The sequence below is a fragment of the Maridesulfovibrio sp. genome, from assembly GCF_963677005.1.
GTDB lineage: Bacteria > Desulfobacterota > Desulfovibrionia > Desulfovibrionales > Desulfovibrionaceae > Maridesulfovibrio.
Genome location: NZ_OY781616.1, coordinates 3,114,727 through 3,230,069, shown reverse-complemented (window position 1 = coordinate 3,230,069; position 115,343 = coordinate 3,114,727). Strand labels below are relative to the sequence as shown.

Here is a 115,343-nt window from a genome sequence, read left to right as displayed (position 1 = left end):
CCCTTGGTAATTCCGGTAGCCCAGGTTGCGTTAAATCCTTTAACCTCGGTCAGAGGAGTGAAGTCAGAAGAAATTCCGCTCCAGTTGTCGCGCATCTGCTTTGCAGAGTATGAAGTTGCGTTCTGTACGCAGGTAAGAAGAGTCAGGGTTCCATTGTTCTGGTAAGCTGCACCGGCCGGAGCAATTACACCAGTTGCGGCAGCGTTAGGAACGAGAACGGCAAGAGCAAGACCATCAACGGTGGTGCCGTCAGAAGCCTGTGCAGGTTCGTAGAAACCAACTACCATATCTTTCTGTGCAGTCTGCTTACCATAGAAGTAACCGACAGGGGTAGAGCCGTCAGTACCGTAAATGGTCATGTTGGACTGAGTAAGACCGTAGAAAGAGGTGTCTGCAAGAGCAACACTGAAACCGGAGAGGCTTGCAGAGATATAGTCCTGAGAACCTTTCTGAGTGCCGTTGATGAAAGCAGCGTCACCATCAATTCCGAGATTGGAATCTACGGAAAACTCAAGGACACCACCGGTGGCGTTACCCTGGTCTTTAGCATCAGTGTCCATGGTACCGGCATAAACGAGTTTGAATGCACGGTTGGTAAGGTCGTTAGTGGAAAGAGTCTGACCATTTCTGATCATGATTGCGTAGTATGCTTCACCATCGTCGGAACCATTAACAAAACCGGTAATGATGGTGCGGTCAGCGTTGATGGTAGCGGCGTCAAACAGAGTAGGAGCAGCCTTGTTGGTGTCCAGGGTCAGCTTGGTGCCGGCTGCGTTGGTGGTAGCGTTGTAGTCGATCCAGGAAGTGTAACCGGAAGTCTTGGTGTCACCATCAAGTTCCCAGAACTTTACCTGAGCGTTATCGTTACCGGTCTGAGTATTCAGTTTTACCTGTGCGCAGATTGCGAAAACGTCCTTGGTGGAGTTATCGGAACCGAAAGCATAGTAGTCCCAAGTATCGGAAGTGCTGAAAGTGCTACCAAGAGTTGTTCCGTTATCATACAGGAAACTCATGGCAGAACCGTTCAGAGCACCAGCTGCGCTGGGGTTCTTATCTGCGGTTGCGTTAGTAATGGTCATGTTGGAAAGACCAATCATAAAGGTGTAACCGGATGCAGGAACAAAGTAAGTGGTGGCGTTGGTAGCGTTGTTACTTGCCATAGTGACAAGACCGTTAACGTTTTTCAGACTTTGGGCAAAAAGAAAAGGAGTAACACCCTTATCAAACACTACAATCTTAGCTTCGCCAGTTCCGTTATACACAGAGATAGTTGCGTTCGGATAGGTTTTGTTAGCGAAGAAACCACCGCTTGTGCTGTTAAAGAACTGCTCAGAAGCGTTGCGAAGCCCTTTCAGATTGTTAGCCGTACCGTTAACTGTAAACCCGGTATAGGTTTTCCAGGTTGCGTTCAACGCAGCCGGGTACTGAGCTGTAATAGCAGCAAAAGCGGAGGAAGCTGCCAGCATCATCAGTACTGTAAAGAGAACTGTAATCTTTTTCATGATGAAAAGATCTCCTTAAGTTTGGTTATTAAAAAAAGGACAGGACTAAAAATCCAATATTTTTAGACCGTTATCCACATAACTTCGGTTAATATACACTTATCATCAGAATGATTCAACAAATTTCTTCACTAATCCTGCTATAAAACCCTGTAGACCCGCACATTTGGAAAACCGTCATAAACAAGTTCAAAATATTTGCCTACCTCACTATCTTTCGCAGGCAGGACAAGGAGTTTAATTAACATGCTGGCATAAGCAAAATCGTCAACAAGAAAGCCCTGCCTAACTGAAGTATTATATAGTAAGTGCGGACCGCTATTTGCCGAGAAGTCCTTCCTTACCTCGCCTTCTGGTTTCAAGATGTCGTAGGAACTGAGCGGCTGCGTACCCTGGCCTTTCACTGTGAGCATGCCTTGCCCGAAGTCAACATCAAACGCACTCATAAGCGCACGCACATAAGGATGGATCCCGTTACCGGTTTCAAGATTCCAAGATCCGTAAAATAAAATCCAGTAGGCAAGGCGAATATTTTCCCAGCTGACAACCACATACTGATCGTGGATAGGAGGAAACTTAAACTGTTGCTTTCCCATTACTCCAAGCATGTATTGCGCCTGCCCGGGAGTCATCTTATCAAAGGCAACAGCTGGATTATTGTTGTTGGCAGCAGCAAATTTAACCATCTGGTTTGACTGCAGAAGAGAAGGTGTGGAATAAATGAACGCCAAGGGAAATAGAACAGGACCGCCGTGGTGCCCTCCATTGGCAAATGAATTTACTCCTGTATAATACATGCTTGCATAGCCCCAGTCCCACCATGTCCAGATGGTGCTGTTCTTCGGCATTTTCTTACCGGACTCCACCAGTGCAATAACATGATTTGCGCCCATGATAGGCGTTGCAGGAGCATTTTGGTATATCCCTGAAAAATTTAGAAAAAGCAGACTGATTACAACCATTGACTGTACCGCACTCATAATCCGCTTTTCCTTCTCAGATGCCATATACCGCCTGATCATCCACTCTGCAGTATAACTCAGCCCCAGTCCGATGGCGATTCCTCCAAACATGGAAAAACGTCCACCCATCGTAATGGCAGCAAAAGTTACTCCGGCAAAAGGCAAAAGAAGACTTACCAATGGTGAAACAATCAGAGTAAAGGCGAACCCGGCAAAGGCAAGCCATCCAAGCCATGCAGAACCTGTAAGATTGTAGAAAAGCTGCTCAAAACTTAAGTTCTGGGCCTCAATAACACTTTGAGCGATTCCGGGATATTTTGGCCCGGAGGCTTCAACAGCTGTATCTGCAACGGGCTTGAGGTATGCATGAAATTTGACGATCAATATCTGGACAAACCGTTGCCCAATCCCACCAACAACAATAATTAGAACCAGCAAGGCCAGGCAGACCCAAATATTTCCCAAAAATTGCTTCGCCTTTCCTGGAAATAGCAGAAACACGCATAGCAGAACTAATGACAGAGCAAAACCAGGGAGCCCCAAAAAAGCAGGCGCAGCAAAAAGAATAATGCCCCTAAGTAGAACGGGTCTGTTTTCCTTTATCCCGTTCATGAAAACCAGACCAACCGCTATTACGCCGGCAACCACACCGAAAGTAAGCAGGTCCGAATGCCATAGTTCACCATAACTTGTCAGTGCACCGGCAAGAACCATAAGCAGATAGTCCCATCCGGTCGGTTCATATTTATTGTGGTCACCAGAATCTCCAAACCACTTTTCCTTAAGTCCCGGCTTAAGCCACCGGGCTATCAGGACTGAAATTAATAAGGGGAAAAATAGGGTGACAACGTCTGTATCATAGTAAGAAAGTCTGGTTCGATAATAATATGCAGGAATTGACGTGGCAAAAGCTGCACAGGCCAGCCCGACCCAGGATCCACCGACAAGAGCTCCCCATGCGAAGGCCGCCACCGCAGTAAACCCGGCGAAAACAGCTGGAAGCCAGAAGGCGATATTCCCGTATTGTGCCCCTGTAATCGACCCTAGAAAACGAACGAGGTGAGCCATGGGATTTTTAACCGCGCTACCCACTCCCTTGGCTCCTGCCAGCCAATAATAGGCATCATGTGTTCCCATGATGAACTCGCCGTTTACCTTGAAAGACGGGTCTGTCCACTTCGGTAGATCAAGGCAGCGCAGACCGAATGCGAAAGCAAATGAGACAAAGGCAAAGACAAGGAAAACCTTCCAGCCGGCTGCCCAGGCAGGCATGCGGAACTCACCCCGAATATTCATACTACATCCTATTTATATTTTCGTGTTGCGGCTTAGAACAAAGACTAAAGCTTAGTGACCCTGACGACCTCTTCAAGAGTGGTAACTCCTTCCTTCACCAGCCTGATTCCATGGTCGACCATGGTTTCGCGACCCATCTTTTTGGCGTAAGCCTTGATACGATCGGAAGAGGCAACTTCCATAATCAGGCCGCGCATATCCTCGGTGACGGGAATAAGCTCATAAATACCGCGTCGTCCGCTGAAACCGGTAAAGTTGCAATGCTCACATCCTGCCCCTGCAACCTGTTCTGTCGGAAGCCCTTCCTCTTCATCAAAAAGCTTGCGGGTATTTTCCAAGACCTCAACCTCCCGCGAACAATGGCGGCAGTTGACGCGGACAAGTCGCTGACCGAGAACAAGGGAAAGGGATGAAGCGAGCAGAAAAGGTTCAATCCCCATATCAAGCATTCTGGTCACAGCTGTTGCCGCATCGTTCGTATGCAGGGTAGAGAGGACCAGGTGACCTGTCAAAGATGCCTGCACAGCTGTGCTGGCCGTTTCCTGATCGCGTATTTCACCGACCAGAATAATATCAGGATCCTGCCTTAGGAACGATCTGATGGTAGCCGCGAAGGTCATCCCGGCGGCCTTGTTGACCTGCACTTGGTTAATTCCGGATAGCTGATACTCCACGGGATCTTCGACTGTAACTATGTTTTTGTCATCTCGCGGCAATTCACTCAGGCCGGCATAAAGACTGGTAGTTTTACCAGAACCCGTCGGGCCGGTAACAAGGACAATTCCGTGCGGCTGAGCCAGGACTTTCCTGAACAGTTCCAAATCGGCTCCCTTGAGCCCCAACTCCTCAAGATTAAGGATGTTCTTGGAACGGTCCAGAATACGAAGGACGGCCTTTTCCCCGCTCATTGTCGGAATTGTGGAAACACGGACGTCAACTTCCTTCTGCCCGAGTTTGAGAAAAATTCTACCGTCCTGCGGTTTGCGACTCTCGGCGACATCCATCTCGCCCATAACTTTGATTCTGGCTATTATAGTTGCCTGAAGTCCCTTATCAAGTCTCTTGACTGCCTTGAGAACTCCGTCCTGTCGATAACGGACCACAAATCCGTTACCCTGCCCTTCAAAATGAATATCACTGGCGCCGGTGGAAATAGCCTGGTGCAGAGTCTTGTTGACCAACCGGACAATTGGAGCATCGTCATGTGACCAGCCAAGCAGATCCTGCCCGTCTTCAGCTTCTTCTGATCCGTTCTCCGATTCAACGGAGCTTTCCTCTTCCCACAGGGTCAGAGCCTGCTCAAGAAGCGGAAAAAACTCCTCTTCATCCACTATCTCGGTCAAAACATTTTTTCCAAGTTTCCAGGAAAGAAAGTCAGCCATGGACAGTGATGATTCGTTCTGCAAAAGTATTTTAACGACGTTATTATCAACCGCAACAGGAATGAATTCACTCCTCTGGGGAAAGGTGAGAAACAGGTCGACCACCTCTCTGGGGACCTGACTGAGATCATAGATATTACTCAACGCACACACCTGCTAACCGTCTGATTCTGTTGTGGAGACTTCAGTTCCTGTGGCTTCGGAGCCGCTCTTTGGAGAGTCGTTCTTGAATGTGTTGAATTCCTTTTCAATATATTCGTCAAAACGTTTACGCTGCTGACGGTATTTATCCATCTTAACTTTGCTCAGGGCTTCAAGTTGTTCCGTGGTTTGAATTATGCGAGCCGAAAGGAAAACCATCAAAGTCTGTTTAGAACCGCTGTTCGATGTATTCTTGAACAACCAACCGAGAAGCGGCAGGTCGGAAAGATAAGGAACTCCGCCGCCTGCTTTGGTCTGTTCGGATTTGATCAATCCACCAATAACCATTGTCGACCCATCGGCAAGCAGTACTTTGGTTTTTGTGGAGCGGTCATTGGTTACGGGAAGCTGCAGAGTTCCCGCAGATTCAGAAACGGTATTATAAGTCTGATAGACTTCCAGTCGTATGAGCCCTTCTTCACGGTTGATATGCGGAGTGACCTTAAGCTTTATACCAACATCCTTATATGAATATGTTGAAACAACGGCATCACCGCTGGTAGAACTGGTACCGGTCTGGTAGGGTCTGTTCTGACCGACAAAAATCTCTGCCTCTGTATTATCCAGAGTCATAATCTGCGGAGCTGAAATAAGATTAAAGTTACTGGAAGTTTTGGTAAAATTAACCAAGGCTCCAATACTGGGAAAAGTCTGTCCAGCATACGATATCGTATCACCAAGGACACCCATGGAATAACCGCCAGGAACAGAGGAAGGGTCTGCCATATACGAAGCAAGATTACTATCCGAGGACTTGGTATACCCTAAGGTGGCCACACTGCCCCCTAGCTCAATCCCCCCCTGCCACTCAACACCAAATTCTTTATATGAATCTAGTGAAGTCTCAAGCACCAGAGCCTCAATATAGACCTGGTCCTGCGCCTGATCCAGTTGCTCTACAAATCTATCAATCTGCGGAAGCTGATCGGCAGAAGCCATGACTATAAGCGTATTTGTAGTTTCGTCCGCCGAAACCTGCACCCCATCGGAATTTCCGGAATTCGATATAGATTTTTTACTATCAGTGGAGCCCGCAGTTCCCGTATTTTTCCCGGCCTTGGATGTTCCCGTGGACATCCCTCCGCCTGAAACAAGACTACTCAAGACTTCGCCTGCAACAGTAGCCTCAATATTATGCAACCTGTAGACCTTAAGTTTGGAAGATGAATCATTTGAACGATCCAATCTGGCAACAAGTTCTTTAATGGCCTTAAGCTGCTCACCGCTTCCAGATACAAGCAGGCAGTTTGCCCAGTCAATTGACTCAATTACTGGCGGGGTTCCGGTCTTCCCTGCTGTGAACAATTTTTTGTAAAATTCATTAAGTTTTGCCGCTACAGTCCTTGAGCCCGTTTTTTGCAAATCAATGATTGCCGTGTCCTGGGTTGCGCCGCTCTTTTTAAATATGTCGAGCAACTTTTTCATCTTAATCACATTTGACTGCAAATCCCTCACAAGCACAGCATCCGCCATAGGAACGGAACTCACACTGCCTATCTGCGAAACAAAAGGCTGCAATAGTTTCTGAACCTTTTCAGGATCCATCTTATCACCGAGCTTGAAGACCGAAGTAATGATCTCCTCTCCATTGCCGGTAGACGGAGAGGACTTAATGTCCGGAGCAATTGTCTTTGCGTCTCTAAGTGGCAGTACATAAGTAACGTTATCACGTGCTACGGCATGAAAACCGGCCCCGCTGAGAACCTGCTGAAATACGGCCATAAGCTCCGGTTCAGTCAGGGACTGGCCTGCATAAATACTGATATGGGTACCCGGCAAGGCTCCCTTTTGAAAAACGAAATTGCGTCCTGTATAACGACCGACAAATTTAATGAAATCAACCAGAGAAATACTTTCCAGATTGGCATGCACATCATCCCCGCCCTCGGGCTGGGCCAGGGCAGGAGAAGAAACAAGAAAAACAGCAAGAATCAGAGCTGGAAATAATTTTCTTAACATATCATACATATTATTTTGAGAACTCCGCCGTAAAAAACCAGACGATAGGAAGTCATGACTACTCATAAATATCCAACCGAACAAACAAGCTGCCCTGCCCATTCAAGACCCTCTATTCATCCTATACTTGCCTGCATCAGTCAAGAGAACCGATCATAGGGTTTACATGAACTGGTAAAACAAACAGGCGTTATAGGCAAAATGGATCAACGTTCCGGGAATTACGCTTCGATACCTCTGCCAGATATAACCGAAAACCAACGAGGGCACACCTGTCAGTAATGCCCAGTGAACTGGTTGATGAAGAAGATGCATGCAAGCAAAAATTAAAGATGCCAATATATTTGCAAGACTAAGCGGTCCCAGTCTCCACCTATACTTAAGCAGCCGGTCAAAACCCTCCTGCAAAAGAAAACGAAAAAAGAATTCCTCAACGAAAGCCTTGAAAAAAAGCCATGCCAAAGTCAGCTTAACATCGGGCGCAGGAACGTAAAGTCCCACAAACCCAAAGGACAGAAAAAGGTAAAAAATAGGATCGGTGAAGCTCAAAGCTCCCCACTTGACCTGGCACCAAATCCCTTTCAAGATTCGGTTTACGAAATAATCATAAACCATGCACATCATGCCGACACCAAGTCATATCCTACCGTTGTATTATTAACTCCGGCTGCGCTTCGCAAGCGCAGCCGGAACGAAGATTTTATTTATTAAAAATCTTTTCAATCGTCTTAAGTACTTCCAGACCGTCTTCTCCAGGAATGGGAACAGCTGTTCCGTTACGAACAGCGGCTATGAACTGGGTAAGTTCTTCCTTGACCGGTTCGCGAAAAACAAGCGGCCATTCACGAACGCTGTAGCTCTGGTCATAAGTGGAAAACTCACTGAACTCACGGACTTCCTGAGAAATCAGGTTGGCATCAATAAACTTGGTTTTGGCTGCAACCCTGATCTTACGAGATTTATACGGAGTAACCCAGTTTGTGTTGATATTACATAAAATACCGGACTCAGTCTCGGCAGTTATCAGAGCATTATCCTCATGTCCTCCCCTTGTGGAAGTCATGACGGAATACACGTCTTTAAAATTGGAACCTGAAAGAAATCTGAGCAGGTCAATGTCATGAGATGCGAGATCCCTTATTACGCCTACATCCTGAATACGCGGCGGATAGGGACCGACTCGTTCAATCTGGATGGAAATCGGTTCAACTCCGTTGCTCATGAGCTCTTTAACACGCTGTACAGCAGGGTTAAAACGCTCGACATGACCAACCATGAGCGGAATTCCTTTCTGGGCGGCACGGTCAACAAGCTCAGTACCTTCTGCAACAGTAGCAGCCAGAGGCTTTTCAATGATCAAAGCAATATTGTTCTCTATGACCTTCTTGCCGAAGCTGTGATGCAGAGTGGTTGGAACACAAATGCTGACTGCATCAAGTTCATTTTCCATCAGCTCTTCTACAGTTTGAAATCCTGGAACATCAAACTGTTTGTTGACAGCGTCAAGAGCCTCCTGATTTGTGTCAACAACTCCGACAACTTCAACAAAAGGCATCTCATAATAGTTCCTGAGATGCACTCGGCCCATCCAGCCTAGCCCGATAACACCAACTTTCAAAGTTTTCATTTTTATATCTACCTTAATTTTACTGCCATAATCAGCATATAGAAATGTCCGCACCTACTTGAAAAAGTAGTCTGCGGCATTCAACAACAATTACAATATAAAAAACAACCCACAGGGTTGTATTTCAAACTATCTCCAAAACATTTTTCAAAACATTCTCAGGCATAAGTCCTGTCAAACAGGCCAGATCCCCGCGCTCACAGACCTCTTTCCCGCAGGGCTGGCATTCAAGATCAGGCACAACTTCCACGTGTTCCGGGGAAGGGAAGGTCCATGCACTGCTGGATGATCCCGGAATCGTAATGCTCGGTGTTCCCACTCCTACTGCGAAATGCCTTGGCGCGGAACAGTTTCCGATATGCAGCACCGCCCTGTCAATCAGGGCCGCCATCAATCGAAGCGAGCCCGGCTTCTCAAGCATTACGCACCTATTGCCCAATCCGGAAAAATCCCTGACCGTTTCAGCGACACTCTTTTCGTCGGGACCGTAAAGGATGAAAAATCTGAATGACGGACGTTGCTCGGTGATCAGGGCAAGCAGCTTGCCGAAATGCTCTGCGGGCCAGCGCCTAGTCTCCCTTCTATGTGACGGGTCAACGGTTATAAGCGGCTCAGCATCACTTACGCCAAGCGATTCAAGACAGACACGGGCCTGTTCCCTTTCAGCATCGCTAACAAAAATTTCAGGACGCTCCTCTTTCCACTCTATGCCTAGCGGGGCCAGAACCCCGGCCTTGTATTTGGCTGCATAACCGCCGGGGATGAACTCCGGCCAGTTCGTGTACAACAGACGGTTGTACCACGGTGGATTATAGGTCAGCCTTACCGGAGCGTTACAAAACATCATCACCCAGCGGCAACGCGGCAACTGCTGAAAATCAACAACAAGATCATACCCGGCACGCCCGACACGACGATAAAACGACACTGCCTTCAGCGGATTGCGCAGTTCTTTCTTTACAATACTCCAGACGTGGCTCACCGCAGGGTTGTTATCGAAAACCTGAGCGCACTTCTCCTCGGTAAGCACATGAATTTCCGCATCCGGATATTTCCTGTGCAGCAGGGCCACCGAAGGGGTGGACAAAACAACATCACCGATCTGCCTGAGCTGGCAGACCAGAATACGTTTTGGATTGATCCCGGTTATATCTTTCACGCTATATCAAAACTCATTCTTTGTTCGTAAGCCTTCAAGCAGGTCAAATTTTCAGGCTTAGCACTGAAATTGGGCAGATAAGCATACCCCGGCATTAAAGTCCAGAATTGAATTTGTACGCAAATAAATCCGCGCCGACAGCGTAATTCAACGAAACACGTAACATACTGACATGGCATAATTTGCTATCATCGCAACAATGGACCCCGCTGCCACGGCCAGAATTACAGAACTTGCCGGCCGGATAAAAAGGACCGCAACATAGGCACCATAATTGACCAGACTGCCCACAGCATTCGACAAAGCAAACTTGTACCACCCGGACCAGGGTGCCCTCCCACCTTTACGGAAAGTGAAACCGTGGTGGAACCGGTAGCAGACGGTCAGGGCGATAAGGATTGCCGGTATCCTTGCCGCAAGCGACCCAACTCCGAGGCCGACTAGAAGATAAGTCACTCCTGAATCAATAACAAATCCCAATCCGCCCACACAGCAGAACCTAAAAAAACGGCTGTTCAAAAGAGCTGAATTCAATTTTCAGCATCCCCCGGACATTTGGAAATGCACACGGAAGGAGATGAAAAATTTAGATATTCAAGTCTGCGCATCTCCATGTGGCCGCGGCTCACACTGTTCAGAATGATCCCTATTGCAAAAAAAAGGCATGAGATAATGCCCACAGAAGCGGCAAGCACAGCTGTAGGCAGCCTTGGTACAAGCCCGGTCTGCAGCCAGTCAGCGACCACGGGAATTCCAAGTCCGAGAGAGATCAGTGCCAGCACCGCTCCGATCCCGGCATAAAATTTAAGAGGCGAGATGTGTCTGAAAAGATGAACCATCGTCATGAGAATACGCAGTCCGTCTCGGTAAGTGTTCAGCTTGCTGTGGCTGCCCTCGGGACGCTTGCCGTACGCGGTAACCACTTCCGCCACCGGAAGCCTGGCGGTTATGGAATGTATGCTCATCTCCATCTCGATCTCGAAGCCGTGACTCAGGCAAGGGAACGTCTTCACAAAACGCCGGGAAAAAACCCTGTAGCCGGAAAAAATATCCGTAAACGTCCTTTCAAAAACAACACCTAGAAATTTGTTGAAGACTGCGTTCCCGGTCTGGTGTCCAGCCCTGTAAGCCTGATCATCATTCTCGTGATCCCTGATTCCGACAACCATATCCAGATTCTCTGCGATCAGTTTTTCAATCATGGCCGTAGCTGCCGAGGGATCATAGGTGTCATCGCCATCTACAAGCACGTAGATATCGGCGTCAACATCGGCAAACATCCGGCGGACCACATTGCCTTTCCCCCGCCTCGGCTCCGAAAACACCTCGGCACCAGCCGCCCTTGCCACCTCTACGGTCCGGTCGGTCGATCCATTGTCATACACATGGATTTCCGCTCCGGGCAACTGCCGGGCAAAATCGCGAACAACCTTTGGAATGGCCCCTTCTTCATTCAGGCAGGGAATAAGAACGGCTGTTTTCATTTATTATCACCTCTGAGTATCTCGATGGGAAGCGACTGCGCCGGAACGAGGAGCAGTTCATGCCCCTTACGGCTGAAGTCAGACACTGCAACTCTGGATGCACCGGACAGCGAACTGCGGTCACCCCTGAATATGTAGTAATAGCCGTCAATGGACTTCGGCCTGAAACTTTTGTCCGTAGGCAGCCCGAAAAGCATTATTCTCATCCTGCGCCCGTTCTTGAGCATTTTTTCATCTTCATTGATTTTGAGTCGGCCACTGCGCTCCACTCCGACCAGGTCCAGAGCTATTTTTTCAACCCCGTTGGGAGTCCAGGCATTGTACCGCATAAGTACCGGCAGATTTTCACGCCGTACAACATCGGCGACATCAAGATCTTTACCAAGCCGAATCAGGGTATTCTGTGCCGGAATATCTTTGATGGTGAACAGCGCAAAAGCGATTATCAACCCCCACCGGAAAATATAGGCGACCTTTCCGGAATGATTCTGCCAACGGGCCAGACCGGCGAGCAGAACGATAATCATGTAAGGGACACCGGCGGTCAGATACCTGCTGCCTACAGGAGCCGCGAGCTTGAGAGGAGAAATGCTGGAAATCATGTACACGTTGAAAAACAATCCGCCCAGGAAAAGCACGGCAATGCACTTCTCGTTCTCCGAACCTTTGCGCAATAGCCAGACGGAAACCCCGGCAGCTGCTAGCACCACGGGCAGCAGCCCCCGCAATTTGATAAGCCTGGTAAAATTCAAAAAGTATTTACCGACGCTTACCAGCAGCTCATCCTGCGCCACATGTGTGCCGGTTATGATTCCGAGCCGACCGAGACCATTCCCGGTATCGGCATAAAAGTAATACCACTCCAATCCGAGCACCATAGCAAAAAAAGCTGAGAAAATCAGTACCGGACGGACATCCCTTTTCCCCGCCAGCAGCAGAGCAAGCACTCCGGGACCGTAATAGATGGAAGTCAACCGGGAGCCCCACGCAAACCCGGCCAGCACGCCGCCCAGCGCAAGCAGCCACCAGCAGCCTTTTCTACGCCAGACCAGCAGACAGAGGATGCAGCCAAGCAGATAGGTCATTTCGTAAATCCCCGGCCATAGCTGGCTGCCCATGGTGGTCATCTTGGGGTAAAGCGTCAGCAGAACGGAAGTAAGCACTCCAAAACGCCGCCCGCCCATCTCACGACCGGCAAAATAGGCCAGAACCGAGGCCAGAGCGGAGAAAAGCATCGGCAGGATATAATAATCAAGCGAGGATGTGCCGAAAATCCTGAGCACAAGGTACAGCGGCATATTGATTGCCCAGCGCATGGTATGGTGGGTCCACTCAAAATAATGCCCGGAATTAACCAGATTAACAACGTTTTCCCACACGCACAGGGAGTCGCCGCCGATCTCAATGTATTCAAGAGTAGCAATCCGCACCAGAACAGTAAAAAGAACAACCGCGCAGATATACAGAGCATCCGGATGCCCGGAGAAAAATGTATTTTTGTTCTGATAGCTGTCGCTCATATCTCCAACCATGGTTAAATTCCCTGCCATACGCCGACAAAAGCAGTTACAGCAAGTAAACCACCCCCTGCCTGCGGTCAAGGAGCAGGCACGCTATTGCGCGACAGTATCCCGCTCCCCAAATAACAAAAGAGCTTTGACAATAACGTTGCGCGTAAATTAGACTGATGTCCTGTATGCTGTCTTTTCCTAAAATTGACTGATAACACGGGAGAAAAAATGAAAAAATCAGCCCTGCTTGCCGTACTTCTGCTCATGCTTGCCATTCTTCTGCCCGGCCGGAGTATGGCCGAAGAAACAAAACTGCGCGATTCTGTCCTCAACCTGAGCTATACCCCCATAAAAATGGAACTCCCAAAATGTTCACAGAAAATTGCAGTTGTTAAATTTACAGAATCGAAGCCGATCAAAGATGTCGGCCGGAGTTCAACTTTCCGATTCATCCCCTCAGTTGATGTGGGCACATGGATGGCGCAGTCCGTTTTCAGTCAGCTTAAGTCTCAGGGATTCGACGTTCAATATTTTGAAACTATGGACGAAGCCGGAGACATGTTCATCATAACAGGTATTGCCAACAAGGTTTATATCAATCGGCCCGGCCAGCTGGAAATGAAATTCAAGGTGCAGTTCGACGGCATGGTGACAAAAAACAATAAACTGCTTTTTGCCAAAAACTATACGTCCAAACAGGAAAAGGAAATGGCAAACACCGGAGACAACGCAGGAAAACTCATGGCCGGAATGCATGATACACTGGACATTTTCCTGCCCGCAGCAATAAGCGCCGTGAACAATGCCGAGTAACTTATCGTTCTTCTTCCTGAAAGCATATAAGCCCCCGAAATGGCGCAGAGCCTTCCGGGGGCTTATTCATACACCGAAGAAGGTATATGATTGTTTCAACAGACTTGCCCCAAACATCAAATGTGGTTAAGACTCCCTTCTGAGCCTGCACGGCGATTAATTACTCACCGACTCAACATTCCTTACTGCAACTCCTGAATGCAGGCAGTCAGCAACCCAGAAGAGTCTTGCCCGACACGAATAAGCAACCCCTTTCACAACCCATGACCGATTTCATAAACCGCATAGAATACTACCTTCCGGACAACATTGTGGACTGTCACAGTCTGGACAGCGCAAAACCGCACTGGCACGTGCGGAATTCCCTGCCCAAGACGGGAGTGCGCTACCTGCACCATGCAGCAAAAGACGAAACAACCCTTCAGCTCGCATATAAGGCAGCCACCAGTGCCCTTGAAAATATCCCGCAGGGAGAGCTACCCGATACTCTGATCGTCTGTACACAGACTCCGGACCAGATGCTCCCCCATGTTTCCGCCTGCCTGCAGCATGAACTCGGTCTGCCTTCCTCCACGAAGTGCTTCGACATCAGTCTAGGCTGCAGCGGATACTGCTACGGACTTTCCATAGCCTATGGATACATGGCCTCTGGAATATCGAAACGGGTTCTTCTTGTTACCGTGGATAATTATTCCAAGATCATCGATCCGGACAACAAAACCTCATACATAATCTTTTCCGACGGTGCGGCTGCAACCATTCTGGATAAACCGGCATGTCCGCCGTCTTTCCTCATGGGAACGGATGGCAGCCGGTGCGGAACCATTATCTGCAACAATTCCGGAATAGGACCGTACACAGGGACACAAGGCGAAGAACCAGTACGCCCTGATTTTCACATGGACGGGTACAGTGTTTACCAGTTCACTTTAAAAACCATTCCGGCAGAAATAAGAAAACTGGCCGAACAGGCAGGAACCGGAATGGATGGTATCGACCTCTTTGTCTTCCACCAGGCCAGTCAAAAAGTGCTCGAAAGCCTGTGCACAAAGCTCAAACTGCCGAAAGAAAAAGTCATCATTGACCTTCACGATGTAGGCAACACCACATCATCGACCATTCCCATTGCCATGAAACGCGCCGAGGAGCAGGGCAGGCTTACCCGGGGTGATAAAATAATGCTTTTCGGTTTCGGAATCGGACTCAGTTGGTCGGGCGCTGTCTTAACATACTGATCACTTAATTTTCATTTAGTTAGAGTACGCAAGCGTCACTGTCTGTTTTTTTGTTGCGTGATCTTTATTTATTTTTATTACAACATACATTCAGTTATACACAGAAGCATGCTACCCTGCAAAAAAACACAGGGGGCAAAATGAAAAAACTAACCGCCATTATTTTATTATTCCTGGTTATTCTTCCGGGATGCGGTAAAAACTCCCCGATCAGGGATAAGGGTTTTACAAGTTCCAAGCAGTCGGAAGTCGCCGCAATGGACGCAAGTGTTCTTTCGGTCATTCCCTGGGAGGAAATACAGGACGAACTGCAGCCGGAATTCGCCATAAACAGTACAAAAGCACTCAATGAAGCAATACCGGCAACCTTGAATGAGGAAAGGAAAATCCTCAATTCTCTGGATGCATACCTGAAGGTGGCACTGGCCGGAAAACTTACCACGCTTAAAACCACGACGACAAAAGCCACTGATGCGCAGACCACTGTGGATGAAGTGAGGGAAGAAGCGCTTACCCAGCCGGATTTAAGCTCCCTGTCTGTGAATGACGGCAGCCTCCCCTCTCACGATGCAGGTGCCCAGGCAACTTCCGGACAGGTCAACCCAAGATTGCTTTATTCTGCCGCAACCGCATTTTATCAGGAAATCAGGCTGCTGAATAAGTACGTCAAATATGCTTCACAAAAGAAAGACTATACACCATATCTGGTGAGAATGCAGGTCTCCCTCACTCCCATGGCGGATGACGCTCGTTATGATGCCTATTCCACTATTTCCTTTTTTCCCGACCGATTTACCGGAGCCACTTTTCCGGAAAAAATGAAGGCATCTTTCAATGGCAAGGGACTTTTCCATGGCGATGGAGTGTTCAAGGGAGAAGGTCTTTTTCAGGGCCGTGGCGTTTTTGACGGGCAAGGCAAATTCACCAAAGAAGACGATGGCTCAGTACACAACACCGGAAACACGACTTCCATTTTCTCAGGAACCGGCAAATTCAACGGCAACTGCACATTTACCGGGACCGGAGAATTTCAGGGTACAGGCAGTTTCACAGGCGACGGCAGCTTTAACGGCGACACTCCGCCCGCCATTGACCCCAAAGCTCCCTACGTTGTTCCCCTGCTCGTATCGGAAGACCTGGAACGATCCTCCTTCGGAAGGATCAATGACGACATCATAAGAATGGGCATGGCTATCCAGGCAACAATAAACGGCCTTGGTCTGGAAACAGGGATTGAAAACACACTACAGGACCTGCTGAAGCTCTCCGGGAACGATTACAACAGCCTCATGACAGTAGGCCGCATCTCCGACAACTCCATAAGGGTACGTTTCGGAGCCATGCAGACAGCTTCCAAAACAGGAAGTGAAAAAATCAGGGTCATGGTTCCCCGCACTCATTATGTAACCCTGCTGCTGATGGTACCTGGAAGCAAAGCTCCGGACTACGACAAACTGCTTGCCGTAACCAGAACCACACTCGTCAACTATGTCACAGGCAAGCCGCTGGAGGGCAAGAACCACACCCAGATTATCCAGGGAATAAGAGGACTTCTTGCAAAGTATGGAATAAAGTCTCCCCGTAGGATTGAAACAGATGAAACCGAAGACGTAGAACTGATCACGGATGCTTTCAGAATGGCAAGGGCAGTACAGACTAACAGATGGGAAAGTTTCCAGATTTATTTTGATCAACTTTGCAAAGATCTGGACAGTGAAAATAAAACAGACATATGCTCAAGAGTGGTAGACGGTCTCCGTGAACAGGTCTGGACCGATATGGCCGACCTGTGGGTTGGAGGCCAGTATTCCTACACCTCTTTTGAGGTTCCTTCGAAGACCGAATCCATTCCCAAGAAACTCTCCATTCCCACGGGTTTGAGTTTCATCGCGGTAGATGACGGTAGCACCACAACCGTAAGGATTGCCGGCGGTAGAAACCTGCGCAAGGATGAAATTTCACCTATCCTGGACGTCACGGCGGCATCGGGAACTTACCGGTTGGCTGCGGATTCCCTTACTGTCAACGATGACGGGCGGGGTTGCAAAATACAGTTCATGTCTTTTAACAGTACCAAATCCAACCCGAAAAAACTAAAAATCAGACTTCAGGATAAAGGGAAATGGCATAATATCATCTACTTCCCCCCCCAAAAAAAAGAAGCAAAGCAGACAGCAGAGAATTTTTCTGCAAGCTCAAGTATGACATATATTGCTGCGGAAAATGGTGCAGGAGTCCTACAGGTGTCATTTTCCGGGGTGGGGGAAAACAGTGTCATGAAAATTGAGAACGCCGCCATCTTAAGCACCTACCTGTCACAGGCCGGTTTCAGGGCAGCATCCTCACTTGCCGGGTGGTATAAAATTCCCGGCAATGGTTTATTCGATATCAAGCTTTCCGATATGAAGAAAGGCGTTGCGGTTAAGGTTTCTGCCGGAACCTCAGAAGACGGAAAAGCGCCTGTCAATGCGACAGTAATGTCCGCTATACCATATACTATCACATCCACATCTGCAGATAAATCCACAACCCCAGACACAGACAAATCTGAATCTGAATAAATCTAAATCCCTAAACAACCGGCCCCGCACCAAGTGCGGGGCCGGTAACTCAACAGCGCAAAATCATAATGGCGAGAAGACAGAACAACCTGTCCTACGGCTACTTCTTCACTTTCCCAAGTATGAATTCAAAGACCCTGTTTACCGACTCTTCCAATGTCTCCTTATCGGTGTCAACAAGCAGATCCGGATTTTCAGGCACCTCATATGGAGCGGATATTCCGGTATAATTTTTAATTTTTCCTTCGCGCGCCAGTTTATAAAACCCCTTCACATCCCTTTGCTCACAAACGTCTAGCGGACACGTAACAAAAATTTCATGAAAATCTTCTCCACCGATAATTTCCATGGCCATCTCTCGATCCGCTTTCAAAGGGGAAATAAAAGCGCACATGCATATGGTGCCATTCTCGACAAAAAGTTTTGCAACTTCAGCTATGCGACGATTATTTTCCGTTCTGGCAACCGGAGAAAAACTCAAATCGGAGCACAAACCGTGGCGGACGTTGTCTCCGTCAAACACATAGGCCCTAAACCCGTTATCGAATAATTTCTTCTCCAAGGCATGGGCTATTGTCGATTTTCCAGACCCGGAAAGCCCGGTAAACCAGAATACTGCAGATTGGTGACCATTAAGGGCAGCACGATCCTGCCGAGAGACTTCACCTTTGAATTTTTTTATTTTTTTCTCTTCACTCATAAAGAATTCCTGAAAAACATCTCCTGTTTTAATATATACCTGCAGCTAGTGGATTCTGTTTTTACGCATAAGAACAGCTACTCTGCAAATTACTTATCAACCCGGTGGACATAAACATCCTGCTGCGGAAACGGAATGGAAATATTTTCATCGTTAAATCGTTTGTATATGGCCTTGTTCAGTTCGTGAATCAGCCGACCTCGGTCATGGGGCCGGGCCGCCCAGCAAAGCAGTTCAAAATTAAGCGCGGAATCCCCGAAAGACCTGAAACGCACCCGGGGCTCTGGGGACTGCACAACCATTGAACTGGACGCCGCAATTTCCAGCAGGACACTTTCAACCTTGTCGATATCCGAACCGTAGGCCACCCCGATCTGAATCCGCACCCGGAACGAGGGGTACGGCATACTCTGGTTCACAACCTTTCCGTTGGTGATAACCGAGTTGGGGATGGTGATCATCACATCGTCACGGGTAAGTATTCTCGTGCTGCGCATTCCGACAGCCTTGACTTCACCGCGCTCACCGCTGCTCAGCACAATGTAGTCCCCGGCCCGGAACGGACGGTCGAGAAAAATGGATACCCCGCCGAAAAAGTTGGCCAGGGTCTCACGTGCGGCAAGCGCTACGGCCACACCGGCAATACCTGCGGAAGCGAAAATAGCTGTCACCGGAATGCCGAAATAGGCTCCGACCTTGTAAAAAAGCGCGAACACCAGCGCAAAGGAAACAAGACGGCAGACCAGTTTGATTACATCCGCATCAAGCGCTTCTTCACGAATCTTAGATGAGGATATGATTGCACGCATGATGATGTCACCGGCAACAATAATCGCCAAACCGGCCGAAACAGAGAAACACAGACCGAGCAGAATTGTGAGGTAGGCAAGTATATCCCCGGTTATCATTATCTGGTCTACGGCTATATATTTGATAAAAACGCAAAGAAAAATAGCATATACAGGCAAGGCGATCCTGCCCAGCCTCAACCCGCCCTTGCGTCTCCGTAGAGATCTCTTTCGCTGCCATTTGAAACACAACAGCAGGCTGGCGGCACACAAGGCAATGATAAGGACAAGCCCGGTCCACTGCCATATCGCCTGTCCATAATATCCTTTAAACATCCAGGAGGGCAGCAACCCCAGAAAACCGTCCGGAATCATCCATCCGGAAGAATATATGTACTGCTCGTAAAGCCCCGTATAATCCTTCCCCCTGTCCGCACGGTAGGGGATATCCTTAACCTCTCCGTAAAACCCCTCCAGCCCGTCCACCGTCTCCGGAGTAAACAGGTAGGCACCCATGCGGGGCCCCTCGGCAACCCGGCCGATGGTTATTTCGGTATGCGGAATACGCCAGACCAATATGTTCTGCGCTTTTACATCATGCCTGTCCGGGACATCTTCCATGGGCGGCATTTCAATGCGATCCAGAATTTCCCGCAGCCGCAACACGGACTCCGTGCTTACGCTGCTGCGCAGGGTAGGAGGCACCTGGCTCAAATCGAAACATCGCTCTGCCCGTTGCAGGTACTCCTTCTCCAGCACCACATTTTCATGGGCTGCAACAGCTTCCTTATAGAGTTCATCGGTATAGTAGATAAAACTGTGCAGAGTATCGCGCGGGCTGGATGTATCCGGCGGCTCAAGGGGAAAAATATTGGATGCCTGCGCCGGCAATGACAGCAGGACAAGAAAAACAAGAAGAAATCGTCTTACAAAAACATGCATACCTTCACTCCATGACAGGCACGATATCAGTCCGGTTCGAATACGTTACCAACTGACAGGTTACTTGATGTTTTCTACATATACCAAAGAGACGGGATTTAAAAACATGATAATTGCCACCCAAAAAACGCGGAGCGCATCAAAACAAAACCCGCCCCCGACAGGCGGGAGCGGGTAATAACTCTAAATACAACGGCTTCTACTCGGCTGTCTTGAGTTTCAGCCAGTACTTTTCATACATAGGTGTAGCATCACCAAGCCCCACTTCGAATTCACCGCGAGCAAGGATTTCGTCGTCAGGATATGAAATGGGGTTCTTGCGCATCTTTTCGGGCAGCAGTTTGACGGCCTCGGCATTGGGAGAAGAATATCCCAGTTCGGACGCGATCTTGGCCGCCACATCCGGACGCAGAATGAAATTGATGAATTTATGCGCTTCCTCAATATTTCTGGCTCCACGGGGAATAGCCAGATGATCCATCCACAGACTGTACCCTTCCTGAGGATAGACATACTTGATAGAGGGATTTTCCTGATTGGCAACATATGCTTCCCCGTTCCAGAGTTGACCGACCATGGCCTCGTTACTCAGCATGGCCTGCTTCGGAGAGTCGGAGTCAAAAACTTTTACCGAGGGCAGCAGTTTCTGCAGAAATTCATACGCAGCCTTGACATGCTCCGGGTCACGATCATTGACGGAATAACCATTGGCCTTGAGGGCTATGGCAAAAACTCCGCGCAGGTCATTGAGCAGCAGGATGCGGCCTTTCAGGGCAGGATCAAGCAGGTCCTTGATCGACTTGACCTTATTGAGAGGAACGAAATCGGTGTTTACCGCTATCCCGGAAGAACCCCAGAAATACGGCACGCTGTACTTGTTACCCTTGTCGAAATCACGATCGATAAACCGCTTGTCGAGGTTGGAAAAGTTGGGCAGCTTTGATTTGTCCAGAGGCAGAAGCAGGCCCTCGGCACTCATGCGGATAACAAAATCGGTAGACGGAACAACAAGGTCATACCCATGATCCTTGACCATCTTGATCTTGGTAAACATGGCCTCGTTGCTGTCGTAGGTAACTTCCTTGACCTTGATTCCGGTCTCTTTGGTAAACTGCTCCAGAACTTCTCTGGGCATGTATTCCGACCAGTTGTACAGGATCAGGTCCCCGGCAAAGGCGGAAGACGAAACGGCAAGCAACAACAGCGTAAAAAACAGTTTTTTCATTTTTTCTCCTTGATAAGCAGTTGCGAAATGCTCACCAGCACAAGGGTGACCACAATCATCACTGCGCATAACGCGTTCACTTCCGGCTTCACCCCCAGCCGCACCATTGAATAGATCCGCAGGGGAAGTATCTCGAATGAAGGGCCGGTGGTAAAAAAACTGACAATCACGTCATCCATGGACAGGGTGAAACTCAAAAGCCATCCGGACAGAACCGAAGGCCAGGCCAGGGGTACGATTATATCCCTGAAAGTTTCATAATCTCCGGCTCCCAGATCCTTGGCCACCTCCAGAAGATGCGGGTCCAGCCCGTTGAGCCGGGCAGAAACCGTCACCACAACAAAAGGCACGGAAAAGGTCACATGAGCCAGCAGCAGGGTCCAGAATCCAAGCGGTACGGACAAGGCCACGAACAGGATCAGCAGGGATATCCCCATGACAATATCCGGGGCCATCATCACCACATAAAGAGAACCTTTCATCAGGCGGCGGCCGTAAAACCGGTATTTGGTGATAAGCACCGCAGCGACAGTGCCTATCGCGGTAGCCACGGTGGCCGAGACAGAAGCAAGCATCAATGAATTCAAGGCGGTTTCCACAAGGCGGTCATTACCGGCCAGCCGGAAATACCAGTCAAAGGTAAATCCCTTCCAGTTCATCGAATACTTCGATGAATTGAAGGAATAGGCCACCATCACCGCCAGCGGCAGGTAAAGAAAGACAAAAACCATGAAGGAATAAATACGGTTCAGCTTACTCATATGCGCTTCCTGCTTGCCCTGGCCCGGCTAACGGACTGCACGAGAAACATTACACCCATAAGCGCGGTCAGAAATACGCTGGCGGCAGCTCCCACCGGCCATTCACGCGTCACAAGGAACTGATCCCGAACAAAGTTTCCGATAAGTGCCTGTTTTGATCCCCCCAGAATATCCGGAATATAGAACATGCCCAACGCGGGAAGAAAAACCAGCATGCAGCCGGAGACAATACCGGGCATGGTCAGGGGCAGCGCAACTCTCAGAAAGGTACTCACCGGACCGGCGCCAAGGTCCCGTCCGGCTTCCAGAAGTCTCGGGTCCAGCTTGGTTATGGAGGAATAAAGTGGCAGCACCATGAAGGGAAGCAGCGTGTAGCTGAGTCCGAGCAGGACCGCCCCTCTGGTATAAAGCATCTGAACCGGCATGCTCACGAGATCAAACGACATGAGGATCTTGTTGATCAGTCCGTTGGCATTGATCATGGCCACCAGGGCGTAAGTCCGCACCAGCGAGTTGGTCCAGAAAGGAACGATGACCAGAAGGAGAAACAGGGGCCGCCAGCGTTTCGAAAGCCGGGCCAGAAACCAGGCGAACGGATATCCTGAAATGAGACATATCAGTGTCGCCACGGCGGCAAGATTGAAAGAGCGGGAAAAAATCTTCAGCACCGCCGGGTCCAGAAGATCAAGGTAATTCTCCAGGGTTAAAGGCAGCGATGCGAAATTATCGGTATCTACACTCAGGAAGGAAACGCCCAGGACCAGAATATTCGGAATAACAATCAGCAGGATCAGCCATATCCATATGGCGGAGGCGGCGGACTTAGAGTTCACTCTGTTTTTCATGCGGCAGAACCACCTCCCAGCCTTCAATCCAGCTCACGGCAAGCTCATCGCCGGGACGGAAGGCAACGCTTTCAGCGTCTTCATTGAAAAATTCGGTGGCCAGCACATTACGCCCGTTTTCAAGTTCAACCACAACATCGTAGGTGGTGCCCTTGTACACGGTTTCCATCACATGTCCCCTGAACACGGGCCGCTCATCTGTAAAGCAATGATCGGAGTAAGCTTCCAACTGCAGGTCTTCCGGGCGCAACAGGACCCGCACATCATCTCCGGCGGAAAATTCGCGGTTTCCGAGCAGAAAACAGCTTCCGCCCTCCATGGCGGCTCTTATTCTGTAGCCGCCGCTCACCGGAACGCACGATTCCACCACGGCGTCAAAAAAATTGGTTTCGCCCACGAACCGCGCCACAAAAAGGTTTTCGGGTTCTTCATAAACCTCGCGCGGACTCCCCACCTGTTCGACCTGTCCGTGATTCATGACCACCACCCGGTCGGACATGGTAAAGGCTTCCTCCTGATCATGAGTAACCAGCACGAACGTGATTCCGGTTTCCCTCTGGAGGTGCTTTATATCCATCTGCATCTGCTTGCGCAGACGGCGGTCAAGCGCTGAAAAGGATTCATCAAGCAGCAGAACCAGCGGTTTGTTGACCAGCGCCCTGGCAATAGCCACCCGCTGCTGCTGTCCGCCGGAAAGCTCCTGCGGCCTGCGTCTGGCAAAACGGGCCATCTCAACCAGCTCAAGCGCTTCCTCAACCCTCGCGCGAATCTCATCGGCCGGAATCTTCTGCATTTTCAGCCCGAAAGCCACGTTGTCGAAGACATTCATATGCGGAAAAAGCGCATAGCTCTGGAAAACGGTATTGACCGCCCGCTTTTCCGGGGGCAGGTCGTTCACCGCCTGTCCGCCGATGCGCACAGAACCGGAATCAGGCGTTTCAAATCCGCCGATAAGTCTGAGGATGGTGGTCTTTCCACATCCGGAAGGACCGAGAATGGTCAGGAATTCCTTGTCCCTGATGGAGATGTCGACATTGTCCAGAGCAATATCCCCGTCAAAGGACTTGCTGACTCCCCGCAACTCCACAAGAGTCTTCTGCTGTTCCATGACAGCCCCCCATGCAAATAAGACTGCGCGGGAAAAATCCCGCAGCCGACAGGAAAAACGTTTATGCCGATTTTCCCGTAAATTTCGACACAGCGACAAAAAAGCCGCGCCAAAACCCAACACCGGACGGCCGAGCGTCCGAAACAGCCCCGTTCCCGGATAATCCGGAAACAGACACAAGGGACCCGGCTGTATCGTAAACCTGAAACAGCAGGCCCAAAACACCGCTACTCGATGCGGCAAAAAAAAAGAATGAAAATTCAGTATACCGGGAACACAATTGATTTACAAAGAAAAAGATAGCCCTTCAGAATAACGGAAACACCTGCTCCGTCATCTCTCGGCCAGAAACTCGACCAGCACCTTCCAGATACGTTCGGAAGCATGACCGTCCCAGCCTTCTATCTTCGGAGCCTCACCCCCGGACCTTTCCAGAGCCCTGCCGACCTCGCGCAGGATATTCTCCCCGGAAATACCGGCCAGCACGTTTGTACCTTTTTCAATGGTCACAGGACGCTCCGTGTTTTTCCGGACTGTCACGCAAGGTACTCCAAGGGCGGTGGTCTCTTCCTGCAGGCCGCCGCTGTCGGTAATAACGACCTGCGCGTCTTTCCAAAGATACAGTGATTCCCGAAACGACAGTGGAGGGAAAGTATGCACATTCTCGGAAAAGGAAATGCCGAAAAGCTTCATCATCTTTTCGGTGCGCGGATGAATGGGAAAAAGCAGCGGGAGATTAGCGGAAATGGTGTTCAGGGCATCCACAATACCCTCAAGAACCTCGCGATTGTCCACATTGGAGGGGCGGTGCAGGGTCATAAACCCGTAACGGCCTGTTTTCTCTTTTAATTCCCTGCAGCTGAAACCGGACACAATATCGGGGCCCAATCGCCCGACATTGTGAAAAAGATTGTCGATCATCACGTTGCCCACATGAAAGATATTGTCCGGATTCTTGCCCTCGCGCAGCAGATTGTCGCGCCCGTGGTCTTCGGTTGTGAAAAAAAGATTGCTTATGGAATCGGTGACCATGCGGTTTATTTCTTCGGGCATGTCGGTATCACCGCTTCTCAGGCCCGCCTCCACATGGGCCACCGGAATATGGAGCTTGCGCGCGGTAACAGAGCAGGCAAGTGTGGAGTTGACATCACCCACAACCACCACGAGGTCGGGCTTTTCCTCCATGCACATCTTCTCGAAAGCGATCATTATCGCCCCGGTCTGCTCCGCATGCGTGCCGGTGGATTTACCCATGTTGAACCGAGGTTTCGGAATATCGAGATCCTCGAAAAAAACCTGCGACATCTGGCGGTCGTAGTGCTGCCCGGTGTAGACCATTTCGCACTGAACGGAATCGACATTCCGCGAAGCACGGAAAATAGGGGCAACCTTCATAAGATTCGGCCGCGCTCCGGCGACCAGAAAGACTTTCTTCGTCATAACAGCTCTTGCTCAAATCGGTAATTGATGGGACATCCGGGCCATGCCGCAACGGCAGCACGACCTTATACACCGCAGCCGATTTGAGCAAGGGCTGAACTCGAATTAAACTTCCGCCAGCGGCCCCTTGAATGCGGCCCGCTCATCCTCCTCATTCAAGGCAAGCATTGCTACCTGCAAGGCACTGCCGTGACTCAGAAACATGTTTTCCTTTCCGACAAGCTTCACAATGCCCATATCACCAAGCCGCCTGCTTATGGCTTCGTTGGCGGCCATCAAGACCGTGATGTTTGCAGACCGAAGTTTCTCGACCATCTCATTGAGCGCAAAAACAGCTGATACGTCCACAAAAGGCACATCCATACAGTTTATGACCACGATGCGCGTACCCACAAGCTTCTCAACCTTGTCCGACATCTGGGAGGAAGTACCGAAAAAGAAAGGCCCGTTGATGCTGACCACGCGGATACGGAAGCTGCTCTGCTCCTGAATATCCTTTTCCCTGCGTTTCATCACACTGCAGCGGTCGGATTCGAAAATACTGATCTGCGTCTGGCTGGCTATACGCCAGGTGGTCATCATGGCAGCCAGAGTCACACCCACGGCCACGGCAAGAACCAGATCAACAAAAACAGTCACTCCGAATACGGTGAGCATAACGGCAAGGTCACTGCGCGGAATCCTGCGGATCATCTTAAGCATGCGATAGTCCAGTATATCCACCCCGACCTTGACCAGTATCCCGGCCAGCGCGGCCAGCGGAATATGCTCCGCAGCAGGACCGGCACCTAGAATGACGGCAAGCAGTACAAACGCATGAATCATCCCGGAAAGTCTGGTACGGCCCCCGGCCTTAACGTTAACGACCGTTCTCATGGTCGCCCCGGCTCCGGGCAGTGCGCCGAAAAAACCGCAAAGCATGTTGCCGATGCCCTGCCCGATGAGTTCTCGATTGGAATCGTGCCTGTCCTTAGTAAGGGAGTCGGCCACCAGTGAGGTCAGCAGCGAGTCGATGCTGCCAAGTGCGGCAAGGGCCAGCGCCGTCCCGGCGATATAGCTCCAGTTGTGCAGATCAAAGTCCGGCAGGCTGAAGTCGGGCAGCGAAGAGGGAATCTCCCCAATGGTCATGACCGGGAGGCGGAAAAACCACGCCGCAGCCGTTGTCAGCAGCAGTGCTATCAGCGGCGAAGGAATTATCCGGGTGATCCGTGCAGGAACAAGAAAGACTATGGCCATGGTCGCAACGGCAAGCATGATGCTCGGAGTGGACGCCGCAGCCAGCGCCCCGGAAAGACCCATCAGAGCCGCAGCAGGAGAACTGGAGGCCTTAACGCCGAGTATGGGATCAATCTGGAGAATGATGATTATCACGCCTATGCCGGACATGAACCCGGATATGACCGGGTAAGGAATGAAACGCACGAATGCCCCGAGCCTGAACAGGCCGAAGAAAGCCTGCATTATCCCGCCAAGGGCGACCACAGCGCAGACGGAACCCATATCACCGGAGAACGATGTCAGGGTTGCGGCGACCACCACGGTCATGGGACCGGTCGGGCCTGAAATCTGCGTGACAGTTCCCCCCAGCAGAGCCGCCGTGAATCCGAGGATTATCGCCCCGTAAAGTCCGGCGGCTGCTCCGGCGCCACTGGCCACACCGAATGCAAGAGCCAGCGGCAGAGCAATTATGCCCGCCGTGACCCCGCCGAAAAGATCACCACGAATGTTTTTACCTAAATCTTTGATCATAATATTCACCAAACAACCTGCCTATCCATGCACAGGACGAAAACCTGTTGAAAGGTTTTGAAAAGGGGAGTCCAGAGGGGAAAAACTTTTGCAAAAGTTTTTCCCCTCTGGCCGCCGGAGGCAACTCCAAACTATGGAAAATGAATTAATGAATTACGGAAATTACTGAGGTCGAGGATGGCGGGATGATGCTGCGGCATCTATTGCTGCGACAAGTTCTTCCAGATGTACGGGCTTCCTAAGGAAATCCCTTGCGCCCCAGCGCCGACATTCCACGGCACACTGGGGGGTGGCGTAAGCGCTGAGCATGACCACTTCCACGCCGGAATAGGCGCTTTTGATACGATGGAGAGTTTCAAGACCGTTGACTCCGGCCATACGCACGTCAAGGACCACGACATCCACACCGGTTCCCCGGTCGAGCAGGTCGAGCGCCCCTTTGCCGCTGTCGGCCTCATGCACGGTATAGCCTCTTTTGGAAAGCCGTTTGGACAAGGCTTCCGTAAGGCCCGGTTCGTCATCAACAAGAAGAACGTTTATAGACATAATTGCCCTCTTTATCTGCTAAACCATGTTCATGGATAAAAAGCATACGAAGAGCAAGAATGTACTAAATTGGAAGAGTCGTGCAATAAAATTTTATAAAATCACTGTTCGGGTAGAAGTGTACCACTGTTCCGGCCGAAATCTACCCGGTCAGCCAGTGTAAATTATGATCCGAACAGCCTGCGTTGCAATTCGTCCAGGGTGCGGCAGGTCTCGGACTGATAAATCGGCCCGTAACCTAGACGGTCCGCCTGCTTCAGACGGGTCTCACCTCCGGAGGCAGGGCGTATGCGCCCGTTAAGATCCACCTCGCCCCAGAAGACGGCTCCGGGCTGGAGCGGCATATCATAGAACGAGGACAGCACCGCCGCGACCACTCCCAGATCAAGACCGGGGTCGCGCATGGCCAGCCCCCCGCCTATCTTGGCATAAATATCCAGTTGGCCCAGATTCAGATTGAGCCTCTTTTCAAGCACGGCCAGAATAAGATTCAATCTATTGGTATCGAAACCCAAAGCGGTACGCCGGGGAATAGAAAGAACCGTGCGGCTGGCAAGCGCCTGCACCTCGACAGCAAAAGGCTTGTGCCCGTCCATGGCCATCACCACCGCAGCCCCGGAGCAGGATTCATCGCGGTCTCCAAGAAACAATGTGGATGGGTCCTCGACAATTTCCATTCCCGATTCACGCATGGAAAAGACCACAAGTTCATCGCTGGGACCGAACCTGTTCTTGAGCACCCGCATGATGCGCATCATGTGCTTGCGGTCACCTTCCAGATACAGAACGGTGTCGACCATGTGTTCCAGCAGCTTGGGCCCGGCGATCTGGCCGTCCTTGGTCACGTGTCCGACTATGACCAGCGTGGTGCTGGTCTTCTTTGCCGCCTCTACCAGCTCCGACGATACGGCACGCACCTGACTCACACTTCCGGGAATGCCCTCCGCGCGCGGCGAAGATAAGGTCTGCACCGAATCAATGATCATGAGGTCGGGCTTTTCCGGTGCCTCAAGCAGAGTAACGGCCTCTTCCACACTGGTGGAAGCCACTGCCAGCATTCCGGAATGCAGCAGCCCAAGCCTATCGGCACGGCCGCGTATCTGCGCCAGCGACTCCTCGCCGGAAAAATAAACGGACTTGTTGCCCATGCGCGCCTGTTCCGCTGCAAGCTGCAACAGCAAAGTTGATTTACCTATACCCGGCTCACCGCCAAGCAGCACTGCCCCTCCGGGCACGAACCCTTTGCCGAGCACAACATCAAGTGCACGGAACCCGGTAGACCTCGCCTCGGTATACTCAGCCGGAATTTCGGACAGCGGCACAGCCTGCACCCCGGAAGCAGCATGCACCACTCCGCCCTTTCTGCGAACTACAACCTTTTCCTGCAAGGTATTCCACTCCCCGCATCTCGGGCACTGTCCCTGCCATTTCAAAGCCTGCGCTCCGCAGTTCGAACATATGAACACGTCTCTGGTCTTCAAAATTCCTCCGGCTTCCGGATAAATGTTATCATTTATATCTCACGGGACCATTGCCCTTGGCGCCGGTTGCCTCCGGCGGCCAGAGGGGAAAAACTTTTGCAAAAGTTTTTCCCCTCTGGACTCCCCTTTTCAAAACCTTTCAATAAGCTTACGCCCCGCGCACGGATAAGCTGGGATAAAAATTATAGAGACTAAATCCGTTTATCAAACACGCGGAGCGCATCAAATACTCATAAAAACAAAAAGGCGGGAGATTCAACCTTTGGTATATCTCCCGCCTGAAACTTTCGGCATTCGTTTTATCCTCGCCGCGACCGCTGGGGCCGAGCGGGCAAGGATTATTTCTTGGGCGGATTCTTGGCGTCCACCACATTGATCACATATTCTTTGACCGAGGGTGAAGGCTTGAAGAACACGACCATGAACGGTGTATCCATTCCCGGCTTGAGCAGCGTGTTATTGGAAAGTATTCCGACCTTGGAAGCAAGACCGGCTTCTATTTCCTCTTTGGACTGCACTTCAAGCTGGAACAGGGAAAGGGTATTCCCGCACATAAGCCGTCTGGAATCCAGAACCTGCCCCTTGTCATCAAAAAGCTGTGCTTCTACTTCTACAAGCTCTTTGGGAGTGGCAAAATTATTGACCACCTTGCCTTCAATGATGAAAAGCTGCCCGGCCTTATCGTTGTTCACGTAGAACTGGCGCAGATCCTTAAAAGAGAATTTGCTGAAACGTTTGGACGGAGGCTCATTCTGATCGCTGGTGCCTGCATCATCGGAAGAGATGAACGGGATGGAGAACGGAAGTGATTCCCATACCTTGAAATACCAGGCAGCCCCGGCTCCTCCGGCAAACAGGAGCAGCAGCACGAGGGTGATTATCATCCCCTTGCCTTTTTTACCGCCCTTCTTTGATGAAGGCAGGGCATCAAGGTCATCGTCCAGATCAAAACCGATCTCATCGGACTCTTCGATACCGTCAATCTCACCGTCATCAAGAGCCAGGCTGTCGTCCTCTACAAAATCCTCTTCCTCTATATCATCATCTTCCCCGAAATCCATGCTCCCGGATTCCTCTTCAACAGTGTCTTCCTCGTCGAAAAGTCCATCATCGGAAAAATCATCGCTTTCGGCATCTTCGCTGAAAAGATCATCGTCATCAAAGAGTTCATCATCAGACTCGGCAGGACCGGCGGCAGATTGCTCAGCGGCGGGTTCGTCATCATCAAAAAATTCATCATCGATGTCGAAACCGTCATCCTCTGCTGCGGCTTCACCGGGACCGGCGGCAGGTTCTTCGTCATCGTCAAAGAGGTCTGCCCCTATTTCCGCATCATTGGAGGTATCTCCACCGAAAAGGTCATCTTCAAATTCGTCATCTTTGCCGCCCTCGGCAGTATCATCGTCAATACCGGCGAAAAGATCATCCTCAAGCTCGTCACCAAGCTCGTCTGCAGCTTCGTTGAACAGATCATCATCAAAAGAGGTGTCTTCCGGTTCCGGTTCCGGTTCCGGCTCCGGTTCGGGTGCCGGTTCCGGTGCAGGCTTAGGCGCGGGCTTGGGTTTGGGCACAGGTTTCGGGCTGGGCTGCTCGGCAGCCTGCTCTTCCCGAAGCATGGCATCGACTTCATCTTCAGGTTCCTGAGCGGGGGCGGGAGGCGTCACTTTAAAGATATTGCCGCATTTGGAGCATTTCACCTTTGCTCCGCCCGCCGGAATTTTACTTTCGGGTAAATTGAACTTGGTCTCACACTTTGGACATGTAACTATCATGGACCGCTCTACCTGCCATCAATGGGTTAAACTAATGTAATACCGGATTTTATTTCATATCAAGTTGCCGGAACTAAACATTTTCCAGTTCATACACCGCACTTAAATACCTGTATTTTTCAGCATAGTCCATTCCGTAACCCACCAGAAAGCCGCTATCAACCACAAAACCGGGAAAATCAACTTCCAGGTCCACCTCGCGGCGCTCCCTTTTATCGATCAAGGAACAAATTTTTATGGACAAGGGATTGCGTTTTCCAAATACATGTTTGAGAAATTCCACCGAATGCCCGGTATCTACGATATCCTCTACGATAAGAACATGCTTATCGGCAATAGATACCTCCAGATCTTTGGAAAAATTCATATTTCCTGTTCTGCTTGTGCCGGAACCGTAACTGGCAAGGCGAACGAAATCTATCTCCGGATCGGAACTGAGCGCCCTGGTGATGTCCGCAAAAAAGAGATAGGCCCCTTTGAGCACGCATACGCAGATCAAAGGTTCCTGGCCGTAAGTTGCGGAAATTTCTTTACCGAGTTCCTTTATTCTTTCAGCTATTGTTTCTTTGGAGAGAACTTCCTTAAGGCTGTGGGCCATAGCGGTTTTCCTTTTATTTTTCGAAATTAAAGTTTGATCAGCATTGGAATTTCATCGCAATCCGGGAACAGGGGACAATTTATGCAGTCCGCCCAGATTTTCTGGGGCAGGATATTTTTGTCCGTTGCCACGAATCCGAGACCGGCAAAGAATTCTTCAATATTGGTCAAAACAAAGACTTCATTGATACCCAGATCCAGAGCTTCCTTGAAACACGCGGAAACCATGGCCTCTCCGAGTCGAGACCCCCTTGCTTCGGGAACAACGACAAGAGAGCGAACCTCCGCCAGATTATCCCAGCTGATTGCCAGCGCACAACACCCTACAATTGTACCGTCATCCGCTTCTGCCACAAAAAAATCGCGTAAATGATTATAAATGGAATTAAGTGGCCGGGGAAGGACCATTGCGTCCTTGGTCCTGTCCTTGATGATGAGGTGAATCGCCTTTGCGTCCTTCATCACCGCTTTTCTGATTATCGCCATCCGTTTCTACCGGTCCTTCAACAATTTCTTTATATAATTTTCAAACATTGCTCCAGGATAGCTGCCTTCCTTATCGAAAACACGCTTTCCATGGGGATCATAAAGCAGCGTTCTGGGAATGGACTTGATCCTGAAGTAGCTGCCGACATCGTCAGCCGCAAAATAAATCGGGTAATTGAACTGCTGCGTATTCTTCATGAAATCGTTAACAGCGGAACTGTCGGCATCAACCGAAACTCCGATCATCACCAGATCGTCATCGGAAAACTTCTTGCGCAGTTCAATAAGTTCCGGAATCTCGGCACGGCAGGGAGGACACCACGTAGCCCAGAAGTTGACCATGATTACCCGGCCCCTGTTGCTGTCGATCAGGTCCTGAATACCTTTGGCGTTGATCGTTTCCACACCCTCGGTTCCCCCGGCCTTATCACAGCCGGCAACAAGTAGCAGCAGAGCCAGAATCACGAATATTTTACGCGTAATTTTCATAAAAACCCCAATTTTGACGGCAAAACTGTTTTCATTTCAATCCGCATTAGCAGATTACCGGAAATAATTCAAAACAGCCCCTGCCGACAGGAAAACTGTCGGCAGGGGAAATTTCCATGCAATACGCTTCTACTGCAAGAGTTCCTTGGCAACTTTCACCGCGGCCACGGCATCCGTGGACCAGCCGTCAGCGCCTATGGAATCACAGAACCCCCCGGTAATTACCGCACCGCCGATCATGACCTTCATGTCCAGACCGCGCTCGCGAATAAGCTTCACGGTGTCTTCCATGCGCACCATGGTGGTGGTCATGAGCGCGGAAAGACCGATGATCTTTGCCCCGTGCTCAACAGCGGAATCCACTATGGCTTCAGCCGGAACGTCCTTTCCAAGGTCGACAACGTTGTATCCGTGGTTGCGCAGCATCAGGCAGACAATATTTTTACCGATGTCGTGGATATCGCCTTCCACAGTAGCCATTACTATGGTTTCCTTAGGCTCCGCTCCACCTGCGGCTTCAAGCAGGGGCTTGAGCTTGACGAATCCCTTCTGCAGAGTTTCCGCAGACTGCAGCAGTTGCGGGAGAAAATATTCCTTGCGCTCGTATTTTTCACCGACATCCATAATGGCTGGAATGAGGTCTTCATTGACCAGCGCAAAAGGATCGCGTCCACCATCGAGATCGCGCTCGATAAGGCTTACAATCCTGCCGCGATCCCCTTTGACCACGGCGTCGAAAAGATTGTCCGCACCGGATTTATCCTTTTTACCGGCAGGACCGCCTGAAGAGGTGTTTCCACCGTCACCGGAAGGTGTCCATCCGGAAAAATTTTCAATATACTGCTCAGCCTGCTTGTCGCGGGCGAGAAGAACTTCGGCCGAATACAGGGATTCACGCAGTCGGGAAGAGTTGGGGTTGGCGATGAATGCACAAAGTCCCTGTCCCTGACACAGGGTCAGGAAAGTGGAGTTAAGCAGTTCACGCGCAGGCAGTCCGAAAGAGACGTTGGAAAGGCCCAGCACGGTGGGCAGATTCCATTCCTCCCTGCAGTGGCGGATAAAGTCGAGGCAATGGCGCGCCGCAGTCGGCTTGGAAGACACGGTCAGAGCCAGGGCATCAACCATGATCAGTCTGCGCGGAATGCCGTAATCGTCAGCCTGCTTAAGCAGGTCGGATACAACCTGCACCTTTTCCTCGCAGGTAAACGGCAGCTTGCTGCCGATTATGGGCAGCAGAATGAACGGAGCGCCGAACTTTCGGCACAACGGTCCCAGACGCTCCATGCGTCCGGGTTCTCCGCTGATGGAGTTTACCAGCGGTGATCCGGGGTACTCCCAGAGTGCAGCCTCGACAGCATCGGGGTTGGTGGAGTCTATGCTCAGGGGAGCCGGATGGCGGGCGAAAATCTCTCTGGTCAGGGCCGGAAGAATCTCCACCTCGTCCACCATGGGTGCGCCGACGTTCACATCCAGCACCGGAGCGCCGGCATTAAGCTGTTCTTCTGCGAACTTCATGGCCTCGGTGAACTGTCCTTTCTGGAGCTCGGCAATAAGCACCTTCTTGCCCGTGGGGTTGATGCGCTCGCCGATGATCACTCCGCGCTGCTCAAAACCGATGGGCACGGAAGAGGAACGGGAGGTCAGGACCATCTGGCAGTCGTCCTCGGGAACCGGACGTTTCCAGGAGGCTTCACCGACAGCAGCACGCAGGGCCCGGATATGGTCGGGGCCGGTCCCGCAGCATCCGCCGATGAACTTGGCGCCGATATCCAGAAAACGGGCCGACTGTTCGGCAAAAGGCTCCGGTTTGAGACGGAACACGGTGTTTCGGTTTTCGTCCAGCTCGGGCAGGCCGGCATTGGCTTCCACCAGCAGAGGGGAAGAAAGGCGCGGCTTCATGTTCTGCAGGGCCTCGAAAATCTGTTCCGGTCCGGCGCTGCAGTTCGTGCCCATCAGTTCCACACCCATGTTCTGCATGGTGTCAATGAATGTCAGCGGAGAAGTTCCGGTCAGACAGGCGGAAGGAGATTCGAAAGTCATTGAAATACCGACGGGCAGATCGCATACTTCGCGGGCCGCGATAACGACCGCTCTGGCTTCGGCCAGGTCAAAATGGGTTTCCCCGAGGATCAGGTCGGCACCGCCTTCGGCAAGACCCCGAATCTGTTCCTTGTAGATTTCCACCATTTCCCTGAAAGTCAACTCGCCCAGAGGACGCACGAAATGTCCGGTAGGACCGACACTTCCGGCAACAAAAATCCTGTCTCCGGCAACGGAGCGGGCTATGCGGGCCATCTCCCGGTTCAACCCGACAACATCGGCATCGGCTCCGAGTTTAGGACGGCTTCCGCCAAAGGTGTTGGTTGTCAGAACATCCGCACCGGCATCAACATAATCCTGATGCACGGATCTGATGACTTCGGGACTATGCAGACCGAACAACTCGGGGGACATGCCTGCCGGAAGCCCCCTGCTCTGCAGAAAGGTTCCGTACCCGCCATCAAAAAAATACACGCGTCCGTCATTCAAGGCTTTGCGAAAATCTGGCATGATAAACTGCTCCGGAAATGTTATGAATAAAAATCCCAGCCAAAAGGCTGATTGATCCTATGTTGGTGTTTGAAATAATGTCAGCCGTGCCGACCTGTGGCAAGCCCGATAAACCGAAGTCCGGCAAGCATTCCGCCAAAATCCGGATGAGTAATGATTCCGCCGGGCTCCCTGTACAGGGTTCCCTTTATCGGCAGTCCGGCTGCCACAGCCGTATATTTGCAGGCGGATCGTTCAGGAGTAAGGAGGGCTATATGCGTTGAAAACGCTTCTACTTAAAAACATTGAAAAGGACAAACAAAAACTATATCCTTATCAATTACTGATATGATCTCAAGTTTTCGATACAATATTCAAGAAATCTCAGCCGAACAGGAAAACCAATCCGGCCAATGACATCAAATGACGACCCCATAGAATTGGAAATCGTTGAAAACGAGGAAACGGAAGTTCCGAAGGATGACTTTCTCCCCACGCCGAAAGCACGCGGGGAAATAGCTACTAGGGACCCTCTGCATCTGTACCTGCAGGAAATCAGCAGGTTTCCGCTGCTGGACCCGGATGAAGAATTCCGGCTGGCCAAACGGGTGCAGGAGAACGGCGACCAGGAAGCCGCCTTCCGCCTGATTTCATCGCACCTAAGACTGGTGGTGAAAATCGCCATGGACTTTCAGCGCCGCTGGATGCAGAACGTTCTGGACCTTATTCAGGAAGGGAATGTCGGCCTCATGAAGGCGGTCAATAAATTCGACCCCGACAAGGGGATCAAATTTTCCTATTACGCAGCTTTCTGGATCAAGGCATATATCCTGAAATACATCATGGACAACTGGCGCATGGTCAAAATCGGGACAACCCAGACCCAGCGCAAGCTGTTCTACAACCTCAACAAGGAACGCCAAAGGTTACAGACCCTTGGCTTCGACCCCACGACTTCGCAGCTTTCCGAGAATCTCAACGTGAGCGAAGAGGAAATTACGGAAATGGACCAGCGGCTGGCCAAGAACGACCTCTCGCTGAACCTGAAATTCGGTGAGGATTCGGAAGCCACCCGCATGGATTTCCTGCCCGATCTCGGACTTGGTGTTGAAGAAACTCTTGCCAACAAAGAGATTTCCACATTACTGCTTGAACAGCTCAGAACGATTGTTCCGGACCTGAACGACAAGGAACAGGTGATTCTGAATGACCGTCTTCTTTCCGATTCTCCGAGAACCCTGCGGGAAATCGGTGAAGAGTTCGGAGTAACCAGGGAACGGGTACGCCAGATCGAAGCAAGGCTTCTTGATAAGCTTAAGGAACATCTGGCCGATAAAATACAAGACTTTTCTCCTGACTGGATACCAGAAAATGAACATACTGCTTACTGAACTAAAAAAGGAAGCCAAGGCCATGGCCTCGGCTCTTCCTGTGCCGGTTTTCTATCGCGATCTGGAAACCCAGATCGAATTCGCGCGGGACATGTTTTTCGACCACCCTCTGGTGATCAGACTTCAAGAGGACGTTCTGCCATTCCTTTATGATGAATATGCCCACGGAGTTTATCATTCCAAGAAAGTGGCCATAGAGGCCGGGGCCATCATCCTCAAGGAAGGCGAGGACATGGATTCGGACAGGGTGCGAGAACTTGTGCTCCTGGCCCAGTTCTGCGGCCTGCTGCACGACAGCTGTCGACTGGACACGGAACATGCGCAGCGCGGGGCCGAAACCTCCAGAGTAATTCTCAAGAACTATCCCCTTTCCGAGCGCAGCAAGGACCTCATAGCAGAATCAATTGCCCGGCATGAAGCTTTCAAGCCGGAAAAACCAATTGAAAACGACCCGGAACTCAAGTTGCTCAGCGGAGCGCTTTATGATGCGGACAAATTCCGCTGGGGACCGGATAACTTTTCCACAACACTCTGGGAAATATGTGATTATGAAGACTGGACCATTGAGGAAATCACCGCAAAATTCCCCAAGGGACTGGAGATAATCAAGTCGATCGAATCGACATTCAGGACAGAAACCGGAAAACAGTACGGTCCCGAGATGATAGCTCAAGGTATCAGCATAGGATCGGCCATATACGAAAAACTGACCGAGCTGGTCAAAGATCCCAGATATAAATCAGCCGAGACTCCGGAAAACATTATATGACCCACAGCAACGGCATCTGCAAAATAATCGTAACAACAGCATGCACCCTGATCCTGCTCGGTATGCTGTTTCTTCAGGGATGTGCTTCCAAAACCATACAGCAGCCGGCCGTAAAACTTCCCCTGAGCTCAGAGGCGCAGCTTACTTACGATTACCTTGTCTACATGGATTACCGATCCAGACTGGGACAATTGATCAGCAGCGGTCTGAACTCTCCGCAAGCCCTGAACGAAGCTGCGATCATACAGAAACAGGCGCTGGAGGTTCTGAACAGGATCATCGCGGTGGAGCCGACAATTCAGCTCTACATTGATAAATTCGCCATCTACTGGACTGCGCAACGGTTGGACGAAGCCCGCGCAACTCTCAAGGAAGGGCTGGAAAAGTACCCCCTGAACAGAGATCTGACCATAAATCTTGCAAACACCTACATAGTCGACAACCGCAGCCGTGACGCCGAAGCGGTGCTCAAGGAATACCTGCACAAGAAACCCGACGACCTGATCGTCAGTACGCATCTGGCGCGCATCTATCTGGAGCAGAAAAAATATGCCCAGGCTCTGGATATCCTCAAAGTTATCCCCATGGACAAGCGCACTTCCCGCATCCATTACCTGCACGGCAAGGCCAGTGCTGGTCTGGGATTGACCAAACAGGCCATCAGAAGCTTTCACAAAGCGGTTGAAATAAACCCGGAACTGGTAGAAGCATGGGGGGAACTGGCCTACCTGCACGAGCAGGAAAAAGACTATGCCGAAGCCGAACGCATTTATTACAAAATGCTTAAATTTCCGGATATTTCCAGCCACATCCGGTTACGACTGGTAGAACTTTCCCTGAAACTCAACAATCCGGAACAGGCCCTGCGGCTGGTGCTGGAAGGTCCGCGCAACAACGGCTTTCTGCTTGATGCGGCACAGGCTTTCCTGAGTGCCAAATTCTACGGGCAGGCATCCACCATCCTGGATATTTTCGCCCAGCAGAAGCCCGTTCCCGATGCCTATTACTTTTTCAAATCATCCATCGCCTACGAGGGCGAAGACGATCCGGCAAAGGCGCTTGAATACCTGAACAAGATAAAACCGGAAAGCGAACATTTCGACCGGAGTCTGCAGTTCAAGGCCCACCTGCTGATAGACCTCAAGCGCAACGACGAAGCCCTTGAGGTAATCCGCCTTGGACAGGAAAAATTCCCTGCGGCAGCCAACTTCTACCTGTTGGAAGCGGCCCTGCACAGCACAGCCGGGGATCTTGCGCTGGCAGATGAAGCCCTGCTCAGGGGAAACAAAAATGTACCGGACAATCCGGACATCCTCTTCCAGCTCGGCGTAAGCGCGGAACGTAACGGCGATGTGGAGCAGACCATCAAATACATGGAGCAGATCATCGCCAAGCATCCGGACCACGCAGACGCGCTCAACTTCGTAGGTTACCTGCTGGCCGATAGAAACGAGCATCTCGACCGGGCGCTGGTGCTGATCACCAGAGCCAACAAACTCGAACCGGACAACGGCTACATAATAGACTCCCTGGCCTGGGTGAATTATCGCATGGGCAATTTTGAGGAAGCATGGAAGCAGATAAACCGTGCGGTTTCCCTCAGACCTAAGCAGGCCGAACTGTGGGAGCATTATGGAGACATAGCTCTCAGCAACGGGAAAAAAGCCGAAGCCGTCAAGGGCTACAAAAAAGCGCTCAAGTTCAATGCGAAGAACAAAGCCGAGATTCAAAAAAAGCTTAAAGACCTCCAGAAATAACAACAGGGGCAACCTTGTACCGACCAGATCACAGACCGGAAAAAACTTCGCTCAACAAGCCGCTTGCTGCGGTGATTGTCCTGCTGCTTCTCGTCTTTGCGGGAGGCTGCGCCGGGCACAATATACAGCAGAATTACGCTGACGATGTTTACGCCCGATTTCTTGCCGCCTATTCCGGATGCAACGCAACCGGACTGAAGGCCACAGGCAGCCTGTTCTATTCAGCGGAAGGCAGGGGGCACCGGACAACCATAACACTCTGGGGCAATGCCGAAACCCCGCTGCGACTTGACGTGCGGGCCGGAATAGGTGCCTATATCGCCCACATCCGTGAAGACGAATCCGGACTGACAGCATACTACCCGGAGCAGGAAACAGTATACACCCACAGTTCCCCTCAGAGAGGGGTCAAACTTCTCGGCCTGCCCTTTCCTTTTTCCCTGAAAGACCTTGCCGGACTGGTCGGCGGCTGTTATCAGTCACTCATCCAGTCCACTTATAATTCAGTAAATCCGGTGGACGGCAACGGTGACAGACAATTTTTTTTCAATGACGGACCGCTAAGCTCCGTCACCCTGACCGGTCAGGGAATTCCAATAGGGATGACCGGATGCGGCGAGACGCCATGGCGCATGGAACTGACCTCCTATGAGGAGGGCGACTCCGGAAAAATGCTGCCCGGAAAAATCACCGTGTACACTGAAAACGGCGGCAGGGCCGTGCTCAGAATAAAAACCAGAGAATTCTCCGCCAGCAAATGGCCGGACAAATCCCTGGAAATGCAGCTGCCTGAAGGCACCCGGACCGTCCGTCTGGACCGGGCCAGCTACATTAAGGTCAATTGACATATTCACAAGTTTCATAACGGGAGGGAAGCATGACCGTGCATACAGGCGAAAAGAAAGGAATTTTTGATATTTTCAAAATAGGACTTGACGTATGGCTGCAGGAAATGAGAGGAGTCTTCTCCAAGCTTCTTGGAAACCTCGAAGTTTGCCAGCTTGAAAAACGTCTGGAAAAAGAATATGCACTTCTCGGCAAGATCACCTGCGGTGACTCCGCTGGAGATGCAGAACTCTGCAAAAAGCAGATAGACTTTTTCAAGGATGAGATCAGCAGGCTCAAAAAAGAGCAGGCTGCAAAGCGGAACGTAAAGTACCGCGACAATGAACGTGAAATGGATATCTGATCAGGATATTTCATAATATAGTGGTGGGGTTCCCGAGTGGCCAAAGGGAACAGACTGTAAATCTGTCGGCAGCGCCTTCGGAGGTTCGAATCCTCCCCCCACCACCACCCCTGATTCCGATACGCCGTTTAACAAAACCTAAAAGTACAGGGTGTTGACCTCATACACCGAAGCACGGCTGTTCAACCTAAGTTCCGCGGAAAAATTTCCCCGGAATGCGGTTATGGCTGTGCCTGTTTGCGTTTGAGCACCCGGCGCAGGAGAAAACAGATGGCCGGTAAGGTAGTAATCGGTTCGGATCACGGAGGATTCTCCCTCAAGGAATTCGCGATCAAACTGCTCACCGAAATGGGCTATGAGGTCGTCGATGCAGGACCGGAAGCTCCGGTCAGCTGCGACTATCCCGTCTACGCCGAAAAGGTGGCAAAACAGGTCTGTGCGGAAAATATTCCGGGAATCCTCATCTGCGGCACCGGCCTCGGCATGTCCATGGCCGCCAACAAGCACAAAGGCATCCGCGCCGCCATGTGTACCAATGAATACATGGCAACTATGGCCCGGGCACACAACAACGCCAATATTCTCTGTCTGGGTGAAAGGGTCATCGGCCCCGGCCTGGCCGAGTCAATCATACGCGCATTCATGACCTCCGAATTTGAAGGAGACCGCCACCTGCGCAGAATCAATCTTTTCGATCCGCAATAGTACACAATCCCGCCTGATCATATCAGTGCGGGATTTTTTAATTATAACCGTAAGACAGCATGCCAGGACAATCCCGGAAAGCCGGAATTGATGCTGTATAAAAATATCCACTCTTCAGGGGGAACTCACAAATGGGCAACAGCCAACTGGACCAGAAAGCGGTCAACGTTGTCAAAGGACTGATCATGGATTCCATCCGCAAGGCCAATTCCGGTCATCCGGGCGGTTCCATGTCTTCGGCAGACTTCGCCTACGTCCTTTACAAGGATTTTCTCAAATTCAACCCGGAAAATCCGGACTGGTCCGATCGTGACCGCTTTGTGATGGCTGCAGGGCATGAATCTCCGCTGCTCTACTCCATCCTGCACCTGTGCGGATTCCTGAGCATAGAGGACCTCAAACAGTTCCGTCAGCTCGGTTCCATAACCCCCGGTCACCCGGAACATGACATGACCCCCGGAGTGGAAGCTACTTCCGGTCCGCTGGGACAGGGCTTCTGTATCGGCGTGGGCATGGCTACGGCTGAGGCCTTCCTAAACGCCAACACCTGTGATGATGTAGTAGACCACCACACCTACGTTCTTTCCTCCGACGGTGATTTCCAGGAGCCCGTATCCCTTGGCGCAGCCGCACTGGCCGGACTCTGGGGACTCGGCAAACTCATCGTTTTCTACGATTCCAACGATATTCAGCTCGCAGGACCTACCAGCAAATGCGACTGCACCGACTTCAAGAAAGTTTTCGAAGCCATGTGCTGGCATGTAATTGAAATCGACGGACACGACCACGAAGCTATCCGCGAAGCAGTAAAAGCCGGTCAGGCCGAAACTGCCCGCCCGACCATAATCATCGGCAAGACCGTCATGGCCAAGGGTGCCGCCACCTGCGAAGGCAGCCATTCCACCCACGGCTCCCCGCTTTCCAACGAAGAAATCGAAGCAACCAAGAAATGCTTCGGTCTTCCCGAAAAAGAAACTTTCTACGTACCCGAAGACGTTGTGGAACACTTCCGCTCCCGTTTTCCGGAACTCAAAGCCGCTGCAGAACAGTGGAAGGGAAAAAGCGATGCAGCCCTGGCTGCGGACGCAAAAATCGCCGCTTTCTGGACCGAAGCCAACAAACCGCGCAATGAAATCAAGCTCGCACTGCCCGACTTCGAAGCCGGACAGAGCATCGCCACCAGAAAAGCATGGGGCGCCTGTCTTGATGCCATTACCGATGCCCTGCCCACCCTTGTGGGCGGTTCCGCAGACCTCGATCCCTCCAACCAGACCGCGAACTTCCGCAAAAAGGTCGGAGACTTCGCCATTGACGGCAAAAAAGCCCGCAACCTCGCTTTCGGCGTGCGTGAATTTCCCATGTCCGTCATTCTCAACGGTATGGCCCTGCACGGCGGCGTAATCCCGTTCGGTGCCACTTTCCTGACCTTTTCCGACTACTGCAGAAACGGCATGCGCATGTCCGCCCTACAGCATCTGCCGGTCATATACATCTACACACACGACTCCTTCTATGTCGGCGAAGACGGACCCACCCACCAGCCCATCGAACATGTAGCCTCTCTGCGGCTCATCCCGAACATGCTGGTGCTCCGCCCCGCAGATGCCCGCGAAACCGCAGCATGTGTGGAACTCGCCATTGCACAGACCAAGCGTCCTTCCTCCCTCATGCTTACCCGTCAGGGACTGCCCGTGCTCGACAAGGCCGAGTACCCGCAGGTCGAAGAAGGAGTAAAACGCGGCGGCTACATCATCAAGGACTGCGAAGGCACTCCGGATATGATCGCCATTGCAGCAGGTTCCGAAGTATCCCTTGCAATCGAAGCAGCATCCATGATCAAGGACAAAAAGATCCGCGTGGTCTCCATGCCTTCCATGGAACTCTTCGAAGAACAGGATCAGGAATACAAGGACTCCGTAATCGATCCCAAAGTAAGAACCCGTGTGGCCGCCGAAGCCGGACGCCCTGAAATCTGGTACAGATATGTAGGTATAGACGGAGCAGTGCTCGGCATCGATCATTTCGGCGCATCAGCACCTGCCGGACAGCTCGCCGAGAAGTACGGTTTCACCGCCGGAAACCTCGCCGAGATCATGAAGAAGCAGTTTTAGCTTTAATAGTCGCATAAAGCCTTCGGCGACCCTGCTGGGAGCCTTAAACCCTTTGAAAAGGGTTTAAGTTTTTAACGGGGCTTCGCCACCTTGGACGACTAATTGAATTGCACACTAAAAAGCCTCCGACAATATGCCGGAGGCTTTTCTTATTCTGTTCAATCAACCGGTCTATTCCACAAGCGCATCGGCCACGGCTACACAGACCGCCAGCGCGGCGTGATCGCTCTGCCCGGAAAATTCCTTTCCGTCTTTGCTCAGGGTCGCGCGCCAGTCGGTTTCCGTCATGCTGCCGCGACTTAAGTCCTCCAGCTTGAAGGAATATCCTTCCGCTTCCATTTGCTCGGTAATCTTCAGAGCATCATGGATATCATCCATGGCCCGCTCCGGCATGCTGTCGCCGAGCCTGTCCTGCAGCACGGCCTGAAGACTTTCATACGTATATTCTGCCAACTTATCTCCTCCAAAAAGCACAATTATCCGATGCGCCACGGGTCAACCGAACAGCCGGCAAATCTATATATCCCCGGAGAAAACCGGCAGGATAGCCGGGACCTTTCTAGGGACAAAAGATTCGGACTAATTGTCCATGGCATCCTTGGCTTTGTCTTTCATATCATCATACGTGTCCTTGGCCTGATCACCAAGTTCGTCCATTTTGTCTTTTGCATGATCAACGGCCTGGTCAAACTGCTTGCCGAGTTTTTCGCCAGGACCTTCATTATCTCCGCAGCCGTTAACAACGGCGAGAGCGGTAACCATGCAGAGCAGTAAAATTAATCTTTTCAACCAATTCATATCAACCTCTTGTCTTTTTTAATAACCGACGCAACCAGTTTACTGCGGCTAAGCATTTTCCTCTAACTCCGTGAGGGACCGAAAGGCGGAGCAGATTCCGCCGGAGTATCAATGCAGCTTACTGCAGCCCAAGCTCAACTCTCGGCCCGGTAGATTTACCGGTTGCCGACAGGCCTTTCAAGAACACCCGTTCCGGCGGTATTCCGGACTTTTCCGTAAGAATGTTGCGAATTTTTTCAGCACGCTGTCTTGCCAGATCGGCAAGCCCGGTATCGGTAATTTTTATGTGGTCACGCAGGGCCTTCTCCATGTCAGGCACCGGCAGAGTCTCAACAAAACCCAGAAAATTTTTAGGCTTTTCAAACGGAGCTTCCTTATAGGCATCTTCAAGATAATCAGGGTACTCGTCGTCTGAAATGGTCACGTCGGCAACACTCGCCGGAGCCTTTCCGTCAGCTTCCAGTTCCAGATACTTGGGCATGGCAACCTGACGCCTGAACTCGGCTTCCTCCATGGCCGGAATATCATCCGGCGCGCTGAAGCCGCTTATTTCAAGCTTGAGTCCGGGGCGGTCCACCATGGCCTTGGCAACCGACTCTACCTTGGCCATCTCGTCTGCGGAGAGATCGGCTGTACCCGGCTTGAAAGCCAGCACGTCCATATCCTCGCTCCCTCCCACAAGGGCTCCGATAAGCGCGAACGGCGATGTGACCGCCTTGACGATCAGGTTGACGATAGCCCGCCCGATAACGCGGCCAAGCCGGAACTGCGGGTCAGAAAGGTCTCCGTCAACCGGTATATCGAGCCGGATATTACCGCTGCTGTCCCTGAGCAGGGCCAGACCGAGACCGATAGGAATATTCGGGGCGTCAGGGTTGTCGACCTTATCCCCCACATCAAACTGATATATGTCGAAAACATTGTCCACGGAGATATATTTGCCGCGCAGCTTTACCGCAACATCCGAACTGAGCATGCCGGTACTTACAGGATAGGCTATGAATTTTACCGTGTAGGGAGAAAGCTGGGTCATATCCAGATTGGCCAGCGAAACCTTGATGTCGGTATCCACTCCTTCGGGGACCGGCTGGATGAATCCCTCGGCAACCAGCGGTGCCTGCTGGTCAAGAGTCGCATTGAATGAAAGGTCCATGCGGTCGCCGTGGGGGAGTTCAAGATTACGGACCGCAGAGGCCATCTTGCCTATCTCCAGCTTGAAAGCAGGGGATACCGCCCTATCGGTAAAAACCACCGTACCGTTGGACATGAACATCCTGTCCACGAAAATTATATTGTCCTCTTTCTGCTCCGCAGTAGGAGCTGCGGGCTGGCTATCCTGCTGCAGGGCGGTTTCCACTTCACCCGACTCCGCTTCAACAACTTCATCTTCAAGCTCACCATCGGCGACAGTGGCGTTTACAGGGGCTGCCCTTTTCCCGGTCAACATGCGGATGGCGTTAATGGTCCCGTCCTTTTCGCGAACCAGATTTACTTCCGGTTCCACAACCCCGGCAGACTCGACCTTGATGCGCAGCGGGGCAGAAACAAAATCAATGCCGCGCAACGCAAATTCATTCATATGAAAAAAGCGGCTGTTATCGTGATTGTCACGGATAAGCAGGTCCTTCAACTGTACTTTTCCCTTATAGGCAGCAACGGGATCTTTTGCTGCCGAAAAATCCCACTTTCCATTCACATCGATATGTCCGCGGGCTATGTTGAACTGCATTTCTGCCGGCAGATATCCGTTGAAATCACGCAGACGAAATTTACGCAGACGAACGGAACCACTGCCTTTCAGAGACTGCGGACCGGCCTGCCCCCGGACACTCAGGCTGCCGCGGCTGTTGATAACCGCATCGACCGCAAGCCTGAACGGATTTTTTTCAGGGAATGACAGATCATCGACACCGACCCTTATGCCGTCTATTCTGGTTGTGGTCTTTACTGTGGCGGCCCTGTCCACAAACTCCACTGCGGATCCGTCAAGGAGAAATCTGTTCAGGATCACCTGCCACTGTCTGTCGTCCACATCCGCACCGTTGTTCTCGCTTTTCTCTTCTGCCGGTTCCGGTTCCACTGCCGGTTCGGATTTTCGGGACTCAGCTTCTTTGAGTCCTTTATCCAGATATCCCAGAAGGTCTATCCGGCCTTTTTTATCCCTCAAAAGACGGAGAATAGCCTTGTTCAGGTTGATGGAATCAATAAATACCGACCGCTCCCCGACATCCACGGTGCCGTTAGCCAGAGCGAATCCGCCGAGTCCCACAAGGGTCTTGCCGCCGCCTTTTGGTGTCAGAGCCAGATTATCCAGCCCGAAACGAATGTTGCGCAGGCGTGCAACCTTGCTTTCCGGCGCAATGTTGAAATCGCAACCCAGTCCGATCTTTCCGGACGCAACCCCGAGGGGAAGGTTGTCCAGATAAGCGCCGTAGTCCGGGATATCCAGATCCACCACCGAAACCGTGCCGTTTACACAGAAAGGCTTAAGCATGACCTCTCCATGCCCGCTGATGACCTCTGTGGAATTGGAACCTATGTTGAAATTGTAATCTCCGGCGGAATCATTGGTGATGCTCAACTGCCGGGCATTTATGTAGATGGGGCTGATTTCTTTATGAAAGCCGTTGCTGAAAGCGTTGTCGGTAAAATCGACCCGACCGTTTTCCAGCACAAAATCGCCTATCATAGCAGCCGGAGCCGGCCCTTCTTCCTGATGTTCCCCTTCCTTGGATTTCTCCCCGGCCTCAATGGAAGGAGCCAGGTAATCAAGTAAATCCGGGGAACCGTCCTTTTTGAGTCCCACTTTCAGGTAAGGGTCGGTCAGCTTCAATGAACCTATTTTTATGATCCGGCGCAAAATGCTGAGTTCGTCAAATTTCAAGGCCAGTTCGGTGAACTTGAGCAGGGTCGGACCTTTCCTCGCGGCAAGGTCGAAATTGCCGATGCTGACGTCTCCCTTGACGAGCATCTTGGGCAGAAGCCTTTCGCTGCGCTCGAAAGCAAGGGTCAGGTTGGTGTTCAGATTGCCGCTCTTGAGCACGGTTGTCTCGTAGATGGGCAGGTAGGCCCAGTAATCGGCAAGCTTGGCGTCATGCAGTGAAAAATCAAATTCCGTCCGCAGGGAGGTGTTGAAGGGCAGGGAATGTCCTTTGAGAGAAAACGGAGTGCCGTTGATGACCATGTCCAGCGAAGGCTGAACCTGTTTCTCATTGTCCCTGCGCAGAGAAGATGTGAACGGGATACTCAGGTTGATATCGGAAACAACGTGCCGCACATCCCGGACCTTGTCGTAAACCCGGCAGGTACCGTTGTGGATGGCCATGTTGCGCAGAATGAACGGAAATATTTCATCGTTTTTGGCAGCTTCATCATCCGCAGCCCCTTCCGGAACAAGGTCTGAAACGGAACTTCCCCCGCGGAAGATGGAAACGTCCACCTGAGGATCAATTATCTCAATACGGTCCAGAGCGGCGGAGAGACGAAAAATGGAAAAGCCGTCAACATCAATGTCCAGCGTCCGAAAGGAAAAAAGATTCCCCTCGCCATCCTTCTTACCTATGCTCAAACCGCCGATCTGCAGACGAAGCGTGTAAGGGTTGAAATCCACGCGCTCTATGGACACCGGCCTGTGCAGCAGCTCAGGAAGCTTGGAAACAGCGACTTTTCTGGCCGTAAACGGAATAAGGAAAAACCCGATAAGGGTATAGAAGACGAGCACTGTTCCAACAATTACCCCCGTCTTGCCCCATCTGCTCAGTTCCGCCCAACGGCGGTGTATCTTTTTTAACATGGAACTCTCCGCTACATGCTTGTTTGCTGTCCTCATGATAAACACGATATCAATTCAGTACATTATTATCCGCTGAAAGGACAGCTTCGCTCCGGGATTAACGTAATACTGATGTTGAATTAATATAAGGTGACTGCTACTCTGACTGCGAAATCAATTTTGCTGTAAAAATGAGGGGTCATGACAGGATCAATATATAAAGTTACTCCGGTAACAGCCACTCTTCCCGGAAAAGCTGCGCGATTTTCAGCGGTCCTGATCATCTGGCTGTCTGTTTTATGCGCCCTTCCGGCTCACGCCTCCACACTTCAGCTAACCAACCTTGTTCTGGACAACCAGGCCGGTGCAATCATGGCCCGCTTCGGCATTGAACTGCAGACCGATACAAAAGTGGAAGAAGCATTGCTGAACGGCGTACGATTGAAACTCGAATGCCGAGCCCGCCTGCTTGAACACCGGAACATATGGACCGATTCCGAAGTGGCCGGGAAGACCTACTCAAACAGACTCTACTACGACTCTCTAGCCAAACAGTTTGTGCTTGAAAAACAAGGTTCCGACAAAATTTACAAAAATCCCAGCCTGAGCATCCTGTTGCGAGAGGAATGGAAGAACATCGTTCTCGACCTCGGCCCGTGGTCTACCCTGCAACGCGGAGAGCGATACAATCTCAGGCTCAAAGTCCGTCTTGACCAGACCGATGTACCGGCATGGCTCAGAAACACTCTTTTTTTCTGGTCCTGGGACGTGGTTCCCTCCGCCACCTATCGGCTTGACTTCACCTACTGAGCATGGCTAGAGGGCAGACATGACGGACAAACCCATCAGAATAAGCGTTCCCGATACAAAGGAACGAAAACGGAGGCAGCGTGAATACTTCATCGCCTTCCTCTGCCTGGTGATTTTTGTTGCTCTCGGATTTGTGCAGCTCAAGTATATCGGGGTCAATTCCTACCTTTTCGTTGGCCTCTTCAACGTTAATTTCATCCTGCTGCTGATCGTCCTGTTCATCGTCGTGCGCAACGGAGTCAAACTGCTGCTTGAGCGCCGCAGAAAAGTGCTGGGCTCCAAACTGAGGACCAGGATGGTCCTTTCATTCATGTCACTGTCACTTATCCCGACCCTGCTCATGTTTTTCATGGCCATGCAGTTTGTTCAGGTTTCCGTGGATTACTGGTTCAAGAATCAGGTTGAGGAATCCATGGTCCAGTCCCTTGAGCTTGGCCGGGCCTTCTACGCCTCGGCCCAGGAAGGTCTCGAACGGCGCGGCATGAACATAATCGAAGCAATCAAGGAAAGCCGCTACGCCTGGGGCGGCAAAAGCATGAAAAAATTTCTGGGCAAGAAACTCGGCGAATACGATCTCGGACTGCTGGGAGTCATCCAGCCGGACGGGAAAAAACTGAACTGGTACTCTCAGGAATCGTGGGACAAGGCGTGGTCGGAGATCGACCCCAAGGTGGACTGGGACGACCTAAGGAAAAATCCGCGATTCTGGTCGTCAATACACCCCATGCCCGGCAATGACATGGTCATAGGGATCATGCCCGTGGATGAAGGCAAAAGCGGCTTCATGATCCTCGGTGAAAACATCGGGCAGGGGCTGCTCTATAAACTGGACCGGGTCGTACAGGGGCTTGATGAGTACAAACAGCTCAAGACCCTGAAATATCCGCTCAAGATGAGCCTGTATCTTACGCTCGGAGTCACCACCCTGCTGATCATACTGGGTTCGATCTGGTTCGGCTTCCGCCTTTCCAAGGAACTTTCCGCGCCGATTCAGGCCCTCGCGGCAGGCTCGCAGCGCATTGCGCGCGGTGATCTTTCCGTGCGTCTTGAAGACCGTTCTGATGACGAACTGGGGTTCATGGTCCAGTCATTCAACCGCATGGCGGAAGATCTGGAAGAAAGCCAGAAGAGCCTCAAGACTGCCAACGAAAGGCTTGCCCAGCAGAATCAGGAGCTTGAAAGACGCGGACGCTACATGGAAGCGGTGCTGAACAATATCACCGCAGGGGTTATTTCCCTTGACGAAGAAGGCAAGATCAGCACCGTAAACTCTGCAATCGAGGAAATGCTCGGAATTGACGCCCGGTTCGTGCACGGCAAGGATCCGCTTACCCTGCTGCCGGAAGGCGAACTCTCCTCGCTTATTTCCGATGCCCGTTCGCATATGGCCAGCAGTCCCTATTCCCAGTGGCAGCGGCAGCTTTCACTTACAGTGGACGGGCGGCACAGAAAATTTCTGGTCAACGTTGTTGCTCTCAAATCCGGTAAATCAAGCACCGGTATCGTGGCTGTTTTCGAGGACATCACCGAACTGGAAAAGATGCAGCGCATAGCAGCCTGGCGGGAGGTTGCACGCCGCATAGCGCATGAAATCAAGAACCCCCTTACCCCGATAAAACTTTCCGCGCAGCGCATGCAGCGCAAATTCGGTCCGGAAATAGAGGATGAAGTCTTCAGGGAATCAACCGATCTTATCATCTCGCAGGTGGAACACATGCAGCAGATGGTGCAGGAATTTTCAGCCTACGCCAAACTGCCTGAAGTGGTCTTGAAACCGGATGATATCACCACGCTGCTTGAAGAAATCGTCAGCATGTATCGCAACAGCCACAGCAATATTTCATGGAGCCTGAAGCTGCTTTCCGAGCTGCCGTGTCTGGAACTGGACAGGGAGGCCATGCGCCGCGCTTTGATCAATCTGCTGACCAACGCAGCAGAAGCACTTGACGGATGCGACCGTCCGGCTGTAAGCCTCACCGCCATGCACGATGCCACTCTGAACTGGCTCAGAATAGAAGTGCAGGACAACGGCCCCGGACTTTCCGCTGACGAACGCTCAAGAATGTTTGAACCATATTTTTCCCGCAAAAAAAGCGGCACCGGACTGGGCCTGACCATAGTCAAATCGATCATAACCGATCATCGCGGATTCATTAGAGTAAAACCGGCAGATCCCCACGGAACGGTCTTTGTTATAGAACTTCCGGCCTGATTATTTAAAGGCCCTCTTGCCTGATCACCATAATCATGTTTTAACAATATTATTTACCATGCTTGATCGTATCATGTCCGTCTGGCGCAGACCCGGAGACGGCCGTAACAATGTACACAGGATTTTAATATGATTCCGGACAATACCGACAAAAATTCGCCACGCATACTTATTGTCGAAGACGAATCCATCGTTGCTCTGGACATCAGAGGCAGACTCAACCACCTGGGCTACACAGTAACGGGAGTAGCTCCCTCTGGTGAAGTAGCCACAGTAATGGCTGCTGAACAAACCCCGGACCTGATACTGATGGACATCATGCTTGAAGGGGATATGGACGGGATAGATACTGCCGAGATCATCAAGGCCGAGCTGTCAATACCGGTTATATACCTCACCGCTTATGCGGATAACGAAACCCTGACGCGCGCAAAAATCACAGAGCCTTTCGGATATATAATAAAACCCTTTGAAGACCGTGAGTTGAACCTGACCATTGAAATGGCCCTGTACAAATACAAAACCGAAAGCACCTTGAACGAAAACCGGCGCTGGCTGACAACAACGTTCAACAGCATCGGGGACGCGGTCATAACCACCGACCATCACGGATGCATTAAATCTGTCAATAAATCAGCGAGCTTCATGCTGAGTGAGACAACAGAAACCCTGTGCGGACACAATTTTTGCGATAAAATCAATATCCTGGATGCAGGCAGTCTCAAGCCAATAAAAATATTTCAGGAATATGAATCAGGAACCATTCTCAACGATGCCATCCTCAAGACAGAGAACCGCATGGTTCCTGTTTCGATAAATATTTCTAATATTGAGGAAAAAAACCATACTATCGGTGTTGTGATAGTTCTGAGGGATATCTCGCAGCTGAAAAACAGTGAAGCGGCACTGAAAAACAGCCTGAAACAACTTCGCCGGACCTTCGAAGAAACAGTTGTCTCACTGACGGCCATGTCCGAAAAGCGTGACCCTTACACCTCCGGGCACCAGCAACGGGTGGCAGAACTCGCCTGCAGGATAGCCGTCAAGATGAACATGTCTGCTGAGGAAATCAACTGCATTCGAATTGCCGGGATACTCCATGATATCGGAAAGATATCAATTCCGGCCGAAATTCTTTCCAAACCGACAAGACTTACGGACCTTGAAATGGGCCTGATGAAGACACATTCCGAAGCCGGATACGAGATTCTAAAGAGCATCTCCTTCCCATGGCCCGTAGCCAAAATAGTTCTGCAGCACCATGAACGTATTGACGGAACAGGCTACCCCAACGCCCTCGCCGGTGACCAGATTCTTCCTGAAGCGAAGATCATTGCCGTGGCCGATGTGGTAGAGGCTATGAGCTCCCACCGCCCCTACCGTGCCGCTCTGGGGCTGATGAGGGCCATGGACGAGATTATTCGCGGTAGAGGCACAACTTACGATGCCATGGTTGTGGATGCCTGCACACAGGTAATTGAAAACGACAAATTTTCCTTTGAGTTTTAAATGAGCAAATCAATACTGATTGTAGATGACGAGGACGGCATCCGTTATTCCCTGCGAGGAATTCTTGAGGATGAAGGTTTCAGAGTCAACGATGCCGAAAACGGAGAAGAAGCGCTCCGTATCCTTTCCGAGGATCAGCCCGATCTGGTTTTTCTGGACATCTGGCTGCCCGGAATGGACGGTCTTGAAGTGCTGGACAGAATCAAAAAGGAATGGGACTGGCTTCCGGTGGTAATGATCTCCGGTCACGGCAACATAGAAACCGCTGTTTCCGCCATCAAGAAAGGCGCGTTCGATTTCATAGAAAAACCGCTGTCCCTTGAAAAGGTCGTTATCACAGCGGAAAAGGCCGTGGAGTTTTCGCGGCTGCAATCGGAAAACAAAGCCCTGAGAACACGCATAGAAACCGAGCAGCCGGCAAGACTCACGGGTGAGTCCGGGCCGGTGGCATCCATGAGAGAAGTCATCAGTCAGGTAGCACCAACAGATGCCTGGGTACTCATCACCGGGGAAAACGGCACAGGCAAGGAAATTGTCGCCCGTTCCATCCACTCGCAGAGTCTGCGCTCCGAGAAACCGCTGGTTGCCATGAACTGTGCGGCAATCCCAGAAGAACTTATCGAATCCGAGCTGTTCGGACATGAGAAAGGAGCCTTTACCGGGGCGGAAAAAGCCCAGGTCGGTAAATTCGAGCTTGCTGACTGTGGAACTCTTTTTCTTGATGAAATCGGCGACATGAGCCTCAAAACCCAGGCAAAAATCCTGCGCATCCTGCAGGAACAGCGTTTCGAACGAGTGGGAGGCCGCAAGACCATAAACGTGGATGTGCGGGTAATTGCTGCCACAAACAAGGACCTCTTTCAGGAAATTAAAAACGGCAATTTCCGTGAGGACCTTTACTACAGGCTGAAAGTCTTCCCGCTGGAAGTTCCTCCGTTGCGCGCCCGGTCCGAAGACATCCCTCTGCTCATAAACGAATTCATTACCCGGTTGAACCGTAAGCACGGCTTCAAACCGCTGATATTCACAGAGGCGTCGTTCAAGGCCCTGTGCCGCTACTCCTGGCCGGGAAATGTACGCGAGCTTAAGAATTTTGTTGAACGCATGCTGATCATGTACGGCGGCAAAGAAGTCGGACCGGAAAAACTTCCCCCGGAAATATTCGACAATGCCGGACAGGAACCGGAACTGCAGGCCCAGAGTTCCCTTCCCCTTCCCGAAGGAGAGGTGGATTTCAAACAGGCCCGCGCAGATTTCGAGGCTCAGTTTCTGGAAACAAAACTACGGGAATACAAGGGGAATGTGTCCAGACTGGCAGAAGCTGTAGGTCTGGAGCGCAGTTCGCTCTACCGCAAGCTCAAGGCTTACGGTATACAGGTTGAGTAGCTTTATAATGTTGCTTCCCAACAGATAAACCAATCCAAAGCTGCATCCGCTACAAATAAAAACAGCCGCAATCAAACCGATTGCGGCTGTCATTTTCTGCAAAGTAAAATTTCTAATCCATGGAAGTGATATTAAAGGCCACGGAATAGAAATGGTGCGTAAAGTCAACGTATTCTACAGGGACTTCCTTGGGGACATCGATTCGCGCCTGAGCAAAGTTGACTATGCCCTTGATTCCGCCATCCACAAGATAGTTTGCGGCACGCTGTGCACGTTCTGGAGGGGTGGTGATAATTCCTATTTCAAGCCCGAGTTCATCGACCCTTCCCTTCAACTGGCGGGTGCACACAACCTCGAGGCCGGAAACTATTTCACCTATTTTATAGGGATCGCAATCGAATGCAGCTCTGATGGAAAATCCTCTCAGGGCAAATTCCTTATGCCTGAGCAGAGCTCTACCGAGGTTACCGACGCCGACAAGGGCGCAACCCCAGACCCGGTCAACGCCGAGAGACTGCTTGATTGATGAGATAAGCTCATGAACATAATAGCCTACACCGCGCACTCCGAACTCACCGAAGTAAGCTAAGTCCTTACGTATCTGAGAAGGATTTACGGAACACGCCTTGGCAAGCTTTTCGGAGGAGATTACCTCAACTCCATCTCGTTTGAGCCCGGTCAGTACTTGTATATAAACGGCGAGCCGTTTGATTGTCGCCTTGGGGATATTTTGGGTTTTCACTTTGATTTCCTGTTTTCAATGCCACATGGCCCGAAAAGTATGGGTAGGATGATTTGATCAGCCTGGACCTGGAACCTTCGTTAATCATGATAATTCGGCTCATCGGCCCATATATCAACCTCTGCCGCCTTCTCCGCCACCTTCCATTTGTTTTATATACACTAAAACCCTTTGCTTCGGCTACCCCACACACCCCAAATAATGAATTTATGCAGGCTATTATAGCCGAGATGCCTGTCAAACCCCAAAAACAGGCACCAAAATATGTGAAAAAATTAACAATAGCAGTAAAAAAAAGGAGGTCCGAAGACCTCCTTCAAATATATCCGAATCCTGAATACTAGCCTACGAGGGGGTTAGCGAAGAGCAGGATCAGGTTTACAACGAGAGCGTAAATAGCGAGAGATTCAACGAATGCAAGACCGAGGATGAGGGTAACGGTGATTTTACCACCAGCTTCGGGGTTGCGAGCAGTACCTTCACAGGCAGCTTTCAGGCCGAGACCCTGGCCGATACCACAACCGGCAGCAGCAATAGCCATACCGATGGCGGTAGCAGTAGCGGTAGCGGAAGCAACTTCGGGAGCTACGCCGGAAGCGAATGCTGCGCCTGCAGCGAGAACCAGAGCCATGGTGTTCAGAACGATAAGCAGAGCTTTACGCATTGTAAAATCCTCCAAATATAAGTTTATTTAAGTGGTCGTACGACCATTTCCCCAAATTAAGTTTGCCTTCAACTGTTTCGCGTCAATCCTAGTGTGCGTCTTCCAGAGAGCCTTTCAGGTAAATCATGGTAAGCATGAAGAAGATGAAAGCCTGGATAACCTTTGCCAGCATGAACAGGAAGTACATGGGCAGGGTTGAAACAACAGGAGCAAGCAGGAACAGAAGAACGAGAACGATTTCCTCACCGCGGATGTTACCGAACAGACGAAGGGTAAGCGAGAGCGGACGGGAAATGTGAGAAACTACTTCGATGATGAACATCAAGGGAGCCAGGGCCGGAATGGGGCCCATGAAATGCTTGATGTATCCTGCACCGTGCAGTTTGATACCGATGTAGTTGTAGTAAAGAAAAGTAGCCACTGCCATTGCAGCGTTGGTGTTGACGTTCGCAGTAGGAGCGTCAAATCCGGGAACAAGGCCCATCAGGTTCAGAACCAGAATGTACACGAAGAGTGTACACATGAAAGGGAATACCTGGCGTCCGCCCTCACCAACGTTGGTGACGACAAAATCTTCCAGCCCGCCGATAATTATTTCGGCAAGGTTCTGTACTCCTCCGGGAACCAGACTGAGTTTTCTGGAAACAATGAAACCCAGAATGAAAAGAACACACATACCGAACCAAGTGTACCACACATGGTTTGGAATATGAGTTCCCAGAGCGTGGTTAAGCTCTGTCATGATCAATAATGGATGCGGTAAACCTCCAGCCATGATCCTTATGCCTCCTTCACTTTTTGCCGAAATCCGGCTACGCCCCAAAATATCGCATTCACAACTACTGTACTAAGACCTGCCAGAAGAGCGTAAATCGAACACTGCCCCCAGACTATAAGTCCGTATAAGACCAGCCCCGATATAATAAGCCGGCCGTAGAAGCGAACCAGCAAGGACACAACTGCGCCCTTGCGCATATAAGCCAGATGCTGACCGAATTTGGCCAGCGACCAGAAGTTGAACGTAATCAGAACCGCTCCGGCTGCGAGACCAAGTGCCCAGTGGGCAAACCCGAAAGTCACAGCAGCTATAAGACATGTTCCGGCAGCAAGGTACAATTGATTTCGCACCAGACTGCGTACGTCCGGATGAGTAAAGCCCCGCCTGTGGAGGAATAATTCAACCTTCTGATTTATTTTCATTGTTGCCAGGACCTTTCCCCCGATCCTTTTTCTGGATCCGCTGCACTTCATCATAAACATTCTTGAAACCGGCAGCGATTCCTAAGCACAAGAAAATAAGTAGAAGCCAAGGCTTCGTACCCAACCATTTATCGAGATACCACCCGATACCCAGCCCCACAAAGGTGGCGGCAACCAGATGCGTTCCAATCGTAGCGGCATTGCCGATAAGATCCAGAACCTCTTTGTTCCCCTTAAAAAAGAGCATTGCCACATTTCCTTGCAGTGTGGAGATGGATTTTTGCACAAAAAAGACTTTGCGCAAACCTTCACAAGTGAATTCCGTCTAGCACAATCACCGGAGCAGAGTCAACGGAATCTTTGGATTCAGGGGTTCAGTTTCACTCATATTTTCAAGCGAACACCCCGGCCTCCATCTGCCGGACGAAAATCTCTGAAAAGTCATATCCTTGAACCATAATCAGCGCAACAGCTAATTTCTTTTTGAATGGGCGTTCAGTGCATTTTGGCTTCCTGTTAATTCATAATGCCTCATTTTAATAGGATCTTTTTATTTGTATAAATTTTCACAATCAGTTTTCCAGAACTATCGGCAGTGTACAGTTTTTGCGGCACACCATAGCAAAAAAAACTGAAATAATTTCACGCAGCCCCACCGGTGGCAAGTGACAATTCCGCTTTAAGCAAGTAGGATTAAGGAAGTATTTTTCACGTCATTTTTTCAAAACAGGAAATATTTTATTTTTATGGACGCAAAAGAATTATCGCCGGAAATGCTCAGTTCCCGCACAGATCCCACTGAGATCAAATACGAATCAAGTATTGATATACCTGAATCCACAGGGGATTATGACCTTTTTCAGCCAAGGGCGCTGCAGGCTTTCCGTATGGCCCTGGCCATACGGGGGACATGCCACAATCTTTACCTTTCCGGGGATGCCAATCTCGGACGAAGCTACTTTGCCAGAGAATATTTCAAACTTAGGGCCGCAAACCGCCCAACTCCGCCTGACCAGTTGTATCTGCACAATTTTTCGCACCAGGACCGCCCGATCGCGGTCAACCTTCCTGCAGGCAAGGGTAAGGAATTCAAGGAAGCCCTTGCGGATGTAACCGCTCAGATAAGGGAACAGCTCCCGGCGTGGTTTGAACGGGAACCTCATGTAAAGGCCCATGAAAAAATCTCCAGAACTTTTCAGGACGAACGCGAGGATATGTTTTCCAAAATGGAAGACCTGGCCAAAGAGCGCGGATTCAGCCTTGAAATCGACGATCAGAACGGGCTGACCCTGATTCCGCTCGTGGAAGGAAGAATACTCAACGACGAGGAATTCGAGCGTCTTGACCCGGAACTGCGTAAAACCCTGCGCAATTCCGCAGACGACCTGCTGATCGAAATTACCGCCATTCTGCGTCGCATCGGCAAGACGGAAGAGGGGTTCCGCAAGGACGAGCGCAAGCTCCATCAGGAAACAGCCAAGGAGATGCTCAAAGAACAGCTGGCTCCACTGCACAAGGATTATGACAGCTTCGAGACAATCAGGGATTATCTGGACGACATTGAATCCGAACTTATCGACAACATCGACCTGTTCATGGCACGCGAGCAGCCGAGCCCTTCGCCGCTGGCCGGACTGAATCTTTCGGATGCGTCCCCGGCGGACGATCTTTTTTCCCGCTTTGACGTCAACCTGCTTGTGGATAACAGCGAGACTGAAGGTGCCCCGGTGGTCATGTCCGACCACCCCACCCCCTTCAATCTGCTCGGCTCCATTGAAAGGGAATCCGAAATGGGCGCCCTGTATACCGATTTCACCCTTATAAGGGCCGGTGACATCCACAAGGCCAATCACGGATACCTGATTGTATATGCCGACGATATCCTGACTACTCCGTCATCATGGGAAGGACTGCTGCGTGCGTTGCGCACCGGGCAGGCCAGAATTGAGGACCCGGGCGAAGGCGATCAGGTCAGGACCAAAACCCTGGAACCGGAACCGATTCCCCTTGACCTGACCGTAATTCTGATCGGATCGGAGGATACGTACGAACTGCTGCTATACAATGATGAGCGTTTCGGAAAATATTTCAAGCTCAAGGCACACATGCAGCTCTATGCCGAGCGCAATGCCGAAAATATTGAACGGTTTGTAAGGGTCCTCGGCAAGATAATCACCGATGCGGAACTGCTGCCCTTTGAGCGCAGTTCACTGGCACGCATAGTGGACCACTCCAGCAGACTGGCCGAAGATCAGACAAAACTATCCCTGCGCATACCGCTGATCAAGGAAATGATGGTGGAAGCCTCGGCCCTTGCCGCACTGGACGGCAAGAAGACGGTCGATCTTCCGGCCATCGGCGAAGCCATCTCCATGAAGGACTTCCGTTCCAATCTCTATGAAGAGGAATTCATGACCGAGTATGACCGGGAGGTCATCAAGGTTGAAACCACCGGAGAAGGGGTGGGCCATGCCAACGGACTTTCCGTAACCCTGTTCGGCGATTATGAATTCGGGCTTCCGCACCGCATTTCCTGTACCGTAGGAGTAGGACACGGGGGCATCCTCGACCTGGAACGGGAGGCCCGCATGGGCGGTCCCATCCACACCAAGGGGATGATGATCATCAAGAGCTGTCTGGTCCGGCTCTTCGCTCAGGACAAGCCCATTGTCATGACCGGAAGCCTGTGCTTCGAACAAAGCTATGCTGGTATAGAAGGCGATTCGGCCTCGGGAGCGGAGCTTGCCGCGCTCCTTTCCTCTCTTTCCGGAGTGCCTATTAAATATGATTATGCTTTCACCGGCGCGGTGAGCCAGTCCGGGATGATCATGGCCGTGGGCGGAGTCAGCCGCAAGATTGAGGGATTCTTCGAAGTCTGTCGCCGTCGCGGGTTCAATGGCAAACAGGGTGTTATCTTTCCTGCTGATAATGTGGTAAACCTTATGCTCAGAGACGAAATCATCGAAGCCGTGCAAAAAAAACAGTTCCACATCTACCCGGTAACAACCATTGAAGAGGCCATGCTGATACTGACCGGTGTAGAAGCCGGGGAAGTGGACGGAAACGGTAAGTTCCCGGAAGGATCATTATACCGCAGAGCGGACGACCGTCTCGCGGAACTGGCCAGACTGGCCGCACAGGCGGAGTGTAGAAAACCGTAGCCGTTATCACACTATCAATGGAAAAGACGGTGCCGAACTAACGAACAAGACAACATAGAATATACAGGGAAAGACATGTCCAATTCATGGATAAAGGAAAAAATGCCCGAATTTGTCCGGGATACATTCAGGGATTTCTGCCTGGCCGGCAGTGCTCTGGAAGAGCAGTTCGAAACTTTTGACCGGGAACGGAGCGTCAGTTTCGAAGTCCTCAACGACCTCATCGGAAGCAATATGCACAAGGGACTTTTATGGAGACTCAAGGACACCGCCCACCTGCTTTTTCAGAATGAAGATGACAACCACCTGTCCGGGCGTTTTCTGGACTGGGGAATGGGATATATCTTTCACGAAGCCTTCAAACTGCGCGAAGACTCCTACCAGAACCTCAACTACGCACCGCTGTTCTCCAATCTCAGAGGCAAGGACACCACTCTCCCTGAATCGGAAATAGGCCAGGACTTCGTGCAGGTGGTGGAACAGACCGAAGAAAGCATGGAAAGGGAAATAAGCCGCATAAGATTCATTATCGCCCGCTGCCGTAAACTTTTTCCCATTTATCTGAGCAGTCACAAGGACAACAGCCTGCTTGGCAGATTGCTTTTTTCACAGAACATGCTCATACGTGAAGTTTTTCGTGAGGAATATGAGATCCTTGTGGATACAATTTACGGGGATGAACCGGAGATGCTCTTCGTGCTGGCTTCAAGGAGCCTGCGAATGGGGGGATGGATGGAAAAGGCCGTAGAGGCCACATCCCAGGCATATAAATTGAACTCCAAAAACCCCAAGGTGTTGCAAGAAAAAGAAATAGTTGATAACTGGTCGAAAACAGTTAATGTATAACTAGCTAGTAAATGGGTACCCAGTTAATTTTCTAAAATTGAGAGGAGGCCTCTGAAAATGAAAAAACTGATCTGGCTCGTGGTTGCCTTCAGCCTGATGTTCGCGTGGGGATGTGCCAAAAAGCAGGTTCCTCAGGACGAAGTTGTTGTGGTTGAAGAAACCCAGGTAGTGGTCGTGGAAACGCCCGAAGAAAAAGTGGAGGAAGTCGTTCCGCCGACCCCCATGGAAATCTACGAAAGCGAATACAAAAATCTGCCCACTTCCCATGTTGTGACCAAAGGCGAATGCCTGTGGTGGATTGCTGAATATCAGCAGATTTACAATGATCCCTTTATGTGGCCCCTTATCTACAAGGCCAACAGGGACCAGATCAAGAATCCTGATCGCATTTACCCCGGTCAGAATCTTGAAGTTCCCCGTGCGGGATTCAGCCTTGAAGAGGTAAAAGCGGCCCGCAAACAGGCCGGTGCTTCCTGGAAGGCCCTTGATCCTCAGGAAAATGCCGTAGTGCCCGGTGAAATGAAAGCCGCTCTCGGTTACCTGTAGGACTCAAGTTCAATTCGGAATAAAAAAGTCGGTTGCCCGTCAGGGCAGCCGACTTTTTTATTGGTGTTCTGTTTACAGACCATATAATACCAACCGACCTCTTAAGATCACTTCAAATCTTAACAAACGATTCTCAGCACTCTTTCCTCAGCATTTCCTTGCCAAGCAATCTAGGGCCTGAATTTGATGCGCATAGCGCTTTTTATCATTTGATTACGCCGCCTTCAGCCAACGCGCTATTATCCCTAGAGAAAAGATTTCCACAACGCCAATAAACGCAGCAGCACAGCGTTAAGTTTATGATCGGACCAAAACCAAACAGAACAAAAAAGGCCGGGAGCAATCGCTCCCGGCCAAAGGCATCAGGTTTTTAGAGACAGTCGTGCCGGTTCTAGAAAGAGTAAACCAGGCCCACTGCCAGCTTGAGGGCAGGATCATCCTTGCCATCACGGTTGGGATCGTAGTTTTCCCAGGTATCCTTATCAAGGTCCATGTTGATGTAGCCGAACTCCACGATAGCTGCCAGTTCGTCATAGATCTGGTAGTTGGTATTGAAGTCGACTTCAAAAGCCTGATCCTCGGTGGTCAGGAACATGCCGTCGGCGCTGATGTTGGTCAGGCTTCCGGCGGCAGCGTTTCTGATGAGGTCCTTGTCGTTGGTACCTTTGATATACAGGAAGTAGATATCATGGCTCAGTTTGTCGAAGAAGGAAATGTCTTCAAGACCGAAACCGATAGTCCAGAAACCGAACTGCTGGTTGCTTTCCATGTCGGTGGAAGTAAGGGCGGAACCACCGAAATAGTAGGTACCGAATGCCCAGTCCTTGTTTACAACGGCAAGACGTTCGGAACCGTTATCGGTGTCATCATCTTCACCGGAAGTATAGGCGAAGAGCAGTTTGGGAGTTACGAAATCAAGCCCGCTATAGGCAAGAGATGCGTCCATACCCCAACCGGAACGGTCATTGCGGCTTTCGTCCGCATCAACTGCGCCGTATACAAAGTCGGCATTGAATACGATGGGGTCGAACATATTGAAGGTGAAGGAAGAACCGAGCCACCATGCGGTAGCATCATCGGTGAACGGGGTAGCCATGGGACCGGTAAGCCCTGCCATACCGGACACTGATGAATATGTATCCTTTCCGATAAGGCCGTACATGAAGTACGGATTGGCTTCAATTCCGTCAAAAGTAAGCGGAACAGTCGCAAAAAAGAGATCCAATTCGTCCTTGGCATTCATTGCGGTGGTCGTGGTGTGGGCGTTATCGGTGGCGTTCTTGTCATAAGCGCGGACATATCCGAGCGAAATACCGATTTCATCGGTAATGGGAGTGCTGACGACAAATGCACCGGCGTCAATATCGGCCAGAACCATGTTGTTGGCAGCTGCACCCGGCAGGTCAATCGAAAAAATACCTGCGGTGGTCAGGACTTCTGTTCCTGGGAACCGATACTGGATAAACATCCTTTTCACACCGAGCTCACGGTCGGAGGAACCGGAGTTCACATCGGAATCGGAACCGCCTATGCGGGTTTTGTATTCAACGTACAGTTCACTCATGAGGTTTTCATTGGCAACAAAGCGAAACTGGGTACGGGCACGGAAATAGAAGTTGAGATCATCTTCCTGATTACCGTTATGATCCGCAGCCAGAAAATCACTGTTATCCATGATGTTGGCCTGAAACTGGAACTTTCCTTTTGCTTCAATATCCACTGCCGATGCGGTCCCTGCCAATCCGAGCACCATAAAGGAGAGGATGGCGAGAAGTACCATTTTTTTCATGATTAATTCCTTCTTTTGCTGAGTATTAGTTAACACCGAAACTCCTGACACCTTCATTCGCTCCCGAAGAAAACAATGCGGATAAGCATGAACACCCCGTTTAAGAGCCTGTCCGCAGCAATATTCTCTTCCGCCGGCCGAAGTATGAAACTCCGGACCAGAGCCTTATTTTATAGGTATCACAGCGTAACAATGATCACTTGAACAATAATGCCGCTCAACTTGAATTATCTTGCTATTTTTAATTATTTCTTGATTAAGAAGGAAATACTAAAAAATAACCACTATATTTTTGAAAAAAAGAATTTTTCAAGAAAGGTGTTCAATATACGATTTGGGATTCATCCCGAATTTCTTTCTGAAAACCCGGCTGAAATGACTTTGGTCGCTGAAATTCAACAGGTGCGCAATTTCCGTTATGGTGTTGCGCCCCTCATCCAGAAGCATGCGGGCCTTTTCAAGTCTCCTGGCAAGAAAAAACTGATAAGGCGTTGCGCCTGTATCTTCCTTGAATAACCGGGAAAAATAATATTTGCTCATCCCCACTTCGTGGGCCAGATCCTCAATGGTCAGATTTGAGCCGATATGCGCATCCATGTATTCCACTGCCCGTGTGAGCTGATCGCGGGACAGCCTGCGCCCCGATTCAGAGCCTGAATACGGCAGGCTGGAATAATTGGAAACATAGTGCACGGCCAGTGCCGTGGTCAGGGAATCGACAAACCGCAATCCGTTGGGGCCCCCTGCTTCAGCCTCAGCCGCAAGGGCCTCTATGAGTGCTTTCAGCCGCGAATCGTCCACACTTATTCCCGGACGAAAGGAAAGAGTCTTTCCCTGAAAAGCTCCGTCAACCGAATCCGCAATGCGGGACTGGTCCAATGCAACGTGAATGAACTCACGGGACCGGCCCCAGTCAAGACTCTTCACCGAAACCATCTGATTGGCAGGACGGATGTACAGCTGCCCCGGAACAGAAACCACACTGTATCTACTGCACTCATTGACGATATCAAGACTGCCCGGTTCTTCGGTCATCAATGAAAAACAATGAAAAGGCGCAGAACAGTCCTTTCTGTCAATGCGATGCACTCTTACCCGGCAAACAGCTATACCGTTCCAGTTAAGTCCTTCGCTTGAAGACAGCAGTTCGAAATTTTCCCCTTTTTCTTCAAAGGATTCATGAGATTTCCAAACTGAATACAAGTCCATTCCAACACCTGCCATGACCTGATCAGACTCCGATTTGTGCATGGATTCCATAGCGGCCTCCACTCTAATCAAACGATTGTTTTACTTATATGCTGCCATCCTAATTGCGTCCATCTCCCCCCGCTTGAACAATCGTGCTCAATTTGCGGTAAAAAACTGCTTTCCCGTGAACAACGCTCAGGTTGAAGACAAGAATATGCACTTTCCGGGATCAACGCTTCAACCAAACAGCTGAACTGTACATAGAGTAATGGTTAACATGCAGTTAAAAAAAGACAGGAACGTGACCATCAGACTCAACCTAGCAAAACACACTAAAATCCATCAAAAAAAGTGGCTGCCGTGGATACACGGCAGCCACCGGACTGCTGATAAAAAACGGATAATATCAACTGTTAAGATTCAAGCTGCGCAAGGGTTGTATCAAGCTGTGTTTCAAGGTTTGAATAGTAAGAAAGCATTTCATCCAGCGCGGCGTATTTTTCAGTAAGACGTGTTTCCAGCGCATCAAGCCGCGACTCTTCATAATAGATGTCGTTGTCCAGCTTGGTGGTCATGTCCTCGTAGCTCTGAATAAGAATGGGGATGCTTCCGCTTTCGGCATCAGAGAGAGAGGAAAGAAGGTCCGCAAGCTGGGAACACTTACCCTGCTTGACGGATACTGAATGGGAATATGATCCGTCAGTAAGATTGTTTATCTGCACGTAAAGGCCGTTGGCGTCACTGTCGCTCTGGGCCAGCAGGGTGTTCCCGGAAATCTTCATATCCACACCGTCAATCGTTGCGGATGTGATGACACCGCCGGACACGGTGTACTCTATATCGTAATCTCCGCCACCGGTAAGGCCGGAAATAGTGGATATGACCTGCATATCCGAAGAATCGCTTGAATACTCCCCGGACGCGGCAAAAAGTAAAGCCACGGCCTCGGGGTCTTCACTCAGGGCATCTTCCAGTTCATCGGAATCCAGCTCCAGCTGTCCGAAAGTTGATGACCCTTCTTCGCTGTCGGTACTGATGCCGATGGTGGAAAGCGAGGTGAAAAGGTCGCCTTCACCGGTATCGCTATCATAATATGCAAAGCCGAGCCCTGCGGAAGACAGAATGTTCTTGATCTGACTGTAGGCGATATCCAGGGTTGAGCCCTTGATATAAACGGAATCGTCATCATCGTCATCGTCGTCGGCAAGCACTCCGCTGAGGTCGAGAATGTCGTAGATCAGCTGATTCACATCAGTGATAAAAGACTCGATGACTTCGGTCATGGCATCGGTATCGTACGAAACGCCGATGGTTACGCCGTCGGAATCGGTGGTGGAACTCAGGGTCACAGTCATATTGTCTATGACATCATCGACCGAATTGGAGTCACGCTCCATCCAGGTGTCCTCACCCGAAGGATAACCGTCGATCTTTATCTGTGCATTCTGAGCCACCAGCGTATTGGTAAAATCGCTGCTTGCAAGCGTTCCGTCATCCCCGGTCAGGTTCATGCTCACTGTCACCGCATTGTCCGCACCGGTATCTTCCCCGGCCAGCTTGAGGTGATAGTTTTCACCGTCATAGACAAGTGATGCGGTAATCTTGTCATCACAATCAGGGTCGGAATTTATCTGATCAACCAATTCCTCAGCAGTGGTTCCGGCGGAAACGGATATGCTGATTTCCTCTCCGGCATAGGAAAGAGTGATGGTGGCGTTTGAGGTTGTCATTGAGGAATCGGTGGAGGTGATGTCGAAATCTTCCGCGATCCACACATCCTTCTGGGCTAGCTGGTTCACAACCAGATTATAGGTGCCGACCGCTGCACCGTCTTCCACTGCCACGGAAACCTCGTCACCGGAAACACTACCGGTGTAGCAGAGGAATTCGTCCATTTCGTCCATGCTCTGCAGCGTGGTTGTCAGCTCGATGATTTCTTCATCAAGGGCGGTAAGCAGATCAACTGCACTTTCGGCTTCCTCAAGGTCTTCCTCGTACTGGTCCAGCCGGTAGCTTTCAGCTTCCACTGTGGCATCAATCAGGTCCGTCCAGTCCGTGCCGTCGCCAAGACCGTCAATGGTAAAACTTCCGGAATTGGTATTGGAAACATAATTGCTTGTGGAAAGTGATCCTACTGCCATGACTGCCTCCTACAGATAATCAAGGATAGACATGCTTATGACCTGGGAAGTGGAGCTGAGAACGGCCTGATAGATATACTGTGCCTTGCTCAACTCGACCGTAAGGGCGGCGCTGTCCGCATCCTCTTCGTCACTTATCGCACTACTCACCCGCTCACGGGCGTATGAAAGACTGGTGCTGATGAAATCCGCCTTTTCCTCACGGGCCCCCACATTTGACGCCTCAACGGTCAACTGTACTTCACCGTCGCTGATGGATTCAATTGTCGAAGCTACTCCTTCCTCGTCACCGATCCAGAGATAGGCAATCGCATCGCTGATTGATTCGAAAAGATTCGAACCGGAGTAAGCCTCGCCGGTATCAGCATCCACCCCGCCGAAAATATCGCTGCCCACGGTGTTCACATCGATTTCCGTATTTTCACCGATATCTATGGACATGGCCTCGTCGGCACCCTTGTAGGACACGGAATTACGCACCACGAAACTGCTGCCGGTATCCTCGTCATCATCCCAGGCGGTTACGGATGTCCCGGTGCTCAAATCAACAGTCACGTCCCCGAAATCCATGGTATTGTCAGTGGACAGGATTGTTCCGGTAAGCCAGGTGCTTCCACCGTCAAGTGAATAGGTATAGTCAATGTCGTTGGTACCCACAGTTCCATCCGAGGTGAACTGGACAATTATCGGATCATCAAGATCTCCGGTGAAGGAAGAGAAATCGCTCTTTGCCGGAGAATCTCCAGTAATAGTAACACCGGGGACGTATTCGTAAGGAGAAGTATCGGTTGCCTCGCCGGAAAAGAGGTAATCGTCACCGGACTTGGAATTCGCTATCGCCAGCATGGAATCCTGATAGGCCATCATTGATTCGGCCATGGACTGCTGCTGATCGTCCGAATATGTTCCGGTAGACCCCTGCTCGGCCTGTTCCAGCACAGAACTCATCAGAGTGCTGGCTTCGCTCAGCAGACCGTCGGCTGTTCCAAGCAGCGAACCGGCCAGTTCGGCATTATTGTAATAGCTTTCCAGACTCTGATCGTAACTGCGCAGATTGACTACGTTGCCCATACCTGCCGGATCGTCCGAAGGAGCGTTCAGCTTCTTCTGGGATGACGTCTGGTTCGAAACCTCGGTATAATCGCTCAGCGACTTGCTTATGCTGGCAATGGTCTGCGAATAAATCTGGGAAGTGCTGATTCTCATGATGCCCCCTAGACGATGTCCAAAATGCTGTCGATCATTTCACGGGTGACCTCTATAATCTGGCATGCAGCCTGATACTGCTGCTGATATTTGGTCAGATTTATCAATTCTTCATCCACGTTGACTCCGCTGCCGGATTCCTGAAGATCGTAATAAAGTTCTGCCGTGGTGGTATCACAGGTAACCTGCGTTTCCGCTGTGGACGCCGCTGCACCCACCTCGGCAACCAGAGCGGCCAGATATTCGGTAAGGGATGTATCCGTGGCAGAGACTCCCTCACCTATTGATACGGTCTCACTCAGCAAATCGTTTATGGCCTCGGCAGTTTCATTGCTTCCGGAACTGACTGTGCCGTCGTCGGCATCGACCACCCCGGCATTGATATGAGACGTATCACTCGACACATAGGAGTTTATGGAAATATCCTCGGCAGTACTGCCTTCAAAAAAGGTGTTGATCCCGAGCGCGGCCAGAATTCCTGAAGTGTCCTCACCGAATTCGAAGGTAGTGTCCGTGGCGGCCTGTATTTCCAGTTCTCCATCGGAATTGACCGATGCGGTGAGCGATCCGGAAAAAGCCGTATTGATTGCGGAAACGATGGTATCCAGGGAATCTGTTGCCGGGTCCACCGAAATGCTTGCATTGGAAGCCAGGTTTCCGTCGGCATCATAAGTATAGATGGAAAACTCGCCGGAAGTGATCTTGTCCTCATAAACCAGTCCGCAGTTGGAAAGGGCTGCGGTCTGGTCGTCAACACTGTAAGTCCCTTCCACTGCGCTATGGGCCTCAAGTCCGGCCCCCTGCGAATGTGCGGAGTTGACTTCCCAGATCAGGGCTTCGGTGTAATCGTCGAGTTCGTCTGAAAGCGGTTCGATGTAGTCGTCACGAACCTTGAACAGACCGGCGAGAGAACCGCTGGTGGTGCGGTTGTTGACATCCGAACCGCTATCGTCGGTCATGGGAGTTATGTTTACCAGACCACCGCTGGAATTTTCCCAGTAAAGACCGGTCTTGGCGACCACGGTATAACGGTCGCCAACGGTGTGGTCGGTGGTTCCTCCGGAAAAGGAGATTTCAACACCGGCTATGGTCACGGCATTATCGGAATCATCGGCAGTGTAAAGCAGGGTGTTTCCGTTCTCGTCCTCTTCCCAGGTCTCTCCGCCATCCAGAGAAACCTTGAACTGGGCTGTTCCGTCCGCACCTGAAGAAACAAATTCTATCAGTATTTCTTCACTGGAAGTACCCGAAAACTCAATATCACCGTCATAAGTAGAGGTGGGCTGCAGAGATTCAGTAGAACGAGCGGAGGAGTATACCAGACTGTGAGTTTCGGTTCCCTCAACCAGCGGCTGACCGGATTCCGTATATATCTTGGTTGTTCCGTCACTGGAGGTTATGACTTCCACACCAATAATTTCATCAAGTTCCCTTATGGCCTGATCCCTGCTTGATATAAGCTCGGTATTGTCAGGCGAAGCGGCAATCTGTTCGTTGAGCAGCGCGATCGAATCTATGAGCTCGTTGGCGGTGGCAACCTGATCCACGATCTCCGAACTGACAGCATCGGACATATCCTCAAGGTCGGAAGCGATCGAGTTCAAGGAGTAGACCAGCGACTCAGCCTCGCCCAGAAGCGCTTCACGCTCTGCAAGGGAATCGGGATAGGTTGAAAGATCGCTCCAGGCACTGAGGAATTCATCCTGCGCCGCGGCAAGACCTTCGTCCTCGCTCTGGTTGAATATGGAATCAAGCTGGGAAAGGTAGTCGCTCACTGCCGTGCTGGAAGCAAGATCGGCGGAAGCGGAGAGGTACTGTTTCTCAACAAAGCTGTTCCAGTTTGTCTCAAGGGAGACGTCCGCACCGGTGCCGAGGCTGTTCCCGGAAACGGAAATACTGCTGGTGCTGGAATAGGTGGTGGTAACACTCTGGTAGCCTTCGGTCTCGGAGTTGGCGATATTGTTACTCGCCGTATTGATCGAGATCTGGGCATTGGCCAGGGCCGTTTTACCTATATTGAGAGCATTGCTGAGTGACATCTGGTCCTCCGGTTTCCCTTCAGGCTGCTATTAACGCTTCAGCCCTATGGCCGTCTGCAGCAGGTCGTCCGCAGTGGTTACAACCTTACTGTTGGCCTGATACGCGGACTGGATAATGATCAGTTCGGTCATCTGGGAAGCGAGATCCACGTTGGAAGCTTCCAGTGCATTTGAAACAACAGAACCGAACCCGGCCGAACCGGCTGTACCGATGATGGCCTCCCCGGATTCCGTGGTGGCCCGGTACAGGTTGCTGCCCTCGGCCTCCAGCCCGGATTCATTGATGAAGTCCGCAAGCCCGAGCTGGTAGAGTTCAACTGACTGGCCGTTGGAGTAGCTGCCGATGATTATGCCGTTTTCGTCCACGCTTACTGATTCCAGTGAACCGGTGGCGTAACCGTCCTGAGAAACGGTATATGTTGCGGAGGAGCTGTCGCTGTAGCTGGTAGTCGCGCTGTTTTCCAGCGTGTAGTCGCTGAAACTCGGCAGCGCGGAGTAGCTGGTGGAGGCGGTTATGTCGCCGAGGGTGTTGATACCCGAAGTGGTCCAGGTGGAATCATCGCTGGACATACCGAAACTGATGGCCACATCCTGCCCGTCGGAACTTCCGGTAAAGTTCATGTTGACTTCCGGGTAGCCCTCATCACTCAGGTCGGCCAGCCCCCAGTTGGAGGCGTCCTTGACATCGGTTGAAGCGGTAGCATTGGAAAGAGTGAAAGCGGTCATGGAGATCATCTGGCCTTCGGAGTTGAAGGTCAGTGTTCCGACCATGGCCAGACCGGCGCCGCTGGTGGTATTCAGGGAAACACCGTCGGAACCGGTGCGCTGATCATCCTCGGCTTCATAGGCGGCGACATATTCCCAGACGATGTTACCGTCCGCGTCCACATCCACAGGGTCCATGTAGACGGTAAGGTCGTGGGCGGAACCGTTTTCATCATAAATGGTGATGGTGGTGGAGTAGCTGTACTGTGAATCATCCAAGGGAGGATTTTCGGTTCCATCATAAAGTTCGAACAGAGAAGTATACGGATTGGAGGTCACGGCCTCGTCAGTGCTCTGAGAGTCCAGGTTCATGGTAAGCTGAATCTCTGAGGTAGCCTTCGGAGGAGACTGGGACTGGTCAAGCTGGATGGAGGTAAGTGAACCGGAAGCGGAACCGTCCTCAATTTCCCAACCCTGAACCCTGTTTCCATAAGTATCCACAAGATAGCCGTCGGTATCGAAATCGAAGTTACCCGCACGGGTATAGAAAGTGTTGTTTGTATCCGGATCGATAACTATGAAATATCCGTCACCGTTCAGGGCAACGTTGGTGGAGATACTCGAATCCTCGTACGAGCCCTGAGTATAGTCGGTATTTATGGTTGCCACGCCCGCACCGTTACCTACCTGATCACCGCCGCTGCCGGTGGTGATGGAAGAGTAGAACAGGTCCTCGAAAACCGTAGTGGAACTTTTGTAGGCAATGGTTGAAGAGTTGGCGAGGTTGTTGGAAACAACCGATGTTGCCTGGGAGTTTACATTCAACCCTGATATGCCGGTGTACATGGAACTGGTGATACCCATTTTATTTCTCCTCTTTGCTTAAAAATTTAGGATGTGAAGGAGACTTCAGTCAGATCGACTTCACGCCCGTCTTCAAGTGTCAGGGTTGTGTTTCCGGAATCGTCCTGCTCCACAGCAGTGATGGTCCCGGCTGATTTGACCGTTACGTCCAGGGAGTCGCCATTCTCATCGTAGGCAACAACTGCCGCTGTATATGTGCCGTCCGAATCAATGTCGGCCTTGGCCATGATCTGGGCACCGGTAATTTCCGTCTCTCCGGACTCGATATCGGTGAAATAGATGGTGTCGACGATATTGCCGTCCGAGTCGTAAATGTTAATGCCCAGTGTGGCGGCGTCTTCATCCAGCTCCACGGTGATGTCCGTTGCCTCGCCGTCTTCCACCTCTATGACTCCGCCCTCGGCCATTACGTCCTGACCTATGTATCCGGAGGTACTCAGTGCCGAGAGAGCGGAAAGCTGGTTGATGATCGTTTCCAGGTTTTCATTCTGGGCAACATCCTGTTCAAGCATGGAATAATTGGTCATCTGGTTGATCATTTCCGTGTTATCAACAGGGTTTGTGGGGTCCTGATATTCAAGCTGCGTAGTGAGCAGGGTCAGGAAATCCACCTGATCCAGAGTGGAACTGCTGGAACTGGTCGTGGTAGACGTGCTGGTGGAATCGGTTGCAGTGTAGGTACTGACGCCTTCAATGGTCATGATATGACCCTCCTCTCTCTGGTAACGCCGAAATGACGGCGGAGTTTGTTGATTGCCTGGTGCTTGAGGCAACGGACTGTACGAGCGGTTATTCCGAGCTGTTCTGCTACTTCAACCGCCTTTAAGTCGCCCCAGAAAATCATTCTGATAACTTCACTCTGACGCTTTGAGAGCAGCCCTTCAGGCATTGAAAAACTTATTTTTGAATTTTCAGGCTCAGAGACATCTTCCATATCATCTACATTAATATATATGCGCCGGTTCTTTCTCATATAATCTACGGCAACAGACCTGCTGATGATATACAGCCATGTTTTAAGAGAACTTTTTTCAGATGAATATTTTTCTATATATCCATTCTTAATAACCTTGAATGCTATTTCCTGAAAAACTTCATCAACATCACTTGATGATATGTTTGTGTACTTAGTTCTAAGAAACTTACTAACAACATTTTTTATGAGCATAGAATTTTCTTTAAAGAAATTATCTGTGTCATATGCGTATTTGTCTTCAATATTTCTTTCAAAATAAGTATTCATAATGCCTCCTGCTGTATCTAATTCAGCAACCGGCATTCCATACAATATTAAAATACAAAAACAATGAATTCAGAATAGATCAGATTGTATTAACAATTTATGGGTATGATTAAGAACAGCTTTGCATAGGAGAGATAAAATTAACCTTTCTTGACAAAAAGAGCTTTAAAACCAGTTCATTGTAGGAATAAAAATCCACACCCGGCAGAAGAGGCAACATTTGCCGTAGATCCGAATCCTGAAAACAAAGGAAAATGGAACTGTTTACCGGCAGCTTCTTCCAATAACATTAAGAATCTGAAGGTTGGTAACGCGATAAAAAAAAGGACCCGGAAAACCGGGCCCTTTGCTTCTGATTTCACAGAATGAGGTGGTGTGCTTGCTAGCCGCCGATGAGCGAAAGTGCCATCTGCGGCAGGGAGTTGGCCTGAGCCAGCATGGAGACTGCAGACTGGGTAATGATCTGCTGCTTGGAGTAGTTGGTCATCTCGGTAGCAACATCAACATCAGAAATCTGCGATTCAGCGGCGGAAAGGTTTTCGGCCTGAATTTCGAGGTTGGATATGGTGGCTTCCAGCCTGTTCTGCACGGCGCCGAGGTTTGCGCGAATCTTATCCTTGGAAATAATGGCCGCGTCCAATGCAGCAAGAGATTCCTGAGCGGCCTCCTGAGTGGATACTGTGTAGCCTGCATTTACCGTGCTCTGGTTACCTACCCCGAGAGCGGATGCGGTGCAGTTGCCGATAGCGATATCATATTTATCTTCAGCGCTGTCGTTACCGGTTCCGAAATGGATGGTCATAGCGCTGGAACCGGAAAGGTTTCCGTTAAGCAGGTAGATTCCGTTAAAATCGGTGGCACTGGCGATACGGGTGATTTCCGAAGCCATGGCCTGATACTCCTGGTCGATGAGTGCGCGCTGATCCGAAGTATAGGTACCGGTTGCGGCCTGTTCAGCGAGTTCCTTCATGCGAATGAGCTTTTCATCCACAACTGAAAGAGCGCCGTCAGCGGTCTGGATCATGGAAATACCGTCATTGGCGTTACGCACACCCTGATTCAGAGTGGAAACGTCCGAACGCATGAGTTCGCGCACAGCCAGCCCGGCGGCATCATCGGCAGCCGTGTTGATGCGCAGACCGGATGACATTTTCTCCGTGGACGAACCAAGAGCCTGGTAGGCATCGTTAAGGTGACGGGCTGCGGAATTGGCCATAGTGTTGTTGTTGATTACCAAAGACATAAAAACCTCCGTGTTGCTTTATCTTCCTTGCGGACATTACATTGTCGAACAAATAGAATCGGTCTAAAACAACACTGTTGTTGCAACACACACTCCAAACAACATTAACTAATCAATGCGATATATTCAGAATAAAAAATTTATGGCACACAAAATATTAATTTAGGCAAGTCAACGTAAAGACTGTTGGGATAAAACACATATTTCTTAATAAAATAATCTGATTTTTACGGCTGAAACAAGGCAGAAGACAGATTTTTGAATTGTGGGAAGATCTTTCCATACAGCTCATGGAAAATATTGCTTGCAGAACATTGCAATCAATAAAACAGCAAGAATTAAAACGTGTTACCAACGCCTTTGCCCGTAACCCCGGATTTACACAGCCCCTATTAATCAATGAAGACAGAATCGGATCGTCCAAAAAAATGTCACGCATAACCGCCGGACCGCAACTATTACCCCCAAAAAAGCATAACAAAAAAGGCCCGGAAACCCGGGCCTTCGTAATTGCGGCACTTGCCAGTATCTTTGGTATGAATTAGCCGATAAGGGACAGGGCCATCTGCGGCAGAGAGTTCGCCTGAGCCAGCATTGAAACCGCGGACTGAGTGATGATCTGCTGCTTGGAGTAGTTGGTCATTTCGGTTGCAACATCAACGTCTGAAATCTGCGATTCCGCTGCAGAAAGGTTTTCGGACTGTATTTCAAGGTTGGAGATGGTTGCTTCAAGCCTGTTTTCGGTAGCACCGAGGTTGGCGCGGATCTTATCCTTGGAAACAATGGCTGCGTCGATTGCGCCAAGCGCGTTCTGAGCAGCTTCCTGGGTTGAAACGGTATAACCGGCATTTACCGTGCTCTGGTTACCTACGCCGAGAGCGGATGCGGTGCAGCAACCGATCTCTACGGTGTACTTGTCCTCGGCGCTGTCGTTACCGGTTCCGAAGTGAATGGTCATCGCGCTGCTGCCGGAAAGGTTTCCGTTGAGCAGATAGATTCCGTTGAAGTCGGTGGCACTGGCGATACGGGTAATTTCCGAAGCCATGGCCTGATACTCCTGGTCGATAAGCGCACGCTGATCTGAAGTATAGGTACCGGTTGCGGCCTGTTCGGCAAGTTCCTTCATGCGGATGAGCTTTTCATCCACAACCGAAAGAGCGCCGTCAGCGGTCTGAATCATGGAAATACCGTCGTTTGCGTTACGCACACCCTGATTGAGAGTGGAAACGTCCGAACGCATGAGTTCGCGCACGGCCAAGCCGGCGGCGTCGTCAGAAGCGGAGTTGATGCGCAGCCCCGAAGACATCTTTTCTGTGGACGAGCCAAGAGCCTGGTAGGCATCATTAAGATGGCGGGCGGCGGAATTTGCCATGGTGTTGGTGTTGATTACTAAAGACATAAAAACCTCCGTGTTTTTTCGTACATCCTTGCACTGAAGACAGCCGACCGATTCAACTGTCTTTGCCTGCTTATACGAAACGGAGGCATGAAACGTTTAGGAATGCATTTTCATTCCCTTTGCCGCAGAAGACATTGCAACGGATAAAAAAGAACTCATCTTTATAGTTCTTAATGTTCTTAACAAACTTTTACACTAAACTTTTTTGCTTATTTCTTCTGAACACATAGTATAAAACTCAGGAGAACAGTTATGAACAAAATACTTCTTATCGACGATGACCCGGATATGGGGGAACTTCTTTCCACCTATCTGGACGGCGAAGGGTACAGCCTGGTTCATGCCTGCACGGCCAAAGAAGGACTCAAGGTTATCGGAAGCGATGACTTCGACCTTGTTCTTCTGGATATCGTGCTGCCGGACATCAGCGGGCTGAACGTGCTTGAAAAAATCAGAATGGATTCCACCATTCCGGTGATAATGCTCACCGGCAAGGGAGATGAGGTTGACCGGGTCGTCGGCCTTGAAATGGGTGCGGACGACTACATCTGCAAACCGTTTCCCCTGCGGGAACTTCTGGCCAGAATGCGGGCCTCCCTGCGCCGGTGCGCCATGGATGGACAATCCAGAACCGTAACCCCCGCGTCCCGAGGAAAACTGAGCATCGGTGAACTTGAAATCAATCTCGACTCCCACTCCATCATGGTCCGTGGAATAGAGACCCACTTCACCGCAGCAGAATTCAGCATCATTGAACACCTGGCCACAAGTTGCGGAAAACTTGTTGAAAGGGATGAGCTGATGGAGACAGCACTCGGAAGGACAGTGGACTTCGACGACTATGTCCTTAACGTCCACATGAGCAACCTGCGCCGCAAAATAGGCGATTCGGTTTCAATTAAAACCATCCGCGGACGCGGATACATGATGACTGCCAGACCCCAGGCTAACGCATGATCGTAACGCGGCAGGCAGTTGCAGCCCTCTTTCTCTCTCTTCTGGTCCTATGGGCCGGACTCTCACCTTGTTTTGCAGGGGACAGGGAAGTCTCCTCCGAACTTGAAAATCTCGATCTTGAAGACCTGCTCCAGGTCGAAATGGTTTCCCCCTCGGAACGCAAGCAATCCCTTGAACACATCGCCGGTTCATACACTATTCTCACCGAGGAGGACATAAAACGCAGCGGGGCCACCTCCGTGCCCGAAGCCCTGCGCACAGTACCCGGAGTTCTGGTTACCAGAACGGATACCGACAAATGGGCCATCGGCGTGCGCGGTTTTTCCGGAACATTCAACAGTAAACAGCTCATACTTGTCGACAACCGTCCCCTCACCTCTCCTTATTTCAACGGGGTTATCTGGTCCAGCCAGGATCTGCCCATCCAGATGGTCAAACGCATTGAGATCGTGCGCGGGCCATGGACCAGCCTCTGGGGGTCCGAATCTTTCAACGGTGTCATCAACATCATCACCAAGTCCTCCATGGAAATGCAGGGCACCAGAAGCGTGACCACTGCCGGTACGAACGGAGTCAGCCAGTATCTGCGCCACGGCGGCAGAATTTCCGGCAACGGCACCATGGCTGTCTATGCCAACGGAGGATATGAACCCGGACAGAACTACCGTATCCGCGGCCGGACGGAAAAAGGCTCCAGAGACTGGAAAACCGCATCCGGCGGGTTCAGGACCGACTGGCTGAATGCCTACACCGACCAGCTTTCCCTCCAGGGACAGATCGCCGACTCGGCCATCTCGGAAAAATCTCCTCCGGGAAACCGTTTTTCCGCCAACACGGACAAGCATGACTACAGCGGATACGCCCAACTCCTCTGGGACAGAAAAACCGGCGTAAATTCCGGCATGCAGTTCCGCAGTTCGTTTACCAGGACCTCCACCACCATTGAAGACATGGAGACGGTCTCAAACTCCCTTGAAGCGGAGTTTGTCTATTCCACCGAACAGTTTGAAGGCCACCTGATGACCTTCGGCCTCGGCAGCAGATATTTCTGGGATTCATTTGAACAGGGCGAAAGGGTGTCGGTGACAAACGACAACATCTACCGTCTTGAACTGAGCGGTTTTGCCAAGGACCGCATAGCCCTTATTGATGACAGACTTTTCCTGACTCTGGGCCTGAAACTGGACTACTCCGAGAACAGGGACCTCGCCCCGCAACCGACCGCCCGTCTGCTCTACACTGAAGACGATGAAGAATACTGGCTGGCCGTTTCCTATGCCAATCGGGAACCGGGCTACTGGATACGCGAGGGCAGCTATCGGGTCAGAATCAAAGACAAGGAATACATCCTAAATACATCCGGCAATCTCAATACGGAAAAGCTGACTTCTTTCGAAGCAGGCTACCGCAAGCTCTTCAGCGAAACCCTCAAGCTGGACCTGTCCTTTTATTTCAACAGCTATGACCAGTTGATCACCCTGTCCTATGATGAAGACACATCAACCGCCACACCGGCCAGCGCCCTGTGCGGACTGACCTACGGAACAGAGATAGCTGTGGACTGGCAGCCCTTCAGTTTCCTGACCCTGCGCCCGTCCATCGACCTGTCCAACCAGGATTTTTCCAATTTCGATCCCAACGTGCCGGGCTTCTCCCCTCCGCTGAACAGCCCAATGTACAACCTGAAATTGCAGGCACTGATAAACCTGAGCAGCAACTGGCAATTCGACATCTTCACCTCCTACCTGAACTCACTGGACGACAGGGACATTTCCACCGGGTTCGGTCTGGACGCACGTCTGGCCTGGACCCCCCTTGAAAACGTTTCCCTGGAACTTATCGGTTCCAACCTGCTGACCACGATCAATGACGGCGACTTCGCCCCCACCGATCCGTCATGCGCGCTGAGGCTGACATGGGATTTCTGATAAACCATAAGCTGCTGACGATTATACTTGTCGTCCTTTTTATGGTAGGTTCCCTTCCATGTGAATCGGCCTGCGCCAAAACGGATCAGCCGGTACAAAAGCATACTCTGCGGGCCACTCAGCCACAGTTGCAGGCCCTGTTCATAAAAAAGATAACCAAATATGTGCTCGGTCCGGACAAACGCAGAATATCCGAAGAACGTCCGGTAACCGTGGCCGCAGTCAGTCCCCGCCCCATGGCCCGCTTTTTCAACCGTCCGGAGGAATTCGAACTGGTCCGCTGGCCGGCCGATTGCCAGGTGCTGTTTCTGGACGGAGATAATATGAGGGTGATTGCCGCGATCCTGAAAAAAATAAAGGGGCTTCCTATTCTCACCATCGGCAGCAGCCCGGAATTCCTGAGCATGGGCGGCATGATAAACCTTGTGGAATCAGGTTCCAGATTCAAGCTGCAGGTCAACGTCTGCGCAGCCAGACAGGCCGGGCTGACCATAAGCTCCAAACTGCTCAACCTCTCCGAAGTATACTGTGGAGAAAAGTCTCAATGACGGGATACCGCAACAGTCTCGGACGCAAGGTAAGCGTTGCCATTCTGGGTACGACCATTGCCGCGCTGGTCATATCCATAACCCTTATTGTAGCCTCGTTTTTTCATTCTTACCGGCAGGCCACCATCCAGAAAGCAAACGGGCTGGCTCAGGTGCTGGTCACCTCCATAGCTCCCGCGCTGGATTTCAACGATCCGGACGCGGCAACAGAAGTGCTTGATTCCCTGCATCTCGTACGCAATGCGGCCGGAGCCACCGTCTTTACCGCCGACGGCAAAGTCTTTGCCGGATACGGAAAAAAAAACACAACCCTGCCGGAAGATATTGAGCATCCGAGGATTGAGCTTAACGAATTCAGCATAGTCCAGCCGATTGAATCAGGCGGTGAGAGGCTTGGCTACCTGCTCATGGACCTCCGTTTTGCCGACCAGCTTGACTGGCTGTACCAGAACATCATCTCCTCGACCGCTATCCTTATCGGAGTCGCGGCCATCTGCATTCTGGCCACCAACCGGTTCCGCAGAAAAATTACCGCTCCTATCGGTCAGCTTACCGATGCAGTTCGCGACATTTCCAAAAGCAAGGACTACTCCAAAAGGGTTTCATACCGCAGTGACGATGAAATCGGCTATCTGGTCAGCGAATTCAACTCCATGCTGGCAAAAATCGAAAAACGAGATGTCTGGCTGACCACACACAGGGAAATGCTGGAAAACATCGTTGCCCAGCGCACCATGCAGTTGCGCTCCAAACAGGCGGAACTGGAGAACAAGAACAAACTGCTGGTCAACGAAATACATGAGCGGCGCACTGCGGAAATGATTAGAGATGAAGTGGAAAGGATCAACCGCCACGACCTCAAATCCTCGCTCAACCTCGTAATCGGCTATCCGGAACTGCTCCTGAACGGAGAACCGCTTACCCCGGATCAGCGCAAATACATAAAGCGCATTGCCGCAGCAGGTTACCGCATGCTCGACATGATCCAGTTTCATCTGGATATGTTCAAGATGGAGCAGGGAATCTACAGGCTTAAAACCATGCAGGTGGACCTTGTGGACCTTTTGACCTTTCTTGAAGAAGAAATGGCCCTGCTGCTCAACCAGTCGGGAGTGCAGCTTTCCATCATGCTGGACGGACGGGAAATAGAAGGAATGGAAGAAATCTTCATCACCGGTGAAGGCATGCTGCTGCGGACCATGTTCCGCAACCTGATCAAGAATGCGGTGGAAGCCTCCAACAGCGGCGACATTGTCACCATCTCCATTCTCAGCGGACCGCCTGTGTCCGTTTCAGTCAGAAACACCATGACTGTTCCAGAAGAAATCCGCGAACGTTTTTTCGACAAGTACGTGACCAAGGGCAAGGAAGACGGCACAGGACTTGGAACATATTCCGCAAAACTTATAGCCAACACCCACGAAGCCCTGATCAACATGAGAACCGCTGAAGAATTCGGCACCGAAGTCACTACCACTTTCAAAGAAGAAGGAAATGCCGCCTAGGCACTATTTAATGTGCTTTGCGTTTCGGAAAAACAATATAAGGCACCAGACTTAAATTGAAATCCGAAGACTGCCCCGGAATTCACCTCCCTGTTTATAAAAGTATAAACGATTGCACATTTGAAACGTTTGTTATAACTGGTCTACTATACAAATAAAATGGAGGCCGTTATGAAACGAATATTTACCACAATCCTATTTCTTGTACTAAGCTTCACACACCATGCTTATGCCCAGTCGTCTTTTATCCCGCAGGGCAGCGCGATTGCTTCAAATCTTCAATTTTATTACCAAAGCGATAACGGCTATACAAATCCAACCCTTTTTCTTACAAACATTTCAAATGTTCCGATCCAATGTAGGGTAACGTTTTATGATCATGACGGAAATGAACTAACCCGATATGCGAGAACTCAAACAGGTGGAATTAATAGTTGGACTACTGTCAATACCGGGACAACCGATTTCGAAATCCCTGCCAAAGGGTCACGCAGACACGGCCTGATGCCGAACGGAAAAATTTTTGCTATCGTACATGCCACTGTTGAGTGGATGTCCGAGGCTGATCCAAAATTGAGAAAGGCCCTTGTCGGCGGAGCTGATATCCACCGTAGAGATTATGGAGGAGGATTGTCCTATTCACACGCCAAAATTATGATCAATAACGGCGAACCGTTCTAAAAACAATGGACTCCTTCCCGGACAACGATAGTTGAAGGAAGGAGTCCATTAAATTTACACTCGTTCTCAAAACGAAGAAAAGCAGGAACGGCATCAATTACCAGCAGCACGCATCACACTCGTCCCGCCATTCTCATTCTACCATCGCCATGGACATATCCAGAACAACGGAATACGAGGACTCCGTTTCTTCTACATCAAACTTCCAGCCGAGGCAGTCCGTAAGGTCCTGAATAAGCATCAGCCCCAGCCCGAAGCTGTCGGACCCACCATCGGAAATGTTCGGCACCAGATCATTGCGGACACTCAGCACCCCTTTTGAAAAATCAACCCGGACTTCTCCTTCGTAGGTATGCTGAAAGGCATTACGGATAATATTGCTCCAGACTATGCGCACCAGACTTTCCGATGCGATAATCCTGCCCGGCTCCATCGCCGTTTCCAGTTGGACATCCTTGTTGGCGAGAAGATATGAATTGTCCTCAATGATTGCGGACAGCACGGTATTCACGGAGATGATCTGACGAGGAAGCTCCCCGGCATCCTTCCTACCTACCCAGAGAAAGGTGGACATGAGTTCCTTCATGTTGTTGACGGCCTTTCTCATTCCGTCCAGAGGTCGTTTGTATCTTTCATCCTGTCCGGCTCCGAGACGGCACAGCCAGTCCATATTTGTCTGCATCACCGCAACGGGAGTACGCAGCTCATGGCTGGCATTGCGCAGAAAACGCTGCTCGCGCTGAACTCCCTGCAGCAACCGGCGCATGTTCTTCTGGAAAAGCTCCGCCAGCCTGTTGAGTTCCGTATATTCAAAATCCCCGACAGGATCGTCAACATTGTCCTTATCCAGATGAAAGGCCCAGTCGGTCAGCCGCATGACCAGCTTGCCGATTCTCCTGATCATGTAAACGGCCACAAGGATAATGGCCAGAAAGGAAAGAATTCCGGCCGCAATGGTGTAGTAGAGAATACCGTGCTCAACGGAACTGATGGGCTCAAACTTGTCCGCATGGCCGAGGCTGTAGACGAAATAAAGTATCTTGCCGTCTGAACGCTGAAAGGAAAGAACAAAACTGAGTCTGCTCATTTTTTCCTTGTCCGGTATGACCAGATAGAAATCTCCGGCCCCGAACTCGGAAGGGGCTATCTCCTGCCTTATTTCCGCAGGCAGATCAGCATACTTTTCAATTGTGGTGAAGTTGGCGGCTTCGGGATACTTGGCCTCCTTATCCTTCGCGTATGCTTCGGCATAAGCGGCAGCCTCCAGTTCCAGCCGGTGCTGCACGGAAAGCATCAATCCCTTTTCAAAATAAAAATTAACCAGAATCGAGTATGATATGACCAGCAGGGAACACGCGATAAGCGTAAAAAAAATAACCAGCTTCATTATACTCTGGTTACTGCTCATCTCCGCCCTCCTGTTCCAGAACAATGCCCACCCCCGGCAGAGTGCGGATCATCGGAGAAAAAGGAGGAGCATCGACTTTCTTGCGGAGCTTGTTCAGATAGACCTTCAAAAGGGACTGTGAAGGAACACTGTCCCCCCACACAGCCTGCTCCAGACTGTTTCTTGAAACAACCCTAGGGCTGTTGAGAGCCAGTTCCTCCAGAATTTTCCATTCCGTCGGGGTAAGCAGCAACGGCTGCCCCTCACGCACGGCCTCGTGCGTATCCAGATTCATGACCAGCCCGCCGACCTCCAGTGTCCTGACCTGACGGCTGCGCCTTCTGGACAGGGCTCTTATGCGGAGCAGCAGTTCTTCCATGTCAAACGGTTTGGTCAGGTAATCGTCCGTCCCGGCATTGAATCCTGCGGTCTTGTCGTCCAGAGAGCCGAGCGCGGTAAGCATCAGGACCGGTGTATCAACAGCTTTTTTGCGCAGCCTCTCGCACAGACCTATTCCGTCAAGACGTGGAAGCATGACGTCCACCAGAAGCACATCGTAGTCATTGGCAACAGCAAGCTCAAGCCCCTGCAGTCCGTTGGACGCATGGTCGCAGACAATCCCTTCCAGCTCCAGAAAACCGGCAACCGCTGCGGCAAGGTCGTAATCGTCTTCCACCAGAAGAACTGTGATACTCATCATTTCCCCCTGCCGATTTGATGCGCTTCGCGATTGTGACAGTTCGATTTCGCCGCCGAAGGCATTATTACAAAATATCCGGACTAAAACTTTTCGGCAATGGAGGCGCGGCCTTTGTGATACCTGTGCCCCCCGTCCCCCTGACCGGCCCCGAAGACGCAGCAGATAAATGTCAGGACAACAACCAGCGCAAGAGCTGCTCGCGCATCATTTCCAGTACAGTATTTTATCAGGGCCTTCCAGTTTACCGCAATATGAAACGCGCTAAAAATAATGAAAGCCAGACCAAGCCAGTTATGAATTCCTTTCAGCCCCGGAATGCTGATATGAAAAAGCATCAGAAGTCCTGTGAAGGCCACCGGGACAAAGGTAAAAGCCAGTACAGGGGAAAGAAACGAACGTTCGGCTATCTTTTCAAGCATAATGACTCCTTTGTTTTTCCGGAAGCCGGCGCGGATATCGGGAAACTATCCGCGCCGGCACCGGCCGCTGAGGTCTCGGACCTACAGCGGAAACAACAGCGTTCCTTCGATCTATCAGTGACGGGCATCCCCGGCAGCTGAAACCTCGTCCGGCACGTCGGTTTTATTCTTCTTCAGCCTGCGTACTCCGGAAAGCACCCAGACAAAGAAAACCGGGGCAAAAAGGATACCCAGAACAGTTGCGCTGAGCATGCCGCCGATAACACCGATTCCAAGGGCCCGCTGGCTGGCTGCACCGGCTCCGTTCGCAATTGCAAGCGGAATAACACCGAGTATGAAAGCCATGGAAGTCATAACAATGGGCCTGAAACGCAACCGCGCACTTCTGGCCGCCGCATCAACCAGGCTGTAGCCTTCCTGATGGAATTGCTTGGCAACTTCGACGATCAGAATAGCGTTCTTGGCTGCCAGCCCGATGATAGTGATCAGCCCGACCTTGAAATAAACGTCGTTGGACATTCCCATGACCGTGACTGCCGCAACAGCACCCAAGGCCCCCAGAGGCACAATGAGCATTACGGAAAAAGGAATGGACCAGCTTTCATAAAGAGCCACCAGCAGGAGAAAAACAACCACCAGTGCCATGGTAAAGACTTTGGGAGCCTGAGCCCCGGCGAATTTTTCCTGATAGGACAATCCGCTCCACTCATACCCGATTCCTGTCGGCAGGGTTTTCATTATCCGTTCAAGTTCGGCCATGACTTCCCCGGAACTGTATCCCGGAGCAGCGTCACCGGTCAGCCTGAAAGCGTTATATCCGTTGTAGCGAACGATTTGGACCGGGCCTGTCTCCCATCTGGTGCTTATAAGCGAAGTGAGCGGCACCTGTTCCTTATGTCCATTGGGAACATACAGATTATTGAGACTTTCCGGGCTCTTGCGACTTTCAGCACTACCCTGAACCACAACACGCTGCACGCGCCCGTTGTTGACAAAGTCGTTTACCATGGCAGAGCCGTAGGCGCTGGAGAGCACCGTCTTAATATCTGAAAACCGGACCCCAAGTGTCTCGGCCTTCTCACGGTCAATATTCAGCCGGAACTGGGGTGCGTCCGGCAAACCTTCAAGACGGGCGTAAGCGATGACCGGGGATTTGTTGGCTTCAGCGAGCACCATGCCCATGGCCTTGGAGAACTCAGCCCGACTTATTCCGCCACGGTTCTGCAGACGCAGGGCAAAACCGCCGGTATTACCCAGGCCGTCAATGGAAGCAGGGTTGACCGCAAAGATCATCCCGTCCGTGTTCTGCGAAAGCATCCGGTTGGCCATGCCCACTTCAGCCTGGGTGGACTCGCCTTTTCCGCGTTCCGACCAGTCCTTGAACGAAGGAATGGCGAGAGCGGCATTTTCACCCGTTCCCGAAAAGCTGAATCCGAGAACCGCAACAGTCTTATCAATTGCCGGGCGTGAGCGCAGATAGTCTTCCACAGCCCGGACCACAGAAAAGGTACGGGAATACGTGGCACCGGGAGGAAGCTGGATGCTGACGAACATGTACCCCTGATCTTCTTCCGGAACAAAGGATTCCGGCAATCGCATAAAGCTGAATCCCAAAGCCACGAGCAAAGCCAGATATACGCACATGCATAATGCGGTTCTGCGTACAAGCTTGCCGGTTATCCACTCATACCGCAGGCTGAGCCGCTCGAAGAACCGGTTGAACATGCCGAAGAATCCGCGTCTGCCCGCATGCTCGCCCATGGATACGGGCTTTAGTATTGTGGCGCACAGGGCCGGAGTCATGGTCAGTGCCAGAAACCCGGAAATAAGGATGGAGACCGCGACAGAGACCGCGAACTGACGGTAAATAACCCCGACAGATCCGCTCATGAATCCGAGCGGCAAAAAAACCGCAGACAGAACAAGTGTGATCCCGACGATAGCCCCGGAAATCTGCCCCATGGCCTTGATGGTCGCCTCTTTGGGTGGCAACCCTTCGGCCGACATGATCCGCTCCACGTTTTCAACAACCACGATCGCGTCATCCACCAGAATCCCAATGGCCAGGACCATTCCGAACATGGTCATCATGTTGATGGAAAAACCCAATGCGGACATCACCGCGAAAGCGCCGAGTACGCAGACGGGCACAACAATACTTGGAATGAGTGTGTAACGGAAATTCTGGAGAAACAGGAACATGACCAGAAAAACAAGCAGCACGGCCTCAATGAGGGTGTGAACAACCTTTTCAATAGCCACGTCCACGAATTTGGAGGAGTCGAAGGGAATGGATATCTCCATATCCGAAGGCAGTGTTTTTTCCAGTTCGTCAAGCCGGGCCATGATCCTTTCAACCGTACCGAGGGCGTTCGCTCCCGGGGCAAGCTGAACTGCGGCAGCAGCGGTCGGTACACCCTGAAGTCTTGAAACGGAGTTGTAGGACTCCGGACCTATTTCGATTCTGGCAACGTCGGAAAGATGCACCGTGGAACCGTCCAGACTTGCGTGCAGAAGAATCTTCCCGAATTCCTCGGGAGACTCCAGCATCCCCTGAACCATGAAGGTAGCCTTAAGCTCCTGATCGGACTCAACCGGGCGCCCGCCGAAACTACCGGCCGGCACCTGCACGTTCTGAGCGGAAATGGCATCGTTGACATCGGTTATGGACAATCCGTAACTGAGCAGTTTCTGAGGATCGACCCACACACGCATGGCACTTTCGGAAGCAAAGAACTGCAGCGTTCCCACGCCGTCCACACGCCTGATTTCGTTATTTATGTTGCGGGCCATGATATCGGCCAGTTGCTGCGGATCCTTATGTTCCCCCCCGGCCTTGTAACGCAGGGAGTAAATCATCAGGAAGCCGGAGTTGGCCTGCTCGATGTCTATCCCCTGGTTCCTGACCGATTCCGGCAGACGGGACTCCGCCCTTTTGACCCTGTTCTGGACATCGACCTGAGCCATGTCCGGATCAATACCCGGTCTGAAAGTAACGTTGATAGTTGCGACACCGTTGGAGCTGCTGGTGGATTCATAGTACAGCAGTCCCTTTGCTCCGTTCAGTTCCTCTTCAATAAGACTGACCACGGAATCATTGAGGTCGGAAGCGGATGCTCCGGGATAGGTTGCCTCGATCCTGATCTGGGGAGGAGCTACCTGCGGATATTTTTCCACCGCCATATTCGGTATGGCCATGGCTCCGGCAATAGAGATGAAAAGAGCTACGACCCATGCAAAATTGGGACGCTCGATAAAGAATCTGGACATTGGCTTATCTCTGAAATTTATGGAAGCACTGATTAATTTTTCAAATGTCTCCGACGGCCCTGCCGGGGGCCTTAAACCCTTTTGCAAAAGGGTTTAAGAATCCCAAACAATCTATTAAGGCTTTGCCGCTTCGTATGACAAAACGTAATTGACATAAAACGTGCAATCTACACTGTAAAAGTTTGTTTTTATGAATTAAAAAACAACACAATATACAGTTAATGCAATATGCAGGTTAGGATTTACCGGAAGCGGCATTCAGTTCAGCCGCAGGGGCTCCGGTATTTTTTACGGATACGGTCATTCCCTGATGAACTTTTTCCGACCCGTTGATTATGAGTCGGTCTCCTGGTTTCAACCCTTCGGTAATCTGCCAGCGTCCACCCTGCATAAGACCGGTTTTAACGGCACGCTGAAAAACGGTATTCCCTTCATCCACTACAAAAACATGCGCGGAACCGTCGGCATCACGAATAACCGCCCGCTGCGGAACGAAAACAACGTCCCGGGTCTTGCCGAGCTTTATTCCTATGCGCACGAACATGCCGGGAAGCAGCATGCCGTCCTTGTTGGGGAATTCACTTCTAAGGGATACCTGCCCGGTCTCCTGATCAACAGTCACATCGGAAAAAAGCAGTCTGCCCTTAGCAGTGTAATCAACATCGTCAAGTGAAACGGTCACTTCGGCCTTGTCTTCACCGCTTACAGCCTCGTTCATTATGGCCTTCAGCTTAAGATATTCCGCAACAGGCTGATTGATATCGGCATAAATGGGATCAAGCTGCTGTATGGTGGCCAGATGAGTAGCCTCGCCTTCCCCGACAAGAGCCCCCTCGGTAACAAGCGCCCTTCCTATCCTGCCGGAAATGGGAGCTGTAACCGTGGCATAACTGAGGTTCAGGGATGCCGAACGCACGGCTGCTTCGGCCGCATTTTTTGCCGCCAGTGCCGCCTTGTAGTTGTTTATGGCCGTATCAACTTCCTGCTGGCTGATCGACTTTGTGGTTATGAGCTTCTTGTATCTTTCGGCCGTAACTCTCAGGTCGACCATGCTGGCCTCTGTCCTTGCGAGATCCGCACGGGCCTGGGCGAGTGTTGCCTGAAACTGGGCGGGATCAATATGAAACAGCACCTGTCCCTTGGTTACATGGCTGCCTTCCTGAAAATCCCTGCTCAGGATAATGCCGGCTACACGGGCGCGAACCTGCGCTACCCGGCGGGCGGAAACCCTGCCCGGAAGTTCTATGCTTCTGCGGAAGGGAGTCATCACAACTTCCTCCACCTCCACCGGAACCATTCTGGCGTGGCTGTCTCCGGCCTGGGCTGTATCCGCATCCTTGCACCCGGCAAACAGTGCGCAAACGGCAAGCACAACAAGCGCTACCGCTACCAGCTTAAAATTTTTTACATTGTATTCAGGCATGTGTTCTCCTAAAAGCATAAATGCCAAAACCATATTCCGGAATAAATCCAGGAATATGGCTGATTCGAATTGAATTACTATGAAGGGACTCTATCAGTACAAGGGTTAATTCAAGGTTAACCGCTAAAGGGGGAGAGAAAAAACGGACAAAAACTGTCGAGAATATTTCGGCAGCAGGGAGGTGTTGAAAAAACTAGCGTGAAACCGGGGAGAAAGACGCCTTGACCAGACGCGCCAGATCCTGCGGGGCAAGCTCGATATCCATGCCTCGGCGTCCGGCGCTCACAAAAACGGTCTCGCAGCCTTCCGCGGAAGAATCAATAACGGTGGTAAGTAGTTTTTTCTGGCCGAGGGGACTGACCCCGCCGACAACGTATCCGGTTGTCTTTTCCACCAGTTTGACTTCAGCCATGGCAACTTTTTTTGCACCAACAGCCTTGGCCAGCAGCTTGAGGTCCAGACGTTTCATGACCGGGACGACGGCCACAACAAGGTCTTTGCCGGCGGAGACCACCAGGGTTTTGAAAACCGTATCAGGGTCCACTCCGAGCTTTTCGGCCGCTTCCTTTCCGTAGGCTTCGGCAGCGGGATCATGTTCGTATTCGTGGACCTTGAACGAAATCTTGTTTTTCTTAGCCATGTTGATTGCGGGAGTCATGGGTTCTTCTTTATGCAAAAAGGGAACGGCTTGGCAAGAGCGGCGCACAGCATACCGGGCCCCCGCACCGGGTATTTCAAGTTGTCCCCAAACGTTAATTCTGCAAAAATAAATTCATACGTTGTCATCATTCCAACATTAACCGCATTCAGGAAGTCCTTGTGTCGAACATCCGTAATAGTCTGGCCGCCATCTTCTTCTGCACCTGCATATCCCTGCTGACAGCAACACAAGCGGCACATGCCGATATATTCAGATCCGAGGAGCTTGTTTCAACGCAATGCAATTCCTTTTTCGACATATATGATTTCGTATTTCCCGTTCTGGCATCGGCTGTTGCGGTTAATCCGGGTTCACCGATGCCTGAAAAAATCGACCAGGCCTCGGACTATGTGCATTTCTATTCAACTCCGGGATTCAATAAACGTGAAAAAGGGCTTGGAACCGGTGACGGATGGAGATTCGGGGCAACCGTAATGCTCTATAGCGGCAACATCTTATGCTCGGAACAATCTTCCCTCGCAGTGATGCTTCTTGACTTCTACTTTCCGCGCATAAGATTTCGTAATGTGCAGCACCATACATTTCACGAATTGCTGTACGATGGTGAATGGTACATCATAGACCCGTATGCAAACACGCACCTGCGCAACCGCAAAGGGCAAAGCGCTACATATGGCGATATTCAGAAATACCTGAACGGCGATTCGAATGCCTTGAGTTTCCAGGCCAATGAAAAAGACAAAGTCAGGACCTACCTTGATCTGTTTAAAAACAACGGGAAAAGTGATTATTCAAAAACGTTTGCCATGAACTATTACAGTTATGGCGATTTTCTCGGATATGGCCTGCAGGAATTCTTTGACCGCTCAGAAGTGGACATGGAAATGCTTTCAGCAAAGAGAAGCATGCTTTATCTGCTGTATATAAGAAACAATATCTGTAATTATATTTTCAACAGCAAAGATAGACGGAAGGCTGCATGCAATATTCAGAATTACCTGTTCTCGAAAATAAAAGAGGATGCGCATAAAGGCATTTCAAAAAATAAGATTAACTATGACCTGTTTTTCGCCCGAGGCTACCAGCTTCTCGGCCGGTACAACCTGGCTCTGGAAGAGTACAGAAAGATTGAACCTTCACAAGAAGTAGAGTTGTTCATTGCTCAATGCTATTACAAGCTGGACAACCGTGCTGCATTCAATAATCTCAAGCAGAAACTTCAAAACAATATTTTTTATCGCAACATGTATTTTATATTAAACGGTAAAGAACTTATCCCCGGTGATAGAAGTATATTCGGCAAATTTTTGTACTTTTAGCAACTATATAAATTAGTTGTAGCCTACATGTTTGAACATGCATTTTTTAAAGAATGCTTCATCACTCTTTTTTAAATATTTCCCGTTCATAAGGTAATACATGTACCTGTAAAATAAATTTTTGCTTAGCTTCACATTCAATGAATTAAATTTCTTTTTTTCTCCCATCTTGAAATAGCATTGTGAAATAAAAAAATTTATCTGCTCCGATTCAGGTATCAATTTATAAATACCCAGAGCTTTCTCATATCTGCCAAGCAACTGGTACCCTCTGGCAAAATACAACGGTGATATCGGCTTACCCCTGTTAAAACCTGCTGCCGTTTCGTCATTAATGAGCTTGAAGAAAAAATCCTGAATCGCATAGACGGCCTTCTTTTTATCGCTCTGCCTTGAAAGAATGGCAAAAACATTATTTCTCACATAGGTGAGATATACATAGCAATCAGGCTGTTCCAGCGGCATTCCTTTTTCTTCGGCAATTTTTAAAGCGTCTTCAATAGAGAGCCCCAGAAGCGCGCTGTAACCCACTCCGGGCATGGGAACGGTTTCTCCGTACTTAAGCGAATCCGAAGCAAAATTCTCTTTGGCGTATAACTCCAGATACTCTCCTGTCCGTGGCAGAACCGGGTTGTTGAGGACCAATGCTCCCTTATCTCCACCAAGCCAGGACTGGATGTCATCAAAGGAAGCAAGCCCGCCCTGCCGGTTCCTGATGCGCATATCCCCGTAAGGATCTACAATGACCCACCTGCCGTTCACATTTGCCTCATGCAGGGTATGATGGCTTGCATCACGGACTCTGGTCGGCCCCAGATAGGGCTCAAGCATCATCGCGGCCAGGGCTGACTGCTCTGAGCACAGCAGATTACCGCTGCACATCATTACTGTCGCCTCCCTCCTCCACGCTCCTCCCGTACCCAGACCGGAATAACGTTTATACATATGGGGGGTGGAATAGAAATTAACGTATGAGATTACGTCAACAACCTGTTCGGAAGAATTCGAGACTCCGTCCAGAACAATCGCTGAGGCCAGAACGGGAAATATCCAATCGTAAATATCCAGAAAAGTGTTTGCCTGGGTGGACCGCAAGGATTCAAAAGTGAAGGCCTCTGCTCTGGAAACAGGCTGCAGGCTCAAAAAAACAGCCACAGAACAAGCAAAAAAAAGACGCAAAAAATACATTTCAACACCTGGATTATATATTTATTCTCTTTACCCAAGCCTAAAAAAGATATGATTCAAGGACAAGATATAAATCAGTAAGCAGTTACCCCCGCTCAGGAACTCTGCTGCGGAGGACGTATTCACCACCGGAAAAGCATGGACAAGGCCTCTGTTATGCAATTAAATGCGTTGGTGAAGGGATAACCGGAACAGAATCGAGCAGGATGTTTTTTACAACCACGGGCAGCAAAACAACATCCATCCGAAATAAATCATTCCATCACTTCGATCATAAAAGCATTCAGCACATTTTATGTTATGGTATGTGTAAACAACCCCTCTCCGGACAGAATGCCCCGGAGACTGCTGCAGACTTAATTGATGAGGATCTATCAGTAAACATGGCAAAAGAGGTAAGCGATACAGGCATTATGCAAACCATGCACAAAACCCTGATTCTTTTTCTGGCGTTACTGCTGTTTCCGGCGGCAGCCTCGGCCAAACCCGAAATTCTGCTTATCGAAAGTTATCATTCTGATTTTTTCTGGGATGCTGAAATTGTCGAAGGACTTCGCTCGGTCCTCAAGGACACAGTAGAACTGGCAAGATTCGAGCTGGATACAAAAAGGCTGCCCGAAGAAGAACACGAAAACCGAGCTGAAATGGCCTGGGAGTACTACCTGAAGACATCCCCGGACATTGTCGTTCTGTCCGATGACAATGCAATGAGAATGCTTGGAAAAAAATTTCTGAAAACAGACACTCCGGTAGTGTTTCTGGGAGTAAACGAAAACCCCAGAAAATATATTCAGCTGCGAAAAAATATCACCGGCGTTCTCGAAAGGCTTCCTTTCAAAAGAATGCTCCTGACCATGAAAGATCTCTCTCCTCAAAAAAACAGCAGAATACTCATCCTCTTCGACAACAGTTCCACGGCAAAAACAATTATCAACAATGAATTCAAAGGACAGAACTCCTTTGACCTGTACGACCTGCACTGCAACATTGTTTCCACCCCGGACCTCGCTGAATTGAAAGAAGCGGTATTAACCGCCCGGTCAAACGGATACTCATACATCATACTGGGATTATTCTACCATCTGTTCGACAACGGGGTTCATGTGGACAGTGAGCAGGTTCTGCAATGGATCTATCAAAACACGCCCCTGCCCCTTTTCTCATTCTGGGGGGTGAGTGTCGGCAAAGGAAGGGCCACCGGAGGCATAATCATGAACGGTAAAATCCAGGGCGGAGCAGCAGGAAAAATCATACAGGAAATTATAAACGGCAGAGAAGTCAGTTCCATCACCCCGGTGACCCCGGATAATGGATCGATCATTTTCAGCAGACACGAACTTGACCGCTGGAAAATAAGACTTCCCAGAAACACCCTGATGCGCACCATTCTGGTAGAGTAGCCCATTATAATCCAGACAGGCCGACCGAGCTTCCCCGGCAACATCCGGACATGACCTGAAAACATTTATTGTCATAAGCCTTTCCATCAAGACACCCCGAAGCACACGCGCACACAATTTTGTCAATCACAACAAACAAGCTTTACAGGAGCCGGTACACATACTACATTTAAGTAAAAAACAACCCGAGAACAAAAGACCTGTGAAAGCTACAAGTAATTATGCTCCGCTATGGGCACTCCTTCCTGAAGGACAGAAAACAACCGCTCCCGGAATACTTGATCTCTGCCGGGAACTGCAGCAGATCGTAACCATTATTTCCCGACTTTCGGGTATTGATCTCTACATAATCAATACCGACTACCTCTGCGTGGCCGGATCAGGATTCTACGAGGCGGCTGTGGGCTGCCTCAGCCCCCGCGACACAGCCATCGGCTACAGCCTGGTCAGCGGACGCCCGACCATGGTTGCGGACCCGAAAGCCAACGCCGCCTGCCGCGAATGCTCGCAGAAACTTACCTGCCGCGACCTGGCCAACTACACCGCCCCCATAGCCGTGCGCAACAGAATAGTTGCCGCAGTACAGATCGTTGCCTTCGATTCCGCGCAATGCGCCATACTCAAGGAAAAAGCGCTGGATATTGCTGAAGCCATCACCCTTTTTCTGGTCCAGAACTGCGAGGCGGACTCCAGACTGCTTTCCGCCCTTGCCGGATCGGCGGACGAAATAGACAGTTCCGGGCTTGAACGACTCGTCGGCGAAAGCAAGGCCATCCGCACCCTCAAGGACGATATAATCCGTTGCGCCCCTCTTGATTCAACCATCCTGATTCAGGGAGAGTCCGGCACAGGCAAGGAACTCACCGCACAGGCCATACACGATCTCTCTCCACGGGCGGCAGCACCTTTCATCGCCGTAAACTGCGGCGCAATTCCGGAATCGATAATTGAGAGTGAATTGTTCGGGTATGCTTCGGGAACTTTTACCGGAGCGCACAAGGGCGGAAAGGCCGGACTTTTCGAACACGCAGAGGGCGGCACCCTCTTCCTTGATGAAATCGCCGAGCTCCCTCTGCAGCTGCAGGTAAAACTGCTGCGCGTACTGCAGGAGCGCAAGGTAATGCGCCTCGGCGGACGCACCGAACACGATTTCAATGTGCGCATCATAGCAGCTGCCAACGTTGATGTAGCCGAGCAGGCCAGAGCAGGCAAATTCCGGCAGGACCTGTACTACAGGCTGTCCGTCATCCCTCTGCATGTCCCGGCGCTGCGTGAAAGGGAAGGAGATATTGAACTGCTCGTGCATCATTTCGCCCGGTTGTACGCACGCAGAAGAGGTGAGCCGCAACCCCCGGTAGAACCGGACCTGCTGCAGAGATTCATTTCCTACCCGTGGCCCGGAAACGTGCGCGAACTCAAAAATTTCGTAGAATACGGCATCAACTTCCGCAAAGGCCGCGCCCTTGATCTGGCAACACTTGAAGAAAGATTTCTCAATGCGGAAAAGTCCTCCTCGGTAGGCGGCTACGGACATTGGAATATGGACGGCAGCCAGCCCTGCCCAAGCAATGCTCCAGCATCGGCAGCAGACAACGGAGTGAAACAGGCTGCGCCTGCCTCCGAAAAGGAACTTACCGAACAGGAAACCCTCAGCGCGTGCCTTTCGCGCTACGGCGCGGACCTTGAAGGCAAAAAACGTACAGCCGAAGAACTCGGTATCAGCCTTGCTACCCTGTACCGCAAAATTAAACGGTACGGCCTGCTTGACGCCTATCGCTACGATGTCGGGGTTCATTAAGAACAGCACGCTTTTCAGACGCCGTTGGCCGGAAGACATAAATTCAAGAGCCGGAAAGCTTGGTTAAGCTTCCCGGCTCTACTGCTATATGGATGGAGGGGTGAAGGTATGTTTTCTGTTGCCTAATGGGCCTTCCCGCCCATGTATGCCTCTTCGAGACGACCATCGGCCACCAATTCCCTGGCAGGGCCCTGCATGACGATGGTGCCGCCTTCCATAATGTATCCGTAATCGGCCACGGAAAGGGCTGCCTTGGCATTCTGTTCAACTAAGAGAATGGATGTGCCGGTTTCCCTGATTTTCACGATAAGGTCGAAAATGCTTTTGATGACCAGCGGAGCAAGACCGAGTGAAGGTTCATCCAGAAGCAGAAGCTTCGGACGGCCCATAAGTGCGCGACCGATGCACAACATCTGCTGCTCACCGCCGGACATGGCACCCGCCTGCTGCTGCAGCCTTTCCTCCAGAATGGGGAAGAGGTCGAAGACATAGGCAAGGTCGTCTTTGAAATGCGCTTTATCCTGATGATATGCTCCGAGAATCAGATTCTCCTCGACACTCATGTTGGAAAAGATCTGCCTTCCTTCCGGGGCCTGACAGACTCCGGCCATTACAACCTTGTCCGAACCGATATTGGCAATATCGTTGCCCTGAAAGAGAATTTCCCCTTTATTGCTTTGATAAATATTGGAAATGGCCCGCATCAGGGTTGTCTTGCCGACTCCGTTGGAACCGAGCACGGCAACAATGCCGTTTTCCGCCACACTGAGCTCGACCCCGCGCAGGATCTGCTGAACACCCATGCTCACATGGAGATCGTGTACTTCTAATATTGACATTCTTCACCTCCAAGGTAGGCCTCAAGCACTGCCGGGTCTTTCTGTACCGACTGCGGAGTGTCGTCGGCTATTTTTTTGCCGAGGGCAAGAACCATGACCCGGTGACAGATGCCCATAACCAGCCCCATGTCGTGCTCGACCAGCAGGATGGGCACTCCTTCCGAATTGAGTTCGCCTATGAAATCGGCTAGCTCTCCGGTTTCCTGTTCGTTCAGACCCGCTGCAGGCTCATCAAGGATGAGAAGCTTGGGGTTGGTGGCCATGGCCCGGGCGATTTCAAGATATTTGCGCCGACCATAGGAAAGGTTGGCTGCCAGTTCTCCGGCCTGACCGTCCAGACCGACACGTTTCAGAATATCCCAGGTTCTGCTGCTTATTTCTTCATCCGTGCTGCAGCGGAAAGGCCAGATAGCCCTACGCAGGGAATGCCCGAGAGAACCGATGGCTCCCACTGAAACGTTATCGAAAACAGTCATGTTAGGCATGATGCGCAGGTTCTGGAAGGTCCTTCCGATTCCGAGCTTTGCAACCTGATACGGCTTGAGCCCGGTAATGGGGGAATCCATAAAACGCACTTCCCCTTCGCTGGGAGGGTAAAATCCGGTCAGACAGTTGAAAAAGGTACTTTTGCCCGCACCGTTGGGACCGATCAGTCCTACCAGCTCTCCCGGTTTCATGGTCATGTCCACACTGTCCACGGCCACAAGGCCGCCGAATCTGCGGGTAAGCCCTTTTGTTTCCAAAATGTATTCCGACATTATTTCCACCCCACCACCTGGCGGCCGTTCCAGGCCGCGTTGAACTGCTTTCTGGCCATTTCCAATGCTGATGTCTCGCCGAAAAGACCTCTGGGCAGCAGCAGAATGGAAAGAAACATGACAACACCAACAGCGATCATACGGAAATCACCCAGTCCGCGAGCCACTTCCGGCAGCAGGATGAGCAGCAGGGCGCCGAGAAGGCCGCCCGGCAAAGAACCGAGTCCGCCGACAACAACCATTGCCAGAATCAGGATTGACTCGCTGAACTGAAAGCTGTCCGGGCTGATATAACCTACACTGTGAGCAAACACCGCACCGGCCAGTCCGGCGAAAAAGGTGCTGGCTCCGAAGGCCTGAATCTTGAGTTTGACAACATTGATTCCCATGGCTTCGGCACACTGGTCGTCCTCCCTCAGGGAACGCAGGGCGTTGCCGAAGTAGGAGTTGGTAAGCCGCCAGATTACATAAATGGAAATACAGGCCAGAACCGCAATTACATAGTAGATGGACAGGAGGCTGGTGAACCTGTGCCCGAAGATTGTTATCGGTTCATAAAGCTGAACACCCATGGGTCCGCGGGTTACTGAAACCCAGTTCAGCAGGGTGACGTGAATTATCTCACCCACCCCGAGAGTGGCCACGGAGAAATAGATGCTTATCAGCCTCATGGTCGGCAGGGCTACGAGAATACCCGCAATTCCGGCGGCAACTCCGCCCAGCGGAAGGGTTACCAGAAAGGGCAGTCCGTAATTGGAAGCCAGCAGACCGGCGGCATATGCGCCGATTCCGAAAAAAGCCGCGTGGCCCAGGCAGAGCAGGCCGGCCGTACCGGTGATAAGGTTCATGCTTGCGGCAAGAATGCAGAAGATCAGGGCCGAATTGGCAATCTGAATATAGTAACTTTTACCCAGGGCGGAAAGCACTCCCGGAACAACTGCCAGCACAAGCAGCAGGACTGCCGCGGCCAGCATGCGGGAACGCCATGGATTAACTTTCATACTGTCGTTCATATCTGTCCCCTCGGAATTATACACGTTCCCTGCGGGCGCCGAAGATGCCCTGAGGAAAGAAAATAAGGGTTATAATTAGAAAACTGTAGGCCACCATATCGCTCCAGCCCTGAGTCATGAAGTCGGTTGCCAGCGACTCGCACACTCCGAGAATAAGCGCACAGATTACGGCACCGGGAATGCTGGAGAGTCCGCCCATAACCATGGCGACGAACGCCTTGAGTGAAGGGGCGAAGCCCATGGAAGGGAAAATGGCTCCGTAATACAGGCCGACCATTATACCGGCGGCACCGCCGAGCATACTGCCCACGGCGAAAGTGGCTATAATGGTCCGGTCAACGGAAAGGCCTACGTATTTGGCTCCGAGCGGGTTGTTGGAGATAGCCCGGATGGAAAGGCCGATGCGGGTATGATAAAGCACGTACTGCAGTCCGCCGAGCATGACTATGGAAGAACCGAGAATCAGGAACTGACCGGTGGAAAAGGATACGGGACCGACCGGGATGGGATCGTTGAGCAGATACTGTCCGGGTATGGTCTGCATTTCAGCGCCGAAGAAATGCTGAATGAGTTCCTTGATGATAATGGAAAATGCCAGAGAGGACAGGAGGGTGGCTTCACGCATGGCTCTTGATTTGAGTGAGGCTTCGTCCTGAAAACGCCTGAAGGGTTTGAAGGCTATCTTTTCCAGAATCACACCGGCGACTCCTCCTACGGCAAGAGCCGCGACAATAATAAGGGCGAGGGGCCAGTTGAAGGCATTGATGAATACCAGTCCGGCAAAAGCTCCGATGGTATACATCTCGCCGTGGGCGAAGTTGACAACGTTAAGCACGCCGAAGATGAGCGTGAAGCCGATGGCTATCAGCGCGTAGATCATTCCGGCGCTGAGGCCGTTGACGATTTGCATCAGAAAATACGAGTCCATGGTGTGATTTTCCTGTGATTGGTGGCGGGGCCGGGAAGCCCCGCCGATAATTGCTGGAATGACTTATACTGCTACTTTACGAGAACGAAGGAACCGTTTTTGACTTCAAGACGGGCCAGACCCTTAACAGGTTCACGGGTTTCAGGATCAAAAGTAGTTGAACCGGTAACGCCGGGATAGTCCTTGGTCTGGGCCAGAGCATCACGCAGGCTGGAGCGGGTTACATCGGGACCGACCTTGGCGATTGCATCAAGCATGATACCGACTGCGTCATAGGCCTGTCCTGCAAACATGTTCGGCTCGGAGCCGTATGCAGCCTTGTATGCTTCAACAAATTCGACAACATTGGGGTCGGGGCTGTCACACATGAAGGTGGTGGAAAGCATCAGACCTTCGGAGGACTCACCGGCCAGTTCAAGAAGTTTGGGAGAATAGAGTGAAGAGGTACCGAAAACAGGAGTCTTGATGCCGAGCTGCCTGCGCTGCTGCAGTACCATGGAACCTTCTTCATACATCATACAGAGGTATATGGCCTCGGGCTTGTCCCTTTCCACTTTGGTAAGAATTGAACGGAAATCGCGGTTTCCGGGGTTGAAGTACTCGATTGCGGTTACTTCGCCGCCGAGCTCCTTGAGCCCTTTTGCGAAATATTCGGCAGCGGAGATACCCCAGTCGTTCTGGATGGCTATGATTGCGAATTTCTTGAAACCGAGTCCGGTAGCCCATTTGGCGACAAAGGGACCTTCATAGGCCTGGGTGGTGATGTTACGGAACTGGTAGTTGCCGACCTTGGTAAAATCGGGGTGGGAAGCGGTCTGGGAAAGCTGCGGCATACCTTCCATGCCGTAAACACGACCGGCGGCCATGGATACTGTAGAGGTAAAATCGCCGAGAACGCCTACAATCTTTTCATTGTCAACGAACTTGCGGGCGATGTTGATAGCTTCCTTGGGATCGGATTTGGAATCTTCGTAGGTGATTTCAACTGTTGCACCTTTGAGCTTTCCCGATTTGTTAAATTTGTCAAGCTGCAGCTTGGCGGAATTACGGAAGACTTCCCCGTACTGTGCGTGGCTGCCGGTAAGGGGCAGTGTGTAGCCCAGCATGATGGTTTTATCAGCCTGAGCGGTTGAGGCCAGCAACAAAGCGGCCATGGCGGCAAGTCCAAAAAGAAGGTTTCTGATTTTCATTTGTCCCTCCGGGAAATTTTCTGGTTTGTTTGTACTTCTCAGTATGCTTGATTCATATAGCAAGCCCGTCGAGGCTTTTGGTAAAATTAGCAAACAGTATGCCACTACCCCTACAGAAGAGTAGCAATTTTACATATAATGTAAATTACCGCTTAAACCAAAGCAATCGTCCACTCACAGAATACACAATGACGACATAAACCATTCATGAGCTCTTCTCAAACACATCTGACAAGTTGCGAAATTGTAAACTTCGCAACCAAAATTGAGAATTATCACCGGAAGTGCGAATTTCGCACAAAAAATGAGAATTCGCAGGACAAAAAAAAGCGGGGAACCGGGCTTGTGCCCGACTCCCCGCCATAACCGTAAGTCTCAGACTATTTTTTTGCGCGAACCTTGAGGTAACATTTTTCCTTGCTGCCTTCGGGAAGAGCTGTCATTTCAAAATGAAATCCGGCTCCCTGGAAGGTTCCGTAGTCAATGATTCCGGCAACTTCACAAAGAGTTGCGCACTCTTCGTCGGAGCAGCCCATATCACGCCATGCATTCTTCAGAGGACAGTTGTCAAACTCGATGTCCAGGCCGCCTTCGTCACAACGGGTAATTGTAGGAGCAAACATCTTGGAATCGTCAGGAATTCCGCCGATAAAGGCATCGCAAAGGCCTTTGAAATCAGCGGGTGCGAATTTCTTGAAATTCTCGCCAATCTGCTCGCCTCTTTTATAAATACCTTTTTTCATTACTTCTTTTGCTTTTTCAAGACCGAATTCATCCACCATGGCGTCGAAGATCAATTTATAGATGATGGCCCTGTTCTCATTGGCGGCATAAAGCTCTTCACGCAGTTTGGCTTCACTCATTTTTGTTAACTCCTTTATTGTGCCGACGCGGAATACGCCGAGCTTGATTAATTTTTCCAAATTACATGCATAAGATGTACCTATTTTCGCAAAAGTCAACATTGGCACCAAACTTGATAGGAGAAAGATCACAAAAAAGGAAATTTGCACCAAGGAAACAAACTTCCGCGGATATGAGAATTATCCGCGCATACCGAAAAGGATTGATATGGATCTGCATGCGTTCTTTAATAATGAAGTAAAACCCGCACTGGGTTGTACGGAACCTGGTGCCGTGGCTTTTGCCGCCAGTGCCGGAGCAAGCTATCTCGCCGGACCTCCCCGGCACATTCACTTACGGCTTTCGGCCAATATCTATAAAAACGGACAGTCCGTGGGCATCCCCGGCACACCGGGACTCAGGGGCAATCTGCTCGCAGCCGCCCTCGGCGCTCTCGGCGGAGACCATGAAAAAGGACTGCAGTCCCTTGAGAAGATAGATGACGATTGCATTGCAAAGGCAAGCGAGATGCTCAACTCCGGAAGTCTGACTCAGGAAGTGCTGCAGGATGTCCCCAATGTGTATGTTGAAGTGGAGCTGATCAGACAGGGCGAAAGCGTAACCGCCGTTGTCGCCCACTCTCACGACAATCTTGTGGAAATCATCCGCAACAAGCAGACCGTCTTTGAAGGACAGGAGTGTGAATCCGGTTCCGGACGTCTCCCCTCCTACCTGAACGAACTTTCACGTCTTGATTTCGCACAGCTGTGGGACCTTGCAGGACAGATAAGCCCTGAGGATGAGAAATTCCTGCTTGAAGGTGCGGCAATGAACCTGCACGTGGCAAAACAGGGAATTGAAAAACCGTGGGGACTCGGTTCCGGCTTCGTAACCGCCGATAACATGGTCAACGAAGACCTTGGTCTGACCATCCGCGCATGGTCGGCCGCGGCTGCCGATGTGCGCATGGACGGAGGGCAGTGGCCGGTAATGAGCAGCGCCGGAAGCGGCAACCACGGACTGACTGCAATAATCCCGCCGGCACTGGCCGCCAGGGCCTGGAACAAATCGGACAGGGAACTGGCCGAAGCTCTGGCCCTGTCCCATCTGGTAACCGGAGCGGTAAAGGCCAAAACAGGCCGCCTTACCCCTGTATGCGGATGCTCAATCGCAGCCGGAGCAGGTGCCGCCGCAGCCCTGACCAGACTGGCCGGAGGCAACGCCACACAGGCGGAACAGGCTTCGGCATATGTTTTGTCATCCGTTCTGGGAATGATCTGTGACGGAGCAAAAGGAACCTGCGCCCTCAAAGTCGGTACGGCCGCAGGTGAAGCCTATCAGGGAATGCTGCTGGCAACCAAAGGCACGGGCCTTACCTCCCAGCAGGGAATCATCGGCCCGGATTTCAAAGACAACGCCATGGCTGTCGGTGAACTTTCCGGTATCGGCTTTGCCGCTGTCGACGCAGTGATCCTGCGCCTTCTGGACCGCCACCCCGCAGGGACCGCACAGGCATAGATTGCCTGTGGCACCCCGGAAACAACTGAAACTTCTATAATATGAAATAACGGAGATAAGAATGAGTGAACTTGATTTCATTGCCACGGAAAATGCACCGGCCGCAGTCGGTCCTTACTCGCAGGCCGTAGCCTGTGATAATGTCCTCTACATCAGCGGACAGCTCGGCCTTGACCCGGAAACCATGAAGCTGGCTGATGGATTCGCCGCACAGGCGAAACAGTCAGTCAAAAATCTGGGAGCCATTCTTGAAGAGGCAGGATGCGCGGTAACCGACATCATCAGCGTGGATGTCTTCCTCGTTGATATGGGAGAATTCAAAACTCTCAACGAAATCTACGCCGATTTCATGGGTGACCACAAACCGGCCCGTGCGGCAATTCAGGTCGCCGCCCTTCCTCTGGGCGGACTGGTGGAGATCAAGTGCGTGGCACGGAGAAAGTAGCAATATTTCATCAGCTGCTACCTGTCTCAGCAGTTCTCCAATTGATGCTTCAAGGCGCTCCTGTCGGGCTGAGACCCGGCAGGAGCCGCTTTATATGAACTGTCTGAAAAATTACGACAACTCGACCCAATTTTTGAATATCAGGTCATTGACCCTGAATTCTTCAGGTGTAATCAGGGTCCGGCAATGGAAGCTCTCAAAACGTTCGTCCGTTTTCCTGACAGCCTCCGCAAAAGAAAAAACATCATCGTACATGAAATCGGGATGGAACTGGACCCCCCAGACGGGTCTCCCTTTTACCTGAAATCCGTGAACGGCACAGCGAGAGGAACTTGCCGTGATTTCAAACCGTTCATCAAGTCCGAACACTTCGTCATAATGAAACACGCCCGATTTAAACGAATCCATTCCCCTGAAAAGGAGGTTGTCGGACAACGCAATTTCCGTCCAGCCTACTTCAGGTGTTGCCGATTTTCGAACATGCTCCTTGCCGAGTATATGCCTGACCAGAAACTGATGCCCGAAGCAGATGCCGAGAATGGATTTATCTTCGGACAGGAACCGACCGATAATGGCATCCAGATCCGGGTACCAATCGTTTTCCTCGGCAGCGCTTTCCGTAGACCCGGATATCATCAGATGCGTATATTTTTCAAAAAGGTTAAAATTCCTCAGTCCGTCAAGGTGGACGGTATCGTGCGGAACTCCTATGCTTTGAAAGGCCTCGGCAATTCTATTGTCGAAACTTGTTCTGAATGATTCCTCAGAAAGGATATTCAGAATGAGAATCTGTTTATTATCCATTTGATACAACCTTTACAGCAGCTTTACTTCTTCTCGAAGAAGACCCGACAACAACACCGATGTCAAGAAACAGGTTTCCAGATCTGAGATGAAACTGAACCTATATATCACACGGAGATTAATTTGCTTTACAGAACAATGCCCAAAAACGGAGACAGATTATCCGCCCTCGGCTTCGGCTGTATGCGCTTTCCCATGGTCAACGGAGAGATTGACGAAGACCGGGCCATAGCCCAGATCCGCTCGGCCATTGACGGCGGTGTGAACTATCTGGATACCGCCTGGGTCTACCATGACGAACAGAGCGAATCCATTCTGGGCCGGGCGCTCAAGGACGGATACCGCGAAAAGGTCCGCATCGCGACCAAACTGCCCACCTGGCTCGTCAATCGCCGGGAGGACATGGATACATTTCTGGACGCTCAGCTTGAAAAGCTCGGAACCGACCACATCGACTACTATCTGGTCCATTCTCTGGCAGGCCCCTCATGGAAATCCATAAGCAGCCTTGATGTAACAAATTTTCTGGATGAGGCCAGAAAGGACGGCCGGATAGTCAATCCCGGCTTTTCCTTCCACGGGCTTTGCAAAGATTTTATGGAAATAGTCGATGCCTATCCCTGGGTGTTCTGCCAGATACAGTACAACTATCTGGACACGGACTTTCAGGCAGGAACAAAAGGGCTGAAATACGCCGCCTCAAAAGGACTCGGTGTAATCATCATGGAACCGCTGCGCGGAGGGAATCTGGGTATGCCGGTTCCGCCTGCGGCTGTTGCCGAGATCTGGGACAGGGCGAAAACCAAAAGAACACCGGTGGAATGGGCACTTCGCTGGCTGTGGAACCATCCGGAAGTGGTCGTGGTCCTTTCCGGCATGAACGAGGAAGAACACATCAGGCAGAATCTGGCCATTGCCTCCGAAGCGGAACCGAACTCCCTGACTGAAACAGAACTTGATCTGGTCCGGCAGGCAGCGGAGACCTACCGCGAACTTATGCAGGTAGGCTGCACCGGCTGCGGATACTGCATGCCCTGCCCTGCCAATGTTCTGATCTCCACCTGCTTCGACTTCTTCAACAAGCTGCACCTGTTCGGAAACGGGAAGGTTGCAAAATCATTGTACGACACCTTCCTCCACGAAAACCAGTACCGGAAATCCGGCTTCGCATCGCAGTGCGTTGAATGCGGGCAGTGCATTGAAAAATGCCCCCAGGGAATCGAAATACCTGAAGTGCTCAAACGTGTGGCTTCCGAAATGGGAAAATAGCAGTTGCCATGCCGATGAAGGGCCGGAAACATACTTAGTTGTGACGCTTCGCGCTTTTGATGACTTGAATTTGCCGCTGGCAGCCAAAGGAGATAATCCCCTTTGGAATCCCTGAATTCCTGGAATGCTGGCCGCTAATAGTTTTCTTGATCAAACATTTTGGCGAACTGAAAAAGCAGCAGTGTTTTACGATCACGTCCACTTCATCAGCACGGCAGCGCATTTTCCGCAAAGTCATTTTTTACCGATTCGAACTTTTTACAGAAAGAAATAAGACAAAAGTGAAATCAGATAGACGAAAATTGTAAATATAATCAAAAATTAAGCAGATATGAAATAGCTAATTGAACGTTTATGGGAAAAGGTGTAGCGGTATAAAAAAGGCTGATGAAAAGAAAGCTGACCACAACTACAACCCAAGAAGAGGTCCCATGGATTTCAAGAACTATGACATCGGACCGCATTACGATGAGATGTTCGCCTCTCCCAACACTCCGCGTCTGGAAGCCGGACTTCTGGCAGACAAAATCAGGAGTCTGGGCATGCAGGAGCTTCAAAGCAGACAGGAAGCGGCTGAACAGGCGTTCTATGACCTCGGCATAACTTTCACGGTCTACGGCCATGAAGAAGGTACTGAGAAAATCTTCCCCTTTGATATCATTCCCAGAATAATCGGGGCGGAGGATTGGAGCCGTCTGGAGCGCGGACTCAAACAGCGCATCGAGGCCCTGAATCTTTTCATTGACGATATTTACCATGACCAGCGCATCATAAAGGATAAGGTTGTTCCCGAAGATGTAATTCTGACTGCAGAAGGATATTTCGAGGAATGCCGGGGCATAAACCCGCCCGGCGGAGTCTGGTGCCACATAACCGGAACCGATCTTATCCGGGACGACAAAGGCGAATTCCATGTGCTTGAGGACAACCTCCGCAGTCCCTCGGGAGTGTCTTACGTCATGGCGAACCGCCGGATTCTCAAACGGACCTTCCCGCAGGTGTTCGCCGCAGCGGGTATCCGTCCGGTCGAGGACTATCCGGCGCACCTGCTGCAGACAATGCATGACGTGATTCCCGGACACAGCTCGAATCCAAGCTGCGCTCTGCTTACGCCCGGAATCTACAATTCCGCTTATTATGAGCACTCCTATCTGGCACAGCAGACCGGTGTGGAACTGGTGGAAGGACGGGATCTGGTGGTTGAAGACGGCATAGTCTACATGCGCACCACCAAGGGATTGAAACCGGTGGATGTAATCTACCGCCGTGTCGGCGAAGACTTCCTTGATCCCACGGTTTTCAGGCCGGATTCCCTGCTGGGAGTCCCCGGCATAATGGACGCCTACCGCCGCGGGAACGTGACCCTGATGAATGCTCCGGGAACCGGAGTTGCCGATGACAAGGTGGTTTACGCTTATGTTCCGGAAATCATCAAATACTATCTTGATCAGGAAGCAATCATTCCCAATGTGCCCACCTACCTTTGCTGGAAGGATGATGACCGTTCCTACGTTCTGGATCATCTGAACGAACTGGTGGTCAAGGCCGCCAACGAATCCGGAGGGTACGGCATGCTCGTAGGCCCTCACTCCACAAAGGAAGAACAGGACGAATTCGCCCGCAGGATCAAGGAAAAGCCTCGCAACTACATTGCCCAGCCCACCATACAGCTTTCGCGCGTACCGGTCATAGTGGGTGACAGTTTTGAAGGGCGGCATGTGGACTTGCGGCCGTACGTTCTTTACGGCAAGGAAATCCGAGTAATACCGGGAGGACTGACCAGGGTCGCACTGAAAAAAGGCTCTCTGGTAGTAAACTCCTCGCAGGGCGGCGGAAGCAAGGATACCTGGGTTCTGTCCCGGTAACCGGAGTTACGCCCGGCAGCCTGCCCGTTGAACAGGGCAATGATGCTGCAACAACCGATAATCATGTAGCACGGAACCGGTTTGCCCGATGTTCCGGCACAAACAAATATAAATTGAACAGCAAGAGGACACCATGCTTTCACGCGTTGCCGATGCCGTATACTGGATGAGCCGCTACCTTGAAAGAGCCGTCAACCTGGCCAGGATTGTGGACGTGAACTGGCTTCTGACTCTGGACATGCCCGAAGATTTCGGAGAGCAGTGGGAACCGCTGGTAGCCACCACCGGCGACCGCGACTATTTCTTTCAGCGCTTTGACCGCGTGGACAGGGAAACCGTTCTGCAATTCCTGCTTTTCGATACCGAGTACATGAATTCCATCCGTTCCTGCCTGCGCATGGCCAGAGAAAACGCCCGGACTATCCGTGAAATGATTCCCTCGGAAATGTGGGAGGAGGTCAACATTTTTTACCATATGGTGGAACGTGCGGCGGAAAACCCGGAAGCGGTTGTCATGAACCCGTTTTCATTCTGCAACGAGGTCAAACGCAGAGGGTTCATACTCGGCGGGATTTCAGCCGCAGCCATGCCCCGCGACGAGGCCTTCTACTTTACGCACATGGGCCGCATGCTGGAACGTGCGGACAAAACCACCCGCCTGCTGGACGTTAAGTATTTCCTGCTGCTCCCCAAGGTGGAAGACGTCAACACCACGCTGGACCACATCCAGTGGAACGCTCTGCTCAAAGCTGCTTCCGGGTTCCAGGCATACAGCCACCGTCACGGACTGATCTCTCCGGACAAAGTGGTGGACTTCCTGCTGCTCGACCATGACTTTCCCCGCTCCAGTCTCCATTGCCTTACTGTGGCCCGCAACTCCATGCACCAGATCACCGGCAGACCCATCGGGCATTTTTCCAACATGGCCGAAAAGGTACTCGGCCAGCTTGTCGGGGAAATGTCTTTTCACGATCTGGAAGAAATCATCGGCTTCGGACTGCATGAATTTACCGACAACCTTCAAACCCGCATGAACAAAGTGGATACGGCCATTGCTGAAACATTTTTCAGCGTATCGACCCCGCTTGACTCACCCGGGGAACAGTGACATTAATCGGCCATGACATTCTGCCTTGGAATAAACGTTGAAGAGGGATTGGTAGGCATAGCCGATACCCGTATCACCTCCGGAAACGAAATCATAACTGCACGAAAAGTTACGGCGTACCAGAACGGTTTCGGCGCATTTTTCGTCATGACTTCCGGTCTGCGCAGTGTGCGCGACAAGATGATCACCTACTTCGAAGAGCGCATGGATACCATGGAAACCAGCCCGGACAAGCTGTACAAAATGGTAAATCTGCTCGCCGAAGAACTCCGCCGCGTGGCCGAGGAAGACAAGGATTATCTTTGTAATGCCGGACTGAATTTCAACCTGCACACCCTTGTGGGCGGACAGCTCAAGGGCGACTCCGACCACAAGCTCTACCTGATTTATCCTGAAGGAAACTGGGTGGAAATCGGTCAGGGCACGCCCTACCACATCATCGGTGAAGGCGGGTATGGAAAACCGGTCCTGGACCGCACGCTCAAGCACTCGGACACGCTCCATTTTGCGCTAAAAGTCGGCTGTCTGGCCTTCGATTCCACACGCATTTCAGCTTCTGACGTCAACTTTCCCATAGACGTGGTGCTCTATTCCAGACACAGCCACGAAATTGTTGAACAGCGTTACGAGGCCGGCGATCTGGCGGATATATCCCAATGGTGGCAGAATCTGCTGAGGCAGGGAGTTAATGACCTGCCTTCCGAGTGGATAGAAAACATCGCCGCCAAGCTCAAACGTGTTCGCAGGCGCATGGGCAAGGAAAATACGGACTAAACGTGCGTTTCACCCTGCGGCATCTGACTCGTTACAGCTATTCCCGGCCGGTTTTCATTGAACCGCACACCATTCACCTGACCCCCAGACAGGACTCCAGCCAGCACGTGCTGCAACATGAGCTTCTCATCACACCGGCTCCGACCGGGCGCTGGGATGGAATTGACGCAGAGGGAAATCCCTTTACGCAGGTCTGGTTCGATGGAACAGCCTCGGAATTTCTGGTGGAAGCTCGGACCACTGTCCAGACCCTGCGCGACAACCCCTTCAGTTTTCTGCTCTGCGATGCAGCCTGTCACATCCCTCCGAAATTAAGCCCGGAAGAAAAAACCGCACTTGGTGCCTGCCTGCGGCAGACGCCCTATTCAATCACCAGCCGAATCACCCGACTGGCCGAAAAAATACGTGCAGATTCACAGGGCCGGGAACTTGATTTCGTATTGGAACTCAACACCTGGATTTTTGAAAATATAGCCAAGATAATTCGCCGGGAACCCGGCATTCTAAGCCCGGAAGAAGTCTGCAACGGAAAGGAAGGCGCCTGCCGCGACTCAGCAGGACTTTTCATCGCCTGCTGCCGACAGGTTGGAATTCCGGCACGCTTTGTTTCCGGCTATCAGGCCGGAGATCCGGAATCGGCTGACGGCCATGACCTGCACGCATGGGCGGAAGCCTATATCCCCGGAGCAGGATGGATCGGCCTTGACCCAACCCACGGACTTGTGGTGGCTGACCGTCATGTTGCTCTGGCCGCTTCGCACGACCCCGAATTGACCGCCCCGACCTGCGGCCATTTCCGCGGCACCGGCGCAGACTGCACCATGACCCACGAACTGCACCTCTCTGCAGACAGTTAAGCCCCCTTCACAGCCCAGATCACAGAGCAGGCAGTTCCACACTTACCGAAAATTTTCCATCACTCCATGAAAGCAACAGTTCGCCTCCATGATTTTCAACAATCCTTTGTACTATCGCAAGCCCCAGCCCTGATCCGGGAATGGATTCGGACGCACCGCCACGCTGAAACGCTTCAGTCAACCGCAGCATATTCACAGACGGCTGTTCAGCGTCATTGGTAACAGAGATGATGATCCTGCCGTGTTCATTTCCAAGGTAAATTTCGACATTTCCGCCCGGAGGAGTGAACTTAAGGGCATTACCCAGCAGATTATCACCAAGGCAACCGATATCTCCGGCAGCACCGACCCCGGGAAGATTCTCCGGGAAAACACTGTGCAAATGAATACCCTTTGCTTCAAAAGAGGGTTCATGCCTCCGCAACAATTCATTAAAAATATCCACAAAACACAGGGGCTCCGGTGTACTTTTATCGAGTTCCAGACGCGAAAAACGAAGCATTCTTTCTATAAGGGCATCCATGCCTTCTATTTCCTCACGCATGGAATCAAGCAAAACAAGCTGTTTTCCACTCACCTGTTCTTCAAGAACCTGCCGGGCAACATCGATTCTGGTCAGAGGACTGCGCAACTCGTGTGATACGTGAGCGGTCATTTCCTTCCCGACACGGACAAGATGCTGTATTGATTCCGCCATCTCATTAAAATCCCTTGCCACCTGACCGACCTCATCCTGTGATGTAACCTTCGTGCGATGGGCCAGGTCTCCGGAGGCAAACAGCCTCATATCATGCCGCAGTTCTCCAAGAGGTCCGGTAACAATGCGGGCAAACGGTACGGCCAGCAAGGCAAGTGCGGCAGCAAGCACCAACAAAACAGAGCCGTATTTGTCATGATCGGGGAAAAATAAAAATCCACCTTTTCCATTTCTTGGAACATCAGATCCGGGTATGATCAGCGCATAAGCTCTGCCGCCCTGATTGAACTGTATGGAATCTGTTGCATCGGCATCACCGATCTTTCCTGATTCGACAATACGGACATCACCTTTAAACAGTCTGGAAGCCAGTTTTTCCAGTCCTACCAGAGAAACTTCGTGAGCCAGATCGTTTTTCAAGGCCACGTTCAGCAACTGAACGGCTGCCGCCCTTTTATCCTGCCTGCTGATCTCATCATCCTTGTGGGACATGCCTATCAGCCAGACGGCTACCGCAAGAATCAGGACCATAAAGACCAGTTCTGTAAGGACAATCTTCCAGTAAAGTCGTTTCATTTTCATTTACCCACGAACTTGTAGCCGACACCCCAGACCGTTTTGATCCGGTCTTCATGTCCGGAATGCTTCCTCAAAATTGCCCTTACCCGGCTGACATGCACATCCACGGTCCTGTCCGAAACAACGGTCTCAACACCCCAGCCCATATCAAGCAGGGTGTCCCTTGAAACCGGGACGTCCGGCTGGCGCATAAGCGCGGAGAGAATATTGAATTCCGCAGTACTCAGATCATATTCAAATGAATCCACGGTAAAAATCTGCCGGGAGAGATCAAGTGACAGTCCGGCAACTTCCAGAGCATCCATTGATACCGGGCCGACTGCATACCGCCGTGTTGTAGCCCTGATGCGGGCCAGAAGTTCACGCAGGTTGAAGGGCTTGGGCAGATAATCGTCGGCTCCCATTTCCAGTCCTACAACCCTGTCCGAAGCATCTCCCTTTGCCGTAAGCATGATGACCGGCACAGCTGAAACGCGCCGTATATCGGAGAGCACTTCAAACCCGTCCTTTCCGGGCATCATGACATCAAGAACTATTACCGAAGGCTGCATCCTCCGAACCGCTTCCGCGGCACTGTTTCCATCAGGGAGTTCCCCGATTTCATAATCATAGTCCGCCAGATATTCACCCAGCAGCTTTCGCAACTTGTCATCATCGTCGATAATCAGAATTTTTCCTCTCATAAACAACCTCCCCATGCATATACCCGTTTTCGACAGCAGCGGTTACCTTTTCTTCCGGCATTCACACTTTTTCATACTTTACAAACTTATCCCGGAATTCATGCACCGGTCTGCTGCTAGAAGAGAGGCATAGTTTCTACCATAAAGACCTATCGGAGAAAAAATGACTCAACTTAAAAAGAACCGCGCATTCATTTCAGCGGCAACGGCTTTCACCTTTATTCCGACAATGATCACCAGCATCCTTTTGCTCTGCCACGTAAAATTCTACGGCATCATGAGCATCCACAAGTGGGTCGGTCTAGCATTCATCCTGCTGTGCTTCTGCCACATTCCCATCAACTGGGCAGCGTTGAGGAATCATCTGAAATCGAAGACCGCCATTCCGGCATTGATCATTACAGTGATCCTGACTTTCAGCCTGCTGCTGTTCGGAGGGTCCGGCACCGGTTCCGGTAAAGGACGTCACGGCAGAAACATTGCCGGGCATTCGTACATGAGCACCCCCTATTAAAAACAAGGACACCTGCACCTCCGGCAAACGGAAACAGGAAACAACGTATTACATTGTGGAGTTAACAATGAGTAAAAATATTGAAGGAAAATCAATTACCCGTCTGATGCGTTCCCTGCATCGTGATATTGGATTCATACTTATCGGGCTGACGCTCATGTACTGCGTAAGCGGAATCGTGCTCATATACAGGGATCAGGGATTTCTAAAAACAGAACAAAGGGTGGAAAAGGTGATCTCTCCCGGCCTTGATGCCGGAGAAATTAAGTCTGAACTGAGGCTGCGGAAAATGAAAATAGATCGTCAGGAAGGCAGCATCATATATTTCAACAACGGGAAATATGATAAAATTACAGGCCAGGTTTCTTACACCACACAAAAATATCCAGCGATAATTGAAAAACTGAACTCGCTTCACCTGTCGCCGAGCAACTCGCCAATCCACTTTCTCGGCGTGACTTACGGAATTCTGCTGCTCTTCCTGGCACTGTCTTCACTGCTTATGTACAAGGCGGGAACACGGCAGTTACGCAGAGGAATTACTCTGGCAGCCACAGGTATTCTTGCAGCGGCGGCTATCCTTATCATATAAGCAAAAAAAGACCGCCGGCTGTCAGGATATAATTTTACAGACACAATCCTGCTGCATATAAAAAACCGTTTCTGCAAGATTTTTCAATCTGATACAGAAACGGTTTTTTTAATCTGCTTATTTGCTGTGAGCCAAATACGGAACAGCTATTGTTCACTTTCCTTACTTCGTAACAATAAGCATTTCACCGAAATCAGGTGTCAGAGACTGCATGGCCTCTTCCGCGCTTGGTATTGTGTAGAACTGTCCGGCCTGAACCCTTATGTACTTCTTGCCGTTCACGTTTACCTCCACCATGCGCGATTCCTTGAAGCCGCGACCGCGAAGATCTTCAAGGACTGCGGTTGCCCGGTCATACTCCGAAAAGGACCCGACCTGAACGTAATACGTATCCTGCACAGTGGCGGTTTCCGAAAGCAGAACATCCTTGACTTCCGGAGCAGCCTGCACAGTCTCCTCGACCACAGCCTCTTCTTCCGGGGCGGCAGTTGCGGCTACAATCTGATCGGCAGCCACAGGCTCCACGTTCACATCGTCTATGGCCCGCAGTTCAACAGGCGTAAGCCCTTTATTGACGATACCGAGCTTCGCAGCGGCAGTGTAGGAAAGATCGATTATCCTGCGGTCCGGATCGGCGAAAGGTCCGCGATCGTTTACCCGGACGATAACCTGCTTTCCGCTGCTGCGGTCAGTGACCTCAAGCATGGTTCCCATCGGCAGGGTCCGATGAGCCGCAGTCATGGCGTACATATTGTAGGTTTCGCCGTTGGCCGTGGTCTTGCCGTGGAAATCATCCCCGTACCAGGAAGCCAGTCCCTGAGCCTTATAGCCCTTGGAACTTAAGTGCGGTACGTAAGTCTGCCCGTTCACGCTGTACGGATCGGTTTTTAGTACAGGCTTGACCGTTTTCGGAGAATCCTGCTTCAAAGCTGCAGGCGTCTTTGCAGGCGGGGTGGAGTAAATCCTTTTCTTGGCACAGCCTGCTGAAAACACCAGCAGCAGGACTGCAAGCAACACCAGAAATCTTGACATTTAACCCTCCGTCATATGGACAATATATTGTTTCACACTTGTTTTTAAGTAACAAACATCCAGATATCCATAGTGGCTGCGGTCACTAAAGTCCAGTTGCCGCGATTATAATGTGCGGTATTCAAATAAGCGAAAGGTCTTCAACGTCCGGGACGTGACAATGCCAGAGCCAAAGCAGTGGTGAGCTTAACAATCTCGTTGTTGCTGCGGCGAACGGTGGTAGAAAGACGCCTGCCGATGGTCATGAAAAGCTTGCAGCCGATGGAAGGATGGGATTCGGCCAACTCGAAAAATCTATCCCGATGGGTGACCAGAAACTCGGAATCCTCGACAACAGCAACCGTTGCCGAGCGGATGTCCCTGTCTATAAGGGCTATTTCACCGAAGACAGGATAGCTGCTGTCATCAAGATTAGCCAAGACCTTACGGGGATTTTTCATTTCGGTCAGCGGGATGTTCATTCCCTTGATGAGCATGCGTTTCGAAACGCGGACCTTGCCGTTGACCAGGATGAACATTTCATCACCCTCGTCACCCTCAGTGATGATATTGGTCCCGGCCGGTACTGAAACAGAATGAAAAATATTTTTTACCGGGGCAAGCTCATCATCGGCCAGTTCCTGAAAAAGCGGTATGGATTTCCAGAAATCAGTCATGTCCGCCTCCGGCATCCGGGCTGATGATCAGCACGGCGTCATAATGCTCCATAGGCTCGCTGTCAGCCGGGTTCATCTTCACTTCCGGTCCCTGCATGCCCAGCGAAGTATCCTGACCAGAGGATCTAAAAAGTTCCATGATGAACTGGTCAAGTGCGGACCCTTCATCCATCACATCGGTAAGGGAAAGATTCTTGCCTAGTTTACACGCGGCAACAGGCAGGGCTCCGCAGCTTTCCCGGATCACACTGCTGAATTCTCCCCAGTTTTTCGCACGGTCATCAGGAGTGCACGGCCTGAACTGCAATCTCCCTGAATCGCCTATGCCCAGCAGACTCCTGAAAAAAGACCACATGGATGGGCTGACGCCCATCATGCCCATCATCCGGCTTGAAATTTCTCCGCGAACCAGAATCTCGTTGGCTCCTGCACGCAGCAGGTGTTCCTTGTTTTCCTGCATGGCAATCTCGGCATAGACCGGAACCTTGGGAGCCAGTGTGCGCAGGGCCAGAACCGCATAAATGGCCTGCTGATCAGAATCCTTCGCATCTACCGTATCCTGACAGAGCACATACACGGTGCGGGCCGTATCCGGGCTGGAACGGGCTATGGTGTTGGCCTGGCTGATGTTGCCGTGCACGAAATGCAGGTTATCACCCAGATCAAGGCGAAAAGAGATTTCATCCCGCTGCTGCTGTTCCAGTCCGCTTACTATAACCAGATGAAAATTTCTGCTGTCGAACTGCTCACGCAGAGAGTCCACAAGCCCGAAAGCGTAATCGTTCCAGCCGAGTATGATGACATGATTGCTTATTTTCACGCTCAGGAGCCCCTTGCGCTTTTTGGCCTTGCGCTCAACCAGCATGGAGGCCATGTTACCGGTAAGGGAGGAAACCATCCCGATACCGGAAATCATGACCAGGGCACCGAGAATACGTCCGGGAACAGTGGAAGGAACCATGTCCCCGTACCCGACTGTGGTGAGGGTTACGATCGACCACCAGAAGGCACCGGAAAGTCCGTCCTTCCCGGCCTCCCTGAGTTCCAGCCAGTAATAGCCGAGCGTGCTGAGCAGAAGCAGCATCCCTGTGGCAATAACCAGCTTGCCGAACCCCGATTTTAGCCATTCGGTAAATTTCATGCCGACAATGCGTCCAGATGCAGTATAGATTCATGCGGGAAATCCGCAGGAACAGCTGAAGGCCTATTTTCCGGTTATATTATACTTTTTGAGCTTGTATTGCAGCAAACTTTTTGAGATGCCGAGAGTTTCAGCGGCATCAACCTTGACGAAGCCGCTGTGCACCAGCGCACGGCGCACCAGTGTGGCTTCTATCCTGTCCAGCGTATCCGCGAGGTTGAGCTTGGTGGGAAGAAGGTCCACGGCACTTTTGAACTGCGCTTCCTCGTCCTTTATTTCCGCAGGCAGATCTTCCGTACCGATGACGGTACCGGAACTGAGTACAACGCAGCGCTCCACGACATTCTGCAACTGGCGTACGTTGCCGGGCCATTCATAGGCAGTCATGTAGTCCATGGCTGATGGAGAGAAACCTTCAAATTTTTTGTTGTTGTCTGCCGAGTATACAGCGAGGAAGTGGTCCACCAGAAAAGGAATATCCTCCCTGCGTTCCCGAAGCGGCGGCATCTCTATGCTCACAACATTAAGCCTGTAGTACAGGTCTTCCCGGAATTCTCCCTTTTCCACCGCTTCCTTGAGATTCTTGTTGGTGGCCGCAACAATGCGGATATCCACCTTGATTGGGTCAACTCCGCCGACCCGTTCTATGGTCTTCTCCTGCAGCACCCGCAGCAGCTTCACCTGCATGTCATGGGAAATTTCTCCGATTTCATCCAGGAACAGCGTCCCCTGATCGGCGGCCTCGAACCGGCCTCTCTTGCGGGCCACGGCACCGGTGAACGATCCTTTCTCATGCCCGAAAAGCTCACTTTCGAGCACTCCGGCGTTAAAGGCCATGCAGTTGACCGAAACAAACGGCTTGTCGCAGCGGGGAGATTCCTGATGTATGGCCTGGGCGACCAGTTCCTTTCCGGTACCGGACTCCCCGGTCACCAGAACGGTCGAGCTTCCGGGAGCGGCCTTGCTGATCATATCGAAGACCTGCAGCATGGGCTTGGAACGGCCGATTATGTTGCTTGGAGAATAGCGATCCCTGATCTGCTCACGTAACTGCCTGTTTTCCTGCTGCGCTCTGGCAAACTGGGCGGCCTTGGTCACGGAAAGGAGCAGTTCCTCATTTGCAAACGGCTTGGTTATATAATCGAACGCCCCTATTTTCATGGCCTCGACAGCGGATTCAATGGAACCGAAGGCGGTCATGATTATCACCGGGATGTACGGATAGTTCTTTTTTACGTGCTCCAAAACATCCTGCCCGGTGAGCTTGGGCATTTTCATGTCGGTGATGACCATATCCACCTCGGACTCGTCGAGATAGGCCAGGCCGGTTTCAGGGTCGGAAAGTGCGGTGACGGTGTATCCTTCGTCTGAAAGCAGCGCTTCCAGAATGAGCAGATAGTTCTGTTCGTCATCCAGTACGAGAATGTTTGCAGGCATATTTAAATTCCGGTTTGTCAGCAGTCTTTTTTAACGGGCAGTATAATTCTGATCCGCGCTCCGCCTTCGGGATTATTGC

At 51.0% G+C, this 115,343-nt stretch carries 99 protein-coding genes and 1 tRNA gene (2 of these 100 only partly in view); 36 read left to right on the top strand and 64 right to left on the bottom strand.

The features are described from left to right. The 10 genes from ACKU4E_RS14300 to ACKU4E_RS14255 form a co-directional block, all read right to left on the bottom strand. Nucleotides 1-1,502: the 5' portion of a hypothetical protein gene (locus ACKU4E_RS14300; protein ID WP_320171756.1), read on the bottom strand. The gene continues 439 nt to the left of window position 1, outside the view; 1,502 of the gene's 1,941 nt are visible here — the first part of the coding sequence; the start codon lies at nt 1,500-1,502; the stop codon falls past the left edge of the window. Between the two features lie 140 nt (nt 1,503-1,642). Next, nucleotides 1,643-3,760 (bottom strand): STT3 domain-containing protein, encoded by a 2,118-nt coding sequence (locus tag ACKU4E_RS14295; protein WP_320171755.1) that lies wholly within the window; start codon nt 3,758-3,760, stop codon nt 1,643-1,645. 44 nt (nt 3,761-3,804) lie between these two features. Continuing rightward, nucleotides 3,805-5,295 (bottom strand): GspE/PulE family protein, encoded by a 1,491-nt coding sequence (locus ACKU4E_RS14290; protein ID WP_320171754.1) that lies wholly within the window; start codon nt 5,293-5,295, stop codon nt 3,805-3,807. A gap of 3 nt (nt 5,296-5,298) precedes the next feature. Next, nucleotides 5,299-7,368: a type II secretion system secretin GspD gene (gspD, locus tag ACKU4E_RS14285; protein WP_320171753.1), complete on the bottom strand. Its 2,070-nt coding sequence runs from the start codon at nt 7,366-7,368 to the stop codon at nt 5,299-5,301. Between the two features lie 96 nt (nt 7,369-7,464). Further along, nucleotides 7,465-7,917 carry a JDVT-CTERM system glutamic-type intramembrane protease MrtJ gene (gene mrtJ / locus ACKU4E_RS14280; RefSeq protein ID WP_320171752.1) on the bottom strand — a complete coding sequence of 151 codons (453 nt, stop codon included), beginning with the start codon at nt 7,915-7,917 and terminating at the stop codon, nt 7,465-7,467. An 85-nt stretch (nt 7,918-8,002) separates the two neighbouring features. Next, on the bottom strand, nt 8,003-8,929 hold the full coding sequence (locus tag ACKU4E_RS14275; protein ID WP_320171751.1) for a Gfo/Idh/MocA family oxidoreductase: 927 nt from the start codon (nt 8,927-8,929) through the stop codon (nt 8,003-8,005). A 124-nt stretch (nt 8,930-9,053) separates the two neighbouring features. Beyond that, nucleotides 9,054-10,088, bottom strand: coding sequence for a glycosyltransferase family 9 protein (locus tag ACKU4E_RS14270; RefSeq protein ID WP_320171750.1), 1,035 nt, complete (start codon nt 10,086-10,088; stop codon nt 9,054-9,056). A 147-nt stretch (nt 10,089-10,235) separates the two neighbouring features. Next, entirely contained in the window at nt 10,236-10,577 is a 342-nt protein-coding gene (locus ACKU4E_RS14265; RefSeq protein WP_320172643.1) for a GtrA family protein, read from the bottom strand. A 41-nt stretch (nt 10,578-10,618) separates the two neighbouring features. Next, the gene (locus ACKU4E_RS14260; RefSeq protein ID WP_320171749.1) at nt 10,619-11,572 is read right to left on the bottom strand and encodes a glycosyltransferase family 2 protein; all 954 of its coding nucleotides are present in this window, start codon (nt 11,570-11,572) and stop codon (nt 10,619-10,621) included. Then, on the bottom strand, nt 11,569-13,092 hold the full coding sequence (locus ACKU4E_RS14255; RefSeq protein ID WP_320171748.1) for a glycosyltransferase family 39 protein: 1,524 nt from the start codon (nt 13,090-13,092) through the stop codon (nt 11,569-11,571). The genes ACKU4E_RS14260 and ACKU4E_RS14255 overlap by 4 nt, the downstream gene beginning before the upstream one ends. A gap of 219 nt (nt 13,093-13,311) precedes the next feature. Between ACKU4E_RS14255 and ACKU4E_RS14250 the strand changes: the two genes are divergently transcribed. The 3 genes from ACKU4E_RS14250 to ACKU4E_RS14240 all read left to right on the top strand — a co-directional run bounded on the left by ACKU4E_RS14250 (nt 13,312) and on the right by ACKU4E_RS14240 (nt 17,692). After that, a complete protein-coding gene (locus tag ACKU4E_RS14250; RefSeq protein WP_320171747.1) occupies nt 13,312-13,896 on the top strand; it encodes a hypothetical protein in 585 nt (194 codons plus the stop codon). Nucleotides 13,897-14,123: 227 nt separating this feature from the next. Then, nucleotides 14,124-15,131, top strand: coding sequence for a ketoacyl-ACP synthase III (locus tag ACKU4E_RS14245; RefSeq protein WP_320171746.1), 1,008 nt, complete (start codon nt 14,124-14,126; stop codon nt 15,129-15,131). 140 nt (nt 15,132-15,271) lie between these two features. Beyond that, complete coding sequence (locus tag ACKU4E_RS14240; protein WP_320171745.1) at nt 15,272-17,692, top strand: hypothetical protein; 2,421 nt, start codon at nt 15,272-15,274, stop codon at nt 17,690-17,692. A gap of 100 nt (nt 17,693-17,792) precedes the next feature. Here ACKU4E_RS14240 and cysC read toward each other — a convergent pair whose 3' ends face one another. From cysC to ACKU4E_RS14165, 15 genes are all read right to left on the bottom strand, one after another. Beyond that, on the bottom strand, nt 17,793-18,392 hold the full coding sequence (cysC, locus tag ACKU4E_RS14235; protein WP_320171744.1) for an adenylyl-sulfate kinase: 600 nt from the start codon (nt 18,390-18,392) through the stop codon (nt 17,793-17,795). Nucleotides 18,393-18,481: 89 nt separating this feature from the next. Then, nucleotides 18,482-20,122, bottom strand: coding sequence for a mechanosensitive ion channel family protein (locus tag ACKU4E_RS14230; protein ID WP_320171743.1), 1,641 nt, complete (start codon nt 20,120-20,122; stop codon nt 18,482-18,484). Nucleotides 20,123-20,321: 199 nt separating this feature from the next. Beyond that, the gene (locus ACKU4E_RS14225; protein ID WP_320171742.1) at nt 20,322-21,347 is read right to left on the bottom strand and encodes an extracellular solute-binding protein; all 1,026 of its coding nucleotides are present in this window, start codon (nt 21,345-21,347) and stop codon (nt 20,322-20,324) included. Beyond that, a complete protein-coding gene (gene potC, locus ACKU4E_RS14220; RefSeq protein ID WP_320171741.1) occupies nt 21,344-22,108 on the bottom strand; it encodes a spermidine/putrescine ABC transporter permease PotC in 765 nt (254 codons plus the stop codon). Before potC ends, ACKU4E_RS14225 begins: the two co-directional genes overlap by 4 nt. Further along, on the bottom strand, nt 22,105-22,953 hold the full coding sequence (potB, locus tag ACKU4E_RS14215; RefSeq protein WP_320171740.1) for a spermidine/putrescine ABC transporter permease PotB: 849 nt from the start codon (nt 22,951-22,953) through the stop codon (nt 22,105-22,107). The genes potC and potB overlap by 4 nt, the downstream gene beginning before the upstream one ends. After that, entirely contained in the window at nt 22,931-24,061 is a 1,131-nt protein-coding gene (potA, locus tag ACKU4E_RS14210) for a spermidine/putrescine ABC transporter ATP-binding protein PotA (protein ID WP_320171739.1), read from the bottom strand. The genes potB and potA overlap by 23 nt, the downstream gene beginning before the upstream one ends. Before the next feature lie 333 nt (nt 24,062-24,394). Further along, nucleotides 24,395-25,501 carry a non-hydrolyzing UDP-N-acetylglucosamine 2-epimerase gene (wecB, locus tag ACKU4E_RS14205; RefSeq protein ID WP_320171738.1) on the bottom strand — a complete coding sequence of 369 codons (1,107 nt, stop codon included), beginning with the start codon at nt 25,499-25,501 and terminating at the stop codon, nt 24,395-24,397. A 105-nt stretch (nt 25,502-25,606) separates the two neighbouring features. Continuing rightward, the gene (locus tag ACKU4E_RS14200; protein ID WP_320171737.1) at nt 25,607-27,250 is read right to left on the bottom strand and encodes a SulP family inorganic anion transporter; all 1,644 of its coding nucleotides are present in this window, start codon (nt 27,248-27,250) and stop codon (nt 25,607-25,609) included. Nucleotides 27,251-27,412: 162 nt separating this feature from the next. Then, on the bottom strand, nt 27,413-27,796 hold the full coding sequence (locus tag ACKU4E_RS14195) for a response regulator (RefSeq protein ID WP_320171736.1): 384 nt from the start codon (nt 27,794-27,796) through the stop codon (nt 27,413-27,415). Nucleotides 27,797-27,960: 164 nt separating this feature from the next. Beyond that, nucleotides 27,961-29,277 (bottom strand): DNA repair protein RadA, encoded by a 1,317-nt coding sequence (gene radA / locus ACKU4E_RS14190; protein WP_320171735.1) that lies wholly within the window; start codon nt 29,275-29,277, stop codon nt 27,961-27,963. Nucleotides 29,278-29,615: 338 nt separating this feature from the next. Continuing rightward, on the bottom strand, nt 29,616-31,049 hold the full coding sequence (locus ACKU4E_RS14185; protein WP_320171734.1) for a DUF3426 domain-containing protein: 1,434 nt from the start codon (nt 31,047-31,049) through the stop codon (nt 29,616-29,618). 73 nt (nt 31,050-31,122) lie between these two features. After that, entirely contained in the window at nt 31,123-31,647 is a 525-nt protein-coding gene (gene hpt / locus ACKU4E_RS14180) for a hypoxanthine phosphoribosyltransferase (protein ID WP_320171733.1), read from the bottom strand. A 26-nt stretch (nt 31,648-31,673) separates the two neighbouring features. Next, on the bottom strand, nt 31,674-32,132 hold the full coding sequence (locus tag ACKU4E_RS14175; RefSeq protein ID WP_320171732.1) for an N-acetyltransferase: 459 nt from the start codon (nt 32,130-32,132) through the stop codon (nt 31,674-31,676). Between the two features lie 6 nt (nt 32,133-32,138). Further along, nucleotides 32,139-32,621, bottom strand: a complete 483-nt coding sequence (locus ACKU4E_RS14170; RefSeq protein WP_320171731.1) for a TlpA disulfide reductase family protein — start codon at nt 32,619-32,621, stop codon at nt 32,139-32,141. A 129-nt stretch (nt 32,622-32,750) separates the two neighbouring features. After that, complete coding sequence (locus tag ACKU4E_RS14165) at nt 32,751-35,171, bottom strand: homocysteine S-methyltransferase family protein (RefSeq protein ID WP_320171730.1); 2,421 nt, start codon at nt 35,169-35,171, stop codon at nt 32,751-32,753. Nucleotides 35,172-35,563: 392 nt separating this feature from the next. Here ACKU4E_RS14165 and ACKU4E_RS14160 point away from each other — a divergent pair, with 392 nt between their 5' ends. The 8 genes from ACKU4E_RS14160 to tkt all read left to right on the top strand — a co-directional run bounded on the left by ACKU4E_RS14160 (nt 35,564) and on the right by tkt (nt 43,072). After that, nucleotides 35,564-36,541, top strand: coding sequence for an RNA polymerase factor sigma-32 (locus tag ACKU4E_RS14160; RefSeq protein ID WP_320171729.1), 978 nt, complete (start codon nt 35,564-35,566; stop codon nt 36,539-36,541). Continuing rightward, a complete protein-coding gene (locus tag ACKU4E_RS14155) occupies nt 36,522-37,310 on the top strand; it encodes a hypothetical protein (protein WP_320171728.1) in 789 nt (262 codons plus the stop codon). Before ACKU4E_RS14160 ends, ACKU4E_RS14155 begins: the two co-directional genes overlap by 20 nt. Continuing rightward, nucleotides 37,307-39,067 carry a tetratricopeptide repeat protein gene (locus ACKU4E_RS14150; protein ID WP_320171727.1) on the top strand — a complete coding sequence of 587 codons (1,761 nt, stop codon included), beginning with the start codon at nt 37,307-37,309 and terminating at the stop codon, nt 39,065-39,067. Before ACKU4E_RS14155 ends, ACKU4E_RS14150 begins: the two co-directional genes overlap by 4 nt. A 14-nt stretch (nt 39,068-39,081) precedes the next feature. Then, entirely contained in the window at nt 39,082-39,912 is an 831-nt protein-coding gene (locus tag ACKU4E_RS14145; protein WP_320171726.1) for a hypothetical protein, read from the top strand. A 32-nt stretch (nt 39,913-39,944) separates the two neighbouring features. Next, the gene (locus ACKU4E_RS14140; protein ID WP_320171725.1) at nt 39,945-40,256 is read left to right on the top strand and encodes a hypothetical protein; all 312 of its coding nucleotides are present in this window, start codon (nt 39,945-39,947) and stop codon (nt 40,254-40,256) included. Between the two features lie 22 nt (nt 40,257-40,278). Next, nucleotides 40,279-40,363, top strand: a tRNA-Tyr gene (locus ACKU4E_RS14135). Between the two features lie 163 nt (nt 40,364-40,526). Beyond that, the gene (rpiB, locus tag ACKU4E_RS14130; protein WP_320171724.1) at nt 40,527-40,961 is read left to right on the top strand and encodes a ribose 5-phosphate isomerase B; all 435 of its coding nucleotides are present in this window, start codon (nt 40,527-40,529) and stop codon (nt 40,959-40,961) included. Nucleotides 40,962-41,092: 131 nt separating this feature from the next. Next, nucleotides 41,093-43,072 carry a transketolase gene (gene tkt / locus ACKU4E_RS14125; RefSeq protein ID WP_320171723.1) on the top strand — a complete coding sequence of 660 codons (1,980 nt, stop codon included), beginning with the start codon at nt 41,093-41,095 and terminating at the stop codon, nt 43,070-43,072. A gap of 171 nt (nt 43,073-43,243) precedes the next feature. Here tkt and ACKU4E_RS14120 read toward each other — a convergent pair whose 3' ends face one another. The 3 genes from ACKU4E_RS14120 to ACKU4E_RS14110 form a co-directional block, all read right to left on the bottom strand. Continuing rightward, nucleotides 43,244-43,525, bottom strand: a complete 282-nt coding sequence (locus ACKU4E_RS14120; RefSeq protein WP_320171722.1) for a hypothetical protein — start codon at nt 43,523-43,525, stop codon at nt 43,244-43,246. Nucleotides 43,526-43,651: 126 nt separating this feature from the next. Next, nucleotides 43,652-43,870, bottom strand: a complete 219-nt coding sequence (locus ACKU4E_RS14115; protein ID WP_320171721.1) for a YtxH domain-containing protein — start codon at nt 43,868-43,870, stop codon at nt 43,652-43,654. A 118-nt stretch (nt 43,871-43,988) separates the two neighbouring features. Then, a complete protein-coding gene (locus ACKU4E_RS14110) occupies nt 43,989-47,663 on the bottom strand; it encodes a DUF748 domain-containing protein (protein WP_320171720.1) in 3,675 nt (1,224 codons plus the stop codon). Nucleotides 47,664-47,843: 180 nt separating this feature from the next. Between ACKU4E_RS14110 and ACKU4E_RS14105 the strand changes: the two genes are divergently transcribed. The 4 genes from ACKU4E_RS14105 to ACKU4E_RS14090 all read left to right on the top strand — a co-directional run bounded on the left by ACKU4E_RS14105 (nt 47,844) and on the right by ACKU4E_RS14090 (nt 53,559). Continuing rightward, nucleotides 47,844-48,452, top strand: coding sequence for a DUF4390 domain-containing protein (locus tag ACKU4E_RS14105; RefSeq protein WP_320171719.1), 609 nt, complete (start codon nt 47,844-47,846; stop codon nt 48,450-48,452). Between the two features lie 19 nt (nt 48,453-48,471). Beyond that, complete coding sequence (locus ACKU4E_RS14100) at nt 48,472-50,664, top strand: ATP-binding protein (protein ID WP_320171718.1); 2,193 nt, start codon at nt 48,472-48,474, stop codon at nt 50,662-50,664. A 129-nt stretch (nt 50,665-50,793) separates the two neighbouring features. After that, on the top strand, nt 50,794-52,173 hold the full coding sequence (locus ACKU4E_RS14095; protein ID WP_320171717.1) for an HD domain-containing phosphohydrolase: 1,380 nt from the start codon (nt 50,794-50,796) through the stop codon (nt 52,171-52,173). After that, nucleotides 52,174-53,559 carry a sigma-54 dependent transcriptional regulator gene (locus ACKU4E_RS14090; protein ID WP_320171716.1) on the top strand — a complete coding sequence of 462 codons (1,386 nt, stop codon included), beginning with the start codon at nt 52,174-52,176 and terminating at the stop codon, nt 53,557-53,559. A 112-nt stretch (nt 53,560-53,671) separates the two neighbouring features. Here ACKU4E_RS14090 and ACKU4E_RS14085 read toward each other — a convergent pair whose 3' ends face one another. The 5 genes from ACKU4E_RS14085 to ACKU4E_RS14065 form a co-directional block, all read right to left on the bottom strand. Beyond that, entirely contained in the window at nt 53,672-54,301 is a 630-nt protein-coding gene (locus ACKU4E_RS14085) for a redox-sensing transcriptional repressor Rex (RefSeq protein ID WP_320171715.1), read from the bottom strand. Nucleotides 54,302-54,641: 340 nt separating this feature from the next. Continuing rightward, a complete protein-coding gene (gene atpE / locus ACKU4E_RS14080) occupies nt 54,642-54,965 on the bottom strand; it encodes an ATP synthase F0 subunit C (protein ID WP_320171714.1) in 324 nt (107 codons plus the stop codon). An 88-nt stretch (nt 54,966-55,053) separates the two neighbouring features. Further along, on the bottom strand, nt 55,054-55,740 hold the full coding sequence (atpB, locus tag ACKU4E_RS14075) for a F0F1 ATP synthase subunit A (protein ID WP_320171713.1): 687 nt from the start codon (nt 55,738-55,740) through the stop codon (nt 55,054-55,056). A 5-nt stretch (nt 55,741-55,745) separates the two neighbouring features. Further along, nucleotides 55,746-56,165: an ATP synthase subunit I gene (locus ACKU4E_RS14070; protein WP_320171712.1), complete on the bottom strand. Its 420-nt coding sequence runs from the start codon at nt 56,163-56,165 to the stop codon at nt 55,746-55,748. Next, a complete protein-coding gene (locus tag ACKU4E_RS14065) occupies nt 56,143-56,412 on the bottom strand; it encodes an AtpZ/AtpI family protein (RefSeq protein ID WP_320172642.1) in 270 nt (89 codons plus the stop codon). Before ACKU4E_RS14065 ends, ACKU4E_RS14070 begins: the two co-directional genes overlap by 23 nt. 499 nt (nt 56,413-56,911) lie before the next feature. Here ACKU4E_RS14065 and ACKU4E_RS14060 point away from each other — a divergent pair, with 499 nt between their 5' ends. The 3 genes from ACKU4E_RS14060 to ACKU4E_RS14050 all read left to right on the top strand — a co-directional run bounded on the left by ACKU4E_RS14060 (nt 56,912) and on the right by ACKU4E_RS14050 (nt 60,718). Continuing rightward, a complete protein-coding gene (locus ACKU4E_RS14060; RefSeq protein ID WP_320171711.1) occupies nt 56,912-59,326 on the top strand; it encodes an ATP-binding protein in 2,415 nt (804 codons plus the stop codon). A 75-nt stretch (nt 59,327-59,401) separates the two neighbouring features. After that, the gene (locus tag ACKU4E_RS14055; protein ID WP_320171710.1) at nt 59,402-60,172 is read left to right on the top strand and encodes a hypothetical protein; all 771 of its coding nucleotides are present in this window, start codon (nt 59,402-59,404) and stop codon (nt 60,170-60,172) included. Nucleotides 60,173-60,229: 57 nt separating this feature from the next. Further along, the gene (locus ACKU4E_RS14050; RefSeq protein WP_320171709.1) at nt 60,230-60,718 is read left to right on the top strand and encodes a LysM peptidoglycan-binding domain-containing protein; all 489 of its coding nucleotides are present in this window, start codon (nt 60,230-60,232) and stop codon (nt 60,716-60,718) included. 391 nt (nt 60,719-61,109) lie between these two features. Here the strand turns inward: ACKU4E_RS14050 and ACKU4E_RS14045 are convergent, their stop codons facing one another. The 9 genes from ACKU4E_RS14045 to ACKU4E_RS14005 all read right to left on the bottom strand — a co-directional run bounded on the left by ACKU4E_RS14045 (nt 61,110) and on the right by ACKU4E_RS14005 (nt 73,139). Beyond that, nucleotides 61,110-62,507 (bottom strand): outer membrane homotrimeric porin, encoded by a 1,398-nt coding sequence (locus tag ACKU4E_RS14045; protein ID WP_320171708.1) that lies wholly within the window; start codon nt 62,505-62,507, stop codon nt 61,110-61,112. Nucleotides 62,508-62,816: 309 nt separating this feature from the next. Next, nucleotides 62,817-63,767, bottom strand: a complete 951-nt coding sequence (locus tag ACKU4E_RS14040) for an AraC family transcriptional regulator (protein ID WP_320171707.1) — start codon at nt 63,765-63,767, stop codon at nt 62,817-62,819. Nucleotides 63,768-64,111: 344 nt separating this feature from the next. Next, a complete protein-coding gene (fliD, locus tag ACKU4E_RS14035; RefSeq protein WP_320171706.1) occupies nt 64,112-65,839 on the bottom strand; it encodes a flagellar filament capping protein FliD in 1,728 nt (575 codons plus the stop codon). 9 nt (nt 65,840-65,848) lie between these two features. Further along, entirely contained in the window at nt 65,849-67,045 is a 1,197-nt protein-coding gene (gene flgL / locus ACKU4E_RS14030; protein WP_320171705.1) for a flagellar hook-associated protein FlgL, read from the bottom strand. Between the two features lie 8 nt (nt 67,046-67,053). Beyond that, on the bottom strand, nt 67,054-69,084 hold the full coding sequence (locus tag ACKU4E_RS14025) for a FlgK family flagellar hook-associated protein (protein WP_320171704.1): 2,031 nt from the start codon (nt 69,082-69,084) through the stop codon (nt 67,054-67,056). Between the two features lie 30 nt (nt 69,085-69,114). Further along, nucleotides 69,115-70,653 (bottom strand): flagellar hook protein FlgE, encoded by a 1,539-nt coding sequence (locus ACKU4E_RS14020; RefSeq protein ID WP_320171703.1) that lies wholly within the window; start codon nt 70,651-70,653, stop codon nt 69,115-69,117. 26 nt (nt 70,654-70,679) lie between these two features. Continuing rightward, nucleotides 70,680-71,354, bottom strand: coding sequence for a flagellar hook capping FlgD N-terminal domain-containing protein (locus ACKU4E_RS14015; protein WP_320171702.1), 675 nt, complete (start codon nt 71,352-71,354; stop codon nt 70,680-70,682). Continuing rightward, nucleotides 71,351-71,896 (bottom strand): sigma-70 family RNA polymerase sigma factor, encoded by a 546-nt coding sequence (locus ACKU4E_RS14010; protein ID WP_320171701.1) that lies wholly within the window; start codon nt 71,894-71,896, stop codon nt 71,351-71,353. Before ACKU4E_RS14010 ends, ACKU4E_RS14015 begins: the two co-directional genes overlap by 4 nt. Nucleotides 71,897-72,278: 382 nt before the next feature. Then, nucleotides 72,279-73,139 carry a flagellin gene (locus tag ACKU4E_RS14005; protein ID WP_320171700.1) on the bottom strand — a complete coding sequence of 287 codons (861 nt, stop codon included), beginning with the start codon at nt 73,137-73,139 and terminating at the stop codon, nt 72,279-72,281. 263 nt (nt 73,140-73,402) lie between these two features. Between ACKU4E_RS14005 and ACKU4E_RS14000 the strand changes: the two genes are divergently transcribed. Continuing rightward, entirely contained in the window at nt 73,403-73,684 is a 282-nt protein-coding gene (locus ACKU4E_RS14000) for a hypothetical protein (RefSeq protein ID WP_320171699.1), read from the top strand. Here the strand turns inward: ACKU4E_RS14000 and ACKU4E_RS13995 are convergent. Next, on the bottom strand, nt 73,681-74,538 hold the full coding sequence (locus ACKU4E_RS13995; RefSeq protein WP_320171698.1) for a flagellin: 858 nt from the start codon (nt 74,536-74,538) through the stop codon (nt 73,681-73,683). The genes ACKU4E_RS14000 and ACKU4E_RS13995 overlap by 4 nt on opposite strands. A gap of 252 nt (nt 74,539-74,790) precedes the next feature. Between ACKU4E_RS13995 and ACKU4E_RS13990 the strand changes: the two genes are divergently transcribed. From ACKU4E_RS13990 to ACKU4E_RS13970, 5 genes are all read left to right on the top strand, one after another. Continuing rightward, the gene (locus ACKU4E_RS13990) at nt 74,791-75,495 is read left to right on the top strand and encodes a response regulator transcription factor (RefSeq protein WP_320171697.1); all 705 of its coding nucleotides are present in this window, start codon (nt 74,791-74,793) and stop codon (nt 75,493-75,495) included. Beyond that, a complete protein-coding gene (locus ACKU4E_RS13985) occupies nt 75,492-77,423 on the top strand; it encodes a TonB-dependent receptor plug domain-containing protein (RefSeq protein WP_320171696.1) in 1,932 nt (643 codons plus the stop codon). The genes ACKU4E_RS13990 and ACKU4E_RS13985 overlap by 4 nt, the downstream gene beginning before the upstream one ends. Next, the gene (locus ACKU4E_RS13980; RefSeq protein ID WP_320171695.1) at nt 77,411-77,971 is read left to right on the top strand and encodes a YfiR family protein; all 561 of its coding nucleotides are present in this window, start codon (nt 77,411-77,413) and stop codon (nt 77,969-77,971) included. Before ACKU4E_RS13985 ends, ACKU4E_RS13980 begins: the two co-directional genes overlap by 13 nt. Continuing rightward, nucleotides 77,968-79,476: a CHASE sensor domain-containing protein gene (locus ACKU4E_RS13975; protein ID WP_320171694.1), complete on the top strand. Its 1,509-nt coding sequence runs from the start codon at nt 77,968-77,970 to the stop codon at nt 79,474-79,476. Before ACKU4E_RS13980 ends, ACKU4E_RS13975 begins: the two co-directional genes overlap by 4 nt. Before the next feature lie 171 nt (nt 79,477-79,647). Continuing rightward, a complete protein-coding gene (locus ACKU4E_RS13970; RefSeq protein WP_320171693.1) occupies nt 79,648-80,157 on the top strand; it encodes a hypothetical protein in 510 nt (169 codons plus the stop codon). 133 nt (nt 80,158-80,290) lie between these two features. Here ACKU4E_RS13970 and ACKU4E_RS13965 read toward each other — a convergent pair whose 3' ends face one another. From ACKU4E_RS13965 to ybaK, 6 genes are all read right to left on the bottom strand, one after another. Next, entirely contained in the window at nt 80,291-81,565 is a 1,275-nt protein-coding gene (locus ACKU4E_RS13965) for a HAMP domain-containing sensor histidine kinase (protein ID WP_320171692.1), read from the bottom strand. After that, nucleotides 81,555-82,241 carry a response regulator transcription factor gene (locus tag ACKU4E_RS13960; protein WP_320171691.1) on the bottom strand — a complete coding sequence of 229 codons (687 nt, stop codon included), beginning with the start codon at nt 82,239-82,241 and terminating at the stop codon, nt 81,555-81,557. Before ACKU4E_RS13960 ends, ACKU4E_RS13965 begins: the two co-directional genes overlap by 11 nt. An 83-nt stretch (nt 82,242-82,324) precedes the next feature. After that, nucleotides 82,325-82,663, bottom strand: coding sequence for a DUF4405 domain-containing protein (locus tag ACKU4E_RS13955; protein WP_320171690.1), 339 nt, complete (start codon nt 82,661-82,663; stop codon nt 82,325-82,327). A gap of 114 nt (nt 82,664-82,777) precedes the next feature. Then, nucleotides 82,778-85,933, bottom strand: coding sequence for an efflux RND transporter permease subunit (locus ACKU4E_RS13950; RefSeq protein ID WP_320171689.1), 3,156 nt, complete (start codon nt 85,931-85,933; stop codon nt 82,778-82,780). 235 nt (nt 85,934-86,168) lie between these two features. Beyond that, on the bottom strand, nt 86,169-87,356 hold the full coding sequence (locus ACKU4E_RS13945) for an efflux RND transporter periplasmic adaptor subunit (RefSeq protein ID WP_320171688.1): 1,188 nt from the start codon (nt 87,354-87,356) through the stop codon (nt 86,169-86,171). A 193-nt stretch (nt 87,357-87,549) separates the two neighbouring features. Then, a complete protein-coding gene (ybaK, locus tag ACKU4E_RS13940; protein WP_320171687.1) occupies nt 87,550-88,014 on the bottom strand; it encodes a Cys-tRNA(Pro) deacylase in 465 nt (154 codons plus the stop codon). Between the two features lie 161 nt (nt 88,015-88,175). Here ybaK and ACKU4E_RS13935 point away from each other — a divergent pair, with 161 nt between their 5' ends. Next, complete coding sequence (locus tag ACKU4E_RS13935) at nt 88,176-89,336, top strand: hypothetical protein (RefSeq protein WP_320171686.1); 1,161 nt, start codon at nt 88,176-88,178, stop codon at nt 89,334-89,336. A 12-nt stretch (nt 89,337-89,348) separates the two neighbouring features. On the opposite strand, the gene ACKU4E_RS13930 is transcribed toward ACKU4E_RS13935, so the two are convergent. Beyond that, nucleotides 89,349-90,524 (bottom strand): hypothetical protein, encoded by a 1,176-nt coding sequence (locus ACKU4E_RS13930; RefSeq protein WP_320171685.1) that lies wholly within the window; start codon nt 90,522-90,524, stop codon nt 89,349-89,351. Between the two features lie 383 nt (nt 90,525-90,907). Between ACKU4E_RS13930 and ACKU4E_RS13925 the strand changes: the two genes are divergently transcribed. Continuing rightward, complete coding sequence (locus ACKU4E_RS13925) at nt 90,908-91,924, top strand: ABC transporter substrate binding protein (RefSeq protein ID WP_320171684.1); 1,017 nt, start codon at nt 90,908-90,910, stop codon at nt 91,922-91,924. 202 nt (nt 91,925-92,126) lie between these two features. Beyond that, nucleotides 92,127-93,722 (top strand): sigma 54-interacting transcriptional regulator, encoded by a 1,596-nt coding sequence (locus ACKU4E_RS13920; RefSeq protein WP_320171683.1) that lies wholly within the window; start codon nt 92,127-92,129, stop codon nt 93,720-93,722. A gap of 122 nt (nt 93,723-93,844) precedes the next feature. On the opposite strand, the gene ACKU4E_RS13915 is transcribed toward ACKU4E_RS13920, so the two are convergent. The 6 genes from ACKU4E_RS13915 to ACKU4E_RS13890 form a co-directional block, all read right to left on the bottom strand. Continuing rightward, a complete protein-coding gene (locus tag ACKU4E_RS13915; protein WP_320171682.1) occupies nt 93,845-94,561 on the bottom strand; it encodes an ABC transporter ATP-binding protein in 717 nt (238 codons plus the stop codon). After that, on the bottom strand, nt 94,549-95,319 hold the full coding sequence (locus ACKU4E_RS13910; RefSeq protein WP_320171681.1) for an ABC transporter ATP-binding protein: 771 nt from the start codon (nt 95,317-95,319) through the stop codon (nt 94,549-94,551). The genes ACKU4E_RS13915 and ACKU4E_RS13910 overlap by 13 nt, the downstream gene beginning before the upstream one ends. After that, nucleotides 95,319-96,332 carry a branched-chain amino acid ABC transporter permease gene (locus ACKU4E_RS13905; RefSeq protein ID WP_320171680.1) on the bottom strand — a complete coding sequence of 338 codons (1,014 nt, stop codon included), beginning with the start codon at nt 96,330-96,332 and terminating at the stop codon, nt 95,319-95,321. The genes ACKU4E_RS13910 and ACKU4E_RS13905 overlap by 1 nt, the downstream gene beginning before the upstream one ends. A 16-nt stretch (nt 96,333-96,348) precedes the next feature. Continuing rightward, nucleotides 96,349-97,260, bottom strand: a complete 912-nt coding sequence (locus ACKU4E_RS13900) for a branched-chain amino acid ABC transporter permease (RefSeq protein WP_320171679.1) — start codon at nt 97,258-97,260, stop codon at nt 96,349-96,351. 71 nt (nt 97,261-97,331) lie between these two features. Continuing rightward, the gene (locus ACKU4E_RS13895; protein WP_320171678.1) at nt 97,332-98,450 is read right to left on the bottom strand and encodes an ABC transporter substrate-binding protein; all 1,119 of its coding nucleotides are present in this window, start codon (nt 98,448-98,450) and stop codon (nt 97,332-97,334) included. Nucleotides 98,451-98,830: 380 nt separating this feature from the next. After that, the gene (locus tag ACKU4E_RS13890; RefSeq protein ID WP_320171677.1) at nt 98,831-99,313 is read right to left on the bottom strand and encodes an L-2-amino-thiazoline-4-carboxylic acid hydrolase; all 483 of its coding nucleotides are present in this window, start codon (nt 99,311-99,313) and stop codon (nt 98,831-98,833) included. Between the two features lie 208 nt (nt 99,314-99,521). Between ACKU4E_RS13890 and ACKU4E_RS13885 the strand changes: the two genes are divergently transcribed. Together ACKU4E_RS13885 and ACKU4E_RS13880 are read left to right on the top strand one after the other, a co-directional pair. Further along, nucleotides 99,522-100,811, top strand: a complete 1,290-nt coding sequence (locus ACKU4E_RS13885) for an L-serine ammonia-lyase, iron-sulfur-dependent, subunit alpha (protein ID WP_320171676.1) — start codon at nt 99,522-99,524, stop codon at nt 100,809-100,811. 61 nt (nt 100,812-100,872) lie between these two features. Then, a complete protein-coding gene (locus ACKU4E_RS13880; protein WP_320171675.1) occupies nt 100,873-101,256 on the top strand; it encodes a Rid family detoxifying hydrolase in 384 nt (127 codons plus the stop codon). Nucleotides 101,257-101,367: 111 nt separating this feature from the next. Here the strand turns inward: ACKU4E_RS13880 and ACKU4E_RS13875 are convergent, their stop codons facing one another. Further along, a complete protein-coding gene (locus ACKU4E_RS13875; RefSeq protein ID WP_320171674.1) occupies nt 101,368-102,060 on the bottom strand; it encodes a glutamine amidotransferase-related protein in 693 nt (230 codons plus the stop codon). Between the two features lie 123 nt (nt 102,061-102,183). On the opposite strand from ACKU4E_RS13875, the gene ACKU4E_RS13870 reads away from it, so the two are divergent. The 5 genes from ACKU4E_RS13870 (at nt 102,184) to ACKU4E_RS13850 (ending at nt 107,933) form a co-directional block, all read left to right on the top strand. Next, the gene (locus ACKU4E_RS13870) at nt 102,184-103,329 is read left to right on the top strand and encodes an aldo/keto reductase (RefSeq protein ID WP_320171673.1); all 1,146 of its coding nucleotides are present in this window, start codon (nt 102,184-102,186) and stop codon (nt 103,327-103,329) included. 431 nt (nt 103,330-103,760) lie between these two features. Next, nucleotides 103,761-105,194 (top strand): circularly permuted type 2 ATP-grasp protein, encoded by a 1,434-nt coding sequence (locus tag ACKU4E_RS13865; RefSeq protein WP_320171672.1) that lies wholly within the window; start codon nt 103,761-103,763, stop codon nt 105,192-105,194. A 133-nt stretch (nt 105,195-105,327) separates the two neighbouring features. Then, nucleotides 105,328-106,302: an alpha-E domain-containing protein gene (locus tag ACKU4E_RS13860; RefSeq protein ID WP_320171671.1), complete on the top strand. Its 975-nt coding sequence runs from the start codon at nt 105,328-105,330 to the stop codon at nt 106,300-106,302. 12 nt (nt 106,303-106,314) lie between these two features. Then, nucleotides 106,315-107,076, top strand: a complete 762-nt coding sequence (locus tag ACKU4E_RS13855) for a peptidase (protein ID WP_320171670.1) — start codon at nt 106,315-106,317, stop codon at nt 107,074-107,076. 2 nt (nt 107,077-107,078) lie between these two features. Next, nucleotides 107,079-107,933: a transglutaminase family protein gene (locus ACKU4E_RS13850; protein WP_320171669.1), complete on the top strand. Its 855-nt coding sequence runs from the start codon at nt 107,079-107,081 to the stop codon at nt 107,931-107,933. A 19-nt stretch (nt 107,934-107,952) separates the two neighbouring features. On the opposite strand, the gene ACKU4E_RS13845 is transcribed toward ACKU4E_RS13850, so the two are convergent. Together ACKU4E_RS13845 and ACKU4E_RS13840 are read right to left on the bottom strand one after the other, a co-directional pair. Further along, nucleotides 107,953-109,206 (bottom strand): HAMP domain-containing sensor histidine kinase, encoded by a 1,254-nt coding sequence (locus tag ACKU4E_RS13845; protein ID WP_320171668.1) that lies wholly within the window; start codon nt 109,204-109,206, stop codon nt 107,953-107,955. Between the two features lie 2 nt (nt 109,207-109,208). Next, the gene (locus ACKU4E_RS13840; RefSeq protein ID WP_320171667.1) at nt 109,209-109,892 is read right to left on the bottom strand and encodes a response regulator transcription factor; all 684 of its coding nucleotides are present in this window, start codon (nt 109,890-109,892) and stop codon (nt 109,209-109,211) included. A gap of 163 nt (nt 109,893-110,055) precedes the next feature. On the opposite strand from ACKU4E_RS13840, the gene ACKU4E_RS13835 reads away from it, so the two are divergent. Both ACKU4E_RS13835 and ACKU4E_RS13830 read left to right on the top strand, forming a co-directional pair. After that, the gene (locus tag ACKU4E_RS13835) at nt 110,056-110,406 is read left to right on the top strand and encodes a hypothetical protein (RefSeq protein ID WP_320171666.1); all 351 of its coding nucleotides are present in this window, start codon (nt 110,056-110,058) and stop codon (nt 110,404-110,406) included. Nucleotides 110,407-110,473: 67 nt separating this feature from the next. Continuing rightward, a complete protein-coding gene (locus ACKU4E_RS13830) occupies nt 110,474-110,998 on the top strand; it encodes a hypothetical protein (RefSeq protein ID WP_320171665.1) in 525 nt (174 codons plus the stop codon). Nucleotides 110,999-111,160: 162 nt separating this feature from the next. Here the strand turns inward: ACKU4E_RS13830 and ACKU4E_RS13825 are convergent, their stop codons facing one another. From ACKU4E_RS13825 to ACKU4E_RS13805, 5 genes are all read right to left on the bottom strand, one after another. Continuing rightward, nucleotides 111,161-112,030: a septal ring lytic transglycosylase RlpA family protein gene (locus tag ACKU4E_RS13825; RefSeq protein WP_320171664.1), complete on the bottom strand. Its 870-nt coding sequence runs from the start codon at nt 112,028-112,030 to the stop codon at nt 111,161-111,163. A 140-nt stretch (nt 112,031-112,170) separates the two neighbouring features. Continuing rightward, a complete protein-coding gene (locus ACKU4E_RS13820; protein ID WP_320171663.1) occupies nt 112,171-112,686 on the bottom strand; it encodes a cyclic nucleotide-binding domain-containing protein in 516 nt (171 codons plus the stop codon). Beyond that, nucleotides 112,679-113,827 (bottom strand): ion channel, encoded by a 1,149-nt coding sequence (locus ACKU4E_RS13815; RefSeq protein ID WP_320171662.1) that lies wholly within the window; start codon nt 113,825-113,827, stop codon nt 112,679-112,681. Before ACKU4E_RS13815 ends, ACKU4E_RS13820 begins: the two co-directional genes overlap by 8 nt. 63 nt (nt 113,828-113,890) lie before the next feature. Continuing rightward, nucleotides 113,891-115,264: a sigma-54 dependent transcriptional regulator gene (locus ACKU4E_RS13810; RefSeq protein ID WP_320171661.1), complete on the bottom strand. Its 1,374-nt coding sequence runs from the start codon at nt 115,262-115,264 to the stop codon at nt 113,891-113,893. 17 nt (nt 115,265-115,281) lie between these two features. Further along, on the bottom strand, nt 115,282-115,343 hold the 3' portion of the coding sequence (locus tag ACKU4E_RS13805) for an ATP-binding protein (RefSeq protein ID WP_320171660.1). 1,369 nt of this gene lie beyond the right edge of the window; the window shows 62 of its 1,431 coding nt (coding positions 1,370-1,431); the start codon falls outside the window, past its right edge; the stop codon is at nt 115,282-115,284.

What these genes read in the sequence shown, in the direction of transcription:
- flgL (WP_320171705.1), bottom strand. Translation starts at nt 67,045, where the DNA reads ATGAGAATCAGCACTTCCCAGATTTATTCGCAGACCATTGCCAGCATA.
- ACKU4E_RS14070 (WP_320171712.1), bottom strand. Translation starts at nt 56,165, where the DNA reads ATGAAAATAAATCAGAAGGTTGAATTATTCCTCCACAGGCGGGGCTTT.
- ACKU4E_RS14165 (WP_320171730.1), bottom strand. Translation starts at nt 35,171, where the DNA reads ATGCCAGATTTTCGCAAAGCCTTGAATGACGGACGCGTGTATTTTTTT.
- ACKU4E_RS13985 (WP_320171696.1), top strand. Translation starts at nt 75,492, where the DNA reads ATGATCGTAACGCGGCAGGCAGTTGCAGCCCTCTTTCTCTCTCTTCTG.
- ACKU4E_RS14295 (WP_320171755.1), bottom strand. Translation starts at nt 3,760, where the DNA reads ATGAATATTCGGGGTGAGTTCCGCATGCCTGCCTGGGCAGCCGGCTGG.
- ACKU4E_RS14045 (WP_320171708.1), bottom strand. Translation starts at nt 62,507, where the DNA reads ATGAAAAAAATGGTACTTCTCGCCATCCTCTCCTTTATGGTGCTCGGA.
- ACKU4E_RS14140 (WP_320171725.1), top strand. Translation starts at nt 39,945, where the DNA reads ATGACCGTGCATACAGGCGAAAAGAAAGGAATTTTTGATATTTTCAAA.
- ACKU4E_RS13835 (WP_320171666.1), top strand. Translation starts at nt 110,056, where the DNA reads ATGACTCAACTTAAAAAGAACCGCGCATTCATTTCAGCGGCAACGGCT.
- ACKU4E_RS14015 (WP_320171702.1), bottom strand. Translation starts at nt 71,354, where the DNA reads ATGACCATTGAAGGCGTCAGTACCTACACTGCAACCGATTCCACCAGC.
- atpE (WP_320171714.1), bottom strand. Translation starts at nt 54,965, where the DNA reads ATGCGTAAAGCTCTGCTTATCGTTCTGAACACCATGGCTCTGGTTCTC.
- ACKU4E_RS13880 (WP_320171675.1), top strand. Translation starts at nt 100,873, where the DNA reads ATGAGTGAACTTGATTTCATTGCCACGGAAAATGCACCGGCCGCAGTC.
- ACKU4E_RS14065 (WP_320172642.1), bottom strand. Translation starts at nt 56,412, where the DNA reads ATGCTCTTTTTTAAGGGGAACAAAGAGGTTCTGGATCTTATCGGCAAT.
- ACKU4E_RS13900 (WP_320171679.1), bottom strand. Translation starts at nt 97,260, where the DNA reads ATGGACTCGTATTTTCTGATGCAAATCGTCAACGGCCTCAGCGCCGGA.
- ACKU4E_RS13895 (WP_320171678.1), bottom strand. Translation starts at nt 98,450, where the DNA reads ATGAAAATCAGAAACCTTCTTTTTGGACTTGCCGCCATGGCCGCTTTG.
- ACKU4E_RS13915 (WP_320171682.1), bottom strand. Translation starts at nt 94,561, where the DNA reads ATGTCAATATTAGAAGTACACGATCTCCATGTGAGCATGGGTGTTCAG.
- ACKU4E_RS14025 (WP_320171704.1), bottom strand. Translation starts at nt 69,084, where the DNA reads ATGTCACTCAGCAATGCTCTCAATATAGGTAAAACGGCCCTGGCCAAT.
- ACKU4E_RS13830 (WP_320171665.1), top strand. Translation starts at nt 110,474, where the DNA reads ATGAGTAAAAATATTGAAGGAAAATCAATTACCCGTCTGATGCGTTCC.
- ACKU4E_RS13910 (WP_320171681.1), bottom strand. Translation starts at nt 95,319, where the DNA reads ATGTCGGAATACATTTTGGAAACAAAAGGGCTTACCCGCAGATTCGGC.
- ACKU4E_RS14055 (WP_320171710.1), top strand. Translation starts at nt 59,402, where the DNA reads ATGTCCAATTCATGGATAAAGGAAAAAATGCCCGAATTTGTCCGGGAT.
- ACKU4E_RS14160 (WP_320171729.1), top strand. Translation starts at nt 35,564, where the DNA reads ATGACATCAAATGACGACCCCATAGAATTGGAAATCGTTGAAAACGAG.
- ACKU4E_RS14020 (WP_320171703.1), bottom strand. Translation starts at nt 70,653, where the DNA reads ATGGGTATCACCAGTTCCATGTACACCGGCATATCAGGGTTGAATGTA.
- atpB (WP_320171713.1), bottom strand. Translation starts at nt 55,740, where the DNA reads ATGGCTGGAGGTTTACCGCATCCATTATTGATCATGACAGAGCTTAAC.
- ACKU4E_RS14100 (WP_320171718.1), top strand. Translation starts at nt 48,472, where the DNA reads ATGACGGACAAACCCATCAGAATAAGCGTTCCCGATACAAAGGAACGA.
- ACKU4E_RS13980 (WP_320171695.1), top strand. Translation starts at nt 77,411, where the DNA reads ATGGGATTTCTGATAAACCATAAGCTGCTGACGATTATACTTGTCGTC.
- potB (WP_320171740.1), bottom strand. Translation starts at nt 22,953, where the DNA reads ATGAAAAACAGAGTGAACTCTAAGTCCGCCGCCTCCGCCATATGGATA.
- ACKU4E_RS14115 (WP_320171721.1), bottom strand. Translation starts at nt 43,870, where the DNA reads ATGAATTGGTTGAAAAGATTAATTTTACTGCTCTGCATGGTTACCGCT.
- ACKU4E_RS14185 (WP_320171734.1), bottom strand. Translation starts at nt 31,049, where the DNA reads ATGATAGTTACATGTCCAAAGTGTGAGACCAAGTTCAATTTACCCGAA.
- ACKU4E_RS13825 (WP_320171664.1), bottom strand. Translation starts at nt 112,030, where the DNA reads ATGTCAAGATTTCTGGTGTTGCTTGCAGTCCTGCTGCTGGTGTTTTCA.
- ACKU4E_RS13820 (WP_320171663.1), bottom strand. Translation starts at nt 112,686, where the DNA reads ATGACTGATTTCTGGAAATCCATACCGCTTTTTCAGGAACTGGCCGAT.
- ACKU4E_RS14225 (WP_320171742.1), bottom strand. Translation starts at nt 21,347, where the DNA reads ATGAAAAAACTGTTTTTTACGCTGTTGTTGCTTGCCGTTTCGTCTTCC.
- ACKU4E_RS13885 (WP_320171676.1), top strand. Translation starts at nt 99,522, where the DNA reads ATGGATCTGCATGCGTTCTTTAATAATGAAGTAAAACCCGCACTGGGT.
- ACKU4E_RS14150 (WP_320171727.1), top strand. Translation starts at nt 37,307, where the DNA reads ATGACCCACAGCAACGGCATCTGCAAAATAATCGTAACAACAGCATGC.
- ACKU4E_RS13875 (WP_320171674.1), bottom strand. Translation starts at nt 102,060, where the DNA reads ATGGATAATAAACAGATTCTCATTCTGAATATCCTTTCTGAGGAATCA.
- ACKU4E_RS14250 (WP_320171747.1), top strand. Translation starts at nt 13,312, where the DNA reads ATGAAAAAATCAGCCCTGCTTGCCGTACTTCTGCTCATGCTTGCCATT.
- potC (WP_320171741.1), bottom strand. Translation starts at nt 22,108, where the DNA reads ATGAGTAAGCTGAACCGTATTTATTCCTTCATGGTTTTTGTCTTTCTT.
- ACKU4E_RS13965 (WP_320171692.1), bottom strand. Translation starts at nt 81,565, where the DNA reads ATGAGCAGTAACCAGAGTATAATGAAGCTGGTTATTTTTTTTACGCTT.
- ACKU4E_RS14230 (WP_320171743.1), bottom strand. Translation starts at nt 20,122, where the DNA reads ATGCATGTTTTTGTAAGACGATTTCTTCTTGTTTTTCTTGTCCTGCTG.
- ACKU4E_RS13815 (WP_320171662.1), bottom strand. Translation starts at nt 113,827, where the DNA reads ATGAAATTTACCGAATGGCTAAAATCGGGGTTCGGCAAGCTGGTTATT.
- ACKU4E_RS13945 (WP_320171688.1), bottom strand. Translation starts at nt 87,356, where the DNA reads ATGCCTGAATACAATGTAAAAAATTTTAAGCTGGTAGCGGTAGCGCTT.
- ACKU4E_RS13860 (WP_320171671.1), top strand. Translation starts at nt 105,328, where the DNA reads ATGCTTTCACGCGTTGCCGATGCCGTATACTGGATGAGCCGCTACCTT.
- tkt (WP_320171723.1), top strand. Translation starts at nt 41,093, where the DNA reads ATGGGCAACAGCCAACTGGACCAGAAAGCGGTCAACGTTGTCAAAGGA.
- ACKU4E_RS14010 (WP_320171701.1), bottom strand. Translation starts at nt 71,896, where the DNA reads ATGAATACTTATTTTGAAAGAAATATTGAAGACAAATACGCATATGAC.
- ACKU4E_RS14175 (WP_320171732.1), bottom strand. Translation starts at nt 32,132, where the DNA reads ATGGCGATAATCAGAAAAGCGGTGATGAAGGACGCAAAGGCGATTCAC.
- ACKU4E_RS13995 (WP_320171698.1), bottom strand. Translation starts at nt 74,538, where the DNA reads ATGTCTTTAGTAATCAACACCAACACCATGGCAAATTCCGCCGCCCGC.
- ACKU4E_RS13925 (WP_320171684.1), top strand. Translation starts at nt 90,908, where the DNA reads ATGGCAAAAGAGGTAAGCGATACAGGCATTATGCAAACCATGCACAAA.
- rpiB (WP_320171724.1), top strand. Translation starts at nt 40,527, where the DNA reads ATGGCCGGTAAGGTAGTAATCGGTTCGGATCACGGAGGATTCTCCCTC.
- ACKU4E_RS14050 (WP_320171709.1), top strand. Translation starts at nt 60,230, where the DNA reads ATGAAAAAACTGATCTGGCTCGTGGTTGCCTTCAGCCTGATGTTCGCG.
- ACKU4E_RS13810 (WP_320171661.1), bottom strand. Translation starts at nt 115,264, where the DNA reads ATGCCTGCAAACATTCTCGTACTGGATGACGAACAGAACTATCTGCTC.
- ACKU4E_RS14105 (WP_320171719.1), top strand. Translation starts at nt 47,844, where the DNA reads ATGACAGGATCAATATATAAAGTTACTCCGGTAACAGCCACTCTTCCC.
- fliD (WP_320171706.1), bottom strand. Translation starts at nt 65,839, where the DNA reads ATGGCAGTAGGATCACTTTCCACAAGCAATTATGTTTCCAATACCAAT.
- ACKU4E_RS14275 (WP_320171751.1), bottom strand. Translation starts at nt 8,929, where the DNA reads ATGAAAACTTTGAAAGTTGGTGTTATCGGGCTAGGCTGGATGGGCCGA.
- ACKU4E_RS14095 (WP_320171717.1), top strand. Translation starts at nt 50,794, where the DNA reads ATGATTCCGGACAATACCGACAAAAATTCGCCACGCATACTTATTGTC.
- ACKU4E_RS14005 (WP_320171700.1), bottom strand. Translation starts at nt 73,139, where the DNA reads ATGTCTTTGGTAATCAACAACAACACTATGGCCAATTCCGCAGCCCGT.
- ACKU4E_RS14060 (WP_320171711.1), top strand. Translation starts at nt 56,912, where the DNA reads ATGGACGCAAAAGAATTATCGCCGGAAATGCTCAGTTCCCGCACAGAT.
- ACKU4E_RS14040 (WP_320171707.1), bottom strand. Translation starts at nt 63,767, where the DNA reads ATGGAATCCATGCACAAATCGGAGTCTGATCAGGTCATGGCAGGTGTT.
- ACKU4E_RS14090 (WP_320171716.1), top strand. Translation starts at nt 52,174, where the DNA reads ATGAGCAAATCAATACTGATTGTAGATGACGAGGACGGCATCCGTTAT.
- wecB (WP_320171738.1), bottom strand. Translation starts at nt 25,501, where the DNA reads ATGACGAAGAAAGTCTTTCTGGTCGCCGGAGCGCGGCCGAATCTTATG.
- ACKU4E_RS14155 (WP_320171728.1), top strand. Translation starts at nt 36,522, where the DNA reads ATGAACATACTGCTTACTGAACTAAAAAAGGAAGCCAAGGCCATGGCC.
- ybaK (WP_320171687.1), bottom strand. Translation starts at nt 88,014, where the DNA reads ATGACTCCCGCAATCAACATGGCTAAGAAAAACAAGATTTCGTTCAAG.
- mrtJ (WP_320171752.1), bottom strand. Translation starts at nt 7,917, where the DNA reads ATGGTTTATGATTATTTCGTAAACCGAATCTTGAAAGGGATTTGGTGC.
- ACKU4E_RS13865 (WP_320171672.1), top strand. Translation starts at nt 103,761, where the DNA reads ATGGATTTCAAGAACTATGACATCGGACCGCATTACGATGAGATGTTC.
- ACKU4E_RS13955 (WP_320171690.1), bottom strand. Translation starts at nt 82,663, where the DNA reads ATGCTTGAAAAGATAGCCGAACGTTCGTTTCTTTCCCCTGTACTGGCT.
- ACKU4E_RS13840 (WP_320171667.1), bottom strand. Translation starts at nt 109,892, where the DNA reads ATGAGAGGAAAAATTCTGATTATCGACGATGATGACAAGTTGCGAAAG.
- ACKU4E_RS14200 (WP_320171737.1), bottom strand. Translation starts at nt 27,250, where the DNA reads ATGATCAAAGATTTAGGTAAAAACATTCGTGGTGATCTTTTCGGCGGG.
- gspD (WP_320171753.1), bottom strand. Translation starts at nt 7,368, where the DNA reads ATGAGTAGTCATGACTTCCTATCGTCTGGTTTTTTACGGCGGAGTTCT.
- ACKU4E_RS13975 (WP_320171694.1), top strand. Translation starts at nt 77,968, where the DNA reads ATGACGGGATACCGCAACAGTCTCGGACGCAAGGTAAGCGTTGCCATT.
- ACKU4E_RS14240 (WP_320171745.1), top strand. Translation starts at nt 15,272, where the DNA reads ATGAAAAAACTAACCGCCATTATTTTATTATTCCTGGTTATTCTTCCG.
- ACKU4E_RS14170 (WP_320171731.1), bottom strand. Translation starts at nt 32,621, where the DNA reads ATGAAAATTACGCGTAAAATATTCGTGATTCTGGCTCTGCTGCTACTT.
- ACKU4E_RS13970 (WP_320171693.1), top strand. Translation starts at nt 79,648, where the DNA reads ATGAAACGAATATTTACCACAATCCTATTTCTTGTACTAAGCTTCACA.
- ACKU4E_RS13905 (WP_320171680.1), bottom strand. Translation starts at nt 96,332, where the DNA reads ATGAACGACAGTATGAAAGTTAATCCATGGCGTTCCCGCATGCTGGCC.
- hpt (WP_320171733.1), bottom strand. Translation starts at nt 31,647, where the DNA reads ATGGCCCACAGCCTTAAGGAAGTTCTCTCCAAAGAAACAATAGCTGAA.
- potA (WP_320171739.1), bottom strand. Translation starts at nt 24,061, where the DNA reads ATGGAACAGCAGAAGACTCTTGTGGAGTTGCGGGGAGTCAGCAAGTCC.
- ACKU4E_RS13855 (WP_320171670.1), top strand. Translation starts at nt 106,315, where the DNA reads ATGACATTCTGCCTTGGAATAAACGTTGAAGAGGGATTGGTAGGCATA.
- ACKU4E_RS14195 (WP_320171736.1), bottom strand. Translation starts at nt 27,796, where the DNA reads ATGTCTATAAACGTTCTTCTTGTTGATGACGAACCGGGCCTTACGGAA.
- ACKU4E_RS14110 (WP_320171720.1), bottom strand. Translation starts at nt 47,663, where the DNA reads ATGTTAAAAAAGATACACCGCCGTTGGGCGGAACTGAGCAGATGGGGC.
- ACKU4E_RS13960 (WP_320171691.1), bottom strand. Translation starts at nt 82,241, where the DNA reads ATGAGTATCACAGTTCTTCTGGTGGAAGACGATTACGACCTTGCCGCA.
- ACKU4E_RS13930 (WP_320171685.1), bottom strand. Translation starts at nt 90,524, where the DNA reads ATGTATTTTTTGCGTCTTTTTTTTGCTTGTTCTGTGGCTGTTTTTTTG.
- cysC (WP_320171744.1), bottom strand. Translation starts at nt 18,392, where the DNA reads ATGAGTGAAGAGAAAAAAATAAAAAAATTCAAAGGTGAAGTCTCTCGG.
- ACKU4E_RS13990 (WP_320171697.1), top strand. Translation starts at nt 74,791, where the DNA reads ATGAACAAAATACTTCTTATCGACGATGACCCGGATATGGGGGAACTT.
- ACKU4E_RS14255 (WP_320171748.1), bottom strand. Translation starts at nt 13,092, where the DNA reads ATGAGCGACAGCTATCAGAACAAAAATACATTTTTCTCCGGGCATCCG.
- ACKU4E_RS13890 (WP_320171677.1), bottom strand. Translation starts at nt 99,313, where the DNA reads ATGAGTGAAGCCAAACTGCGTGAAGAGCTTTATGCCGCCAATGAGAAC.
- ACKU4E_RS13845 (WP_320171668.1), bottom strand. Translation starts at nt 109,206, where the DNA reads ATGAAACGACTTTACTGGAAGATTGTCCTTACAGAACTGGTCTTTATG.
- ACKU4E_RS14260 (WP_320171749.1), bottom strand. Translation starts at nt 11,572, where the DNA reads ATGAAAACAGCCGTTCTTATTCCCTGCCTGAATGAAGAAGGGGCCATT.
- ACKU4E_RS13950 (WP_320171689.1), bottom strand. Translation starts at nt 85,933, where the DNA reads ATGTCCAGATTCTTTATCGAGCGTCCCAATTTTGCATGGGTCGTAGCT.